This window comes from Streptomyces sp. NPDC042371 (assembly GCF_056437465.1).
Genome location: NZ_JBWKAP010000001.1, coordinates 114256 through 227986, shown reverse-complemented (window position 1 = coordinate 227986; position 113731 = coordinate 114256). Strand labels below are relative to the sequence as shown.

The 113731-nt window shown below is 71.0% G+C and carries 105 protein-coding genes, 1 pseudogene and 2 riboswitches (2 of these 108 running past the window's edge); of the genes and pseudogenes, 55 read left to right on the top strand and 51 right to left on the bottom strand.

The genetic code is table 11. The features are described 5' to 3' along the window. Positions 1-391: the 5' end (the start) of a hypothetical protein gene (locus AC068B_RS01035; protein WP_478668138.1), read on the bottom strand. It extends 878 nt beyond the left edge of the window; 391 of the gene's 1269 nt are visible here — the first part of the coding sequence; its start codon is at positions 389-391; its stop codon lies off the left edge, out of view. A 143-nt stretch (positions 392-534) separates the two neighbouring features. On the opposite strand from AC068B_RS01035, the gene AC068B_RS01030 reads away from it, so the two are divergent. The 5 genes and pseudogenes from AC068B_RS01030 (at position 535) to AC068B_RS01010 (ending at position 4950) form a co-directional block, all read left to right on the top strand. Further along, positions 535-1029, top strand: a complete 495-nt coding sequence (locus AC068B_RS01030) for a hypothetical protein (RefSeq protein ID WP_478668137.1) — start codon at positions 535-537, stop codon at positions 1027-1029. A gap of 286 nt (positions 1030-1315) precedes the next feature. After that, the gene (locus AC068B_RS01025; RefSeq protein ID WP_478668136.1) at positions 1316-1672 is read left to right on the top strand and encodes a hypothetical protein; all 357 of its coding nucleotides are present in this window, start codon (positions 1316-1318) and stop codon (positions 1670-1672) included. A gap of 79 nt (positions 1673-1751) precedes the next feature. Continuing rightward, a pseudogene (locus AC068B_RS01020) lies at positions 1752-2517 on the top strand (replication initiator); the annotation flags it as partial. A gap of 63 nt (positions 2518-2580) precedes the next feature. Beyond that, complete coding sequence (locus AC068B_RS01015; RefSeq protein ID WP_478669294.1) at positions 2581-2787, top strand: hypothetical protein; 207 nt, start codon at positions 2581-2583, stop codon at positions 2785-2787. An 81-nt stretch (positions 2788-2868) separates the two neighbouring features. Continuing rightward, positions 2869-4950 (top strand): recombinase family protein, encoded by a 2082-nt coding sequence (locus AC068B_RS01010; protein ID WP_478668134.1) that lies wholly within the window; start codon positions 2869-2871, stop codon positions 4948-4950. On the opposite strand, the gene AC068B_RS01005 is transcribed toward AC068B_RS01010, so the two are convergent. The 4 genes from AC068B_RS01005 to lipB form a co-directional block, all read right to left on the bottom strand. Next, complete coding sequence (locus AC068B_RS01005) at positions 4868-5578, bottom strand: DUF4191 domain-containing protein (RefSeq protein WP_478668133.1); 711 nt, start codon at positions 5576-5578, stop codon at positions 4868-4870. The two genes, AC068B_RS01010 and AC068B_RS01005, sit on opposite strands and share 83 nt — an antisense overlap. A 29-nt stretch (positions 5579-5607) precedes the next feature. Then, complete coding sequence (locus AC068B_RS01000) at positions 5608-5814, bottom strand: SCO2195 family GlnR-regulated protein (protein WP_055567209.1); 207 nt, start codon at positions 5812-5814, stop codon at positions 5608-5610. Between the two features lie 278 nt (positions 5815-6092). Further along, positions 6093-7058, bottom strand: coding sequence for a lipoyl synthase (locus tag AC068B_RS00995; protein WP_356266588.1), 966 nt, complete (start codon positions 7056-7058; stop codon positions 6093-6095). 128 nt (positions 7059-7186) lie between these two features. Further along, the gene (lipB, locus tag AC068B_RS00990; protein ID WP_478668131.1) at positions 7187-7993 is read right to left on the bottom strand and encodes a lipoyl(octanoyl) transferase LipB; all 807 of its coding nucleotides are present in this window, start codon (positions 7991-7993) and stop codon (positions 7187-7189) included. Between the two features lie 218 nt (positions 7994-8211). On the opposite strand from lipB, the gene AC068B_RS00985 reads away from it, so the two are divergent. Beyond that, the gene (locus tag AC068B_RS00985; protein ID WP_478668130.1) at positions 8212-9657 is read left to right on the top strand and encodes a regulator; all 1446 of its coding nucleotides are present in this window, start codon (positions 8212-8214) and stop codon (positions 9655-9657) included. 22 nt (positions 9658-9679) lie between these two features. Here the strand turns inward: AC068B_RS00985 and AC068B_RS00980 are convergent, their stop codons facing one another. The 3 genes from AC068B_RS00980 to AC068B_RS00970 form a co-directional block, all read right to left on the bottom strand. Then, a complete protein-coding gene (locus tag AC068B_RS00980) occupies positions 9680-11872 on the bottom strand; it encodes a family 20 glycosylhydrolase (RefSeq protein WP_478668128.1) in 2193 nt (730 codons plus the stop codon). A 230-nt stretch (positions 11873-12102) separates the two neighbouring features. Then, a complete protein-coding gene (locus tag AC068B_RS00975) occupies positions 12103-13467 on the bottom strand; it encodes an NAD(P)/FAD-dependent oxidoreductase (RefSeq protein ID WP_478668127.1) in 1365 nt (454 codons plus the stop codon). Positions 13468-13703: 236 nt separating this feature from the next. After that, on the bottom strand, positions 13704-14609 hold the full coding sequence (locus tag AC068B_RS00970; RefSeq protein ID WP_478668126.1) for a TIGR01777 family oxidoreductase: 906 nt from the start codon (positions 14607-14609) through the stop codon (positions 13704-13706). An 87-nt stretch (positions 14610-14696) separates the two neighbouring features. Here AC068B_RS00970 and AC068B_RS00965 point away from each other — a divergent pair, with 87 nt between their 5' ends. Further along, a complete protein-coding gene (locus tag AC068B_RS00965; protein WP_478668124.1) occupies positions 14697-15185 on the top strand; it encodes an N-acetyltransferase family protein in 489 nt (162 codons plus the stop codon). A gap of 92 nt (positions 15186-15277) precedes the next feature. Then, a complete protein-coding gene (locus AC068B_RS00960) occupies positions 15278-16453 on the top strand; it encodes a PP2C family protein-serine/threonine phosphatase (RefSeq protein ID WP_478668123.1) in 1176 nt (391 codons plus the stop codon). Positions 16454-16466: 13 nt separating this feature from the next. On the opposite strand, the gene AC068B_RS00955 is transcribed toward AC068B_RS00960, so the two are convergent. After that, on the bottom strand, positions 16467-17135 hold the full coding sequence (locus tag AC068B_RS00955) for a TetR/AcrR family transcriptional regulator (protein ID WP_478668121.1): 669 nt from the start codon (positions 17133-17135) through the stop codon (positions 16467-16469). Positions 17136-17267: 132 nt separating this feature from the next. On the opposite strand from AC068B_RS00955, the gene AC068B_RS00950 reads away from it, so the two are divergent. Next, on the top strand, positions 17268-18071 hold the full coding sequence (locus tag AC068B_RS00950) for an SDR family NAD(P)-dependent oxidoreductase (protein WP_468559984.1): 804 nt from the start codon (positions 17268-17270) through the stop codon (positions 18069-18071). A gap of 20 nt (positions 18072-18091) precedes the next feature. Here the strand turns inward: AC068B_RS00950 and AC068B_RS00945 are convergent, their stop codons facing one another. Continuing rightward, positions 18092-18613 carry a DUF4240 domain-containing protein gene (locus AC068B_RS00945; protein ID WP_478669194.1) on the bottom strand — a complete coding sequence of 174 codons (522 nt, stop codon included), beginning with the start codon at positions 18611-18613 and terminating at the stop codon, positions 18092-18094. A gap of 134 nt (positions 18614-18747) precedes the next feature. On the opposite strand from AC068B_RS00945, the gene AC068B_RS00940 reads away from it, so the two are divergent. Continuing rightward, a complete protein-coding gene (locus AC068B_RS00940) occupies positions 18748-19674 on the top strand; it encodes an SDR family oxidoreductase (RefSeq protein ID WP_478668120.1) in 927 nt (308 codons plus the stop codon). On the opposite strand, the gene AC068B_RS00935 is transcribed toward AC068B_RS00940, so the two are convergent. From AC068B_RS00935 to AC068B_RS00905, 7 genes are all read right to left on the bottom strand, one after another. After that, positions 19665-20636 (bottom strand): helix-turn-helix transcriptional regulator, encoded by a 972-nt coding sequence (locus AC068B_RS00935; protein ID WP_478668118.1) that lies wholly within the window; start codon positions 20634-20636, stop codon positions 19665-19667. The two genes, AC068B_RS00940 and AC068B_RS00935, sit on opposite strands and share 10 nt — an antisense overlap. A gap of 81 nt (positions 20637-20717) precedes the next feature. Next, positions 20718-23423, bottom strand: coding sequence for a pyruvate dehydrogenase (acetyl-transferring), homodimeric type (gene aceE / locus AC068B_RS00930; protein WP_478668117.1), 2706 nt, complete (start codon positions 23421-23423; stop codon positions 20718-20720). Positions 23424-23710: 287 nt separating this feature from the next. Further along, the gene (locus AC068B_RS00925; protein ID WP_356266612.1) at positions 23711-24334 is read right to left on the bottom strand and encodes a GntR family transcriptional regulator; all 624 of its coding nucleotides are present in this window, start codon (positions 24332-24334) and stop codon (positions 23711-23713) included. Positions 24335-24468: 134 nt separating this feature from the next. Then, positions 24469-26220, bottom strand: coding sequence for a 2-oxoglutarate dehydrogenase, E2 component, dihydrolipoamide succinyltransferase (gene sucB, locus AC068B_RS00920; RefSeq protein ID WP_478668115.1), 1752 nt, complete (start codon positions 26218-26220; stop codon positions 24469-24471). 66 nt (positions 26221-26286) lie between these two features. Then, on the bottom strand, positions 26287-27675 hold the full coding sequence (gene lpdA, locus AC068B_RS00915; protein WP_356267820.1) for a dihydrolipoyl dehydrogenase: 1389 nt from the start codon (positions 27673-27675) through the stop codon (positions 26287-26289). A gap of 303 nt (positions 27676-27978) precedes the next feature. After that, on the bottom strand, positions 27979-29526 hold the full coding sequence (locus AC068B_RS00910) for a leucyl aminopeptidase (protein ID WP_356267821.1): 1548 nt from the start codon (positions 29524-29526) through the stop codon (positions 27979-27981). Between the two features lie 113 nt (positions 29527-29639). Next, positions 29640-30422: an adenosylcobinamide-GDP ribazoletransferase gene (locus tag AC068B_RS00905; protein ID WP_478668113.1), complete on the bottom strand. Its 783-nt coding sequence runs from the start codon at positions 30420-30422 to the stop codon at positions 29640-29642. An 87-nt stretch (positions 30423-30509) separates the two neighbouring features. Between AC068B_RS00905 and AC068B_RS00900 the strand changes: the two genes are divergently transcribed. Continuing rightward, on the top strand, positions 30510-31331 hold the full coding sequence (locus AC068B_RS00900) for a hypothetical protein (RefSeq protein ID WP_478668112.1): 822 nt from the start codon (positions 30510-30512) through the stop codon (positions 31329-31331). On the opposite strand, the gene AC068B_RS00895 is transcribed toward AC068B_RS00900, so the two are convergent. The 3 genes from AC068B_RS00895 to cobT form a co-directional block, all read right to left on the bottom strand. Beyond that, positions 31214-31972 carry a hypothetical protein gene (locus AC068B_RS00895; RefSeq protein ID WP_478668111.1) on the bottom strand — a complete coding sequence of 253 codons (759 nt, stop codon included), beginning with the start codon at positions 31970-31972 and terminating at the stop codon, positions 31214-31216. The genes AC068B_RS00900 and AC068B_RS00895 overlap by 118 nt on opposite strands. Continuing rightward, positions 31969-33759: a phosphatidylglycerol lysyltransferase domain-containing protein gene (locus tag AC068B_RS00890; RefSeq protein WP_478668109.1), complete on the bottom strand. Its 1791-nt coding sequence runs from the start codon at positions 33757-33759 to the stop codon at positions 31969-31971. Before AC068B_RS00890 ends, AC068B_RS00895 begins: the two co-directional genes overlap by 4 nt. An 83-nt stretch (positions 33760-33842) precedes the next feature. Further along, entirely contained in the window at positions 33843-34919 is a 1077-nt protein-coding gene (cobT, locus tag AC068B_RS00885; protein WP_478668108.1) for a nicotinate-nucleotide--dimethylbenzimidazole phosphoribosyltransferase, read from the bottom strand. Positions 34920-35054: 135 nt separating this feature from the next. On the opposite strand from cobT, the gene AC068B_RS00880 reads away from it, so the two are divergent. Further along, entirely contained in the window at positions 35055-36113 is a 1059-nt protein-coding gene (locus AC068B_RS00880; protein ID WP_478668106.1) for a class I SAM-dependent methyltransferase, read from the top strand. A 42-nt stretch (positions 36114-36155) separates the two neighbouring features. Here the strand turns inward: AC068B_RS00880 and AC068B_RS00875 are convergent, their stop codons facing one another. Then, the gene (locus tag AC068B_RS00875; protein ID WP_478668105.1) at positions 36156-37382 is read right to left on the bottom strand and encodes a bifunctional adenosylcobinamide kinase/adenosylcobinamide-phosphate guanylyltransferase; all 1227 of its coding nucleotides are present in this window, start codon (positions 37380-37382) and stop codon (positions 36156-36158) included. Between the two features lie 101 nt (positions 37383-37483). Here AC068B_RS00875 and AC068B_RS00870 point away from each other — a divergent pair, with 101 nt between their 5' ends. Next, on the top strand, positions 37484-37720 hold the full coding sequence (locus AC068B_RS00870; RefSeq protein ID WP_468560012.1) for a hypothetical protein: 237 nt from the start codon (positions 37484-37486) through the stop codon (positions 37718-37720). Positions 37721-37842: 122 nt separating this feature from the next. Here the strand turns inward: AC068B_RS00870 and AC068B_RS00865 are convergent, their stop codons facing one another. The 3 genes from AC068B_RS00865 to AC068B_RS00855 all read right to left on the bottom strand — a co-directional run bounded on the left by AC068B_RS00865 (position 37843) and on the right by AC068B_RS00855 (position 40437). Continuing rightward, a complete protein-coding gene (locus AC068B_RS00865; RefSeq protein WP_478668103.1) occupies positions 37843-38907 on the bottom strand; it encodes a S1C family serine protease in 1065 nt (354 codons plus the stop codon). Between the two features lie 121 nt (positions 38908-39028). Further along, entirely contained in the window at positions 39029-39736 is a 708-nt protein-coding gene (locus AC068B_RS00860) for a class I SAM-dependent methyltransferase (RefSeq protein ID WP_478668102.1), read from the bottom strand. Positions 39737-39810: 74 nt separating this feature from the next. Then, positions 39811-40437: a DUF3043 domain-containing protein gene (locus AC068B_RS00855; RefSeq protein ID WP_478668100.1), complete on the bottom strand. Its 627-nt coding sequence runs from the start codon at positions 40435-40437 to the stop codon at positions 39811-39813. A 287-nt stretch (positions 40438-40724) separates the two neighbouring features. Here AC068B_RS00855 and AC068B_RS00850 point away from each other — a divergent pair, with 287 nt between their 5' ends. The 5 genes from AC068B_RS00850 (at position 40725) to AC068B_RS00830 (ending at position 47614) form a co-directional block, all read left to right on the top strand. Then, on the top strand, positions 40725-41549 hold the full coding sequence (locus AC068B_RS00850) for a PspA/IM30 family protein (protein ID WP_478668099.1): 825 nt from the start codon (positions 40725-40727) through the stop codon (positions 41547-41549). Positions 41550-41575: 26 nt separating this feature from the next. Next, the gene (gene pspAA, locus AC068B_RS00845; RefSeq protein WP_478668098.1) at positions 41576-41854 is read left to right on the top strand and encodes a PspA-associated protein PspAA; all 279 of its coding nucleotides are present in this window, start codon (positions 41576-41578) and stop codon (positions 41852-41854) included. 485 nt (positions 41855-42339) lie between these two features. Further along, complete coding sequence (locus AC068B_RS00840) at positions 42340-43572, top strand: sensor histidine kinase (RefSeq protein WP_478668096.1); 1233 nt, start codon at positions 42340-42342, stop codon at positions 43570-43572. Beyond that, positions 43569-44246, top strand: a complete 678-nt coding sequence (locus AC068B_RS00835; RefSeq protein ID WP_356267848.1) for a response regulator transcription factor — start codon at positions 43569-43571, stop codon at positions 44244-44246. Before AC068B_RS00840 ends, AC068B_RS00835 begins: the two co-directional genes overlap by 4 nt. Positions 44247-44467: 221 nt before the next feature. Then, positions 44468-47614 carry an efflux RND transporter permease subunit gene (locus AC068B_RS00830; RefSeq protein ID WP_478668095.1) on the top strand — a complete coding sequence of 1049 codons (3147 nt, stop codon included), beginning with the start codon at positions 44468-44470 and terminating at the stop codon, positions 47612-47614. Between the two features lie 87 nt (positions 47615-47701). Here the strand turns inward: AC068B_RS00830 and AC068B_RS00825 are convergent, their stop codons facing one another. Together AC068B_RS00825 and nadA are read right to left on the bottom strand one after the other, a co-directional pair. Then, positions 47702-48928, bottom strand: a complete 1227-nt coding sequence (locus AC068B_RS00825) for a multidrug effflux MFS transporter (protein ID WP_478668093.1) — start codon at positions 48926-48928, stop codon at positions 47702-47704. Positions 48929-49150: 222 nt separating this feature from the next. Then, positions 49151-50356, bottom strand: coding sequence for a quinolinate synthase NadA (gene nadA, locus AC068B_RS00820; protein ID WP_468560030.1), 1206 nt, complete (start codon positions 50354-50356; stop codon positions 49151-49153). Positions 50357-50602: 246 nt separating this feature from the next. Here nadA and AC068B_RS00815 point away from each other — a divergent pair, with 246 nt between their 5' ends. Continuing rightward, positions 50603-50959, top strand: coding sequence for a HesB/IscA family protein (locus AC068B_RS00815; protein WP_030786960.1), 357 nt, complete (start codon positions 50603-50605; stop codon positions 50957-50959). A gap of 82 nt (positions 50960-51041) precedes the next feature. On the opposite strand, the gene AC068B_RS00810 is transcribed toward AC068B_RS00815, so the two are convergent. Then, positions 51042-52577 (bottom strand): hypothetical protein, encoded by a 1536-nt coding sequence (locus tag AC068B_RS00810; RefSeq protein WP_478668092.1) that lies wholly within the window; start codon positions 52575-52577, stop codon positions 51042-51044. Positions 52578-52744: 167 nt separating this feature from the next. Then, positions 52745-52972: a hypothetical protein gene (locus AC068B_RS00805; RefSeq protein ID WP_478669292.1), complete on the bottom strand. Its 228-nt coding sequence runs from the start codon at positions 52970-52972 to the stop codon at positions 52745-52747. A 134-nt stretch (positions 52973-53106) separates the two neighbouring features. On the opposite strand from AC068B_RS00805, the gene AC068B_RS00800 reads away from it, so the two are divergent. Continuing rightward, complete coding sequence (locus AC068B_RS00800) at positions 53107-54081, top strand: carbohydrate kinase family protein (protein WP_478668090.1); 975 nt, start codon at positions 53107-53109, stop codon at positions 54079-54081. Positions 54082-54087: 6 nt separating this feature from the next. Here AC068B_RS00800 and AC068B_RS00795 read toward each other — a convergent pair whose 3' ends face one another. Beyond that, on the bottom strand, positions 54088-55464 hold the full coding sequence (locus AC068B_RS00795) for an aminotransferase class V-fold PLP-dependent enzyme (protein ID WP_478668089.1): 1377 nt from the start codon (positions 55462-55464) through the stop codon (positions 54088-54090). A gap of 359 nt (positions 55465-55823) precedes the next feature. Here AC068B_RS00795 and ctaC point away from each other — a divergent pair, with 359 nt between their 5' ends. From ctaC to AC068B_RS00775, 4 genes are all read left to right on the top strand, one after another. Beyond that, complete coding sequence (gene ctaC, locus AC068B_RS00790) at positions 55824-56786, top strand: aa3-type cytochrome oxidase subunit II (RefSeq protein WP_055566239.1); 963 nt, start codon at positions 55824-55826, stop codon at positions 56784-56786. Then, positions 56783-58522 (top strand): aa3-type cytochrome oxidase subunit I, encoded by a 1740-nt coding sequence (gene ctaD, locus AC068B_RS00785; RefSeq protein ID WP_478668087.1) that lies wholly within the window; start codon positions 56783-56785, stop codon positions 58520-58522. Before ctaC ends, ctaD begins: the two co-directional genes overlap by 4 nt. Then, entirely contained in the window at positions 58519-58917 is a 399-nt protein-coding gene (locus tag AC068B_RS00780; RefSeq protein ID WP_356267868.1) for a cytochrome c oxidase subunit 4, read from the top strand. Before ctaD ends, AC068B_RS00780 begins: the two co-directional genes overlap by 4 nt. Positions 58918-59052: 135 nt before the next feature. Continuing rightward, the gene (locus tag AC068B_RS00775; protein ID WP_478668086.1) at positions 59053-60300 is read left to right on the top strand and encodes a L,D-transpeptidase; all 1248 of its coding nucleotides are present in this window, start codon (positions 59053-59055) and stop codon (positions 60298-60300) included. Between the two features lie 118 nt (positions 60301-60418). Here the strand turns inward: AC068B_RS00775 and AC068B_RS00770 are convergent, their stop codons facing one another. Then, positions 60419-60817, bottom strand: coding sequence for a hypothetical protein (locus AC068B_RS00770; RefSeq protein ID WP_478668085.1), 399 nt, complete (start codon positions 60815-60817; stop codon positions 60419-60421). A gap of 198 nt (positions 60818-61015) precedes the next feature. Here AC068B_RS00770 and ctaE point away from each other — a divergent pair, with 198 nt between their 5' ends. From ctaE to AC068B_RS00740, 6 genes are all read left to right on the top strand, one after another. Further along, positions 61016-61636, top strand: a complete 621-nt coding sequence (ctaE, locus tag AC068B_RS00765) for an aa3-type cytochrome oxidase subunit III (RefSeq protein ID WP_055566234.1) — start codon at positions 61016-61018, stop codon at positions 61634-61636. A gap of 77 nt (positions 61637-61713) precedes the next feature. After that, entirely contained in the window at positions 61714-62523 is an 810-nt protein-coding gene (gene qcrC / locus AC068B_RS00760) for a cytochrome bc1 complex diheme cytochrome c subunit (protein ID WP_468560044.1), read from the top strand. Further along, positions 62520-63575 carry a cytochrome bc1 complex Rieske iron-sulfur subunit gene (gene qcrA / locus AC068B_RS00755; protein ID WP_478668083.1) on the top strand — a complete coding sequence of 352 codons (1056 nt, stop codon included), beginning with the start codon at positions 62520-62522 and terminating at the stop codon, positions 63573-63575. The genes qcrC and qcrA overlap by 4 nt, the downstream gene beginning before the upstream one ends. After that, positions 63572-65212: a cytochrome bc1 complex cytochrome b subunit gene (gene qcrB, locus AC068B_RS00750; protein WP_468560047.1), complete on the top strand. Its 1641-nt coding sequence runs from the start codon at positions 63572-63574 to the stop codon at positions 65210-65212. The genes qcrA and qcrB overlap by 4 nt, the downstream gene beginning before the upstream one ends. 197 nt (positions 65213-65409) lie before the next feature. Next, positions 65410-66474 (top strand): anthranilate phosphoribosyltransferase, encoded by a 1065-nt coding sequence (trpD, locus tag AC068B_RS00745; RefSeq protein WP_356267878.1) that lies wholly within the window; start codon positions 65410-65412, stop codon positions 66472-66474. A 96-nt stretch (positions 66475-66570) separates the two neighbouring features. Beyond that, a riboswitch (SAM riboswitch) is annotated at positions 66571-66688 on the top strand. 189 nt (positions 66689-66877) lie between these two features. Continuing rightward, the gene (locus AC068B_RS00740; RefSeq protein ID WP_478668081.1) at positions 66878-68254 is read left to right on the top strand and encodes an aminotransferase class V-fold PLP-dependent enzyme; all 1377 of its coding nucleotides are present in this window, start codon (positions 66878-66880) and stop codon (positions 68252-68254) included. Here the strand turns inward: AC068B_RS00740 and AC068B_RS00735 are convergent. From AC068B_RS00735 to AC068B_RS00705, 7 genes are all read right to left on the bottom strand, one after another. Beyond that, on the bottom strand, positions 68200-69402 hold the full coding sequence (locus AC068B_RS00735) for a glycerate kinase family protein (protein ID WP_478669192.1): 1203 nt from the start codon (positions 69400-69402) through the stop codon (positions 68200-68202). The genes AC068B_RS00740 and AC068B_RS00735 overlap by 55 nt on opposite strands. Before the next feature lie 27 nt (positions 69403-69429). Continuing rightward, positions 69430-70842: an SLC13 family permease gene (locus AC068B_RS00730; protein ID WP_478668080.1), complete on the bottom strand. Its 1413-nt coding sequence runs from the start codon at positions 70840-70842 to the stop codon at positions 69430-69432. Positions 70843-70899: 57 nt separating this feature from the next. Next, complete coding sequence (locus tag AC068B_RS00725; RefSeq protein WP_478668078.1) at positions 70900-71562, bottom strand: response regulator transcription factor; 663 nt, start codon at positions 71560-71562, stop codon at positions 70900-70902. After that, positions 71559-73055: a sensor histidine kinase gene (locus AC068B_RS00720; protein WP_478668077.1), complete on the bottom strand. Its 1497-nt coding sequence runs from the start codon at positions 73053-73055 to the stop codon at positions 71559-71561. Before AC068B_RS00720 ends, AC068B_RS00725 begins: the two co-directional genes overlap by 4 nt. After that, complete coding sequence (locus AC068B_RS00715; protein ID WP_478668075.1) at positions 73000-73296, bottom strand: small secreted hydrophilic protein; 297 nt, start codon at positions 73294-73296, stop codon at positions 73000-73002. The genes AC068B_RS00720 and AC068B_RS00715 overlap by 56 nt, the downstream gene beginning before the upstream one ends. An 89-nt stretch (positions 73297-73385) precedes the next feature. Next, positions 73386-73667, bottom strand: coding sequence for an Lrp/AsnC family transcriptional regulator (locus tag AC068B_RS00710; protein WP_055566223.1), 282 nt, complete (start codon positions 73665-73667; stop codon positions 73386-73388). After that, a complete protein-coding gene (locus AC068B_RS00705; RefSeq protein ID WP_468560059.1) occupies positions 73664-74401 on the bottom strand; it encodes a rhomboid family intramembrane serine protease in 738 nt (245 codons plus the stop codon). The genes AC068B_RS00710 and AC068B_RS00705 overlap by 4 nt, the downstream gene beginning before the upstream one ends. A gap of 181 nt (positions 74402-74582) precedes the next feature. On the opposite strand from AC068B_RS00705, the gene AC068B_RS00700 reads away from it, so the two are divergent. The 5 genes from AC068B_RS00700 (at position 74583) to AC068B_RS00680 (ending at position 80019) form a co-directional block, all read left to right on the top strand. Then, positions 74583-74822, top strand: coding sequence for a hypothetical protein (locus AC068B_RS00700; protein ID WP_055566221.1), 240 nt, complete (start codon positions 74583-74585; stop codon positions 74820-74822). Positions 74823-74856: 34 nt separating this feature from the next. Further along, positions 74857-76206, top strand: a complete 1350-nt coding sequence (locus tag AC068B_RS00695; RefSeq protein WP_478668073.1) for an NYN domain-containing protein — start codon at positions 74857-74859, stop codon at positions 76204-76206. A gap of 290 nt (positions 76207-76496) precedes the next feature. Continuing rightward, positions 76497-77528 carry a C40 family peptidase gene (locus tag AC068B_RS00690; protein ID WP_468560064.1) on the top strand — a complete coding sequence of 344 codons (1032 nt, stop codon included), beginning with the start codon at positions 76497-76499 and terminating at the stop codon, positions 77526-77528. Between the two features lie 218 nt (positions 77529-77746). Further along, on the top strand, positions 77747-78775 hold the full coding sequence (locus AC068B_RS00685) for a C40 family peptidase (protein ID WP_478668072.1): 1029 nt from the start codon (positions 77747-77749) through the stop codon (positions 78773-78775). A gap of 38 nt (positions 78776-78813) precedes the next feature. Further along, complete coding sequence (locus AC068B_RS00680; RefSeq protein WP_478668070.1) at positions 78814-80019, top strand: hypothetical protein; 1206 nt, start codon at positions 78814-78816, stop codon at positions 80017-80019. Here AC068B_RS00680 and AC068B_RS00675 read toward each other — a convergent pair. Then, complete coding sequence (locus AC068B_RS00675; RefSeq protein WP_478668069.1) at positions 79976-81235, bottom strand: glycosyltransferase 87 family protein; 1260 nt, start codon at positions 81233-81235, stop codon at positions 79976-79978. The two genes, AC068B_RS00680 and AC068B_RS00675, sit on opposite strands and share 44 nt — an antisense overlap. Positions 81236-81322: 87 nt before the next feature. On the opposite strand from AC068B_RS00675, the gene AC068B_RS00670 reads away from it, so the two are divergent. Further along, a complete protein-coding gene (locus AC068B_RS00670; protein ID WP_478668067.1) occupies positions 81323-82465 on the top strand; it encodes a glycosyltransferase family 4 protein in 1143 nt (380 codons plus the stop codon). A gap of 264 nt (positions 82466-82729) precedes the next feature. On the opposite strand, the gene AC068B_RS00665 is transcribed toward AC068B_RS00670, so the two are convergent. After that, positions 82730-84526, bottom strand: coding sequence for an AMP-dependent synthetase/ligase (locus AC068B_RS00665; protein WP_478668066.1), 1797 nt, complete (start codon positions 84524-84526; stop codon positions 82730-82732). A 298-nt stretch (positions 84527-84824) separates the two neighbouring features. Here AC068B_RS00665 and AC068B_RS00660 point away from each other — a divergent pair, with 298 nt between their 5' ends. The 6 genes from AC068B_RS00660 to AC068B_RS00635 all read left to right on the top strand — a co-directional run bounded on the left by AC068B_RS00660 (position 84825) and on the right by AC068B_RS00635 (position 89837). Further along, on the top strand, positions 84825-85601 hold the full coding sequence (locus tag AC068B_RS00660; protein WP_356267909.1) for a metallophosphoesterase family protein: 777 nt from the start codon (positions 84825-84827) through the stop codon (positions 85599-85601). 75 nt (positions 85602-85676) lie between these two features. Next, complete coding sequence (locus tag AC068B_RS00655) at positions 85677-86117, top strand: SRPBCC family protein (RefSeq protein WP_468560078.1); 441 nt, start codon at positions 85677-85679, stop codon at positions 86115-86117. A gap of 157 nt (positions 86118-86274) precedes the next feature. Further along, positions 86275-87435: an ArsA family ATPase gene (locus AC068B_RS00650; protein WP_478668064.1), complete on the top strand. Its 1161-nt coding sequence runs from the start codon at positions 86275-86277 to the stop codon at positions 87433-87435. Positions 87436-87469: 34 nt separating this feature from the next. Beyond that, positions 87470-87955: a DUF5304 domain-containing protein gene (locus AC068B_RS00645; RefSeq protein WP_478668062.1), complete on the top strand. Its 486-nt coding sequence runs from the start codon at positions 87470-87472 to the stop codon at positions 87953-87955. Between the two features lie 52 nt (positions 87956-88007). Next, complete coding sequence (locus AC068B_RS00640) at positions 88008-88961, top strand: ROK family glucokinase (RefSeq protein ID WP_468560081.1); 954 nt, start codon at positions 88008-88010, stop codon at positions 88959-88961. A 102-nt stretch (positions 88962-89063) separates the two neighbouring features. Continuing rightward, positions 89064-89837 (top strand): endonuclease/exonuclease/phosphatase family protein, encoded by a 774-nt coding sequence (locus AC068B_RS00635; protein WP_478668061.1) that lies wholly within the window; start codon positions 89064-89066, stop codon positions 89835-89837. On the opposite strand, the gene AC068B_RS00630 is transcribed toward AC068B_RS00635, so the two are convergent. From AC068B_RS00630 to AC068B_RS00615, 4 genes are all read right to left on the bottom strand, one after another. Then, positions 89821-90816, bottom strand: a complete 996-nt coding sequence (locus AC068B_RS00630) for a CU044_5270 family protein (protein WP_478668060.1) — start codon at positions 90814-90816, stop codon at positions 89821-89823. The genes AC068B_RS00635 and AC068B_RS00630 overlap by 17 nt on opposite strands. Further along, positions 90809-91435, bottom strand: a complete 627-nt coding sequence (locus AC068B_RS00625; RefSeq protein WP_478668058.1) for an RNA polymerase sigma factor — start codon at positions 91433-91435, stop codon at positions 90809-90811. The genes AC068B_RS00630 and AC068B_RS00625 overlap by 8 nt, the downstream gene beginning before the upstream one ends. 192 nt (positions 91436-91627) lie before the next feature. Then, positions 91628-92260 carry a hypothetical protein gene (locus AC068B_RS00620; RefSeq protein WP_478668057.1) on the bottom strand — a complete coding sequence of 211 codons (633 nt, stop codon included), beginning with the start codon at positions 92258-92260 and terminating at the stop codon, positions 91628-91630. After that, on the bottom strand, positions 92253-93032 hold the full coding sequence (locus AC068B_RS00615; protein WP_478668056.1) for an alpha/beta hydrolase: 780 nt from the start codon (positions 93030-93032) through the stop codon (positions 92253-92255). Before AC068B_RS00615 ends, AC068B_RS00620 begins: the two co-directional genes overlap by 8 nt. A 132-nt stretch (positions 93033-93164) precedes the next feature. Between AC068B_RS00615 and AC068B_RS00610 the strand changes: the two genes are divergently transcribed. From AC068B_RS00610 to AC068B_RS00590, 5 genes are all read left to right on the top strand, one after another. Beyond that, complete coding sequence (locus AC068B_RS00610) at positions 93165-93944, top strand: lysophospholipid acyltransferase family protein (RefSeq protein ID WP_478669191.1); 780 nt, start codon at positions 93165-93167, stop codon at positions 93942-93944. A 43-nt stretch (positions 93945-93987) separates the two neighbouring features. Continuing rightward, positions 93988-95229 carry a MacS family sensor histidine kinase gene (macS, locus tag AC068B_RS00605; protein ID WP_478668054.1) on the top strand — a complete coding sequence of 414 codons (1242 nt, stop codon included), beginning with the start codon at positions 93988-93990 and terminating at the stop codon, positions 95227-95229. Between the two features lie 116 nt (positions 95230-95345). Further along, positions 95346-95999, top strand: coding sequence for a response regulator (locus AC068B_RS00600; RefSeq protein WP_478669190.1), 654 nt, complete (start codon positions 95346-95348; stop codon positions 95997-95999). A gap of 134 nt (positions 96000-96133) precedes the next feature. Further along, on the top strand, positions 96134-97171 hold the full coding sequence (locus AC068B_RS00595; protein WP_356267929.1) for a 6-phosphofructokinase: 1038 nt from the start codon (positions 96134-96136) through the stop codon (positions 97169-97171). A gap of 113 nt (positions 97172-97284) precedes the next feature. Beyond that, a complete protein-coding gene (locus AC068B_RS00590; RefSeq protein ID WP_478668053.1) occupies positions 97285-98289 on the top strand; it encodes a 2-hydroxyacid dehydrogenase in 1005 nt (334 codons plus the stop codon). Here AC068B_RS00590 and AC068B_RS00585 read toward each other — a convergent pair. Beyond that, a complete protein-coding gene (locus AC068B_RS00585; protein WP_478668051.1) occupies positions 98235-100160 on the bottom strand; it encodes an anthranilate synthase family protein in 1926 nt (641 codons plus the stop codon). The genes AC068B_RS00590 and AC068B_RS00585 overlap by 55 nt on opposite strands. 267 nt (positions 100161-100427) lie before the next feature. On the opposite strand from AC068B_RS00585, the gene AC068B_RS00580 reads away from it, so the two are divergent. Together AC068B_RS00580 and AC068B_RS00575 are read left to right on the top strand one after the other, a co-directional pair. Next, positions 100428-101780 (top strand): class II 3-deoxy-7-phosphoheptulonate synthase, encoded by a 1353-nt coding sequence (locus tag AC068B_RS00580; protein ID WP_356267934.1) that lies wholly within the window; start codon positions 100428-100430, stop codon positions 101778-101780. 134 nt (positions 101781-101914) lie between these two features. After that, on the top strand, positions 101915-102190 hold the full coding sequence (locus AC068B_RS00575; RefSeq protein ID WP_478668050.1) for a (2Fe-2S)-binding protein: 276 nt from the start codon (positions 101915-101917) through the stop codon (positions 102188-102190). Here the strand turns inward: AC068B_RS00575 and bfr are convergent. Further along, the gene (gene bfr, locus AC068B_RS00570) at positions 102187-102666 is read right to left on the bottom strand and encodes a bacterioferritin (protein ID WP_055568502.1); all 480 of its coding nucleotides are present in this window, start codon (positions 102664-102666) and stop codon (positions 102187-102189) included. The two genes, AC068B_RS00575 and bfr, sit on opposite strands and share 4 nt — an antisense overlap. Positions 102667-102831: 165 nt before the next feature. Between bfr and AC068B_RS00565 the strand changes: the two genes are divergently transcribed. Continuing rightward, entirely contained in the window at positions 102832-103464 is a 633-nt protein-coding gene (locus AC068B_RS00565; RefSeq protein ID WP_356267936.1) for a sulfite oxidase-like oxidoreductase, read from the top strand. A gap of 33 nt (positions 103465-103497) precedes the next feature. Here the strand turns inward: AC068B_RS00565 and AC068B_RS00560 are convergent, their stop codons facing one another. The 6 genes from AC068B_RS00560 to thiO all read right to left on the bottom strand — a co-directional run bounded on the left by AC068B_RS00560 (position 103498) and on the right by thiO (position 109322). Continuing rightward, the gene (locus tag AC068B_RS00560; protein ID WP_478668048.1) at positions 103498-104004 is read right to left on the bottom strand and encodes a DUF4396 domain-containing protein; all 507 of its coding nucleotides are present in this window, start codon (positions 104002-104004) and stop codon (positions 103498-103500) included. A 90-nt stretch (positions 104005-104094) separates the two neighbouring features. Continuing rightward, entirely contained in the window at positions 104095-104979 is an 885-nt protein-coding gene (locus AC068B_RS00555; RefSeq protein ID WP_478668046.1) for a deoxyribonuclease IV, read from the bottom strand. A gap of 58 nt (positions 104980-105037) precedes the next feature. After that, positions 105038-106996 carry a Stk1 family PASTA domain-containing Ser/Thr kinase gene (gene pknB, locus AC068B_RS00550; protein ID WP_478668045.1) on the bottom strand — a complete coding sequence of 653 codons (1959 nt, stop codon included), beginning with the start codon at positions 106994-106996 and terminating at the stop codon, positions 105038-105040. Positions 106997-107097: 101 nt separating this feature from the next. Further along, positions 107098-107892: a thiazole synthase gene (locus AC068B_RS00545; protein ID WP_478668043.1), complete on the bottom strand. Its 795-nt coding sequence runs from the start codon at positions 107890-107892 to the stop codon at positions 107098-107100. A gap of 6 nt (positions 107893-107898) precedes the next feature. After that, a complete protein-coding gene (gene thiS / locus AC068B_RS00540; RefSeq protein WP_055570174.1) occupies positions 107899-108111 on the bottom strand; it encodes a sulfur carrier protein ThiS in 213 nt (70 codons plus the stop codon). Next, positions 108108-109322: a glycine oxidase ThiO gene (gene thiO / locus AC068B_RS00535; RefSeq protein WP_478668042.1), complete on the bottom strand. Its 1215-nt coding sequence runs from the start codon at positions 109320-109322 to the stop codon at positions 108108-108110. Before thiO ends, thiS begins: the two co-directional genes overlap by 4 nt. Further along, positions 109320-109433: riboswitch (TPP riboswitch) on the bottom strand. It overlaps the preceding gene by 3 nt. 217 nt (positions 109434-109650) lie before the next feature. Between thiO and AC068B_RS00530 the strand changes: the two genes are divergently transcribed. The 5 genes from AC068B_RS00530 to AC068B_RS00510 form a co-directional block, all read left to right on the top strand. Beyond that, positions 109651-110814, top strand: coding sequence for an NAD(P)/FAD-dependent oxidoreductase (locus tag AC068B_RS00530; protein ID WP_478669188.1), 1164 nt, complete (start codon positions 109651-109653; stop codon positions 110812-110814). A 50-nt stretch (positions 110815-110864) separates the two neighbouring features. Continuing rightward, complete coding sequence (locus tag AC068B_RS00525; protein ID WP_356267948.1) at positions 110865-111230, top strand: Rv2175c family DNA-binding protein; 366 nt, start codon at positions 110865-110867, stop codon at positions 111228-111230. A gap of 77 nt (positions 111231-111307) precedes the next feature. Next, entirely contained in the window at positions 111308-111964 is a 657-nt protein-coding gene (gene thiE, locus AC068B_RS00520) for a thiamine phosphate synthase (RefSeq protein WP_478668040.1), read from the top strand. Between the two features lie 103 nt (positions 111965-112067). Continuing rightward, positions 112068-112985 carry a methylenetetrahydrofolate reductase [NAD(P)H] gene (gene metF / locus AC068B_RS00515; RefSeq protein ID WP_356267952.1) on the top strand — a complete coding sequence of 306 codons (918 nt, stop codon included), beginning with the start codon at positions 112068-112070 and terminating at the stop codon, positions 112983-112985. A gap of 54 nt (positions 112986-113039) precedes the next feature. Then, on the top strand, positions 113040-113731 hold the 5' portion of the coding sequence (locus tag AC068B_RS00510) for a hypothetical protein (protein ID WP_478668039.1). Its footprint extends 190 nt past the window's final position; only the first 692 of its 882 coding nucleotides appear in the window; its start codon is at positions 113040-113042; its stop codon lies off the right edge, out of view.

Genomic DNA, 113731 nt, shown 5'->3' with positions numbered 1-113731 from the left:
CGTCGCTGGCTCCCAGTCGGCCCGCGGACGGGATCGTGTCGAGACCAAGGGCGGCGGCCAGACCGGCCGCGATGAATTCACGGCGTCGCACGGGAGGTTGCTCCTTCCCCGTAGTCGACCTGGGGGGATCCGGAATCCGGGAAGAGCTGCGCGGGACGAACCCCATGGCTTCCGGGCTGCGGCCGAAAACTTCCTGGAGGGGCAGAAGGTACCGGGACCAAGGCCACTGGACGTCACCGGCGATCCAGCGCCGTACGTGCCGGTCGGTGCACTGCGCGGTGCTGCCGTACACCGTCTCGGCGGTCCGGTTGACCTCGTCGGACAGCTGCTGGTGGGTGTAGCCGAACTCCGTCAACAGCGCTTCCAACTTGGTGTTTCGCTGTTTCGCCATGACCGTTCCCCACCCTGCGTCGACGTCCTTCGACGGTAGACCTACCAGGGGTCGGTAGGGGGAGAAACTGTCCTGTCGTCTGTCAGTAACTGCCCCAGATCTGTCCTGATGATCAAGAGGGCACTTACGCCAACCTCGATGACATGAGCAGCGGGAATGTAGGGCCCTCCACGAGGGGATACAACTCAGCTTTCGATTGGCTGGCGCGAGCTCAACAAGAGCCGAACCAGGCACATCGGGAATGGGCGGAAGGCGGTGTTGCTCTGCTGCCGCTCGGCAAACGCTTCAACTCCGTATGCCTGTCCACCCGAATCGTCTACGCGAGCGTTGGCACCGATGAGTTGGAGGTGGTAGCCGCGACGCTGGCCGAACTCCTGAACGGTCCGGTGATCCGCAACAGCCCTCAGTACACGTATCACGCCTTGGTCGAGACGTCGTCGACGCCGCGCTGGGAGTACGACGAGGCGCCGTTGTTGGGCTGTGGGAACTTCCTCAGCGTCCCAGCCGCTGGCCTTCGTGGCCCCTACGGCCTGCACTGGGCGGTAGAGCCGCGCATGGTCAGCGACCTGTGCCCCATGCCATCCGTTGCCGCTTTGGTGCGGTGTGCCCGTCGCGAGCGTCACGGGGGACGGCGATGAGCGCGGACGGAAAGCCCTCGGAGGAACAGCAACCGCAGTCGCAGTTCACGGTTGGTGAGCTGGTCAAAGACCGGGGGCGGAGGCGGGTTGTGAAGGTGGTCGCCGTTGACGAAGAGTCCGGCCTCCTCACGCTCGAACGGCCTTCGGGTCTCCGGTGGAAGGCAGCGACCACGGAGTGTCGCAAGGCGACGGAGGAGGAGCGGTCTGCCTACTCCTATGCCGCACGCACGCTGCGTGAGGCGACGGGATGGACCAGCGAGTCTGCGGGGGGTAAGGGGTGTTGCTAGTGGAGGTCTACGACGACAAGCGACTGATGGGGGACCGCTTCGACGCCTACCTGGAGACGTTCACCCACAATGCGCAGTCGGCTGGCGACTTCGCGACAGGTATGGACGTTTCCGACCTGATGCGAAGGATCGATCTGGTGTGGGGCGACCTGAGTCACCTTCTGCGAATGGAGGTAGGCCAACACCACAACGCCAAGGTCGCCGAAAAGGTCGCAGAGGCCAGGGCCTTGTTTGGGGCCCGTGACGAGATCGTGGTCTCGGCGTCCGACGTGGAGCCGGGACGGCAGTACCTGTTCAAGGTCGTCGAGTACTGCAATCTGCTCGTGCTCTTCGCTAGAACGCCGAGGCTGCGGTGAATAGTCGCTGGGTGCTCGTCCTGGGCGTTGCCGCGCTTCTCGCGTCGTTCGTCGGCTTCGTGACCGCTATCCGCACGGGGTGAGTACGCATCTCTCTCTCCCCCCCCGAAACGCCACCCCCGGCCGTACCCTGCCCGTGCTGCGGCTGGGGGTGGTCCGGTTCCCTTCTCCGGTCGTCGGCGATCGGAGAGGAACCGAAAGCCAGGCTTCCCCATCGCACGCCCCGTCACCTTGTGAGAGGCGGCGGGGCTTCGTGCTGTTGCGCTGTCGCAACCGACGCGCATCGCGCCGCCAACCCTGCGCACAGCTACATGCGGGCGACACCTTCCAACTGGTTCGCTCCGGCCTGCTCGGCGGCAAGGGCATGACCGACCAGGTGCAGCTGCATCCCCGCCGCTTCGTCACCACCCTGACCGCGCCATCCTTCGGCACCGTGCACCATGGCGGCACGGCAAGTACGCCCCCACTGCCGCCCTCGCCGCAGGGCCGGGGAGTGCGCGCACAGGCGGCCCCTGGGGTGCGGTCAACGGCACGCGGACGCCGATGCCGTCATCGGTCAGCCCCTGTACAGGGACTGCTACGACTACGTGGGCCATGTCCTCTGGCACGCCTCCGTCGGCACCCTGTGGAGCCGGTTTTGCCACATGCTCAGGCGGCATCTGGCCTCAGCGGCGGGCATTGTTCAAACGCGATTTCGCGAGTACGCGGCGCACTCCTTCGCCAAAGTCGCCGAGTACCAGAAGCGCGGTGCCATTCACTTCCATGCCGTCATCCGCCTGGACGGTCCCGACGGTCCGTCCTCGCCCCCGCCCTTGTGGGCCACGAGCGATGCTCTGGAGCCGTGCGTACGGTCCGCGGCGACCTCAGTCGAAGTCCGCACCCCGTACCCGGCGGCCACCGGGAGGGCCATGACTGCACTTTCTGATGGTGGCGAGGCTCCGCGGTGTCGCTGTTCAGGGAAACAGCGCATCAATTTCCTCAATCCCGAATCAAAATCGATCACTGATTCGCAAGAGGCGTCGAAGGCCATTTGGAAACCGACGGAAGGGTCAGGATCAGAGGCGGCGCATCTGCGCATGCTGGAAATCCTGTTTTCGCCTCGCCCCGATGAATAGACTTCTATAGTTAACCCATCGCATGGGTGACCCCGGCGGTGTGCGACCACCCCGGGGTCTGGCCAGTCTTGGAGGACTGACATGGGTAACTCTGTCATACATGCCATCGATACAGCAGCCAGGGCTGCCGACATCGCCACACCTGCCGTCCGGGCAGTGGACTACCTGCGGGTTTCCACTGATCAGCAGGTAGACGGGTACGGGATCGCATACACCGGCGACGAAACAGCCGCGTACATCGAGCGCAAGGGCTGGGTAAAAGTCGACACCTTCAAGGATGAAGGGGAGTCGGGAACGCTTCCGTGGGACAGGCGCAAGGGCGCCAGAGAGATCATGGAACTCGCGCAAAGTAAGCCTTGCCCCTTCAATATGGTGGTAGTGCACGAGACCCGGGCAGTCGGTCGGAACAACAGGGTCTTCTGGGAATGGGTGTGGAAACTGCAAGACCTCGGCGTGCATGTCGCCATCGTGGATGACGACATCGACAACACGACCGAGGAGGGCGAAGAGCGGATGCGTGAAAAGGCGAACGAAGCCTTTAAGGAACTTGTCCGTATCCGTAAAAGGACTCAAGGGGGGATTCAGAAAAAGGCCCGGATGGGGGGTTTCCCTGGAGGCCCTGCCCGCTATGGGTACCGTATCGAGAATAAGGGTGTCAAAGGGAAACAGCGTCTTGTGCATGACATCTGTGACGGGGGAGTGAGTTGCTCCGGATCAGAGGGCTGCACGACAGTGCACGAGGCAGTGGTGTTGCGTCGGGGGAGAACCCTCGTCGTCAAGTATCAGGGAGATTGGCGTAAGGCTGTCCAACGCCTCAATAATGAGGGGCTGGTGAGTAGGTCGGGCAAACCTTGGAGTGAGGCGAACTTCCGGGGTCGTCTGATGAGCGAGGACCTGTTAGAGGCTCGGTATGTGTTCCGCGGAAAGAGTGCGAAACTGCGCCCGGATGGTACGCCGATTTGGGGTGAGGTCAGAATCATCCCGCTTGATCCGATGTTCACGCCCGATGAGGTGGCGGAATTGCGGTCTGTCAAAAGCGAGCCGCGTCGTCGCCCTTCCCCTAAGGGGCGGGTCTACACGTTGTCCGGCAGGCTGCGCAGCCAGTGCGGTATGCGCTATGTCGGTGGAGGCCCGGCCAATGAGGCGCCCCACTACCTGTGCTCAGGAAAGAGGGAGGCTTACCCGGGAGCGCCTAAGTGCTCGTGCCCACAGCTTGACGCACGCGGTGTCGAGAAATGGGTATGGGGAAGCGTTTGCGACTTTCTGAGGGATGGAGAAATGCTGCAAGCCCTGTCTGATGAGTGGCTGGGTGCAGCAAGATTGCGGAAAGTGGATTTCGCTTCACGCTTGGCCGAGTTGGATCGGAAGATCGCTGAGCAGGACAGCACGATCAACATCACTATGGCTGTAGCTGCTCAACAGGCAGCCAAGCGGGGGCTACCGCAACGCGAAGCTGAGACGACCGTAAACCGGGCCATCAAGCCGCTGACCGAGAGGTTGGAGGAGCTGGAACAAGACCGGGCTGCGGTGGCCTCCTGGCAAGAGGCCGCTGCGCAAGAGGAGCGGCGGGAGCGGAGTCTTCAGGCGGTTGCACAGCTGGCCAACGACCGATTGGAAGAACTCTGCGCAGAGGATCAGCGGGAGTTCCTGGGGCTGGCGAATGTCAAGATCGTGATCACTGGACCTCCCCCTCCCATGCACCGCGGGCTTGCCTGCCCCGTGGGCGGCTGGTTCCGCTCTCACGGGCGAATGGTTCCGACGCTGTGTAACTGCGCGTGGGAGCGCGTGATGGAGGTGGAAAACTTCCCGGGCGGGGGTGTTGTGCCTCGACAGAAGGGAGGGCTTGCCCCGCGGACCGTTCTGGAGGCCTTTCTCAAGAAGGCCCGCACTGGGGTCGCCTGGCCGGAGCTGGATGCTGAGCTTGGCTCCACTGGCCTTATCGGGCACTGGAAGCGGTGGAGTTCGTCGGGGCGCTGGGAGCGCGTTATGGGGGTGCTGGAGGACGCCTGCGGAGGCGTCCCGGTATCGCGGCCTCACCCTCTCCCGCCCATGGAGATGACGGGAGAGGTGAGGCCTGGTGTCATCCTCGCGACGACTTGGGCGGGCGAACGCCCTTCATACCTTTCGGCATCGGACCCTTCGGGAGCGGCATATTGGACATAAGGTCCCCCATCGCGCGCAGCCGGTCGTTCGTCGCAGTGACCTGCGGGCCCGTGAGGACGCGGGGGAGCTTCAGGAGCGTCGTGCGGAGCTTCTTCAGCGAGACCGTGTCGTCCGTGGTGCCGACGATGACGTCGTGGACGGGGACGTCCGCCACGATGCGTGCCATCTTCTTCTTCTCGGCGGCCAGCAGGCCCTTCACGCGGTTCGGGTTGCCCTCGGCGACCAGGACGATGCCTGCCTTGCCGACGGTCCGGTGCACCACGTCCTGGCTGCGGTTCATCGCGACCGCGGGGGTCGTCGTCCAGCCGCGGCCGATCTTGTCGAGCACCGCGGCCGCCGCGCCGGGCTGGCCCTCCATCTGCCCGAAGGCGGCCCGCTCGGCCCTGCGTCCGAAGACGATCGCCATCGCGAGGAAGGCGAGCAGGAAGCCGAGAATGCCCAGGTAGACCGGGTGGCCGAGCCAGAAGCCGATCGCGAGGAAGACACCAAAGGTGACGATTCCCACAGCCGCGATGATGAGGCCGATTTTGGAGTCGGCCCGCCGGGTCATCTTGTAGGTCAGAGCGATCTGCTTGAGTCGCCCCGGTTCCGCGGCCGCATCCGCCGCGGTGGATTCCTTCCTCGCCATGCCGTGAGTCTACGTGGCTCCGGGGACGTCTACGACGTGCGGGTTGTCGTCACGGCCTCTTCGAGCACGCGCAGCGCCTCGACCCGGTCCTTGGCGCGGCGCCGGTCCTCCAGCACGGAGGTCCAGGCATTGCGCCGTGCGGTGCGCTGGCCGCCGCTCATCAGCAGCGACTCGACGGCGCGCAGGGCGTCGGCGACGGACGGGATGGCGGTGGCGCGAACGGGCGCGGCCTGCATGATGGGGCCCTCCTGGAGAGCGGCTCGGGTGGGGGGAGCGGCTATGGGTAAGGCTGTACGTGCGGTAGTACCAGGGTCACTGATTGGTGTTACCAGGGCGTGACCGAGTGGTCAAACGCCGATGAAACCTTGATGCGGGGGCCCAAAACACTGACGCGGCCCATACGGTCCCGTTCACCTGCGGGGATCGTACGGGCCGCGTCATTACGGCCACTACTGGTCGGTAGGAGCTTGTGCGCCGATTCACACAGTGTGTGGGCGCGCGGCATGTGCCTGCGTCACACCGCCTGCGACGCCACGTACGAACCGCGCTTCTCGATCGCCATCTGGTAGAGGCGTCCGGCGCGGTACGAGGAGCGGACCAGCGGGCCCGACATGACACCCGAGAAGCCGATCTGCTCGGCCTCCTCCTTCAGCTCCACGAACTCGGCGGGCTTCACCCAGCGCTCGACGGGGTGGTGCCGGGGGGTGGGGCGCAGGTACTGGGTGATCGTGACGAGCTCCGTGCCCGCCTCGTGCAGCTGCCGCAGCGCCTCGCTGACCTCTTCGCGGGTCTCGCCCATGCCCAGGATCAGGTTGGACTTGGTGACCAGACCGGCCTCGCGGGCCTTGGTGATGACCTCGAGGGAGCGCTCGTACCGGAAGCCGGGGCGGATCCGCTTGAAGATCCGCGGCACCGTCTCGACGTTGTGCCCGAGGACCTCGGGCTTGGACGAGAAGACCTCGGCCAGCTGGTCGGGGTCGGCGTTGAAGTCCGGGATGAGCAGCTCGACCTTGGTGTAGCCCTCGGCGCGCTCGGCCGTCATCGCGTGGATCTGGCGGACCGTCTCCGCGTACAGCCAGGCGCCGCCGTCCTCCAGGTCGTCGCGGGCGACGCCGGTGATCGTGGCGTAGTTCAGGTCCATCGTGACGACGGACTCGCCGACGCGGCGCGGCTCGTCGCGGTCGAGGGCCTGCGGCTTGCCGGTGTCGATCTGGCAGAAGTCGCAGCGCCGGGTGCACTGGTCGCCGCCGATGAGGAACGTGGCCTCGCGGTCTTCCCAGCACTCGTAGATGTTCGGACAGCCCGCTTCCTGGCAGACCGTGTGCAGGCCCTCGCTCTTCACGAGCTTCTGCAGGGCGTTGTACTCGGGGCCCATTTTCGCCCGGGTCTTGATCCACTCGGGCTTGCGCTCGATGGGGGTCTGGGCGTTCCGGACCTCCAGGCGCAGCATCTTGCGTCCGTCGGGTGCGACTGCGGACACATCGGCTCCCTATTAGCTGGCGTAACTTCGATTCTGCGGCGCACACCAGGGTACGCCCGTGATGTCGTTGGGCTTACTTGTGGCCAACCTCTGGCCAAGGGGGTGCATTCCCCGGAGCCCGGGTGGATCTACGCGGAGGCGGGCTCCACGTCGCGCGGCTTGAGCTCCGCGTTCTCCAGTACGTCCCGTAGGTGCCGCTCGGCGACGGGCAGCACATCGGCGATGGTGATCGCGCGGTCCAGCTCGTACGAGAGGGACGTCACGCCCGCGTCGCGGATGCCGCACGGGATGATCCGGTCGAACCAGGTGTTGTCCGGGTTCACGTTCAGGGCGAAGCCGTGCATCGTCACGCCCTTGGCGACGCGGATGCCGATCGCGGCGATCTTGCGGTCCTCGCGGCGCTGACCGGCGTTCGACGGCGCGTACTCCGGGCCGTTGAAGCGTGCGTCGAATTCGTCGTCCTGGAGCCGCGGGTCGAAGTCCAGGGACAGGCCGCCGAGCGCCGGAGGCTGCTCTGTTTCCTGTCGGGGGTCGCCGAGGACCCAGACACCGCTGCGCCCCTCGACGCGCGTCGTCTCCAGGCCGAACTCCGCACACGTGCGGATCAGCGCCTCCTCCAGGCGGCGCACGTGCGCCACGACGTCCACCGGGCGCGGCAGCTTCTGGATCGGATAGCCCACCAGCTGGCCCGGGCCGTGCCAGGTGATCTTGCCGCCGCGGTCGACGTCGACGACGGGGGTGCCGTCCAGCGGGCGCTCGCTGTCCTCGGTGCGGCGGCCCGCGGTGTAGACCGGCGGGTGCTCCAGGAGGAGACAGGTGTCCGGGACCTCGTCGGCGAAGCGGGCGGCGTGCACGCGGCGCTGCTCGTCCCACGCCTCTTGGTACTCCACGGAGTCCGGGCCGAAGCCCAGCCGGACGAACCGAAACTCACTCACGGCAGGTGCCTCCCTGAACGTTCACCGTGCACATATCGCGCCCCTGCCACTGTACGGGCCCCCTTCGGCGGCAACTTCGGCCCGGGTTACTCACACGATCGGATGAATGACCCGTGAAGGTGCGCTCACGGGCTGTTATCGCCGCTAAATTCACGCCGTTCACGAGGCCATAAGGGCTGCTCAAAGGCAGGCCCGAAAGGCAGGAGACCGCACAGCCGATGACGGAACGACCCCCGCAGCGCACCCCGAACCGCCAGCTAGCCGCGCTCATCTCGGAAGCCGGATTCTCCAATGCGGGCCTGGCCCGCCGCGTCGACCAGCTGGGCCTTGAACATGGCCTGGACCTGCGATACGACAAGACATCGGTGACCCGCTGGCTCCGCGGTCAGCAGCCCAGAGGCACCACACCCGCGCTGATCGCCGAGGTCTTCACGAGACGGCTCGGACGCCGCCTGTCCGCCCAGGACCTCGGGCTCGACGCGTGCGCCCCGGTTTACGCGGGGCTTGAGTTCGCCGCATCCCCCGAGGAGGCCGTCGACATCGTCGGCGGACTGTGGCGCAAGGACTCCGGCAGCCATGCGGAACTGCGGAAGATCGCCTTCACCCCGGCCGGGCTCGTGGTGCCCAGCCGGGACTGGCTGATCGGCCGCGCCGACGAACGCGTCGGCCGCGGGGACGTCGACCCGGCCCATGTGCGCGTACCCGTGCAGGGCCGCCCCGGCGTGCCCCGGCAGCGCCAGGGCCCCGAGCGCGGCCCCGGCCTGAAGGTCAGCAGCGGGGACATCGCGGCGCTGCGCTCCGTGGGCGAGCTGTTCCGCGCCCTCGATCACGCGTACGGCGGCGGGCACGCCCGCCAGGCCCTCGTCCGCTATCTGGAGCACGAGGCCGAGCCGATGCTCCGGGGGGTCTACGGCGAGCAGGCCGGGCGCAGGCTCTTCGCGGCCGCCGCCGACCTGACCCGCCTCGCCGGCTGGACCTCGTACGACATCGCGGCCCACGGCCTCGCCCAGCGGTACTACGTGCAGGCGCTGCGCCTCTCGCAGGCGGCGGGCGACCGGGCCTACGGCTCCTACGTGCTGGTCACGATGAGCCGCCAGGCCGTCTACCTCGGCCACGGACGCGAGGCCGTGCAGCTCGCGCGGGTGGCCCAGCAGGGCGTCGGCTCCTCGGCGCCGCACGTCGTGCAGTCGCTGCTGTACGCCGCGGAGGCGCGCGGCCACGGCGTGCTCGGCGAGGTGCGGGCCTGCACGGCCGCCCTGGTGCGGGCCGAGCGGTCGCTCGAGGCGGCGCGGCCGGGCGACGAAGTGCCGCACTGGGCGCGGTTCTTCGACGAGGCCCAGCTGGCGGACGAGTTCGGGCACAGCTACCGCGACCTGCAGCAGTACCGCGCCGCGGCCCAGCACGCCGAGCGCTCGCTGCAGCTGCGCGCCCCCGCCTTCGCGCGCAGCCGTCTCTTCTGCCGGGTGGTGCTCGCCACCGCGCGGCTCGGCCTCGGTGAGCTGGAGACGGCCTGCCAGCTGGGCTCCGAGGCCGCGCAGGCGGCAGGCGAGATGCGGTCCGTGCGGGCGCACGAGTACGTACGCGAATTCGAGCGTCGGCTTGAGCCCTACCGGGACGCGGCGCCCGTGCGCGGGTACCGCGACCGGGTCGCGGCGCTCGGGTGAGGGCGGGCCCCGCCCCGGTCGCTCACCTCTGGCGGGCGACCTCGGCGGGGCTCAACGCCTCGTCCCACGTCACCAGTTCGTCCAGGTCGCCCCGCAGGCTCGCCTGTTCGGTGCCGATGGAGCGCAGGGGGAGGGGGATCGAGGCGGCGACTGAGCCGATCCGCTCCCCGTCGGCGTACAGCGTCGTGCTGCCCGGCGTGGTCACCCACGTCAGCCGCGTCCAGCGGTCCAGCGGCAGGGTGAAGTCGAAGCTGTGGTCCGCCTCGCCGTACCGCGTGAAGCCGACCCGGCCCGTGCCGTGCTGCATCAGCTTCAGGGCGCCCGCTTTGGAGCTGAGCAGGACCTGGTCGGCGGTCCGTGAGGTGGCGCGGACCCGGACCGAGACGGTCCACGGCTCGTCGACGTCCAGGCCCCCGAAGCCCACGCCGTCCCGGTCGGAGTCGAAGCGCCAGGCCTGACCGCGCGGTCCTGGCACGGGCGTCGGGTTGTCGATGATGTACGAGGTGCCGGGCAGGTCACCGGCCCTGTCCTCGGCGAAGATCGTGTTGCCGGGACTGCCCGCGTACGTCCAGCCCTTCGGGTACGCCGCGTCGTCGAAGGTCCAGTGGTGGCTCGGCCTGCCCTCGACGCGGGGCGGCACGGGGGCGGGCGTGGTGCCAGTGGGGTCTCCCCTGCTTGAACGGAGTTGAGAGCTTGGGGGTGGGTCGCCGATGCGGGCGGCGCGGGCGCGGAAGTCGGCCGCCGTGTCCGGCGTCGCGGACCGGTTCCAGGTGCGGTCGGCGAGGATCGCCCGGGCGCCCGCCATGTGCTGCTCGAAGTAGCCGTCGTCGGCCCAGAAGTTGTAGTCGGCCCAGTTCGTGATGCCGGAGCCGAGCATGTCCGGGGCGCTGCTGGGGGCCCAGCTGTCGTACATCCAGGGCTCGTCCGGGTACTTGTGGTGGTAGTTGTTCGGGGTGTTGTAGAACGGCCCGATGGCGATCTCGTCGTGGCCGGGGACCTCCGGCTCGGCGCCCGTGCCCTCCCAGGTGAGGAAGACGACCGGGGCGTGCACCTGCTGCTGGGGCGCGGGCAGGTGCTCGGAGCCGTTGTAGACGGCGGTGCGCCTGCCGTGCGAAGTGACCACGTCGTCCAGGGCGTTGATGTAGCGGTTGAGCAGGTCGCCGAGGGTGGAGACGTCGGGCGATGACGCCAGGTGGTCCTTCACGCGCGGGCACTCGGCGAGCTGCCCAGGGACCTCCTCCGCGCCGATGGAGAACAGCGGCGCGTCGAACCACCCGGCGAACTCGTCGACGATCTCCTTCGACTTCGCGACCGCCTTGTCGCTGGTCATGTCGATGATCCAGTCGGGCGTGAGGTGGGAGTGCGTGTGCGCGCCCGTGCACGGGGAGGGGCCGGAGCCGAAGCCGATGCCGAAGGCCTGACTGATCACGGTGGCGTGGCCGGGGAGTTCGAGCCCCGGCATCAGCTGGACGTGGTGGCGGGCGGCGAAGGCCTTCAGGTGCTCGATGTCGGCGCGGCTGTAGCTGTGCTCCGGGTCGGCGAGGCCGGGGAACTTCGGGCTGTCGAGGCGGAAGCCCTCCGACTCGGAGAGGTGCAGCAGCAGCGTGTTGAGCTTCTGGTCGCCCATGCGGCGGATCAGGTTCTCCAGGTACGGGATCCGCCAGTACTTGCGGCCCGCGTCGAGGTGGACCATGCGGATCGCCTGCGCGGGACGGTCGGTGGCCGTGGCGCGGGGCATCTGGCGGTGGTCGTCGGCCGTGGCGCGCAGGAGCTGCAGGAGGGTGCGGGTGCCGTAGTAGAGGCCGTGGGTGGAGGCTGCCTCGATGCGGACGGGGCCCCTGCTGTCGAAGCGGTAGCCCTCCGCGCCCGGGGCTCCCTTCTCGGTGAGGGTCAGCACGATGTCGCCGGGCGCCGGACGGCCGGTACCGGTGATGCGCGGGGTGAAGCCGGTGACCTGCTCGATCTCCGTACGCAGCTGGGTGGCGAGGCGGCGCACGGACTGCCGTGCCGGGCCCGGGAGTTCGGCGCGTCCGGCGGGCAGCGCGGTGCTGGAGGCGGTGCGCGGGTCGATGTGGATGCGGGTGGCGCGGGTGAGGGAGGTGTGGCCGTCGAGCGCGGTCCAGTCGGTGGGTCTGGGGATGACGGAGGGCGGCGCGGCCGCACCCGCGGGCTCCTCGCGTGGAGCGTATGGAGCGTCTGCTTGGGCGGAGGGCAAGGCTATAGCTCCTATGAATAGGGCGAGGATGAGCGATACCACCGGCAAGGTGCGACGCACTTCGGTCCTCCCGCTGCTTGGCGACCCGGCTGGGACCGTAGCCGCGTACTACCGCAGTGGCAAGGGAAGTTGCAGGGGCGGACGGCAGGGCGGCAGAGTGGTGGACAGGAGGAAGCCCCCGCGTGGGGGCACGGGGGCTTCCGGGGGAGCGGGACAATAGATCGGATGAGTCAGGCCGCGGTGGGCAGCGTCTCCTGGATGTACGAGGGGGCGATGCCGAAGTCCGTGAGGACGGCGTGGGCCGCGCGCCGCCCCGAGTGCAGGGCGCCCTGGACCGTGCTGGTGTCCCGGTGGTCCCCGCAGACGTAGAGCCCGGAGAGCAGGCGCACGGGCCGTCGGATGTCGTGCGGGGGCGGCATCGCCGGGACGGCCTCACGGGTGTGGTGGACGGCCAGCTGCTCCCAGCGGTCGGTCGGCGTGCCGTACAGCGCGGCGAGGTGCGCGCGGACGGCGGACTCCTCCGGCGGCGGACCGAGGACGGTCGAGGAGACGAGCACCCGGCCCGCGGGTGCGCGCGACGGGTCCACCTGGCTGATGACCGCCGTGTGCGCGACCGGGCCCGCGCGGTCCGCGTCCAGGAGCAGCGCGGGTCCGTCGAGCGGCGGTTCGGGCGCGGCGTGGTGGACGACCGTCACCTCGTGGAACGGCGGTACGCGCAGGCCGGGAAGGAGCTCGGCGGCGGCACGCGCGTCGGTGGCCAGGAGGACGGCGCGGCACGGGAACTCGCCGTGCTCGGCGGTCCCGACGGAGCTCGTGGAGACCGAGGTGACGCGGACGCCGGTGCGGACCACGCCGGGCGGCAGGGTGGCCGCGAGGTGCTCAGGCAGGACTTCGGCGCCGCCCTCGGGCAGGCAGAGGCGGCCGCGCGCGAAGGCGTGCAGGGCGAGGTCCGCGCACCGGCTCGACGTGGTCAGGCCCGGGTCGCAGAGCAGCGCGGAGAGCAGCGGGCGCAGAAAGCCGTCGATGGTGCGGGAGGGCAGTCCGCGGGCGAAGAGTGCGTCCGCCGCGGGGAGTTCGGGCCGGGTGAGGAGGCGGTCGACGGGCGTCGCGGCGATGCGGGCCAGCGCGGTGCCGAGGCGGGCCTGGTCGAGCGGCGTGCCGAGCGGGGCGGGGCGAGGGGGTGTGCCGGAGGCGGCCCTCCCCGGCGCCCGTGAGGCCAGCGGACCGAGGGGGGCGCTTGCCAGGGCGCGTGCCGTAGTGAGTGCGCCCCTTGCGCTCCGTGCGGGCAGGCGCTCGGCCGCCCGGTGATGGCGTCCTTCGCTGTGCACCAGGAGGCCCGGCGCGAAGGGGCGCAGCACGAGGGAGTCGAGCCCCGGGGTCCGGCGCAGTTCCGGATACGAGGTGGTGAGGAGCTGACCGATTCTGTCCAGCCGGAACCCGTCGACCTTCTCGGTCGACATTCTGCCGCCGACGTAAGGGGCGGCTTCCAGGACGACGGTCGTTACACCGGCGCTGGTCAGCCGATGTGCTGCCGAGAGCCCCGCGGCCCCGGCTCCCACGATGACGACATCCGCATGGTGCGCATGCTCTGGCACGTGCCCCTCCCGAGGTCGCGCGGCTGGTGAGGTGCTGATGCCCCCAACAGGGCTCCGAATACCCGCGTTGGGCACGAGGGTAGGAGCGGTTCCGGTCAGGGGCAGTCGCGCACGAACCGGGCACGGTCGCACGTAGGTCGCACAGCGGTCATGCCGTGAAAGGAAATCGATCACTTTCTGTCAAGGGCGTACGCCGGAGACTGCGCCCCCTTCGGGACCCTCGTACCCTTCGGGCTTTACCGCAGCGCAGCCCTGATCGCCTCGTCGATGGCGGGGAACGCGAAGGCGAAGCCGGAGTCCAGGAGCCGCGTCGGCAGCACCCGCTGGCTGCCGAGGACGTCCCCCGCCATCTCCCCGAGCACCAGCCGCAGCGCGGGTGCGGGCGCGGGCAGGAGCGCGGGCCGGTGCAGCACCCGCCCCATCGCGGCCGTCACCTCACGGTTGGTGAGCGGCTCGGGCGCCGTGAGGTTGAAGGGCCCGGACAGCGTCTCCGTGTCGATCAGGTGCCGGAGCGCGGCCACCTCGTCGTGCAGGGAGATGTAGCTCCAGTACTGCCTGCCGTTGCCGAGACGGCCGCCGAGCCCCGCCTTGAAGAGCGGGAAGAGACGGCCCCAGGCCCCGCCCTCCCGGCCGATCACCAGGCCGTTGCGGGCCAGCACGGTCCGGATCCCGGCGTCCCGCGCGGCGGCGGCCGATTCCTCCCACTCCACGCACAGCGAGGGCAGGAAACCCTCCCCGGCCGGGGCGCTCTCGTCGACCGCGCGCTGGCCCGTGTCTCCGTAGTAGCCGATCGCGCTGGCGTTCACGAACACCCGCGGCGGCTCGTCCAGCGACGCCGCGGCGGTGGCGAGCGTCTCGGTGCCGAGCACCCTGCTGTCCCGCAGCTCCCGCTTGTAGGCGTCCGTCCAGCGGTGGTCGCCGATGCCCGCGCCGGCGAGATTGACCACCGCGGAGCAGCCCACGAGCCCGGCCGTGTCGACGTACCTCTCCTTGGGGTTCCAGCGCACCTCGTCCTTGGAGCGGGGCGCCCTGCGCACCAGGCGCACCACCTCGTGCCCGTCGGCGGCGAGGGAGCGCGTGAGCGCCGTACCGATGAGCCCGGAGGCGCCCGCCACGGCGACGCGCGACTGTGTGGTTTCCATGGCTCCCATCCTGCCCCGTGGAACCGGGAACGTGCCTGCCCCACAGACCCGGGGTGGCGCGCGCCCCCGCGGCCGTACAGTGGCGCCATGCCGGACTTGCACATACGCACCGCACTGCACGAGGACGACGACGCCCTCGCCCGTCTCGACCGCGCCACCTGGTCCACGCTCCACGCGGTCCAGCCCCGCCCCCAGCCGCCGTACGACCCCTTCTTCAACGACCGCTTCGGGCCCCACGACCACTTGGTCGCCGAGGTGGCAGGGCGGCTCGTCGGCTATGTGAAGCTCGGCTACCCCACCCCCCTGCTCGCCAACGCGCACGTGCGCCAGATCCAGGGCTTCGTCGTCGCCGAGGAGGTCCGCGGCCGCGGCATCGGCAGACGGCTGATCCGGGCGGCCATGGACGAGGCCCGCCGCCAGCGCGCGGTCCGGATCACCCTGCGCGTGCTCGGCCACAACACTCCGGCCCGCAAGCTCTACGAGGCGGAGGGCTTCGTCATCGAGGGCGTGCTGCCCGGCGAGTTCCTGCTGGAGGGCGCGTACGTCGACGACGTCCTCATGGGACGCCCCCTCTGACCCGCCCTTGACGAGCCCGGTCCGCCGGGCGTGCGGCACCCGACGGACCGGCCCGGCGTGCGGGGGCGCCGTGCCCGTAGGAGCGTGAAGAGATGATCAGGGCTGAGGCCAGACGGCGCGAGGCGGACCAGCGCGACTGGCTGCTGCGCGGCACGCCGCCTCCGCCCTGGGTGCGCTGGCCCCCGCCACTGCTCCTGCTCGCGATCACCCTCGTCCAGCTGCTCACCCCGAGAACGCTGGACCTCAGCTTCCTGATCGCGGCCGTCCCGCCGCTCGCCGCCCTGTCGTACGGGCCCGCCCTGACCGCCCTCGTCGGCGCCGTCGTGCTCACGCTCCTCTCCCTGCCGGTCTTCGACCTCGGCCACCCGGGCAACAGTGACGAGCTGACGATCAGCTTCATCGCGCTGCTCAGCGTGCTCTTCGCCTGGGTGCGCAGCCGCCGCGAGGCCCAGCTCGTCACGGTCCGCACGGTCGCCGAGGCGGCCCAGCTCGCCGTCCTGCCACCGCTGCAGGAGCAGGTCGGCAGGGTGCGGTGCGCGGGCCTCTACGAGGCGGCGCAGCACGAGACGCTGGTCGGCGGCGACTTCTTCGACGTACGCAGGGGGCCCTCCGGAGTACGCGCCCTGATCGGCGACGTGCAGGGCCACGGGCTCGCGGCCGTCGGCACGGTCGCCGCGCTGCTCGGGGCGTTCCGCGAGGCGGTCCTGGACCGGGCGGACCTGGAAGGGGTCGCCGCCCAGCTGGACCGCAGACTCGTCGTGGACTCGGCGGGGCTGGAGCACGCGGAGCTGTTCGCGACGGCGGTGCTCCTGGAGTTCCCCGATGACGCCTCCGTCGTCCGGATCGTCTCCTGCGGGCACCCGCAGCCCCTGCTCCTTCGCGGCTGCGAGGTCACCGAGCTGGACGTGCCGTCCGGGGCGCCGCTCGGCCTCGGCATCGCGGGGCTCGCCCCGCCCGAGGGCCTCACGGTGCCGCTGCGCGACGGTGACCTGCTGCTCGGCCTGACCGACGGGGTGGGCGAGGCACGGGACGCGTCCGGCGCGTTCTACCCGCTGACCGAGCGGCTCACCGCGATGCTCCGGGCGGACGCGGCGCTGGCGGAGGAGCCGGGCGGGCTCGCGGAGCGCGTGTGGGCGGACGTGCTCGACTACGCGGGGCGCGTACGGGACGACGTGACGCTGATGGTGTTCGCGCCGGGACCGGTCGCGGAGGCGGCCCCGCAGCCGGAGCCGCGGCCGGAACCGCGCCCGCAGCCGGACGCCGCATAGCTGCCCGCTCGTCTCAGCCCGGGTTCTCGGTCCGCGTCAGCGGCCCCGTCCCGCCCATGAGTTCCCGCAGGCATCGCGCCGCGAGGTCCGCGGGGGACCCCGGGCCCGTGACGTCCGCGTCCGTCTGCGCCCAGGTCTCCAGGGCGATCCGGATCGCGGCCGTCGCGGCGGCCGCGGCCACCCGGACCTCCAACTGCTGCGGGCCCGCGCCCGTTCCCGCGCCCGCGAGCTCCGCGACCACGGGACGCAGCTTCTCCTCGGACTCCTGGTTCACGCGGTACCAGACCGCCCGCAGCGCCGGGTCGTCGACCGCCGCGCGGAGCAGCCCGCGGGTCTGCCGCAGCCCGTCCGCCGCCGTGCCGTCCGGCACGGCGAGTGCTTCGGAGATCGCGCCGTGCAGGGCGTCGGGGAGGGCCGCGCCGGGCTCGGCCGCGGCGAGCAGCGCCCGCCAGCGGTCCCCGCCGACGGCGAGCAGCGGGCCCACCGCGTCCTGCTTGGTGCGGAAGTACCGGTAGAAGGTGCGCAGCGCGACCCCGGACCGGCCCGCGATGGCCTCGGCCGTGGTGCCGTCGGTCCCGTGCGCGGTGAAGAGCTCGGCCGCGGCGCGTGCGATCTCCAGCTGGGTCGCCAGCTTGCGGCGCTCCGTGAGGGAGAGGGGCGGGGTGGACGACTGGGTGCTCACCCGGGGAAGCCTACGTCGAGTACGACAAGAAGGCACGTCTGGACGTAGTGGCACAACATGCCATGTGGGCGTATCGTGTAGGACGCAAGTACTGGACGCAATCGCTGCACGTGAGAAAACCGGGAGACCGCCATGAGCGCCACGCAGAACCTGAACCGCTACGAAGGCCGTCGCGCCCTGGTCACCGGCGGTGGCTCCGGCATCGGCCAGGCGACCGTGCTGCGCATGCTGGCCGAGGGTGGCAGGGTCGTCGCCGCCGACGTCAGCGAGGACGGCCTGAAGGACACCGCGGCCAAGGCGGGCACCGACGCGGAGCGCCTCACCACCGTCGTCGTGAACATCGCGGACGAGGCCTCGGTCCGCGCGGGCGTCGCCGCGGCCACCGACGCGCTCGGCGGCCTGGACGTCCTCGTGAACGCCGCGGGCATCCTGCGCTCCTCGCACACCCACGAGACCACCCTCGACGCCTTCAACCAGGTCATAGGCGTCAACCTCACCGGCACCTTCCTGATGATCCGCGAGGCGATCCCGGCACTGCTGCGGGGCAACGGCTCCGCCGTCGTCAACTTCAGCTCCACGTCCGCGATGTTCGCCCACCCGTACATGGCGGCGTACGCGGCGAGCAAGGGCGGCATCCAGTCGATGACGCACGCCCTCGCCGCGGAGTACGGCAAGCAAGGCGTCCGTTTCACCGCCGTGCAGCCCGGCTCCATCTCCTCCGGGATGACCGACGGCTCCGGCGCCAGCAGGCAGAGCGTCGGCCCCGGCCTGCCCGAGGACGCCGACATGAGCCTGTTCGTGAAGCTCGCGCCCGCCCTCGGCCAGGGCTTCGCGGGCCCCGAGACCGTCGCCTCCGTCGTCGCGATGCTCGCCTCGGACGACGGCCGCTTCATCACCGGCACCGAGGTCCGCATCGACGGCGGCACGCACTTCTGACCCAGGTCTTCTGGGAGGGGTCAGTCCTCCATGAAGCGGTCCCAGAGCTTCGGGTAGCGCTGCGCCATCACCGACTCGTTCTCGAAGTCGATCGACGTGCCCTCCGGCTCGGCCGGGGCGGGCGCGACGCCGAGGTCCGGGGCGACGACGCCGGTGAGCTGCTCGTACGCCTCGTCCGCGGCGTAACCGAGCTCCTCGCCGTCGCCGTCGAGCTCCTCGTCGAAGTCGTCGAGGAGCTCGGCGAGCGAGTCCGGGTCGTGCACCGCTCCCTCGAAGACCTCCCGCCCCTGGCCGATCAGCCAGCACCGGAAGTAGTCGAAGGCGTCGTCGCTCGCACCGCCGAGGAGCACCCAGGCCGCGCCCCACAGATCCCAGCGGTAGGCGCGGTTGTAGCGGGCCTCGAAATGGCGGGCGAAGTCGAGGACGGAGTCCGGGTCGGACTGCAGCAGTCTCTCGACGAGCAGCTCGGCGTGGTCCTCGGGGTCGCCACCGGCGGCCTCGCGGGTACGGTCCACGATCTCCCAGAACTCCGTCTCGTCCATCACGGGTCCAGCATCGGTCCTGCGGGGTGGGGGCGCACGCGGAGTGCGCCGGAATGCGGCTGTCTCGTTATGCGTGCACATGCCCGTGGAAAGACCGACAGAGGTTGTCGGCTTTTGGTGGAAGCCTCACAGACATGGAGACCACCCAGAACCTGACCGGAAAGATCGCCCTCGTCGCGGGCGCCACCCGCGGCGCGGGCCGCGCCATGGCGGTGGAGCTCGGCCGCGCCGGAGCCACCGTGTACGTGACGGGCCGCACCACCCGCACCCACACCAGCGAGACCGGCCGCACCACCGAGACCATCGAGGAGACCGCCGAACTCGTCGACGCGGCGGGTGGCCGCGGCATCGCCGTGCCCACCGACCACCTGGAGCCGGAGCAGGTGGCGGCCCTCGTTGAGCGGATCGACCGGGAGCAGGGCCGTCTGGACATCCTCGTCAACGACATCTGGGGCGGCGACGTCCACGTCGAGTGGGACAAGAAGATGTGGGAGCACGACCTCGACAAGGGGCTGCGCATCCTGCGCCTGGGCATGGAGACCCACATCGTCACCAGCAGGTACGCGCTGCCGCTCCTGATCAGGAACCCCGGCGGCCTGGTCGTCGAGGTCACCGACGGCACCGAGGAGTACAACCGCGCCAACTACCGCAAGCCCTTCTACTACGACCTCGCCAAGGCGGCCCCGCCGCGGATGGCGCACGACCTCGCCAAGGAGGTCGAGGAGTACGGCTGCACGGCGCTCTGTCTGACGCCGGGCTGGCTGCGCTCGGAGTTCATGCTCGACACCGCCTTCAAGGTGACCGAGGAGAACTGGCAGGACGGCTGCGAGCAGAACCCGCACTTCGCGATCTCCGAGACGCCGACGTTCGTGGGCCGCGCCCTGGTCGCACTCGCCGCCGACCCCGACGTCAAGCGCTGGAACGGCGCCTCGCTCTCCAGCGGCTCACTCGCCAAGGAGTACGGCTTCACGGACGTGGACGGCTCCGCGCCGGACGCCTGGCGCTACATCGCGGAGGTCGAACAGACGGGCAAGGAGGCGGACGTCACCGGCTACCGGTAGAGCTCGGCGGACCGTGCGGCGGCGTCTGCGAACCGCGCGCGCAGCTCCGCGGGCGCCACCACCTCCACCTCCGGGCCGAGCGACATGAGCTGGGTGTACGCCACGTCCTCGTTCTCGACAGGCAGCGTGATCGTCACCCGGCCCGCCGCGTCGGGCTCACCCGCCGTCTCCAGCGCCTCCCGCACGGAGACGGCGTCGGTGGCGTGCGGCAGCCTCCGCACGCCCGCCTCGGTCAGCCGCACCACCACCTCGGCCCGCAGGATCCCCCGCGCGAACTGCTCGGCCCGCTCCTCCCAGAAACCCGGCAGGTCGAACTCCTCGTCCCGCGCGAACCGCTCCTCGTCCGCCACGACCGAGGTGAACCGGTCGATGCGGTAGACGCGGTACGCCGCCGAGTCGGGCACCCGCGCGCACAGGTACCAGACACCCGCCTTCAGCACGAGCCCGTACGGCTCCAACTCCCGCTCCACCTCGGTGTCCTGGCGGCGGTAGCGGGCGCGCACCCGCCGGTCGTCCCACACCGCGTCCGCCACGGCGGGCAGCAGCTCGGGGGCGGGCGTGTCCTGGAACCAGCCGGGGGCGTCCAGGTGGAACCGCTGCGAGGCGCTCTGCGAGGCGTCCCGCAGCGAGGGCATGAGCGCCGCCGACACCTTGAGCCGGGCCGCCGACGCCGCGTCGGCGAGACCCATATCCCGCAGCGCGCCCGGCACCCCGGACAGGAACAGCGCCTCGGCCTCACTGCGGCCGAGCCCCGTGAGGCGGGTGCGGTAGCCGCCGATGAGCCGGTAGCCGCCGGTGCGGCCCCGGTCCGCGTAGACCGGCACGCCCGCCTCGGACAGCGCCTGCGCGTCGCGGGTGATCGTCCGCTCGGACACCTCCAGCTCGGTGGCCAGCTCGGCGGCGGTCATGGAGGGCCGAGCCTGCAGCAGCAGGACCATCTTGATGAGGCGGGCAGCGCGCATGGCCCCATGATGCCGGTGCGCACATACGGGTGCGGCCCCCGCCGTCAGGCAGGGGCCGCACCCGTATGTCGAGCCGGAGGGCTACAGGCCGTACTTGGCCCGCGCCTCCTTCACCGCGGAGGCGGGCACCTCGCCGCGGCGGGCGAGCTGCGCCAGCGTGGCGACGACGATCGACTCCGCGTCGATGCCGAAGTGACGGCGGGCGGCGTCACGCGTGTCGGAGAGACCGAAGCCGTCCGCACCGAGCGAGGAGTAGTCCTGCTCGACCCACTGCGCGATCTGGTCGGGGACCTGGCGCATGTAGTCGGAGACCGCGAGCACCGGACCCTGAGCACCCTCCAGCGCCGTACGGATGAACGGCGTCCGCTCCTCGCCGCGCAGGATGGCCTCGTCGGCCTCCAGCGCGTCGCGGCGCAGCTCCGTCCAGGACGTCGCGGACCACACGTCGGCGGCCACGCCCCACTCCTCGGCGAGCATCTTCTGCGCGGCGAGGGTCCAGTGGATGGCCGTGCCCGAGCCGATCAGCTGGATGCGCGCGGCGTTGGCCGCGGGCGAGAGACCGGCGGTCTCGGCGGTGTTGAAGCGGTACAGGCCCTTGATGATGCCCTCGTCGACACCCGCGGGCTTCGCGGGCTGCGGCATCGGCTCGTTGTAGACGGTGAGGTAGTAGAAGACGTTCTGGTCTTCGCCCTCGTGGGCCTCGCCGTACATGCGGCGCAGACCCTCCTTGACGATCGCGGCGATCTCGTACGCGAACGCCGGGTCGTACGACAGCGCGGCCGGGTTGGTCGCGGCGATCACCGGCGAGTGGCCGTCCGCGTGCTGCAGACCCTCACCCGTCAGCGTCGTGCGGCCCGCGGTGGCGCCGACGAGGAAGCCGCGGCCGAGCTGGTCGCCGAGCTGCCACATCTGGTCGGCCGTGCGCTGCCAGCCGAACATCGAGTAGAAGATGTAGAAGGGGATCATCGCTTCGCCGTGCGTGGCGTACGCGGTGGACGCGGCGATGAAGTCCGCCATCGAACCGGCCTCGGTGATCCCCTCGTTGAGGATCTGGCCGTCCTTGGCTTCCTTGTAGTACATCAGCTGGTCGCGGTCGACCGGCTCGTACGTCTGGCCCTTCGGCGAGTAGATGCCGAGCGACGGGAAGAGCGACTCCATGCCGAAGGTGCGCGCCTCGTCGGGGACGATCGGCACCCAGCGCTTGCCGGACTCCTTGTCGCGTACGAGGTCCTTGACCAGGCGTACGAACGCCATGGTCGTCGCCACCGACTGCGAGCCGGAGCCCTTGTCGAACGAGGCGAAGGCCTTGTCGGCGGGGGCGGGCAGCGGCGCGAGCGGCTGCGTGCGACGGGCCGGGGCCGGACCGCCGAGCGCGGCACGGCGCTCCTGGAGGTAGCGGACCTCGGGGGAGTCGGCGCCGGGGTGGCCGTAGGGCACCTGGCCGTCGACGAAGTCGCTGTCCGGGATCGGCAGCCCGAGGAGGTCGCGCATGTCCTTGAACTCGTCCACCGTCAGCTTCTTCATCTGGTGGTTGGCGTTCTTGGACTCGAAGCCCTTGCCGAGGGTGAAGCCCTTGACCGTCTGCGCGAGGATCACGGTCGGCGCGCCCTTGTGGGTGAGCGCCGCACGGTAGGCCGCGTAGACCTTGCGGGCCTCGTGGCCGCCGCGCGAGAGGTGGAAGCACTCGCTGATCTTGTCGTCGCTGAGCAGCTTGCCCAGCTCGACGAGGGCGGGCTCGGCACCGAAGAAGTGCTCGCGGATGTAGGCGGCGTCACGCGTCGCGTACGTCTGGAACTGCGCGTCCGGCACCTCGCGGAGGCGGCGGACCAGGGCGCCGGTGGTGTCGAGCTGGAAGAGCTCGTCCCAGGCGTTGCCCCACATGATCTTGATGACGTTCCAGCCGGCGCCGCGGAACTGGGCCTCCAGCTCCTGCACCACGCGGAAGTTGGCGCGGACCGGGCCGTCGAGACGCTGCAGGTTGCAGTTGATGACGTACGTGAGGTTGTCCAGACCCTCACGCGCGGCCAGTGCGAGGGCCGCCGTCGACTCGGGCTCGTCCATCTCGCCGTCACCGAGGAACGCCCACACGTGCGAGGCGGAGACGTCCTTGATGCCGCGGTTGGTGAGGTACCGGTTGAAGCGCGCCTGGTAGATGGCGGAGAGCGGGCCCAGACCCATGGAGACGGTCGGGAACTCCCACAGCCAGGGCAGGCGGCGCGGGTGCGGGTAGGAGGGCAGGCCGTTGCCGCCCGCCTCCTGCCGGAAGTTGTCGAGCTGCGCCTCGTTCAGACGGCCGTCGAGGAAGGCGCGGGCGTAGATGCCGGGGGAGGCGTGGCCCTGGATGTAGAGCTGGTCACCCGATCCGGGGGCTTCCTGGGATTCCTTGCCCTTGAAGAAGTGGTTGAAGCCGGTCTCGTACAGCCAGGCCGCGGACGCGAAGGTCGCGATGTGGCCGCCGACGCCGTGCTTGGAGCCGCGCGTGACCATGGCGGCCGCGTTCCAGCGGTTCCACGCCGTGATCTTCCGCTCCATCTCCTCGTCACCGTCGACGGACGGCTCGGCGGAGGTGGGGATGGTGTTGACGTAGTCCGTCTCCAGCAGCTTGGGCAGCGCCAGGCCCGCGCCCTCGGCGCGCTCCAGCGTGCGGCGCATCAAGTACGCGGCACGGTGCGGCCCGGCCGCCTTGGTGACGGCGTCCAGGGAGGCCTGCCATTCGGCGGTCTCCTCGGGGTCGCGGTCCGGGAGCTGGTCGAGCTCGCTCGGCTGGATTGCGGAGGGGTCGGTCATGTCGCCGCCTTCCTGAGTCGGAGGGGGTCCCCTGTTCGGTAAGGGGTGGGGGTGCCCGGTTCTTGGCAGGACAGGGCGTAAGGCTCGGGTGGGAGCCCGTCGGAGACTGTAACTCCGTGATCGATGATCGATCAAAGGGTTGAAGGGGAAAACTCCTTCATACCGAGAAAGTCGGCATCCGGTGCCAGCAATGCGGGCACGCGGTGCCTTTGATTTAAAGGGTTTACGCAGGTGAGAGCACGTATGGAGTCAAGGCGCCACGGATGAGCGCCCCGCGTCCGCCGTCCTCAGGCCCGCGGCGCGCACCCCAGGACATGGGACTTGACCAGGTCGGCGATCGCGGGATCCCGGCGCCGGAAGGCGGAGACCAGGGCCTCGTGCTCCTCCGCGTACGACTGCTGGACCGTGCCCAGCCAGCGGATCGACAGCGCGGTGAACACCTCGATGCCGAGGCCCTCCCAGGTGTGCAGGAGGACGGAGTTGCCCGCGGCCCGCACCAGCTCGCGGTGGAAGCCGACGGTGTGCCGCACCTGGGCCGTGCCGTCGGTGGCCCGGTCCGCCTCGTAGAGGGCCGCGACATGGGGCTCCAGGGCCGAGCAGTCCTCGGCGAGCCGCTCGGCCGCCAGCTCGGCGGCGATGGCCTCCAGGCCCGCCCGGACCGGGTAGCTCTCCTCCAGGTCGGCGGCCGTCAGATTGCGTACGCGTACACCCTTGTTGGGCGCCGACTCGATCAGCCGGAGCGTCTCCAGCTCGCGCAGCGCCTCACGGACGGGGGTCTGGGAGACCTCCAGCTCGACCGCGATCCGGCGCTCCACGATGCGCTCGCCCGGCTTCCAGCGCCCGCTGACGATCCCCTCCACGATGTGCTCGCGGATCTGTTCGCGCAGCGAGTGAACAACGGGCGCGGTCATGTGGGCTCCTCCGGCGGGGCAGCGCCCCAGGGCGTTGTGACCCCTAGACAATACGGCGACGCCCCCGCTCGGAAACCTCCGAACGGGGGCGTACGCGCTGATGAGACGAGTCTTACAGCCTCAGGGCCGCAGGACTACAGGCCGAGCTCGACCTCGAACTCGCCGGCCTCCAGGATCGCCTTGACCGCGGTCAGGTAGCGGGCGGCGTCCGCGCCGTCCACCAGACGGTGGTCGTAGGAGAGCGACAGGTACGTCATGTCACGGACGGCGATGGTCTCGCCGAGGTCCGGGTGGTTGATGACGACCGGGCGCTTGACCGTGGCACCGATGCCGAGGATCGCGGCCTGGTTCGGCGGCACGATGACCGTGTCGAACAGGGCGCCGCGCGAACCGGTGTTGGAGATCGTGAAGGTGGCGCCGGACATGTCGTCCGGGGTGAGGCCACCGCCACGGGCCTTGCCCGCGAGCTCCGCGGTCTTCTTCGAGATACCGGCGATGTTCAGGTCGCCCGCACCCTTGATGACCGGCGTCATCAGACCCTTCTCGGCGTCAACGGCGATGCCGATGTTCTCCGAGTCGAAGTACGTGATGGTGCCTTCGTCGTCGTTGATCCGGGCGTTGACGACCGGGTGGGCCTTCAGCGCCTGGGCGGCGGCCTTGACGAAGAACGGCATCGGGGAGAGCTTGACGCCCTCGCGAGCCGCGAACGAGTCCTTCGCCTTGGCGCGCAGCTTCATCAGCTTGGTGATGTCGACCTCGACGACCGAGGTCAGCTGGGCCTGCGAGTGCAGCGCCTTCATCATGTTGTCGCCGATGACCTTGCGCATGCGGGTCATCTTGACCGTCTGGCCGCGGAGGGGGGAGACCTCCAGGGCCGGGGCCTTCGAGGCGGCCGGGGCAGCGGCGGCGGCCGGAGCCGGAGCCGACTTCTTGGCCTCGGCGGCGGCGATGACGTCCTGCTTGCGGATGCGGCCGCCGACACCGGAACCGGTGACCTCGGAGAGGTTCACGCCGTTCTCGGAGGCGAGCTTGCGCACCAGCGGGGTGACGTAGGCACCGTCGTCGGCCGGGGTGGCCTGCGCCGGGGCGGCAGGCGCGGCCGGAGCCGGCTGGGCCGGGGCGGCAGGCTTGGCCGGAGCCGGGGCGGCAGCGGCGGGCGCGGCCGGAGCGGCAGCCGGGGCGGCGGGCTGCGCGGGGGCGGCCGGGGCCGGAGCCGGGGCCTCCTCCTTGGCCGGGGCGGCCGGGGCGGCCTGGGCCTGCGCCGGAGCGGCACCGGCCGCACCGATGACGGCGAGCTTGGCGCCGACCTCGGCGGTCTCGTCCTCACCGACGACGATCTCGAGCAGCACGCCCGCGACCGGCGAGGGGATCTCGGTGTCGACCTTGTCCGTCGAGACCTCGAGGAGGGGCTCGTCGGCCGCGACCTCCTCGCCGACCTCCTTCAGCCAGCGGGTGACGGTGCCCTCGGTGACGGACTCGCCGAGCGCGGGCAGGGTGACCTCGGTGCCCTCGGCGGAACCGCCGGACGGGGCGGGGGCGGCGGGCGCCTCGGCCTGGACCGGGGCCTCCTCCTGCTTCGGGGCCTCCTCCTGCGCGGGGGCGGCCGGGGCCTCCTGCGCCGGGGCGGCCGAGCCGCCCGCGTCGCCGGAGCCGTCGTCGATGACGGCCAGCTCGGCGCCGACCTCGACGGTCTCGTCCTCGGCGACCTTGATGGAGGCCAGGATGCCTGCGGCCGGGGAGGGGATCTCGGTGTCGACCTTGTCGGTCGACACCTCGAGCAGCGGCTCGTCGGCCTCGACGCGCTCGCCTTCGGCCTTCAGCCAACGGGTGACAGTGCCCTCGGTGACGCTCTCGCCGAGCGCCGGAAGGGATACGGAAACCGCCATGGTTTCAGTTGCTCCTTACAGAATTGCGGAAGTCTGGTCGTCTCGTCGCGCCCGAATGACTGAAGGTCAGTCGTGGGAGTGCAGCGGCTTGCCCGCCAGGGCGAGGTGCGCCTCGCCCAGCGCCTCGTTCTGCGTCGGGTGGGCGTGGATGAGCTGGGCCACCTCGGCCGGCAGCGCTTCCCAGTTGTAGATCAGCTGGGCTTCGCCGACCTGCTCGCCCATGCGGTCGCCGACCATGTGGACGCCGACGACGGCACCGTCCTTGACCTGGACGAGCTTGATCTCGCCCGCGGTCTTGAGGATCTTGCTCTTGCCGTTGCCCGCGAGGTTGTACTTGAGGGCGACGACCTTGTCCGCGCCGTAGATCTCCTTGGCCTTGGCCTCGGTGATGCCCACGGAGGCGACCTCGGGGTGGCAGTACGTCACCTTCGGCACGCCGTCGTAGTCGACCGGAACGGTCTTGAGACCGGCCAGGCGCTCCGCAACCAGCATGCCCTCGGCGAAGCCGACGTGCGCGAGCTGGAGGGTCGGCACCAGGTCGCCCACGGCCGAAACGGTCGGCACATTGGTCTGCATGTACTCGTCGACCAGGACGTAGCCGCGGTCCATGGCGACGCCCTGCTCCTCGTAGCCGAGGCCCTGCGAGACGGGGCCGCGGCCGATGGCGACCAGGAGGACCTCGGCCTCGAAGGTCTTGCCGTCGGCGAGGGTCACCCGCACGCCGTCCTGCGTGTACTCGGCCTTCTCGAAGAAGGTGCCGAGGTTGAACTTGATGCCGCGCTTGCGGAACGCGCGCTCAAGAAGCTTGGAGCTGTTCTCGTCCTCGACCGGCACGAGGTGCTTGAGGCCCTCGACGACCGTGACGTCGGCCCCGAAGGACTTCCACGCCGAGGCGAACTCGACGCCGATGACGCCGCCGCCCAGGATGATCGCGGACTTCGGCACGCGGTCCAGGGTCAGGCCGTGGTCCGAGGAGATGATGCGGTTGCCGTCGATCTCCAGACCCGGCAGCGACTTCGGCACGGAGCCGGTCGCGAGGAGGACGTGGCGGCCCTGGACACGCTGGCCGTTCACGTCCACGGAGGTCGGCGACGAGAGCTTGCCCTCGCCCTCGATGTACGTCACCTTGCGGGAGGCGACGAGACCCTGCAGACCCTTGTAGAGGCCCGAGATCACGTCGTCCTTGTACTTGTGGACGGCCGCCATGTCGATGCCCTCGAAGGTGGCCTTCACGCCGAACTGGTCGGCCTCGCGCGCCTGGTCGGCGATCTCGCCGGCGTGCAGCAGCGCCTTCGTGGGGATGCAGCCGTTGTGCAGGCAGGTGCCGCCGAGCTTGTTCTTCTCGATCAGTGCGACGTCCAGGCCCAGCTGCGCTCCGCGCAGGGCCGCGGCGTAACCGCCGCTACCGCCGCCGAGGATCACTAGGTCGAAAACGGTGCTGGCGTCGTTCGCCACGTCACGTCCTCCATGCATGTGCGCCGTACGCCGGACCCCTTTTCGCGGGGGACGACCGGTCGGTCGGCTGGTATTCGGCCGCTCTTGTTTCGGCCCTTTGGTGGGGGCCCTGTCCTGCCGAGAACCCATCTTCGCACTTGTCGGCGGGAGACGGGACGCCGGGCCAGGCTGTGAGACGTCGGATCGACCGTCTCCAGGGCTATCTCTTGCGTACGAACGTACGGATTTCGTCGAGGGCGAAATCCGGGAATCGCCGAGGGCCCCGGACACCAGAAGGGTCCGGGGCCCTCGGCACGTACGCGATCAGCCCAGATCGCCCGAGGCGGTGTGCTCGGCGAGCCGGACCAGGGTGCGGACCGCGGAGCCGGTGCCGCCCTTGGGGGTGTAGCCGTACGGGGCGCCCTCGTGGAAGGCCGGGCCCGCGATGTCGAGGTGGGCCCAGGTGATGCCCTCGCCGACGAACTCCTTCAGGAAGAGACCGGCCACCAGGCCGCCGCCCATGCGCTCGCCCATGTTGGCGATGTCGGCGGTGGGGGAGTCCATGCCCTTGCGCAGGTCGGTGGGGAGCGGCATCGGCCAGGAGGGCTCGCCGACCTCCTCGGCGATCTCGTGGATCGAGGCCCGGAAGGCGTCGTCGTTGGCCATGATGCCGAAGGTGCGGTTGCCGAGGGCCATCATCATGGCGCCGGTCAGCGTCGCCACGTCGACGATCGCGTCGGGCTGGTCCTCGGAGGCCTTGGCGATGGCGTCGGCCAGGACCAGGCGGCCCTCGGCGTCGGTGTTGAGGACCTCGACGGTCTTGCCGCTGTACATCCGCAGGACGTCGCCGGGGCGGGTCGCGGAGCCGGACGGCATGTTCTCGGCGAGCGCCAGCCAGCCGGTGACGTTGACCTCGAGGCCGAGGCGCGCGGCGGCGACGACGGCGGCGAAGACCGCGGCGGCACCGGCCATGTCGCACTTCATGGTCTCGTTGTGACCGGCGGGCTTCAGCGAGATGCCGCCCGAGTCGTACGTGATGCCCTTGCCGACGAAGGCGAGGTGCTTTTTGGCCTTGGAGCTCGTGTACGAGAGCTTCACCAGGCGCGGCGGGGCCTCGGAGCCGACGCCGACGCCGAGGATGCCGCCGAAGCCGCCCTTGGTGAGGGCCTTCTCGTCGAGCACCTGGACCTTGATCCCGTGCTCCTTGGCCGCGGCCTGGGCGACGGCGGCGAAGGCCTCGGGGTTGAGGTCGTTCGGCGGGGTGTTCACCAGGTCACGGGCGCGGTTGAGCTCCTCGGCGACGGCGACGGCACGGTCGACGGCCGCCTTGTACGCCTTGTCGCGGGGCTTGCCGCCGAGCAGGGCGACCTCGGCCAGCGGCGCCTTGGCACCCTTGCCGTTCTTCTTCGCGGACTTGGCGTCGGCCATGCCCTTGTACGCGTCGAACGAGTAGGCGCCGAGCAGGGCGCCCTCGGCCAGGGCACCGGCGTCCTCGGCGTCCTCGACGGGCAGCGCGAACGCGGCCTTCTTCGAGCCGGTCAGGGCGCGGGCGGCGGCACCGGCGGCGCGGCGCAGGGCATCCGTGCCGTACGTCTCGTCCTTCTCCGGGACCTCGCCGAGACCGACCGCGACGACGACGGGGGCCTTGAAACCGGACGGCGCCGGAAGCTTCGTCACCTCACCCTCGCCGCCCGAGGCCCCGAGGGTCTCCAGGACGGACGCGAGCTTGCCGTCGTACGCCTTGTCCACGGCCTCGGCGCCGGGAGCGACGACCAGGCCCCCCTTGGATCCAGCGCCCTTCGCGACACCGACGACGATCGCGTCGGCACGCAGGCCGGTCGCGGCGGCGGTGCTGAGAGTCAGAGCAGTCACGGTGGTGAGGTCCTCTTTCAGTGAGTTTCGTCGGGCTGTGGGGTGGTGAGCCCGTCGCGAGCCTACGCCCGTGAGCGCTGCGGTGCGCCTCACTGTGTGTGTTCGGCGCGGTGTCAGCCGAGGGCGAGCACCACCAGGGCGCAGGTCGCCGCGGTCTCGGCGAGCCCGCCGAAGACGTCCCCGGTGACCCCGCCGAACCGTCGGACGCAGTGCCGGAGCAGCAACTCGGCGGCGCCGAGCGCGAGGACGACGGCCGCCGCGCCCCGCACGACGCCGCCCACCCCGAACGGCAGGCCCGCGGCCGCGGCCGCGCACACGACGAGGACGGCGACCCCTGCCGCGCGGGTCCGCGGGACCACTCCGGCGACGGCGGCGCCGAGCCCCTCGGGGCGGGCCGGGGGCACGCCGTCGCGGGCGGCCAGGGTGAGGGCGAGACGCGCTGCGGTCGCCGAGACGACGGCGGCGAAGGCGCCGCGGGCCCACGAGGTCTCGTACAGCTGGAAGAGCACGGCCACCTGGGCGAGCAGCGCGAACAGCAGGGTGATGACGCCGAAGGGGCCGATGTCGGACTGCTTCATGATGCGCAGCGCGTCGTCGGCGGGCTTGGCGCTGCCGAGGCCGTCGGCGGTGTCGGCGAGGCCGTCGAGGTGCAGGCCGCGGGTGAGGGCGGCGGGGGTCGCCGCGGTCGCCGTGGCGGCGAGGAGGGGGCCCGCGCCGAGGGCCGTCAGCACACCGCCGACGCCCGCCGCGCAGAGGCCGACGACCAGACCGGCGAGCGGGGCGCACTGCATGCCGTCGCGCGCGGCCTCGCGGTCCCAGCGGGTGACCCTGACGGGGAGTGCGGTGAGGGTGCCGAAGGCGAAACGTATGCCGTCGGCGGGGGAGGTTCTGGACACCGCGGAAGGCTACCCCGCGGGAACGTTCCGGCCTGCGGATCACTCTTCCCGGACGGAGGATGGGCGCATGAACGACTGGTGGGCCGCATGAACGACTGGTGGTACCGGAACATCGTCGAGCCGGGGAAGCTGCCGCTGCTGCTCGCGCTGCTCTCCTTCGTGGGGTCGTTCCTGGTCACCCGGACCATCACGCGGCTGATCAGGGCGGGCAAGGGGCCGTTCCGGAACATCAGCACGGGGGACGTGCACATCCACCACGTCGTGCCGGGGATCTTCCTGATGCTGGTCGGCGGGTTCTGGGGGGTGGCCGCGGGGCGGCACGGCGGCGGGCCGCTGTACGCCGCCGTCATCTTCGGCGTCGGCGCAGGTCTCGTGCTCGACGAGTTCGCGCTGATCCTCCACCTCGACGACGTGTACTGGAGCGAGCAGGGCCGCAAGAGCGTGGAGGTCGTGATGCTCACGGCCGCCCTTGTGGTGCTCGTACTCACCGGCTTCACACCGTTCGGGGTGAACGACCTGACGCCGACGGAGCGGCACAACCGGGGGCTGTTCGCGCTGAACGTCGGCATCAACTGCGCCTTCGCCCTGATCGCGCTCCTCAAGGGCAAGCTGCGCACCGCCCTGATCGGCATGGTGGTCCCGTTCGTCGCGCTGGTCGGCGCGATCCGTCTGGCCAGGCCGGGATCGGCGTGGGCCCGGCGCTTCTACCGCAACCGGCACCGGGCACGCGCGCGTGCGGGGCTGCGGGCCTTCCGGCACGACCGCCGCTGGTCGGGGCCGCGCCGCAAGCTTCAGGACTGGATCGGCGGCTTCACGCCGGGACCCTCGTCCGTGTCTGCGGAGTCTGCGGAGTCTGCGGAGTCATCGGCGTCATCGGAGTCGGCGGACCGCGTGCCGCCGTCCCGGTGACGTGCCGCCGCCGAGAGCACGCACAGCACCAGCACGGCGGCGATCGCCGCGATGTGCTCCTTGCCCGCGAGGTTGTTCTTGACCAGCACCTCGACGACCATCAGGGCGCTCACCAGGGCCGCGGTGAAGTACGCGCGATAGCGCCAGCACACGTAGACGGCGAGGCCGACGACGGCGGCCGACGGTCCTGTGTCGACGACCTGGGCGTCGGACGCGGGCAGGCCGAGCGGGTTCTCGGGGCCCAGGGAGATGGCCACGCGCGCGTAGAGCGTGCCCGCGAGGGTGACCGCGTACCCGATGAGAAGCGTGCGCCACCAGCCCAGGCAGATCTCCGCGATCCCGAAGACGAGCAGGATCTGCACCAGCGCGCCCCACACCGGCAGGTCGAGGGCGGGCACGAAGAGCGAGAGCGGGGTGCGGAGCAGGGACAGCCAGAGCGGGTCCTCCGCCCGCACACAGCCGATGTTCTGGACGAACTGGTAGCCCCACGGCTGGTTCTGCACGTACTGGCAGAGCGCGGTGAGGCAGACCGCCGCCAGCGTCATGGGCACGGCCCGCCATCGTCGGGCGGCGAGCGCGCCGCGCACGGTGGAGAAGAGTGGCCCCCACTCGGCGCGGGCGTGGCGGGCCAGGGTGCTCATCGTCTCGACTCCAGATGTTTGCGGTGCAGCCACTTCGGCAGGCCCGGCGCTTCCAGGAAGCCCTCCGCGCGGCCGGAGGCGACACCGATGCGCAGCAGGTCGACGCTCTTCTCGAAGAGAAGGAAGCGGGGTTCCCAGATCGGCCGGTACTTGGCGTTGGCGCGGTAGAGGGACTCGATCTGCCACCACCGGGAGAAGAAGCTGAGCAGCGACCGCCACAGACGAAGGACCGGGCCCGCGCCGAGCCGCGAGCCACGTTCGAAGACCGACCTGAACATCGCGAAGTTGAGCGACACCTGAGTGATCTTGATCTCGGGGGCGTACTGCAGGAGTTCGATGACCATGAACTCCATCAGGCCGTTCTCGGAGTCGCGGTCACGCCGCATCAGATCGAGGGAGAGCCCGTGCGGGCCCCACGGGACGAAGGACAGCACGGCCCTCAACTCGCCGTTCTTGTCCGTGCATTCGAGCATCACGCACCGGCCGTCCGCCGGGTCGCCGAGCCGTCCGAGGGCCATGGAGAAGCCGCGTTCGGTGGCTCCGTCGCGCCAGTCGTCGGCGCGCTCCAGGAGGGTCGCCATCTCGTCGGCGGGGATGTCCTCGTGGCGGCGGATGCGGACCGTGTACCCGGCGCGCTTCACGCGGTTGTACGCCTGCCGGACGGTGCGCATGGCCCGCCCCTCCAGCGTGAAGTGTTCCTTGGAGGCCTCGCCCTTGGCGGCGATCTCCACGATGGCCTCGTCGCCCAGCTCCAGGGCGTCCAGGCCGTGCCGGGCGTAGATCGTGCCCGCCTCCTCGCTCGCGCCCATCACGGCGGGGATCCAGCCGTGCTCACGGGCCTCGGCCAGCCAGGGCTCGATCGCGCCTGGCCAGGCCTCCGGATCGCCGATGGGGTCGCCCGAGGCCAGCGAGACCCCGCCGACGACGCGGTACACGACGGCCGCCTTGCCGGTCGGGGACCACACGACGCTCTTCTCGCGGCGCAGCGAGAAGTAGCCGAGCGAGTCGCGGTCGCCGTGCCGGTCGAGCAGCGCGCGCAGCTTCTCCTCGTCGTCCTCGGTGAGCGGGTCGACGGCCCGGCGGGAGCGGAACGCGGCGTACAGCACGGCGCAGAGCAGCAGCGCGCTCAGGACGTTGATGGCGACGTTGACCCAGCCGGGCGTGGCGATGCCCTCGAAGCGCTTGTCGTCGGCGGCCAGCGAGACCAGGCGCATGACGCCGTAGCGCCAGCGGTCCAGGAAGGTCGAGCGGTAGTCGTCGTGGGCGCTGTTGGTGACGGTGACGAGCAGCGTGGCGATCAGCGAGGTCACCAGGAGCCCGCCGACCGCGACGACCGAGGCCAGCTTCGGGTTGGCGCGGTCGCCCTTCGCGTAGAACTCGCGGCGGCCCACGACGAGCGCCGCGACGAAGGCGGCGGTCAGGGCGAGGGAGATCCAGTTCTGCGCGTACGCACGGATCTCCGGGAAGATCATCGCGAAGGCGAAGAGCAACAGGAAGAGCCCGCTGAGCACGAGGTTGAGGATCCATGCGGCGCGTTTGCGGCGCCGCATGGTGATCGCCAGGAACAGCGTGAACGCCCCCGAGGCGAAGCCCGCGGTCAGCATGTACGGCGTGAAGTAGTTCGCCGTGTTGTGCTGCCGCAGGTCCTGCCCGAGGGAGACCCAGACCGCGCTCAGGAAGTTGATGAACGTAACGGCCCGGAGGTACCAGACGGCAAACCCCGCTGCGCGGCGCTGTATGACGGTGCGTGATTTCTGTCGCCCGGCGACGACCTGCTCATCTCCCATGAAAAGGGATCATATGGGCCGTGGCCCATTGCGGGTGATCTAGGGGTTCTGCCCGATTCGAATGCGGACCCGCCGGACGGGCCCTAGCTCTCGGCGGGTGCCTGCGCCGCCGCGGGCTCCCGCTCCGGCAGCTCCGCCGCCAGCGCGGCCGCGGCCTGCACCAGCGGCAGCGCAAGGAGTGCCCCCGCGCCCTCGCCGACCTGCACGCCGTGCGAGAGCAGCGGTTCGAGCGCCATCCGGTCGAGCGCCTTGGCCTGGGCGGGCTCCCCGCTGTCGTGCCCCGCGAGCCACCAGTCCGGCGCCCGGAAGGCGACCCGCTGGGCCACCAGCGCGGCCGCCGACGCGACGACGCCGTCGAGGATCACCGGGGTGCGCCGCACCGCGCACTGCAGCAGGAAGCCCGTCATCGCCGCCACATCGGCGCCGCCCACCGCGGCGAGCAGCTCCAGCTGGTCGCCGAGCACGGGCCTGGCCCGCCGCAGCGCGTCCCGCACCACCGCGCACTTGCGCATCCACGCCAGGTCGTCGATGGGCTCGCCGCCCCGCCCGGTCACCACCGAGGCGTCGGTCCCGCACAGCGCGGCCACCAGCGTCGCGGCGGGCGTCGTGCCGCCCACGCTGACATCGCCGAGCACGACCAGATCGGTGCCCGAGTCCGCCTCCTCGTCGGCGACGGCCATGCCCGCGCGCAGCGCCTGCTCCGCCTCCTCGACGGTCAGCGCGTCCTCGATGTCGATGCGGCCTGAGCCGCGCCGCACCCGGTGCCCCGCGACCTCGGCGGGCAGCTCCTCAGGGTCGCAGTCGAGCGCCATGTCGACGACGCGGACGGGCACTTCGAGGCGGCGCGCGAGAACGGCCGCGGGGGTCTCACCGGCCAGCACGGAACGTACGAGTTCGGCGGCGCTCCCCGCGGGCCGCACCGAGACACCGAGCTCGGAGACGCCGTGGTCGCCCGCGAACAGGACCACGCGCGGCCGCGCGACTGGCCGCACCGGCACCGAGGACTGGGCCGCGGCGAGCCACTCGCCGAGTTCGTCGAGACGGCCGAGCGAGCCGGGTGGCACGGTCTGCCGCGCCCTGCGGTCCTCGGCGTCGCGGCGCACCCCGCCGTCGGGCCGCTCGATCAGGTCGGTGAAGTCGTCGAGATTCAGCGAGCTCATTCGGCGAACAGTACCGGGAGCGGTGCCGGTGTCGCTCGAACGGCCCTGCGAGCCGCGCCATGCATGGTGTCACCGCATATGCGGGAATGATCCTTTACGTTCCTGTTTGTCTCGGCTTCTTCCAGGAGTGCGACCATGACCACGGATGCCGCCCAGCGCGTCGCCGACCGGCGTCCCGCCTACCTCGCCGAACTCGCCCAGGGCACCGAGCGGTTCCACGAGCCCCGCCGCACCGACTGCCCCTGGTGCGGCTCCACGCGCCTGCGGGCCAGGCTGCGCACCACCGACCTGGTCCAGCGCAAGCCGGGCAGCTTCACGCTCGACCGGTGCGGGGACTGCGGCCACTCCTTCCAGAACCCCCGACTCACCCCCGACGGACTGGCCTTCTACCGCAGGGACGCGCGCGAGGGCCCCGATGAGTGCCGCCTCTCCGCCGCCCGCACCCGCAGCCGTGCCCACGCCAGGGCCCGCGCACTGCGCGTCTTCGACGAGCCCGAGTGCTGGCTGGACGTCGGCACAGGCGACGCGCACTTCCCGGCGCTGGCCAGGCAGGTCCTGCCGTACACCGCCTTCGACGGCCTCGACGAGGGCGCCGGTGTCCTGGAGGGGCTGCGGTGCGGTCGCATCGAGGAGGGCCACCGCGGCTCCCTCACCGCGCTCGCGGACTCCCTCGCGGGCCGCTACGACGCACTGAGCATGTTCCACACCCTGCAGTGCGCCCCGGACCCCCGCGAGGAGCTCGGAGCGGCGAGAACCGTGCTGCGCCCCGGCGGGCACCTGATGATCGAGGCCCCCGACCCCGAGTGCCGCTACGCCGGGCTGCTCGGCAAGTGGTGGGCGTCGTACGGCCAGCCGCGCCACCTGCACCTCGTGCCGCTCGCCAACCTCCGTACGGAGCTGACGGAGCTCGGCTTCACGGTCGTCGCCGTCGAGCGCCGCGCCGCGCACGTCCCGCTCGACCTGGGCACGGCCGTCGAGCTCTTCCTCGACCGCCGCATCCCCGGGCCCGACGTCCCGTGGCGCGCCAAGCCCGCGCCCCCGCTCCAGCTGAGACTGCGCCGGGCCGCACAGGGGATGTCGGTGCCGCTGGTGGCGTCCGCCCGCGCCCTCGACACGCTCCTGCGGCCCCTGCTCACCCGCACCGGCTTCGCCAACACCTACCGCGTCATCGCCCGCAGGGGCGCGGACACCTGAGAGCCTGTGTCATCACCCCGGCCGGGGTGATGACACAGGCTCTCAGCCGCGCAGCGACAGGGCCTGCCCGGCCACCACGAGCAGCACGTGCTCGCACTCGGTGGCGAACACCGTGTTCAGGCGGCCCAGTTCGTCGCGGTAGCGGCGGCCCGACGCGGTCGCGGGGACGATCCCGGAGCCGACCTCGTTAGAGACGGCGACGACCGTGCGCCGGGTCGCCCGCACCGCGTCCGCGAGTTCGGTGACCCGCCGCCGCAGCTCCCGTTCCCCGCCGCCCGCCCACTCGTCGTCGTCCCACGCCTTCACCTCGTCCATGACGTGGGTCAGCCACAGCGACAGGCAGTCGATGAGCAGCGCGGGACCGTCCTGCGCGAGCAGCGGGACGAGGTCGCAGGTCTCCGTGGTGCGCCAGGAGCCGGGGCGCCGCTCGCGGTGCACGCTCACCCGCTGCGCCCACTCGGTGTCGCCGCCCCTGGTCCCGCCGGTCGCCACGTACAGCACCTCGGGGAAGGCCTCAAGGCGCCGCTCGGCCTCCACCGACTTGCCCGACCGCGCGCCGCCGAGGACCAGCGTCCGGCGCGGCACGTCCGGCACGTCCTCGTACGCGCCGATCACGAGCGTCGACCCGTCCGGCACGGCCCGCGCCCCCGCGGCGGCGAGACGGCGCGTCAGCTCCGCGCCGGGCGGCGCCTGGTGGCCGATGTGCACCGCGAGCACGTCGGTGGTGGGTCCGACGGCCCCGGCCGCCCGGAGCCGGGCGAGCCCGTCGGGGCGGCCGAGGACATCGGCGACGACCATCTCGTACGGGGCCCGCTCACCGCGCCCCTGCGCGCCGCCGTTCCCCTCGCTGAGCCCCGCGGGCGCCCCGCCCGGCGGCAGGTAGAGGAGCCGCTCCCCGTCCGGCCCGGTCACCTCGTACCCCGAACCCGGCGCGTCCAGCGCCACCGTGCGCACCCGGTGCCCGGTGAGCAGCGCGAGCTCCCGCCCGTCGGCCACCCGCCCCGGCTGCGGCAGCCCCGCGGGGACCTCGACGGCGGGCCCGTCGTGCGGGTGGGAGAGGAGGACCTGGCGCACTCCGCCGAGCGAGTGCCCGGCGCGGGCGGCCGCGAAGGCGGCGCCGGGGGTGAGGTCGAGCAGCAGGACGCCGTCCACGAGGAGCGCGGTGGGGGCGCGTGCCGCATCGCCGAGCGCGGTCGCGCAGACCGCGCAGGGGCAGTCGGGGAGGGGCAGTCCACCGGGGGCGCCGGTGCCGAGCAGAGTCAGTTCCACACGAAGATCCTCCCGCGTCGGGTCGAGCGCCGCTCGCCCGGCTAGGCTTCAAGCGGATTCAGGCGGTTCTCATACCGCTACGGGACCTTCGGGAGGCTGACATGGCGGCATGGACGTGGCGGTTCGAGAAGGCGGACGGGACAGAGGTCCAGCCCGCGGTCCAGCCCGAGGAGTTCACCACACAGGGCGACGCCGAGTCCTGGGTCGGTGAGTGCTGGAAGGCGCTCGCCGACGGCGGCGCCGACCAGGTGACCCTCTTCGAGGACGCGAACAAGATCTACGGCCCGATGAGCCTGCACATGGAGGGCGCGGAGGACTCCGAGGACGCCTCCGCCTGACCTGAGCGCGCACCACGGGAGGCGGCGGCCGGGCCACGGTCGCCGCCTCCCGCACGCAGCGGGGCGAGTCCCGCCGTCCGTGGTGGCTGCACCAGTGGCTGCATCAGCGGCTGCATCAGTGGCTACATCTCCCCGAGGGTGACGTCGGCGCTCTTCTCCGCACCGTCACGCACGTACGTGACCTTCGTCTTCTCGCCCGGCTCGGCCGAGGCGAGCGCCTCGGAGAGCGAGTTGATGGTGGTCACCTCGTCGTCGCCGAGCCCGGTGATGATGTCCCCTGCCGCCATCCCGGCCTTCGCCGCGGCGCCGCCCTCGCGCGCCTCGACGACGGCCACGCCCGCGGGCCGGTAGTCGTCGCCGAGAACGGTGCGGCCCGTGATGCCGAGCGCGGCCCGGCCCGAGTCGGTCACCTTGCCGCTCTTCACGATCTGGTCGGCGACGGTCTTCACCATCGAGGACGGGATCGCGAAGCCGATGCCGGGGGCGGCGCTGTCGCCCATCTGCGGATCGCTCGCGGCGAGCGTGGGGATGCCGATGACCTTCCCGTCGAGGTCGACGAGCGCGCCGCCGCTGTTGCCCGGGTTGATCGCCGCCGAGGTCTGCACCATGTTGGCGATGGTGGCCCCGGTCCCACCGCCCGAGCGGCCCTCGCTGACGGTCCGCCCGGTGGCCGACACGATGCCCTGGGTTACGCTGGACGACAGGCCGAGCGGCGAGCCCATGGCCAGCACGATCTGCCCGACCTCGGCCTTGGTGGAGTCGCCGAACTCCGCGGCCTTCAGACCGTCCGGCACGTCGCTCAGCTTGATGACGGCGAGGTCCTGCTCCGGGTAGGAGGCGACCAGATCGGCGGTCAGGGCCTGCTCGCCGGTCGCCGTCGTCACCTTGAAGCGCTTCTCCTTGCCCACGACGTGGGCGTTGGTGACGATGTGCCCCTTGTCGTCGTAGACGACCCCGGAGCCCAGGCTGTCGGCGGCGTCGATCTGGACGACGGACGGCAGGACGTCCTTGATCACCTTCTGGTAGTCGTCCTGCAGATCGTTCGCGGAGGCCGGGGCGGCCTGCGTGGTGGACCTGCCGGAGTCGCCGGAGTCCGAGGAGGAGCAGCCGCCGACGAGCGCGACGGCGGAGAGGGCGGCGGCCAGCGGAAGAGAGACGACACGGGCGCGGGTGCTTGAGGCAGTCATGCCCCGAGTGTCGGATTTGTCGGGCGGTGTAGCCCTGTCTTAGGGGGCCGAACAGGCGTCACCGGCACCAGGTGCGTAGGCCGCACGGCGGTGCCGGTGACGTGAAAACCCCCTGGCCCTCTTAGTCCCGCACTCCGCAGAGATGCAGAAGGGCGGCGACCCGCCGGTACGGATCGGTACGCCCCGCCCGCTCCTCGGCGGCGAGCAGCGCCTCGAACTCCCACTCGGGAGGCAGTACGGCACCGTCGGCCACGGTGTCGGTGAAGACCCGCACGCCGTACCAGGCCTGCAGCGGCGCCGCGATCCCCGCAAGCGCGGAGGTCAGCCGGTCGAGCCGGTCCGCGCGGGCGTCGATGCCGAGCCGGTTGCGGTACGTGACGGAGTCGAAGGAGGCGAGCGCCCCCGCCCAGTCCCCGGCCATACCGGGCCGCATGGCCAGCGCCTCCGCGTTGCGCACCAGCAGCGAGAGCAGCCCGCCGGGCGCCAGCATCCGGGCGAGACCGGCGAGGAGCGCCTCGGGCTCCTCCACGTACATGAGGACGCCGTGGCAGAGCACGACGTCGAAGCTGCCGGGCAGGAAGTGCACCCCGGTCTGGTGCCCGTCGCCCTCGACGATCCGCACCCGTCCCTGGATGCCCTCGGGCTCGGCGGCGAGCGAGGCGCGGGCCGCGGCGATCATGGCGGTGTCCTGCTCGACGCCCGTCACCTTGTGACCGGCGCGGGCGAGCCGCAGTGCCTGCGTGCCCTGGCCCATGCCGACGTCGAGCACCCGGAGCCGCTGTCCCACGGGGAAGCGTCCGGCTATCTGCTCGTCGAGCTGGCGCGCCACCAGCTCCTGGCGAACGGCGTTGCGCAGGCCGCCCAGCTTCTCCAGCCAGGCGCCGGCGCCGCCGGTGAATCCGCTCAGGGCCGCGCTCCGCGCTTGACCTGCGGCTTCGGCAGTCGCAGTCGGCGCATCTGGAGCGTGCGCATCAGGGCGTAGGCAACGGCGCCCTTCTTGCTCTCGTTCGGGAAGCGCTCGGCCAGGCGCTTCTTGAGGCGGAGCGCGGTGACGATCGAGTCGACGATGATCAGGACGATCACGAAGAGCCAGGCAAGCAGCGCGACGTTCTGCAGCTGGGGCACCTGGACGATGCTCAGCACGAGAATGATCACCGCGAGGGGCAGGAAGAACTCGGCGACGCAGAAGCGCGAGTCCACGAAATCGCGCGCGAACTTGCGCACAGGACCCTTGTCACGGGCGGGCAGGAACCGCTCGTCGCCGCTGGCCATCGCCTCGCGCTGCTTCGCCATCTGCGTGCGGCGCTCGTCGCGCTGCCGCTTGGCGGCCTCCTTGCGCGTCGTCGGCGTGTTGGTCACGCTGCGGCGCTGGGACTGGGCCATGGCGCGCTTGGGGGTGGGGCGGCCCTTGGGGGCCTGCGGGTCACGGGGCTGGGTGGAGTCGGTCACCGGCGCCTGAACAGCCGGGGCCTTCTCATCCTTGGATCGGCTACGGAACACAAAATCCAAGGGTACGGGGTGCGGGGACATGGACGTCCGCCCGGAGGGGAACGATCCGGCAACACCGTGCGTCTTGATTACGTGCCCAATGGGACGTAGCAGGCGTATGCGGCCGGTTCGGCGGTGCGGTCCCGCCCCTCGGGGTCGGCATACAGGGGTGCACCTACTCCTTACGCCGGAGCGGTGCGCGATGCAGTCGTCCTTGGGGATGAGCGCATCCGCCCGCGAACAGTGCGGTAATGGATGCAGGGCCCGTACTGTGGGTTCTGAGCAGTACCTGGAGCTGGAAGTCCGTCAGAAGGGGGCGCGCGAAGCCCATGAGCGGTGTCATGAAGCGTATGGGGATGATCTTCCGCGCGAAGGCGAACAAGGCCCTTGACCGGGCCGAGGACCCGCGCGAGACCCTCGATTACTCGTATCAGAAGCAGCTGGAGCTGCTGCAGAAGGTGCGCCGCGGCGTTGCTGACGTGGCGACGTCCCGCAAGCGCCTCGAGCTGCAGCTGACGCAGCTCCAGAAGCAGTCCTCGACCCTTGAGGACCAGGGCCGCAAGGCGCTGGCGCTCGGCCGCGAGGACCTGGCCCGCGAGGCCCTGTCCCGCCGCGCGGCGCTCCAGCAGCAGGTGACGGACCTGGAGACGCAGCACCAGACGCTCCAGGGCGAGGAGGAGAAGCTCACCCTCGCGGCCCAGCGCCTCCAGGCCAAGGTCGACGCCTTCCGCACCAAGAAGGAGACGATCAAGGCCACGTACACCGCGGCGCAGGCGCAGACCCGCATCGGCGAGGCCTTCTCCGGCATCTCCGAGGAGATGGGCGACGTCGGCATGGCGATCCAGCGCGCCGAGGACAAGACCGCGCAGCTCCAGGCGCGGGCCGGTGCGATCGACGAACTGCTCGCCTCCGGGGCCCTCGACGACTCCTCCGGACTCGCCAAGGACGACATCCAGTCCGAGCTGGACCGCCTCTCCGGTGGTACTGATGTAGAGCTGGAACTGCAGCGCATGAAGGCCGAGCTGGCTGGGGGTACCTCCCAGGCTATTGGCTCTGGGGGCGGATCCAGCAGCGGGCAGCAGGCGATCGAGGGCGGCAAGGGCCAGCCCCAGGCGCAGCAGCCCCAGGACACCCCGCGCCTCGACAAGCAGTAGCCCTACGCACGTCCGAGGAGGACGACATGATCGTACGGATCATGGGGGAGGGGCAGGTGGAGCTGGCGGACAGCCACTTCGCCGAACTGAACAAGCTGGACGACGACCTGCTGGAGGAGATGGAGAGCGGCGACGAGCCCGGCTTCCGCCGCACGCTCCACGCGCTCCTGGACAAGGTCCGGGAGCTCGGCACCCCTCTCCCGGACGACGCCCTGGAACCCTCGGAACTGATCCTCCCCGCCCCGGACGCCACCCTGGACGAGGTCCGAGACATGCTGAGCGACGACGGCCTAATCCCAGGCTGACCCACCCCAGCCCCACCCGCCCCCAGCCGAGGGCGCAGTCAGGGGCGCGGGGAACGGCGCGCTCAGCCCCATCGAACCGGCACCCGAGGGCGCAGCCAGGGGCGCGGGGAACGGCGCGCTCAGCCACAGCGGACCGGCAGCCGAGGGCGCAGTCAGGGGCGCGGGGAACGGCGCGCTCAGCCCCATCGAACCGGCACCCGAGGGCGCAGCCAGGGCCGCGGGGAACGGCGCGCTCAGCCCCATCGAACCGGCACCCGAGGACGCAGCCAGGGGCGCGGGGAACGGCGCGCCCAGCCACATCCGGCCCGCAGGCAAAGGCGCAGCCAGGGCCGCGGGGAACGGCGCGCCCAGCCCCATCGAACCGGAACCCGAGGACGCAGCCAGGGCCGCGGGGAACGGCGCGACCAGCCACATCCGGCCCGTCGGCCGACGACGATCCTCCATTCCGCTCAAGGCCCCCGGCCAGCCCCCGTAACGTTGAGCCAGTGACCACTCTCGTACGAGGCCGCGGCTGGGCCAGAACACACCCGCTGGCGGTGGACGCGCTGCTCGCCTTCGCCGTCCTCGTCTGCATGGTCGTCGGCTCCTTCGCGGAGCCGAACGGAGAGCACGGCCCCACCTGGGGCACCCGCACCCCCGACGTCCCGAGCCTGATCCTCATGACGCTCGGCGCGCTCGCCCTCGTCTTCCGCCGCCGCGCCCCCTGGTCCGTGCTGGCCGCGACCTGCGGCGCCTCCATCGTCGAGCTGCTCACCGGCGAGCCCCGCGCCCCCGTCGTGATGTGCGCGGTCATCGCACTGTTCACCGTCGCCGCCCGCACGGACCGCTCCACGACCTGGCGGATCGGCCTCGTCACGATGACGGGCCTCACCGGCGTCGCGATGCTCTCGGGCGGCCCCCTGCCCTGGTACGCGCAGGAGAACCTCGGCATCTTCGCCTGGACGGGCATGGCCGCCGCCGCGGGCGACGCGGTGCGCAGCCGTCGCGCCTTCGTCGACGCCATAAGGGAGCGCGCCGAGCGGGCGGAACGCACGAGGGAGGAAGAGGCGCGGCGCCGCGTCGCCGAGGAGCGGCTGCGGATCGCCCGCGACCTGCACGACGTGGTCGCCCACCACATCGCCCTGGTCAACGTGCAGGCCGGAGTCGCGGCGCACGTCATGGACAAGCGCCCCGACCAGGCCAAGGAAGCCCTCTCGCACGTCAGGGACGCCAGCCGCTCCGCCCTCAACGAACTCCGCGCCACCGTCGGCCTGTTGCGGCAGACCGGCGACCCGGAGGCGCCCACCGAACCGGCCCCAGGACTGCACCGGCTCGACGAGCTCGTCGAGACGTTCCGCAACGCGGGCCTGCCGGTGGAAGTGGCCCTCGGCCAGGTCGGCCTGGACCTGGCGGCCGCCGTCGACCTCGCCGCGTTCCGGATCATCCAGGAGGCGCTGACCAATGTGCAGAAGCACGCGGGGCCGGACGCCAAGGCCGAGGTGAGCGTCGTCCGCGTCGGCCCGAACGTGGAGGTCACCGTCATCGACGACGGCCCCGGCCCCGGCAAGGGCGCCGAGCGGGACCCCGAGCAGGACACCGGCGGCGGCCACGGCCTGATCGGCATGCGCGAACGCGTCTCCGCGCTCGGCGGCAGCTGCTCGGCGGGGCCCCGCTACGGAGGCGGCTTCCGCGTCCATGCGATCCTGCCCGTGACCACGGCAAAGGGAGGGACCGCGTGACGATCCGCGTACTGCTCGCCGACGACCAGGCGCTGCTGCGCAGCGCGTTCAAGGTGCTCGTCGACTCCGAATCCGACATGGAGGTGGTCGGTGAGGCGTCCGACGGGGCGGAGGCGGTCGCGCTCGCCAGGTCCGCACGGGCCGACGTGGTCCTGATGGACATCCGGATGCCCGGCACCGACGGCCTCGCCGCCACCCGCATGATCAGCGCGGACCCGTTGCTCGCGCATGTGCGCGTGGTGATGCTGACGACCTTCGAGGTCGACGAGTACGTGGTGCAGTCGCTGCGCGCGGGCGCCTCCGGGTTCCTCGGCAAGGGGGCGGAGCCCGACGAACTGCTCGGTGCCATCCGCATCGCGGCGGCCGGTGAGGCGCTGCTCTCCCCGGTGGCCACCAAGGGCCTGATCGCCAAGTTCCTTGCGCAGGGCGAGGGGATGGACGGCGACGGCCCGCGCGGTGAGCGGCTCGACGCGCTCACCGGACGCGAGCGCGAGGTCCTCGTCCAGGTCGCGGGCGGCCACTCGAACGACGAGATCGCCGACCGCCTCGAGGTCAGCCCGCTCACCGTGAAGACCCATGTGAACCGGGCGATGGCGAAGCTCGGCGCCCGCGACAGGGCCCAACTCGTGGTCATTGCGTACGAATCGGGCCTGGTGCGTCCAAGGGTGGAGTGACGCGAGAGGCGGCGTACTGCGACCGCAGTATGCGTGGCATACGAAATGGTCCTCTGAGCGGGACGTCGGCTACCGGCCATGGCTGAGAGTGTGAGGGGCGGCCGAAGCTTGCCGCAGGCACCCACTTTCCGGGCCCTGGCCGTGGCTGTCCCCACGGCCCTGCCCGGCAGCCTGTCCGGCCTCGTCCGCCCCTGCCGCGCACGCCACAGAGAGAGACCACCATGTCCTGGCTGTCCAGGTTCAGCCTTGCCCAACGGGCACTCATAGGGCTGATGTCGATCATCGCGATCGTCTTCGGCGCCATCGCGATACCGCAGCTCAAGCAGCAGCTGCTCCCCTCCATCGAACTGCCCATGGTGTCCGTGCTCGCGCCGTACCAGGGCGCGTCCCCCGACGTGGTCGAGAAGCAGGTCGTCGAGCCGCTCGAGAACACCATCGACGCGGTCGACGGCATCACCGGCGTCACCTCCACGGCGAGCGAGGGCAACGCCGTGATCATGGCCCAGTTCGACTACGGCAGCGGCTCCAAGCAGCTCGTCGCCGATGTCCAGCAGGCCGTGAACCGCGCCCGCGCCGAACTGCCCGACGACGTCGACCCGCAGGTCGTCGCGGGCTCCACCGACGACATCCCGACCGTCGTCCTCTCCGTCACCTCCGACAAGGACCAGCAGGCCCTCGCCGACCAGCTGGACCGCACCGTCGTGCCGTCCCTCAAGGACATCGACGGCGTCGGCCAGGTCACCGTCGACGGCGTGCGCGACCTCCAGGTCGACGTCACCCCCGACGACCGGAAGCTGGCGAAGGCCGGGCTGAACCCGGCCGCGCTCGGCAAGGCGCTCCAGGCGGGCGGCGCCACGCTGCCCGCGGGCTCCTTCGACGAGGGCGGCAAGAACCGCACCGTGCAGGTCGGCGGCGGCTACACCTCGCTGCGGCAGATCGAGAACCTGCGGGTCACGCCCGAGGCCACGCCCGGCGAGCAGCCCGGCAAGCCGGTGCGCCTCGGCGACGTGGCCAAGGTCGAGCAGAAGCCGTCCACCGCGACGTCCATCACGCGCACCGACGGCGAGCCGAGCCTCGCGGTCGCGGTCACGATGGACCACGACGGCAGCGCCGTCGCCATCTCCGACGCGGTGCACGACAAGCTCCCCGACCTGCGCAAGGACCTCGGCTCCGGCGCCACCCTGACGGTCGCGAGCGACCAGGGCCCGGCCGTCGCCAAGTCCATCAAGGGCCTCACCACCGAGGGCGCGCTCGGCCTGCTCTTCGCGGTCGTCATCATCCTGGTCTTCCTTGCGTCGATCCGCTCGACGCTGGTCACCGCGGTCTCCATCCCGCTCTCGGTCGTACTCGCCCTGATCGTCCTGTGGACGCGCGACCTCTCCCTGAACATGCTCACGCTCGGCGCGCTGACCATCGCCATCGGCCGCGTCGTCGACGACTCGATCGTGGTCCTGGAGAACATCAAGCGCCACCTCGGCTACGGCGAGGAGCGCGAGCAGGCGATCCTGAAGGCGGTCCGCGAGGTGGCGGGCGCCGTCACGTCCTCCACCCTCACCACGGTCGCGGTGTTCCTCCCCATCGGCCTGGTCGGCGGCATGGTGGGCGAGCTCTTCGGCTCGTTCTCGCTGACGGTCACGGCGGCGCTGCTCGCCTCCCTGCTCGTCTCGCTGACGGTCGTGCCGGTCCTCTCGTACTGGTTCCTGCGCGCCCCGAAGTCGATCCAGGGCGTGGACCCGGAGGAGGCCCGCCGCAAGGCCGAGGAGAAGGAGAGCCGCAGCAGGCTCCAGCGGATGTATGTCCCCGTCCTGCGCTTCGCGACGCGCCGCCGCCTCACCAGCCTCGGCATCGCGCTCGTGATCCTGGTCGGCACGTTCGGCATGGCGCCGCTCCTGAAGACGAACTTCTTCGACCAGGGCGAGCAGGAAGTCCTCTCCATCAAGCAGGAGTTGAAGCCCGGCACGAGCCTCTCGGCGTCCGACGCCGCGGCGAAGAAGGTCGAGAAGATGCTGTCGGGCATCGACGGGATCAAGGACTACCAGGTCACGGTCGGCTCCTCCGGCTTCATGGCCGCCTTCGGCGGCGGCACGGACACCAACCAGGCCTCGTACACCTTGACGCTCAAGGACAAGTCGTCGTACGACAAGACGCAGGACCTCGTCGAGAAGGAGCTCGGCAAGCTCTCCGGGATCGGCCGGACCACCGTCTCCGCGGGTGACGGCTTCGGCAGCCAGGACCTCAGCGTCGTGGTGAAGGCCGCCGACGGGAAGGTCCTGCGCGAGGCGTCCGACGACGTGCGGGACGAGGTCGCCAAGCTCGACGACGTCACCGACGTCCAGAGCGACCTGGCGCAGAGCGTCCCGCGCATCTCGGTCAAGGCCACCTCCAAGGCGGCCGCGGCAGGGTTCGACGACACCACCCTCGGCCAGGCCGTCGCCCAGTCGGTGCGCGGCACCACCAGCGGCAAGGCCATCCTCGACGACACCGAGCGCGACGTCGTGATCAAGTCGGCGAAGCCGGCGAAGACCCTCGACGAGCTGAAGAAGCTGGCGCTGCGCCCCGGGGTGAAGCTCGGCGACATCGCCGACGTCGAACTGGTCGACGGCCCGGTCTCGATGACCCGCATCGACGGCGCGCGGGCCGCGACGATCACCGCGAAGCCGACCGGTGACAACACCGGCGCGGTCAGCGCGGACCTGACCAAGAAGCTCGACGCGCTGAAGCTCCCCGACGGGGCCACGGCCTCGATCGGCGGCGTGTCCGAGGACCAGGACGAGGCGTTCGCCAAGCTGGGCCTCGCGATGCTGGCGGCCATCGCGATCGTCTTCATGCTCCTGGTCGCGACCTTCCGCTCGCTGGTCCAGCCGCTGATCCTGCTGGTCTCCATCCCGTTCGCGGCGACGGGCGCGATCGGCCTGCTGGTCCTCACGGACACCCCGATGGGCGTCCCCGCGATGATCGGCATGCTGATGCTCATCGGCATCGTGGTGACCAACGCGATCGTGCTGATCGACCTCATCAACCAGTACCGCAGGCAGGGTTACGGCACGGTCGACGCGGTCATCGAGGGCGGCCGCCACCGGCTGCGCCCGATCCTCATGACGGCCCTGGCGACGATCTTCGCCCTGCTCCCGATGGCCCTGGGGGTCACGGGCGAGGGCGGCTTCATCGCCCAGCCGCTCGCGGTCGTGGTGATCGGCGGCCTGATCACCTCGACGCTCCTCACCCTCCTCCTCGTGCCGACGCTGTACGCGATGGTGGAGCTCCGCAAGGAGCGCAGGCGCGCCAAGCGCGAGGCGAAGCGGGCGAAGAAGGACGGCGTCCCGGCCCAGGCCACGGACACCTCAACCCCGGAGCCCTCCAAGCCCTGACCCCAACCGGAAGGGGCGCCCCCGCGAAACACCGAGGGGGCGCCCCTTGGGCAGCCCTGTCGCGCCCGGCGACGCCAGGACCGGCCGTCATCGCCGGACACGCCAGTCCCACCCAGGGGCGCGGGGAACCGCGCGATCGGCCACGGCGCACCCGCAGCCGAACAGCGCCAGCACCGCGCAGCCCCCGCACAGCGCCATCCCGCAGAACAGCGGCACGGCCGTGTGCTCCCCGCCGAGTCCCACCAGCGGCGCCACCACCGCCCCCAGCGCGCTCTGCGCGGTGCCGAGGAGCGCCGACCCCATGCCGGAGGAACGGGGCGCCACCCGGTCCAGCGCCAGCGCCGCCGAGTTGGCCATCACGAGCCCGAACCCGCCGCACACCACGGCCAGCAACGGCAGACAGACGGCGACCGACAGCAGCCCGCCCACGGCGAGCACGAGCAGCACGCACGACCCCGCGAACATCGCCGAGAGCCCGCCCCGCAGCAGCGCCTCGGGAGCGACCCGCCCCACGAGGCGGGCCCCCGCCGCACCGGAGAGCGCCGCGACGACCGCGCCGCCCGAGAAGGCGACGGACGACGTGCCGACCGCCAGGCCCAGGACGTTCTGGAGCAGGAATGGCGACCCGGCGGCGTAGCAGAAGAGCACCCCGAACCCGAAGGTGAAGGCGAGCGAGTACCCGACGTACGCCCGGTCGCCCACGACCTCGCGGGCCGAGGCCGCCACCTGTCGCGGCCCGCCCCGGTGCCGCCGCTCCCGCGGCAGGCTCTCCGGTACGCCGACCACCACCGCCAGGGTCACCAGGAGCGAGACCCCGGCGAGCACCCAGAACACGCTCCGCCACCCCGAGGCCCCGATGACCGCGCCACCGGCCAGCGGGGCGATGACGGGGGCGATCCCGGCCAGCGTCATCAGCACCCCGAACAGCCGCGCGGCCGCGGCCCCTTGGAACCGGTCGGAGAGCACGGCCCGGCTGATCACGACCCCCGCGGCCCCGCTGAACCCGGTCACGAACCGCAGCGCGACCAGCCACCCCAGTGAGGGCGCCCCGGCACACAGCGCGGTCCCCACGGTGCACACGGCCGCCCCCGCGAGCAGCGGCCCCCGCCTGCCGTACCGGTCGGAGAGCGGCCCGAAGACGAGGTGCCCGAGCGTCATCCCGACGAGGAACGCGGTCAGCGTGAGCTGCACCCCCCAGGCGTCGGTGCCCAACTCGTCGGCCATGCGCGGAAAGGCGGGGAGATACATGTCGGTCGAGAGCGGACCGATGAACGAAAGCAGCGCGAGCGCCGCGGTGAGCAGGGGAATGCGCATGGCGCGGGAACCCTCCTGGGCAGGCGGATGAGCGGGCACAGGGGAGGGGGGAAGGTCCGGACGACGGCCGGGAGAAGCACATGAGGCGTACTAGAAGCGCTGCGGGGCGGAGCACGGCGCGGCTCTGTCGAAGAACACCCGGGAAGCAGTGTGGAGCCTAGAACGCCGTAAGGGGCACCCGCAATGGCGGGCGCCCCTTACGTGACGTGATTCGAGTGGCGACTACGGAAGCGCCAGCATCCGCTCCAGCGCCAACTTCGCGAACTGCTCGGTCTCCCGGTCCACCTCGATCTGGTTGACCAGCTTGCCCTCGGCGAGGGACTCCAGGGTCCAGACCAGGTGCGGCAGGTCGATCCGGTTCATAGTCGAGCAGAAGCAGACCGTCTTGTCGAGGAAGACGATCTCCTTGTCCTCGGCGGCGAAACGGTTCGCCAGTCGGCGCACGAGGTTCAGCTCGGTCCCGATGGCCCACTTGGACCCGGCGGGCGCCGCCTCCAGCATCTGGATGATGTGCTCGGTGGAACCCACGTGGTCGGCCGCGGCGACGACCTCGTGCTTGCACTCCGGGTGCACCAGGACGTTCACGCCCGGGATGCGCGCACGGACGTCCTCGACGCTCTCCAGCGAGAAGCGCCCGTGCACCGAGCAGTGCCCGCGCCACAGGATCATCTTCGCGTCGCGCAGCTGCTCGGCGGTCAGGCCGCCGTTCGGCTTGTGCGGGTTGTAGAGCACGCAGTCGTCGAGCGAGAGCCCCATGTCGCGCACGGCGGTGTTGCGGCCCAGGTGCTGGTCGGGCAGGAAGAGGATCTTCTCGCCCTGCTCGAAGGCCCACTCCAGGGCGCGCTTGGCGTTGGACGACGTACAGATGGTGCCGCCGTGCTTGCCCGTGAACGCCTTGATGTCGGCCGAGGAGTTCATGTACGAGACGGGCACGACCTGTTCGGCGATCCCGGCCTCGGTCAGCACGTCCCAGCACTCGGCGACCTGCTCGGCGGTGGCCATGTCGGCCATCGAGCAGCCCGCGGCCAGGTCGGGGAGCACGACCTTCTGGTCGTCCGTCGTCAGGATGTCCGCGGACTCGGCCATGAAGTGCACACCGCAGAAGACGATGTACTCCGCGTCCGGCCGCGCGGCCGCGTCACGCGCCAGCTTGAAGGAGTCGCCGGTGACGTCCGCGAACTGGATGACCTCGTCGCGCTGGTAGTGGTGGCCCAGCACGAAGACCTTGTCGCCGAGCTTCTCCTTGGCGGCACGGGCGCGCTCGACCAGGTCCGGGTCGGACGGGGACGGCAGATCGCCGGGGCACTCCACGCCGCGCTCGCTCCTGGGGTCGGCCTCGCGGCCGAGCAGCAGCAGGGCGAGGGGCGTGGGCTGAACATCGAGGTTCACGCTGTCCACGGGGGACTGGGCGGTGGTCACAACACGCACCCTTTCTAATCTGCAGACGATCCTTTTCGTCTAATTGACGTTATCTATCATAACTGCTTCGTGTCAGTTTGACGATGGCCATTGTGTCGATGTGACGCATTCCCCGTCCCGCGGCCCGCTGTTCCACCCGGCGCCATGTGCGAGCATGAAGGGGTAAGACGTAAGCGCTCGGCCCGGAATGAATCCGCGGCCCCGCCGGTTGCAACCGTCGGCAAGCAGTCTCCGTACAACCCGGGAGAGAAGCAGATGTCCGTATCGGACGAGACCACCACCGTGAGCGACGGCATCCTCCTGTCGGACGCCGCCGCGGCCAAGGTGAAGGGCCTGCTGGAGCAGGAGGGCCGGGACGACCTGGCGCTGCGCGTCGCCGTTCAGCCCGGCGGCTGCTCGGGCCTGCGCTACCAGCTGTTCTTCGACGAGCGCACGCTCGACGGCGACGTCGTGAAGGACTTCGACGGCGTGAAGGTCGTCACGGACCGGATGAGCGCTCCCTACCTGGGCGGCGCCTCCATCGACTTCGTGGACACCATCGAGAAGCAGGGCTTCACGATCGACAACCCGAACGCCACCGGCTCCTGCGCCTGCGGCGACTCCTTCAGCTAAGGCTGCGGGCACCCACGTACGAAGGCGGCGGCCCCCTGAGATTCCAGGGGGCCGCCGCCTTCGTACGTGCTGCTGCGTGCTGCTACTTCTGCCGGACCGTGTCGCCCGCGGAGTCCACGACCTTGCGGTCGCCCAGCGGCTTGTCCAGGGTGACCTTCTTCTTGAGGTCCTTGGCCATCATGATGCAGACGTCGCCCTTCTTGCCGGTCTGGTCGATCTCGACCGTCACGCGGTCGCCGTCCTCCCGCGCGGACGCGGAGTACTCGGCGCAGGCGCTGCCCCAGAAGTGCACGGTCAGCGACTTCCCGTCGGCGCTGTAGGACGTGAGGCGCGTCTTGTCCGCATCGCCCTTCCCGGTCCCTTCGCCCTTGTCGCCCGGCTTCTCGGTGGGCGTCGGCGTGCCCGGGGTGCTGGGCGACGTCAGGTACTCGGGCGCGACCGCCGGGTGCGTCACCGTGAAGGTGTCCTGTGCGCCCTTCGGCTTCACGTCGAACAGCCAGGACGGTACGAGGGTCTGCTTGCCGTCCACGAAGTGCGTCGCGAGGCCGAACGTGGCGCCGTTGACGGCGACCGGCTGCGGCTTGGGCGCGGACGACGGCTTGCAGGGGGCCTGCTTCGGGCCGCTGCCGCCCTCGTTCTTCGTCGCGTCGTCGGCGTGCGGCACCGGGGTCGCACAGCCGCCGATGCCGACGTGGCCGTCGCCGCCCGACTTGTTCAGCCGGTCCAGGGTCTCCTGGGCGCCGATCACCGGATACGTGGCGCCCTTCTCCGGCGCCTTCAACTGGCCGCTGCCGCCGACCACTTCGCCGCCCGCGCCGACCTGGATGCCGGTCGACCAGCCGTACGTCGGCAGGCCGCCCACCTTCGGGTCGGCGTTCACCACCCGTACGGCGCCCATCAGCTGGCTCGCGTCCAGCTTCGCGTCGTCCTGGCCGAGCGCCTTCAGGACGGGCGCGGCGGCGTCCTTGGCCGCCTGCTCGCTCACCGCGTCCTCCGTCTCGCCGTTCGGCGCGGTGGAGGTGCTGGAACAGGGCTTGAACCGGGGGCAGTTGTCGGTGCCGCCCGTGCCGTGCCCGGCGTAGGTCCAGGTGCCGGGCGCCTGCTTGTTCACCTGCAGCGAGGGCCCGGACCCGTCGTTGCCGGATCCCACCTTCCAGGCGCCGTCCTGCGACTTCGGTGTCCCGGTCACGCCCAGGGTCTTCGCCAGCTCGGTGACTTCGGACCGGGTGACCTCGCCGCGGGCGTGGTAGACCGCGGCGGACTCGGGGCCGTCGGGCAGCTGGGTGGTCGCCCGGTACCTCGCGCCGTTCGGGTCGGGCTCGCCGGGCGCGATGCCGTTGGAGTCGCCGGTGCCGCCGGTACCGCCGGTGCCGCTTCTGGCGTCGCCCGGCCCGTCGCCGGCCGGATAGCCGTCCAGGGCGAGGGGCGGCGGGTTGCCGCCGTCCCCCGCGGGTGCCCCGTCACTGCCGCCGTTGCCGCCACCGCCGGACGCGGACGCCGCGAAGTACGCCCCACCGCCGCCGACCAGCAGCACGGTGGCCGCGACCGAGGCGACGGCCAGGCGGGACCGCCGCCGTTGCGGCTCGGCCGCCTCATGATCGGATCGCTCGGTGCTCACCGCATCGCTCCTTCGACTGCACTGCTGTCCCGGAAATCCCACCGGTGATTGCCACCGGCAGGCTTCGTCGTATCTCAGTTCCCCTTTACGGGGGACGGCGATGGGACGCAGCGGGGGAGCGCACGGTTCCCTCGACGAGTGCGCCAGGGTCCCGGAACCAGTCTCCCTCAGTCTCCGTACTCGGACATTTCGCCGATCAGGCGTGCGGAGGAGGGCGGGACGGTGATGCCGTGGATCAGCGAGGGCGGTACGGGGGCGGTCGCGGCCGGGGCGGGCACCGCCCAGTGCGGCGCCATGCGGGCGCAGTCGCCGCGCAGCGACTCCATGCTCTCCGCGGCCTCCCTGACGGGTGCGGTGCGACGCTGCAGGACGACATCCTTCGGGATAACGGTCATAACGGCACCGTATGCATCCGGACGCTCATGAAAAAAGCCCTACTATCGGGTAGTTTTGGCACTTCAGGAGGGGTGCCTCGACCCGGTAGCGTGAACTGTCAATCCCCGCCTCTCCTCCACAGGAGCATCCAGCCGTGCGTATTGCAGTCACCGGCTCCATCGCCACCGACCACCTGATGACCTTCCCCGGCCGCTTCGCCGACCAGCTGGTCGCCGATCAGTTGCACACGGTCTCCCTCTCCTTCCTCGTCGACGCCCTCGATGTCCGCAGGGGCGGCGTCGCCGCCAACATCACCTTCGGCATGGGACAGCTCGGCACCAACCCGATCCTCGTCGGGTCCGCAGGGTCCGACTTCGGCGAGTACCGCGCCTGGCTCGACCGGCACGGCGTGGACACGGCCTCGGTGCGCATCTCCGAGACCCTGCACACCGCCCGCTTCGTCTGCACCACGGACGCCGACCACAACCAGATCGGCTCCTTCTACACGGGCGCGATGAGCGAGGCCCGCCTCATCGAGCTCAAGGCCGTCGCCGACCGCGTGGGCGGCCTCGACCTCGTCTCGATCGGCGCCGACGACCCCGAGGCGATGCTCCGGCACACCGAGGAGTGCCGCGCCCGCGAGATCCCCTTCGCCGCGGACTTCTCGCAGCAGATCGCGCGCATGGAGGGCGAGGAGATCCGCACGCTCCTCGACGGGGCGACGTACCTCTTCTCCAACGAGTACGAGAAGGGGCTCATCGAGTCCAAGACGGGCTGGACCGACGCCGAGATCCTCTCGCGGGTCGGCCACCGCGTGACGACCCTCGGCGCGAACGGCGTCCGCATCGAGTCCGTCGGCAAGGACCCGATCGAGGTCGGCGTCCCGGAGGAGGAGGCGAAGGTCGAGCCGACCGGCGTCGGCGACGCGTTCCGCGCGGGCTTCCTCTCCGGCCTCGCCTGGGGCGTCTCCCACGAGCGCGCGGCGCAGGTCGGCTGCATGCTCGCCACCCTGGTCATCGAGACCGTCGGCACGCAGGAGTACGAGCTGCGCCGCAGCAACTTCATCGACCGCTTCACCAAGGCGTACGGCCACGAGGCCACCGCCGAGGTCCAGCCGCACCTCGCCTAGGGCCCGTCACGAGCTCCGGCGGACCACGTACGCGACACCGTGGTCCGTCGGCCGCTCGCCCACGAACTCCTGCCCCTGCGTCCAGCACCAGGCGGGAATGTCCACGGCCGCGACCTCGTCGTCGGCGAGGATGGTGACGGTGCCGCCCACCCGCACCCGCCCGATCGCCTTGGCCAGCTCGATGACCGGCAGCGGGCAGGCCGTCCCGAGCGCATCGACCGTCACGGCCTCCGCCGCCCCGTCCCCGCCCGCGACCGGCGCCCCCAAGGTCTCCCGCACGCCGCGCACGACCCCGGGCAGCACGTCGAGGAACCGCTCGACGTCCGCCTCGTCGGCCCCGAACGGCAGCGACACCCGTACGTTCCCCTCGCTGACCACCCCCATGGCGCGCAGCACATGGCTCGGCGTCAGCGTCGAACTGGTGCACGAGGACCCGGACGACACGGAGAACCCGGCCCGGTCGAGCTCGTGCAGCACGGTCTCCCCGTCGACATAGAGACAGGAGAAGGTGACGAGGTGCGGCAGGCGCCGCACCGGATCGCCCACCACCTCCACATCCGGCACGAGCCCGGGCACCCGCGCCCGGATCCGCTCCGTCAGCTCCCGCAGCCGCGCACCCTCCGCGGCGGCCTCGGCCCGCACCGCCCGCAGCGAGGCGGCCGCCGCCACGACCGCCGGAATGTTCTCGAAACCGGCGGCCCGCCCGGACTCCCGCTCGTCGACGGGCCCTTGCGCGGCGAACCGCACCCCTTTGCGTACGACGAGAAGCCCGACCCCTGCCGGGCCGCCCCACTTATGGGCACTCCCGGTCAGCAGCGACCAGTCCCCGTCGACGCGCCCCCAGGCCAGCGACTGCGCGGCGTCCACCAGGACCGGCACCCCGGCGGCCCGGCACACCTCGGCGACCCGGGCGACCGGCTGCTCCGTGCCGACCTCGTGGTTGGCGGACTGCAGACAGGCGAGCGCGGTGTCCTCCCGCAGCGCGGCGGCGTACGCCGCCGGGTCCACCGCCCCGCCCCTGTCCACCGCCACCTCGGTCACCGCCCCGCCGTCGGCTTCGTGGGCCTCCGCCGAATGGAGCACCGACGAATGTTCGACGGCCGACACGATCAGGTGGCGTCCGACGCGCCGCCGCCCGGCGAGCGCTCCGGTGATTCCGGAGTGCACGGCACGGGTGCCGGACGAGGTGAAGACGAGCTCGTCGGGACGGCAGCCCACCGCGTCGGCGGCCGCCTCGCGCGCGGCGTCGAGGAGCAGCCTGGCCCGCCGCCCCTCGCGATAGAGCCGGGCGGGGTCGGCCCACCCCTCGTCGAGCGAGGCCTGGAGAGCCTGCCGTGCGACGGGATGCAGCGGGGCGGAGGAAGCAGCATCGAAGTAGGACACGCCCCCACGCTAAGACGTCACCGGAGCGCCCCGCCCCGGGGGAGCGCCCCGCAGGGGCTGCTCCCTCGGGGCGCGGGGAACCGCGCGCTCGGCCACCAGGCACCCGCACCCGCGGACCAGCGGATTCCGTCGAGCCGGTGGGCGTCCCGACCCTCCGTCAGAAAGCGGCCGAGGGAGCCTGGTCCCACCCTTCGGAGTGACCCGCGGCGCGTTAGGCACCCTCCCCGCGCGACCCCAAATAGCGTCCAGTAGGGTTTGGTCCGCATAAACATCCAAACCCCTGCCCGCCGCAGGGCGGCGACCGACCAGCGTGGAGGCCGCAGCCGACCGCGCGGGCGAGACTCTCGGGAAGGCGCTACGTGAGTCCCAACGGCTCCGACCGCTCGTCGCGGCGCCCGATGCGGCGGAAGCTGCCGCAGGTGCTGACTGCGGGCCTGATCCTGGCGACCGCCACCGGTTGCACATACAAGGATTTCCCCCGCCTTGGAATGCCCACCCCGGTAACGGAAGAGGCTCCGCGGATTCTCTCCCTCTGGCAGGGCTCGTGGGCGGCAGCGCTCGCCACGGGCGTGCTGGTCTGGGGTCTGATCCTGTGGAGCGTCATCTTCCACCGGCGCAGCCGCACCAAGGTGGAAGTACCGGCGCAGACGCGTTACAACATGCCCATCGAGGCCCTGTACACGGTGGTTCCGCTCATCATCGTGTCGGTGCTCTTCTACTTCACGGCACGTGACGAGTCGAAGCTCCTCAAGCTCGACGCGAAGCCGGCCCACACGGTCAACGTGGTCGGCTATCAGTGGAGCTGGGGCTTCAACTACATCGAGGACGTACCGGGTTCCGACAAGGGCGACGCCAAGACGTCCAAGGACCTGGACGCCATTCCGGACCGCTTCCGCAAGGACTTCCCGGCTAACGCCGGCGGCGTCTACGAGGTCGGCACGCCCGGCGAGCGGAACCCCCAGAACGGCAACCCCGGACCGACCCTCTGGCTCCCCAAGGGCGAGAAGGTCCGTTTCGTTCTGACTTCGCGTGACGTCATCCACTCCTTCTGGGTGGTGCCGTTCCTCATGAAGCAGGACGTCATCCCGGGCCACACCAACGCCTTCGAGGTGACTCCGAACAAGGAGGGCACCTTCATGGGCAAGTGCGCCGAGCTCTGCGGCGTCGACCACTCCCGGATGCTCTTCAACGTCAAGGTCGTCTCTCCCGAGCGCTACAAGCAGCACCTCGAGGACCTCGCGAAGAAGAACCAGACCGGTTACATCCCGGCCGGCATCGAGCAGACGGGCCATGAGAAGAACCGGGAGACGAACAACCTGTGAGCATCCTCAACGAACCCCAGGGTGCCGCGGCAGCAGACGACTCGTACGAGGACGAGCTGCCGGTCAGGCGCAAGCAGCCGGGAAACGTCGTGATCAAGTGGCTGACCACCACTGACCACAAGACGATCGGCACGCTCTATCTGGTCACGTCGTTCGCGTTCTTCTGCATCGGCGGCGTCATGGCGCTCTTCATGCGCGCCGAACTCGCCCGTCCCGGCACGCAGATCATGTCGAACGAGCAGTTCAACCAGGCGTTCACGATGCACGGCACGATCATGCTGCTGATGTTCGCGACGCCGCTGTTCGCCGGTTTCGCGAACTGGATCATGCCGCTGCAGATCGGTGCTCCCGATGTGGCGTTCCCGCGGCTGAACATGTTCGCCTACTGGCTGTACCTGTTCGGCTCGCTGATCGCGGTCGGCGGCTTCCTCACCCCGCAGGGTGCGGCCGACTTCGGCTGGTTCGCCTACAGCCCGCTGTCGGACGCGGTCCGCTCGCCGGGCATCGGCGCGGACATGTGGATCATGGGTCTGGCGTTCTCCGGCTTCGGTACGATCCTCGGCTCGGTCAACTTCATCACCACCATCATCTGCATGCGCGCTCCGGGCATGACGATGTTCCGCATGCCGATCTTCGTGTGGAACGTGCTGCTGACCGCGGTGCTCGTCCTGCTGGCCTTCCCGGTCCTGGCCGCCGCGCTGTTCGCCCTGGAGGCGGACCGAAAGTTCGGCGCCCATGTCTTCGACGCCTCAAACGGCGGCGCGTTGCTATGGCAACACCTCTTCTGGTTCTTCGGCCATCCAGAGGTGTACATCATCGCCCTACCATTCTTCGGAATCATTTCCGAAGTCATCCCGGTGTTCTCGCGCAAGCCGATGTTCGGCTACATGGGCCTCATCGGCGCGACGATCGCCATCGCCGGTCTGTCCGTGACGGTGTGGGCGCACCACATGTACGTCACTGGCGGCGTGCTCCTGCCGTTCTTCTCCTTCATGACGTTCCTCATCGCCGTCCCAACAGGCGTGAAGTTCTTCAACTGGATCGGCACGATGTGGAAGGGGTCACTGAGTTTCGAGACCCCGATGCTCTGGGCGGTCGGCTTCCTGATCACCTTCACCTTCGGTGGTCTGACGGGCGTCATCCTGGCCTCGCCGCCGATGGACTTCCACGTCTCGGACTCGTACTTCGTGGTGGCGCACTTCCACTACGTGGTGTTCGGCACCGTGGTGTTCGCGATGTTCTCCGGCTTCCACTTCTGGTGGCCGAAGTTCACCGGCAAGATGCTCGACGAGCGTCTGGGCAAGATCACCTTCTGGACGCTGTTCATCGGCTTCCACGGCACGTTCCTCGTCCAGCACTGGCTGGGTGCCGAGGGCATGCCGCGCCGGTACGCGGACTACCTGCACGCCGACGGCTTCACGGCCCTGAACACGATCTCGACGATCTGTTCGTTCCTGCTCGGCCTGTCGATCCTGCCGTTCTTCTACAACGTGTGGAAGACCGCCAAGTACGGCAAGAAGGTCGAGGTCGACGACCCGTGGGGTTACGGCCGCTCCCTGGAGTGGGCGACGTCCTGCCCGCCCCCGCGGCACAACTTCCTCACCCTGCCGCGCATCCGCTCGGAATCGCCGGCGTTCGACCTGCACCACCCTGAGATCGCGGCGCTCGGCCACATCGAGAACGACGGGCAGAAGGACACCGCGCTGCTCGGCGGCAACAAGGAGGCCGCGAAGTGAAGATCCAGGGCAAGATGTTCATCTGGCTGAGCGTCTTCGTCCTCGCCATGGCGATCGTCTATGGCGTGTGGTCGAAGGAGCCCGCCGGTACCACGGCGCTCTTCCTGGCCTTCGGCCTGTGCATCATGATCGGCTACTACCTGGCCTTCACGGCCCGGCGGGTCGACGCCTCCGCACAGGACAACAAGGAGGCCGACGTCGCGGACGAGGCCGGCGAGGTGGGCTTCTTCAGCCCGCACAGCTGGCAGCCGCTCTCCCTGGCCATCGGTGGCGCGCTCGCCTTCATGGGTGTCGTCTTCGGCTGGTGGCTGCTGTACTTCTCGGCCCCGATCCTCCTGATCGGCCTGTGGGGCTGGGTGTTCGAGTACTACCGCGGCGAGAACCAGACCCAGTGAGTCTGTAGTTCCCGACCCGCACGCGAAGGGCCCCGGCACTCCGAGAGGAGCGCCGGGGCCCTTCGGCGTAAGCGACACCCCCACGGACGGGTCACTCGCCGCGCCGGACCCGGTAGACCTTCATACCGTGTGTTTATGAGCCACTCACCGAGAATTCGCACGGTACTGAGCTGCACGATGCTGGTGGCCGCACTCGGTGCGGGGGTCACTGCCTGCGGCAGCTCCGACGGTCATCCGCTCTCGGCGAAGCCGTACGACGCGGCGGGCCAGATCGCCTTCAACGGCCCTGTGGGCAGCCAGAAGGCGGATCCGGACAAGCCGCTCGAAGTCACGGCCCAGGGCGACGACGGGCGCATCACCGACGTGCTGGCCACCGACGCGGTGGGGCGGTACGTGGCGGGTGAACTCTCGGCCGACGGCGCCCGGTGGCACAGCACCACGCCGCTGGCGGCAGGGGCCCACTACACCGTGCGGGTGAGCACGGAGGACGAGGAAGGGGCGCCGGGCCGCAAGGTCATGACCTTCGACACCGACATGCCCGCCAAGAAGAAGCAGCTGAAGGTCACCTTCGGCCCCGACGGGGGCAAGTACGGCGTCGGACAGCCCGTCACGGCCTCCCTCAGCGCCAAGGTGAAGGGCAAGGAGGCCAGATCGATCGTCGAGCGCGCCCTGAAGGTCCGCTCGGTGCCCGCCACCGAGGGAGCCTGGTACTGGGTGGACAGCAAGACGCTGCACTACCGCCCGAAGGAGTACTGGCCCGCGGGCGCCACCGTGAACGTCTCCAGCAACCTCGAAGGCCTCAAGGTCAAGAAGAAGCTGTGGGGCGGCGAGTCCAAGCCGCTGAAGCTGACCATCGGCGACCGCGTAGAGGCCGTCACGGACGCCGGGTCGCACTACATGACGGTCTACCGCAACGGCGAGGAGATCAACTCCATGCCGGTGACCACCGGCAAGCCCGGCTACTCGACGCGCAACGGCGTCAAGGTGGTGCTGGGCAAGGAGTACTCCGTACGCATGACCAGTGCCAGCATCGGCGCTTCGGACTTCTACGACAAGATGGTCTATTACGCGACGCGGGTGACCGACTCCGGCGAGTACGTGCACGCCGCGCCCTGGTCGGTGGGCTCGCAGGGCGCCGCGAACACCAGCCACGGCTGCACCGGCATGAGCACCGGGGACGCCGCCTGGTTCTACGAGACCGTCCGCCAGGGCGACCTGGTGACGGTCGTCAACAGCTACGGCGAGGACATGCCGACGTTCGGCAACGGGCTCGGCGACTGGAACATGAGCTGGAAGAAGTGGCGCAAGGGCAGCGCGCTGCTCTCCGGCACCAAGGAGGGCCCCGCGGCGGTCGACGCGGCCAGGCTGCGGCCGCAGGTCTGACGGCCCGGCAGAGAGGCCGTCAGAGGCGCACGAGAGGGGCCCACGCCACGGCGTGGGCCCCTCTCGTGGAAGACCGGCGTGCTACTCGTGTTCTGCTCGTGTGCGACTGGAGGGCCGCTCAGGCCTCGACGGCCGCCTTGCTGCGCAGCAGACCGGCCAGGGCGCTCGCGAACTCCACCGGCTCGACCGGCAGGGTCACCGCGGCCTCCGCCCGGCTCCAGGTGGCCAGCCAGGCGTCCTGCGGGCGCCCCATGAGCAGCAGCACGGGCGGCGACTGGAAGACCTCGTCCTTGATCTGCCGGCAGACGCCCATACCGCCGGGCGCCGACTCGCCGTCGAGGACGCAGACGTCGATGCCGCCCCGGTCCAGCTCCTTGATGACCGCGTGCGGTGTGGCGCACTCGATGAACTGGACCTGGGGAACGTCCGTGGCCGGCCTGCGGCCCGTGGCCAACCGGACTTGCTCGCGGGTGCTCGCGTTGTCGCTGTAGACCAGCACCGTGGCGGTCGGCTGCATTGTTCCTCCGATACGTCGAGCTGTTGCGTCGAGCTGTGCCGTCTTGGGATCGGGAACCGATGCGCGGATGCTACTCCTCCCGACACCCCGTCAACACCGGTTCGGACAGGCCTCCGATGGGCCATCCGGGCAGGACACACCCCGTAGACACTCCGAACGGCACCCCCCGGGGTGAGGGCGGGATAAGCGACCGACATAATGTCGGTCGTGGCGACAGCAACGACAGTAGATACCGGGCACGCGCACCCGCCGGTCAATCGACCGAACCTCACCAGCGTCGGAACCATCATCTGGTTGAGTTCCGAGCTGATGTTCTTCGCGGCCCTCTTCGCGATGTACTTCACCCTGCGATCGGTGACAGGTCCTGATCACTGGAAGGAAATGGCCTCGGCCCTTAACTTCCCGTTCTCAGCGACGAACACCACCATCCTGGTGCTCTCCTCACTCACGTGTCAGCTGGGCGTTTTCGCAGCTGAACGCGGTGATGTGAAGAAGCTCCGGATGTGGTTCATCGTCACCTTCATCATGGGTGCGATCTTCATCGGCGGTCAGGTGTACGAATACACCGAGCTGGTCAAGCACGAGGGCCTCTCGCTCTCGTCCGACCCGTACGGCTCGGTCTTCTACCTGACCACCGGCTTCCACGGACTGCATGTGACGGGCGGCCTGATCGCCTTCCTGCTGGTCCTTGGTCGTACCTATGCGGCCAGGAGGTTCACCCACGAACAGGCGACCGCAGCCATCGTCGTGTCCTACTACTGGCACTTCGTCGATGTGGTCTGGATCGGCCTCTTCGCCACGATCTACATGATCAAGTAAGCGGCAGGTCGCTCACGCGACACATCCGAAACATTCCAGAAGCATCGACGCAGAAGATCCTGACACCGGGGTAATCCGTGAAAAAGCTCTCCGCACGACGACGCCATCCGCTGGCGGCGGTCGTCGTCCTACTCCTCGCGCTGGCGGCCACCGGGGGGCTGTACGCCGCGTTCGCGCCGGCGGACAAGGCGCAGGCCGACGACACCGCCCAGTCCCTCGCCATCGACGAGGGCAAGAAGCTCTACGCCGTGGGCTGCTCCAGCTGCCACGGAACCGGCGGTCAGGGCTCCTCCGACGGTCCGAGCCTGGTGGGCGTGGGCGCCGCAGCTGTCGACTTCCAGGTCGGCACTGGCCGTATGCCGCTCCAGCAGCCGGGTGCCCAGGCGCCCAAGAAGAAGGTCATCTACAACCAGGCCCAGATCGACCAGCTCGCGGCGTACATCTCGTCGCTGGGTGCCGGTCCCTCGGTGCCGACCGAGAAGCAGTACAGCCCGGACGGAGCGGACATCGCCAAGGGTGGCGAGCTGTTCCGCACCAACTGTGCCCAGTGCCACAACTTCACCGGTGAAGGTGGCGCGTTGACGCACGGCAAGTTCGCGCCTTCGCTGGAGGGTGTCTCCCCGAAGCACATCTACGAGGCCATGCAGACCGGCCCGCAGAACATGCCGTCCTTCCCCGACACGACGATGCCGGAGAAGAACAAGAAGGACATCATCGCGTACCTCGACGCGGTCAACGGTGAGAAGACCGAGAGCCCTGGCGGTCTCAAGCTGGGTGGTCTGGGTCCGGTCAGTGAAGGCCTCTTCGGCTGGATCTTCGGTCTCGGCTCGCTGATCGGTGTCGCCGTGTGGGTCGCCGCTCGGACCGCAAAGGCCAAGAAGTCATGAGTAGCCAAGAGATTCCAGAAGAGAACCTGCCCAGCAAGCAGGAGACCGAGCACGGCTCGGTGGCGGTGACGGAAGAGAACCCGTTCGCCGACCCGGGGCTGCCGCCCCACGAGCACCGCGTCCAGGACATCGACGAGCGGGCCGCCAGGCGGTCCGAGCGTGCCGTGGCCTTCATGTTCACGCTGTCGATGATCGCGACGGTCGGCTTCATCGCCTCGTACGTGGCGATCCCGGCCGACAAGAGCATCTACGTCTTCCCGATCGGGCACATCAGCGGCCTCAACTTCGCCCTGGGCACCACCCTCGGCGTGGCGCTGTTCTGCATCGGCGCGGGCGCGGTCCACTGGGCCCGCACCCTGATGTCCGACGTGGAGATGACCGACGAGCGGCACGAGATCGCGGCTGAGCCCGAGGTCCGCGCCAAGGTCATGGCGGACTTCAAGCAGGGTGCCGAGGAGTCGGGCTTCGGTCGGCGCAAGCTGATCCGGAACACGATGTTCGGCGCGCTGGCCCTGGTCCCGCTCTCCGGTGTCGTCCTGCTGCGTGACCTCGGGCCGCTGCCCGAGGACAAGCTCCGGCACACCAAGTGGGCCAAGGGCAAGATGCTCGTGAACATGAACACCCACGAGCCGCTGCGTCCCGCGGACGTGCAGGTCGGTTCGCTGACCTTCGCGATGCCCGAGGGCATGTCGGAGCACGACCACGACTTCCAGACGCAGATCGCCAAGGCCGCCCTGATGATCGTCCGCATCCAGCCGGAGAACATCAAGGACAAGCGCGAGCTCGAGTGGTCGCACGAGGGCATCGTGGCGTACTCCAAGATCTGCACCCACGTGGGTTGCCCGATCTCCCTGTACGAGCAGCAGACGCACCACGTCCTCTGCCCGTGCCACCAGTCCACCTTCGATCTCTCCGACGGTGCCCGCGTGATCTTCGGCCCGGCCGGCCATGCCCTGCCGCAGCTGCGGATCGGCGTGAACGAAAAGGGCTACCTCGAGGCGCACGGCGACTTCGAAGAGCCCGTCGGTCCTGCTTTCTGGGAGCGTGGATGAGCACCACCACCACTACTTCGAACGACAAGCGCAAGCAGGCACCCGCCGGTGAGCGGGTCGCGGACTGGGCCGACGGTCGACTGGGGATCTACTCCCTGGCCAAGGCCAACATGCGCAAGATCTTCCCGGACCACTGGTCCTTCATGCTCGGCGAGATCTGCCTGTACAGCTTCATCATCATCATCCTCACGGGTGTGTACCTGACGCTGTTCTTCCACCCCTCGATGAACGAGGTGGAGTACAGCGGCAGCTACATCCCGATGCAGGGTCAGTTGATGTCGGAGGCGTTCAACTCGACCATGCACATCTCCTTCGATGTGCGCGGTGGTCTGCTGATCCGGCAGATCCACCACTGGGCGGCGCTGATCTTCCTCGCCGGCATGTTCGTGCACATGATGCGCGTGTTCTTCACGGGTGCGTTCCGCAAGCCCCGTGAGGTCAACTGGCTCTTCGGCTTCCTGCTGTTCGTCCTCGGCATGTTCACCGGCTTCACCGGTTACTCGCTCCCGGACGACCTGCTCTCAGGCACCGGTGTCCGCTTCATGCAGGGCGCCATCCTGTCGATGCCGATCGTCGGCACCTACCTGTCGATGTTCCTGTTCGGCGGGGAGTTCCCCGGCGGCGACTTCGTGGCCCGGTTCTACTCGGTCCACATCCTGCTGTTGCCCGGCATCATGCTCGGCCTCGTGGTGGCGCACCTGATCCTGGTCTTCTACCACAAGCACACGCAGTTCGCCGGCGCCGGCAAGAGCAACAAGAACGTCGTCGGCATGCCGCTTCTGCCGGTCTACATGGCCAAGGCCGGAGGCTTCTTCTTCCTGGTCTTCGGTGTCATCGCGGTCATCGCGGCGATCGCCTCGATCAACCCGATCTGGGCCATCGGCCCCTACCGGCCGGACCAGGTGTCCACGGGGGCCCAGCCCGACTGGTACATGGGCTTCGCCGAGGGTCTGATCCGTGTGATGCCGGGCTGGGAGATCAACCTCTGGGGCCACACGCTCGCCCTGGGCGTGTTCATCCCGCTGGTCGTGGTCTTCCCGCTGGTCCTCGTGGCCATCGCGGTCTACCCGTTCATCGAGTCCTGGGTCACCGGCGACAAGCGCGAGCACCACATCCTGGACCGCCCGCGCAACGCCCCGACCCGTACGGGCTTCGGTGTCGCGTGGCTGACGGCGTACATGATCATGCTGGTCGGTGGTGGCAACGACCTGTGGGCCACCCACTTCCACCTGTCGCTGAACGCGATCACCTGGTTCGTCCGGATCGGCTTCTTCGTCGGACCGGTCATCGCCTTCATCGTCACCAAGCGGATCTGCCTGGGCCTGCAGCGGCGCGACAAGGACAAGGTGCTGCACGGCCGCGAGTCGGGTCTCATCAAGCGGCTGCCGCACGGTGAGTTCATCGAGGTCCACGAGCCGCTCAGCAAGGAGCAGCTGCACACGCTCACCGCGCACGAGCAGTACAAGCCGCTCGAGCTCGGTCCTTCGGTCGACGAGAACGGTGTCGAGCGCAAGCTGTCCGGTTCGCAGAAGCTCCGGGCGAAGCTCTCCAAGGGCTACTTCGGGGAAGAAGGACAGATCCCCAAGCCCACGGCTGACGAGTACAAGGAGATCTCCAGCGGCCACGGCCACCACTGATCACCTGAAGCTGTGAAGCTCTGACCTCCCCCACTCTCGGCTTCGCTCGAGCGGGGGGACCCCATGGTCGCCACGGCAAGAGCCCCGTCCATTGCATGGACGGGGCTCTTTGCCGTCCCGGAGGCTGGATAGGGTGGTCCCACCCCGACGTGTCGGGGTGTTTCCTACTTACGCAGACGAAAAAACCAGGAGCGGCCATGAACGCTGTGATCCCCGCAGGAGGCGACACCGCGGCGGCCCGTTCCTGGCCCGACGTACTGAACGGCCTGCTCGACGGGCGCGACCAGAGCGCCGACGACACGGCCTGGGCCATGGACCGCATCATGCGCGGCGAGGCCACCGACGCCCAGATCGCGGCCTTCGTGGTCGCCCTGCGGGCCAAGGGCGAGACGGTCGAGGAGATCTCCGGCCTGGTGCGCGCCATGTACGCGCACGCCAACGTCATCGACGTGCCGGGCCCGAGCGTCGACATCGTGGGCACGGGCGGCGACGGCGCCAAGACCGTCAACATCTCGACGATGTCCGCGATCGTCGTCGCCGGAGCGGGCGCGAAGGTCGTCAAGCACGGTAACCGCGCCGCCTCCAGCGCGTCCGGCGCCTCCGACGTCCTGGAGAAGCTCGGCGTCAACCTGGACCTCACCCCGCAGCGGGTGGTCGAGGTGGCGGAGGAGGCGGGCATCACCTTCTGCTTCGCCGTGAAGTTCCACCCCGCGCTGCGCCACGCGGGCGCGGCCCGCAGCCAGCTGGGCATCCGGACCGTCTTCAACCTCCTCGGCCCGCTCACCAACCCGGCCAAGGTGCGCGCCCAGGCGGTCGGGGTCGCCGACCCGCGGATGGCGCCGATCGTGGCCGGAGTCTTCGCCGAGCGGGGCCACTCGTCCCTGGTCTTCCGCGGGGACGACGGGCTGGACGAGCTGACGACGACGTCCACCTCGCGGATCTGGGCGGTGCGGGACGGCGCCGTGCGCGAGGAGGCCTTCGACCCGCGGGACGTCGGTATCGACCTGGTGCCCGTCGAGGCGCTGCGGGGCGCCGACGCCTCGTACAACGCGGAGGTGGCGCTGCGGCTGCTGGACGGGGAGACCGGTCCGGTGCGGGACGCGGTGGTGCTGAACTCGGCGGCGGCGCTCGCCGCCCTCGCGCCCACCGACGAGCCGCTCGTGGACCAGATCGCCGCCGGTATGGCGAAGGCGGCGCAGGCGATCGACTCGGGGGCCGCGAAGCGGGCCCTGGAGCGCTGGGTGTCGGCAAGCAACCGCTGAGAGGGCACTCTCCGGCGCGGCGATGTGACGCACGGCGCAGTCCGGATTCTGGACTGCGCCTTGCGCGCCGAAGATCGTGTGGCAGGATGCTGCACAGGTCATGAGTGACAGCGACTACGGCCCCGGCCCGCTGTCCGGCAACCCTCCGTCCGTGGCGGGGTGCCCCGGGTGAAGACCAGGCCGTACGCAGCGAGGCGTATGGCAAGCGCGGACCCCTGGACATCGGTGAATGTCACAGCCCTGGGGTCCTGGTCCTCAAGGGAGCAGTCTCGTGAGCAAGCGAATGTGCTAGGGCCTTCGGCCCCTTTCCGCGCACCTTTTTTCTCTTCATCACTGCACCGCCGCATGCCCTGAGCGCGGCCGTCGTCGCAGTGAACTCACTTGCCTCTTACGGGAGTTCGCCATGTCCGTTTCCGCTGTTGCCGCCGACTCGTCCGTCTGTGCCCCGCTCGCCGTCCTCGGCAGGGACGTCACCGTCCCGCTCGTCACCGGCGGCGAGGTGACCTACGCGGCGCTCGACTACGCGGCGAGCGCCCCGGCCCTGCAGCGGGTGTGGGACGACGTGGCCGCGTACGCCCCGTACTACGGCAGCGTGCACCGCGGCGCCGGGTACCTGTCGCAGCTGTCGACCGACCTCTTCGAGAACTCCCGCGAGACCGTCGCCGAGTTCCTCGGCTGCCGCGAGGGCGACCAGGTCGTCTTCACCCGGTCCACCACCGACTCGCTGAACCTGCTCGCCGCCGCGCTGCCCGCCGACTGCCAGGTCTTCGTCTTCGAGACCGAGCACCACGCCTCGCTGCTGCCCTGGCGGGACGCCCGCGTCACCTACCTCAACGCGCCGCGCACCCCCGAAGAGGCGGTGCAGACGCTGGAGCGCGCCCTCGCCGACCGCGACCCCTACGGCCCCGCCCTCGTCTGCGTGACCGGCGCCTCCAACGTCACGGGTGAGCTGTGGCCGGTGCGCGAGCTGGCCGCGGCCGCGCACGCGCACGGCGCCCGGATCGTCCTGGACGCCGCGCAGCTCGCGCCCCACCACCCCGTCTGCATCGACGAGTTGGACGTCGACTGGGTCGCGTTCTCCGGGCACAAGCTGTACGCGCCCTTCGGCTCCGGTGTCCTCGCGGGCCGCTCCGACTGGCTGCGCGCCGCCGAGCCCTACCTCGCCGGTGGCGGCGCGTCGCGGAAGGTGGCGCGACGCGCCGACGGCGGCGTGGACGTGGAGTGGCACGACACCGCCGCGCGGCACGAGGCCGGTTCCCCCAACGTCATCGGTGTCTACTCCATCGCCTCCGCCTGCAAGGCGCTCACCGAGGCGGGCTTCGATGAGCTCGTCGCCCGCGAGCAGCAGCTGATCGGGACGGTCCGTGCGGGCCTCGCCGAGGTGCCGCAGGTGCGGATCCTCTCGCTCTTCGGCGACGACGCGCCGCGCGTGGGCGTCATCTCCTTCGTCGTGGACGGCTGGAACAGCTCGCACTTCGCCGCCGCGCTCTCCGCCGAGTACGGCATCGGCGTACGCGACGGCCTGTTCTGCGCCCACCCGCTGGTGCGCACCCTGCTCGGCAGCGAGCCCGACGAGCCCGGCGAGTGCGGCGCCCCCGAGGCCGCGCCCGGCGAGAAGTCGCTGAACGCGATCCGCGTGAGCTTCGGCGCGGGCACCCCCGACGAGCACGTCGAGCGCTTCGTGCGTGCCGTCAAGGAACTGGTGGCGGACGGTGCGCGCTGGAGCTACCGCACCGAGGACGGGCGTTGCGTGCCGGACACCGACACCGCCGCCGTCTGAGCGGGCAGCCGTGAGCCGAGCTGGATCATCCGCAGGGCCCGCTCCGTCGCGTCGGTGAGGAACTCGCCGCCCCTGCCGAGCGCCTCGGTCATCGAGACCGGGGCGGGCAGGATCGAGCTGTAGGCGTCGACCCCGACGGAGCGGACGGCGTGCGCGCCGTCCCCGATCGTGCCCGCGAGCACCAGGACGGGGCGGCCGGAGAGCTTGGCGCGGCGGGCCACCTCGGCGGGGACCTTGCCGCGCGGCGTCTGGTGGTCAAGGGCGCCCTCCGCGGTGATGACGAGATCGGCGCGGGCGAGTCGGTGGTCGAGGTCGAGCCGTTCGAGCAGGACGTCGAAGCGGGGGAGCAGGGCGGCGCCGAGGGCGGCGAGCCCGGCGCCGAGGCCGCCCGACGCGCCCGTGCCGGGGCCCTCGAAGAGGTCGGCGCGCACCCGGAGGTCCCGGGTGAGGAGGTGCGCCCAGTGCTCCAGGGCGGCGGCGAGCTGCTCGACCTGGGTGGGTGTCGCGCCCTTCTGGGGGCCGAAGACGCGGGCGACGCCGCGCTCGCCGCACAGGACGTTGAAGGGGTTGCAGGCGACGCGGATCTCGGTGTCCGCGAGGCGCGGGTCGATGCCGCTCGGGTCGATGCGGCTCAGGCGCGTCAACTCCTGTCCGCCGGGCGGCAGTTCCCAGCCGTCCAGGTCCAGGAGTCGGGCCCCGAGGGCCTGCAGGGCGCCCGCGCCGCCGTCCGAGGTGCCCGAGTCGCCGCAGCCGACCAGGATCCGGCGGGCGCCCGTGTCCAGCGCCGCGCGGATCAGCTCCCCGACGCCGTACGTGGTGGTGGCGCCCGGGTCGCGCAGATCACGGGGGACCAGCGAGAGACCGGCCACGGCGGCCATCTCGACGACCGCGGTGCCGTCGGGCAGCAGGGCGAAGTGGGTGCCGATCGGCTGGCCGACGGGACCGGTCGCGGGCAGCGCGACGAGGCGGCCGCCGCCCGCCGCGGCCAGCGCGCGCGCCGTGCCCTCGCCGCCGTCCACCAGCGGGATCAGATCGGTTTCGGCGCGCGGGACGACACGGCGTACCCCCGCGGCGATGGCCTCGGCCGCGGAGCTCGCGGACAGCGACTCCTTGAAGCCGCTGGGGGCGATGGCGAAACGGGTCAGCACGGTGGTCTCCAGGGTGCGCAAGGGGGTTCAGCGGACGGGGACGCCGAGCAGCGGCCAGAGCGTGACGGCGAAGAGCAGGACGAGCGCGGCGGTCAGCGGCGCCAGGACCGCGGAGAGCCGCAGCAGGTCCCGCGGGGTGTAGGTGGGCGTGTCCGGGATGTCGGCGAAGAGGGTGACGGGCTTCGCGGAGGCGGGCAGGGTGTGGCAGAACCCGGCCGCGGCCGTGGAGGCGAGCGCCGCGGCGACCGGGTTGACGCCCGAGCCGACGGCGGCCGCCACGACCAGCGGGACGAGGACCGAGGAGCGGGCCGAGCGGGACTGCAGGACCAGGTGTGCGGCCGTGCTGACCGCGACGACCACCGCGAGGAACAGCCACGGGGGCAGGTCCAGGGGCAGCCCGGACACCAGCCACTTCGCCGCCCCCGAGTCGGCGAGCGCGACGCCCATCGCCATCGTCGCCGCCATGAAGAGGAGCAGCGCCCAGGGGACCGTCCTGAGGGCGTCCTTGAGGCCGACGGTGCCGAGGGCGGGGGAGGCGGCCACCACTGCTCCGATCAGCGCGACGACGGCGGGCGGCACCTGGTGGAGCGGTTCGCTGCACCACAGGGCGACGACGGTGGCGAGCAGCAGCGCGCAGCGCGTCTCGGCCGGTTCCCAGGGGCCGGTGACGGGCTGTTCGCTGTGCTCCTGGAGCTGGGCGAGGGTGATGCGGACCGGGCCCTCGCGGTCCGCGCGCCGCGTGGTCGTCAACAGGACGGCCTCCGCCGCCAGATGGGAGGAGGTCAGGGCGAGCGGCAGGCCGAGCAGCAGCCACTGGGTGAAGCCGATCCGCTCACCGGTCGCCTCCCACAGGACCGACACCGTGATCAGATGCGCTCCCGCACCGATCAGGGTCGCGACCGCGGACAGAAGGATCACGGTCGGAAAGAGCAGTGCGAGCATCACGACCAGTCGCTTCCGGTCGGCGAGGACCTTGGCGAGCGCGAGGAAGACGGGCAGCGCGAGCGCGGCGCGCCCCGAGGTCGCGGGGACCGCGAAGGCGGTCACCACCAGCGCCGCGGTCGTCAGATGCGTCAGCTGCCGTACGGTGCCCGCCCCGCTGACCAGGAACGCCGCCGCCCGCCCCGAGAGCCCGCTGCGCGCCACGGCGGCCGCCAGCACGAAGGCGCAGATCAGCAGCCACACCGTCTCGTCGCCGAGGGTGCCGAACAGGGTGTCGCTGCTGATCACACCGGTCGCGGTGAGGGCGAGGCCCGCGCCGAGCGCGATGTACGTGTCGTCGACCGGTGTGCCGATCCAGGCGCAGGTCGCCAGGGCGAAGACGGCGAGGGTCAGCCGGGCGTCGCCGCTCAGGCCGGGGAAGTTCCCCGGGACCGCGAGCAGGGCGCAGATGCTGAGCGCCGCGCAGAGGGTCGCGGCTTGCCGCAGGTTCAGGGTCACGCGGTTCAGCGTGCCGCCGGGCCGTGAGCCCTCAATGAGGCGCAGATGAAGGAAAGTTCACTCCGGCAGCCGGTAGCCCATCCCGCGCACCGTCTCGACCTGCTCCGAACCCAGCTTCTTGCGCAGCGCGCGGACGTAGACGTCCACGATGTTCGACCCGGGGTCGAAGTCGTACCCCCAGACGTGCGAGAGGATCTGCTCCCGCGAGAGCACCTGCCCGGGATGGCGCATGAACAGCTCGAGGAGTACGAACTCACGCGCCGTCAGGTCCACCGTGCGCCCGCCCGAACGCGCCCTGCGGGTCCGCAGGTCCAGCGTGACCTCGCCGCTGCGCAACACCGTCACCTCGGGCGCCCTGGCCGCCGTGCGCAGCCGCAGCCGCACCCGGGCCAGCAGCTCCTCGAAGCGGAACGGCTTGGTCATCCAGTCGTCGGCGCCGCCCTCCAGGCCCGCCACCGTGTCCCGCACCGAGTCCCGTGCGGTCAGCACGATGACGGGCGTGCTCACGCGGGCCTCGCGCAGCTGGCGCAGGACCGTGAAGCCGTCCTTGCCCGGCAGCCCGATGTCCAGGACGATCAGGTCGAAGTTGCCGGTCAGGGCGTACGCGTGGGCGCTCTCGCCGTCGGCGACCACGGTGGTGGTGAAGCCGTTGGCGCGCAGGCCCTTCTCGACGAAGGACGCGATGCGCTCCTCGTCCTCGACGATCAGTATCCGGTTCACTGCTGCGCCGTCCCTTCCGGCTGTCCCGGTGGCAGTACGAGTACGAAGGTCGCGCCGCCGCCGTCCGTGGGGCGCAGCTCGACGCCGCCCCCGTGGCTCTCGGCGATGGCCTTGACGATGGCGAGGCCGAGGCCCGCCCCGGTGGCGCGGGAGCCGCGCCGCGCGGTGCCGCGGCGGAACCGCTCGAAGATGACGTCGGCGTCCTGCGGCTGCACGCCGGGCCCGCTGTCGGCGACGTACAGCTCGATGCGCCCCGCGCACAGCCGGGAGCCGATGCCGACCCGCTGCCCAGGGGCGGTGTGCTGGACGGCGTTCTGGGCTAGCTGCACCATCGCCTGGGTGATGCGCTGGGGGTCGAGCGCGGCCTCGGCGTCGGCGACCTCGGCGAGCCGCCAGTCGCGCCCGCCGAGCGCCCGTGCCTTGACGAAGACGTCCGCGGTCAGCTCGGCGAGCTGAACGGGCTCCGGGGTGACGAAGTCGGGGCGCTCGGCCTTGGCGAGCAGCAGCAGGTCCTCGACGATGCGGCTCATCCGGTCCAGCTCCTCCGTCACGATGCGGACGGTCTCCTCGCGCTCCCCGGGACCGTCGCCCATCAGCTCCAGATGGCCGCGGACGATGGTGATGGGGGTGCGCAGCTCGTGGCCCGCGTCGTCGACGAACTCCCGCTGCGCGGCGAAGGCCCGCTCCAGGCGGTCGAGCATGCCGTTGAACGTCTCGGCGAGGGCCGCGACGTCGTCCCTGCCCTGGACCGGGATGCGCCGGGTCAGGTCCTGCTCGGTCAGCTGCGCGGCGGTCGTGCGCACCAGCCGCACCGGTCTGAGGATCCGGCCTGCGACCGCCCAGCCGATGCCCGTCGTCATCAGGAGCGCGACGCCGGAGATGGCGAGCAGCATGGTGAACACGTCGGCGGCCCTGGCCTGTTCGCCCGCTGGGTGGAAGGCCACGACGAACGCCGCGGCCGGATGCCCGCCGCCCGCCTTCACCTCCACCTTCGCCCAGCGGATCTCGCCCCGGTCGCGGTGCAGCGTGCCGGTCGCCTCGGGCGACTCGAAGACGGCCCGCAGCGCGGCGGGGTCCTCGGCCAGCGGATGGTCGATCCGGGCCTCCCGGGACTGCTCCTTCTTGGCGGGCACCTCGCCGGAGCGCCCGAGCAGGCCGAGGAGCTCTTCATCGGGATCGGCGTACTGCCGGGAGAGGAAGAGCCGCAGGAGCGCGTCGGGTTCGGTGAACTTCTCGCCCGTGTGCGGGTCGACGCCCTTGCGGGCGAGGGTGGCGAACTCCGCGGTCTCCTGGGCGAGGAGCCGGTCGATGCGGTGGTCGACGTCGCGGAGCAGGACCGAGCGGGTGGTGGCCGCGACCGCGGTGAGCGCGGCGGTCATCACGACGAGCAGCCAGAGCAGGATGCGGACACGGGCCGATATCCACCGACGCCGGGGTTCAGCCGTCGTCGCCGGGGCCGTCATCGTCGCTGTTGGCGGCGTCGTCGGCGTCATCGTTGTTTCCGCTGTCATCGTTCGAGGGATTCTCGCTCACCGGCGGCGGTGACACTCTCTCGTCGCTCGGGGCGGGCCGGGGAGAGGCGGGCTCCGCGGACGGCGAGCCGCTCTCCAGCTCCACCTTGGGCGGCGCCTTGGGCTGCTCGGGGTTGTCCGTCAGGACGTAGCTCGTCGCGGCGATGCCGAGCGGGATCGCGACGACGGCGGCCAGGACGGCCATGCGGTGGGAGAAGACCATGACTGCGAGGGTGCGCGACGCACCGCACCGTCAGGATGAGGCGAGGATGAAGAAACCCTCATGCGCGGGGCCCCGGGGCCAGGAGAGCCCTAGGAGTCGAGGCCGATCGCGAAGGCGGCTTCGAGGTCGTGCTGCGAGTACGTGCGGAACGCGACGTGCGTGTCGGTCCCCTCGACACCGGGGATCTTGCTGATTCGGCCGGGGATGACGTCCGCCAGGTCGTCGTGGCGCGGCACGCGCACCATCGCGATCAGGTCGTACGTACCCGTCACGGAGAAGACCTCGCTGACCGAGTCGAGCGCGGCGATCGACTCGGCGATCTCCGGAATCCGGTCCACGCTGGTCTTGATGAGCACGATCGCGGTGATCACGGCTGGCTGTCTCCCTCGGTGGCCGGTGCGCTGCCTTTCACATGCACTCTAGTCCTCCGCACCCGCCACCCCCACGCGAAGAGGAACCCGAGCGAGAAGCCCACGAGGTGCGCCAGATAGGCCACTCCCGTGCCCTTGCCGCCCTGCCCCGCCGCCAGCCACTGCAACGCCACCCAGAACGGCAGCACCACCCAGGCCGGAAAGCGCAGCGGCAGGAAGAAGAGGAAGGGGAAGAGGCTGGTGACGCGCGCCCCAGGGAAGAGATAGAGGAAAGCACCGAGGACGGCGGAGATCGCTCCGGACGCCCCCACGAGCGTCTGGTCGGAGCCCGCGTGCGCGGCCGCGTAGGCGAGCAGGGCGAAGTATCCGCAGCAGATGTAGAAGAGCGCGTACAGGAGGTGCCCCATGCGTTCCTCGACCATGGCCCCGAACACGTACAAAAACAGCATGTTCCCGAGCAGATGAAGCCAGCTTCCGTGCACGAACAGAGCGGTGAACGGTCCGAGAGCGGCACGCGGGACGCCCTTGAAGAGCTCGACGGGGACGACGCCCCACCGCTCGAAGTAGGCCTGCTGCGCGGCGAGCAGTTCATGGCCCTTGCCGTAGGCGGGATTGAACCCGGACACCGGAGAGATCACGAAAATCACGCAACAGACGGCGATCAGTCCGTACGTCACCGGGGCGGACTGTCCCCTGAGCAGTCGGCCCGCCTTCGTACCCCATGTGGCGATCATGAACAGAGCATGACGTAACGGGTGCTACCCGCACAGACCGCCATGCCGCTCCGGAGGCCGCCGCATGGCGCCCCTTACAGGCCTTAGGGTTACGGGCAATACGCACCACGGAAACCCGCGTAGGCATCCCGGTCGCCGAAGACGTCGCCGACAAGTCACCGAAGAAAGCGATACAGCCACGATGACGGTTCCCCTGCCGACGGCCACCACCCGGTGGCGCTGCACGCTGTGCGGCAATCTCACGCGATTCGACGTGACCCGCAGCTCGAAGGTGGTCGAGTATGTCCATCTCGACCTGGCCGGAGAGTCGAACGTCGAGGAACGCGAGGTGGTCAGTGAGACCATCGAGTCGGTGCGCTGCCGGTGGTGCAACGCCGTGGATCAGGTGGAACTCGTGGACAGGCCGGGCGCCGACTCCTGAGGGAGCGGGGCCCGCACAGCTAGTGGGGTGACGGATGGTGGAGAGCTCAGGCGGGGAGCCGGACGACGGCGCCGCTGAGGTGCTCGACCGTCCGCTGCCCGACCGGGTGCGGCGGCGGGTCGTCCAGCTCGTCTCGGACGGTTTCGGCGGCCTCACCCTGGCCGAATTGCCCGCCCAGCTGCGGCAGTACGCACGGTTCACGCCGACCAGGCGCGCCAAGTTCGCGGCCAACGCCATGGCGGCCGCGGTGGAGAGCGACACCCTCTTCCGCCAGCGCATCGGCGAACGCCTCAGAGAGGTCCAGCCCGAGCTCGCGGGCGCCCTGGACGCGGGCGCGCCGCCCCCCGCGGCCGACCCCCTGGACGTGGCGGCCGCCGCCTATGTGCTGCGGCCCACCGGATGGGTGAAGCTGGTCACCGCGGCGGGCGAGGAGGCGCAGCGCGCCGACGCCGAGCGCGTCGACGACGAGACCAGGGCGGAGCTGGACCGGCTGCGCGAGGAGCTCGTCGCGGCCCGCGGCCAGACCAAGGCGGAGACCGAGCGGCTGCGCACCGAGCTCGAAGCGGCGCGCAGGGAAGCCGAATCGATGCACCGCAAACTGCGCGGCGCGCTCAGTGACGTCAAGCGCGGCGAGGCCGCGCTGCGCAAGGCCGCCGCCGAGATCGAGGCCGTGCGCGCCGAAGGGCAGGCGCAGGTGTCCGCCGCCGAGAGCGAGACGCGGCGCGTCAAGGCGCGGCTCGGCGAGACCGAGGCCGCCCTGGAGGCCAGCCGCAGGGCCGCGCGCGAGGGACGCAGCGTCGAGGACATGCGGGTGCGCCTGCTGCTCGACACGGTCCTGGACGCGGCGCAGGGGCTGCGGCGCGAGCTGGCCCTGCCGCCGGTCTCCGTGCGGCCCGCGGAGACCGTGGACGCCGTCGAGCCGGGGCGGATGTCGCCCAAGGACATCGCCGCCCGCGCGCTCTCCGAGAACGACCCGGCGATCCTGGACCAGCTCCTCGCGCTGCCCCAGGCACACCTGGTGGTGGACGGCTACAACGTCACCAAGACCGGCTATCCGACCATGCCGCTGGAGAAGCAGCGGCTGCGGCTGCTCGGTTCGCTCTCGCAGCTCGCCCTGCAGTCGGGCGCCGAGGTCACCTGCGTCTTCGACGGCGCGGAGCTGGCGGCGCCGGTGCTGCTCGCGCCGCCGCGAGGGGTGCGGGTGCTGTTCTCCAAGCCCGGCGTCACCGCCGACGAGTTGATCCGTCAGCTGGTGCGCGCGGAGCCGCCGGGGCGGCCCGTGGTGGTCGTCTCGACCGACCGCGAGGTGGCCGACGGGATCGCGAAGGCGGGGGCGCGGCCAGTGGCTTCGGCGGTGCTCCTGAAGCGGCTTTCGCGCGGCTGAGGAAGCGGCTTTCGCTCGGCTGAGGGGTACTCGTAACTCCTGCGCGCTATGCCCGAATTGAGGCCTCCCTCACGCGACGTAGTGTCAAAAGATCATTACTGACTGTGCGTTATCGGTAAAGAATGCCCTCCGCGGGCGATTTTTTGCCGGTGTGATTTGAACTGATCACAAGAAGGTCACTAAGGTCTCGCCTCGAACCTCCGCACGGTTGATCACCCATCCGGGGTGACGGCGGCGGTACCCGCCCACCGGGTCTCGGTAGGCGGCTGGAGGAAGAAGGAGCCGCCTTCGTGGCGTCCCACCGTCGACCCAAGCAGCCGAGCCGCACCCGCGTGACCGTGCTCACCGCGACCGCCGCCGCTGCCGTGGCCCTCACCTCGCAGGGCGCCGCCCAGGCCGCTCCGAAGCCGAGCAAGGACGAGGTCAAGTCCAAGGTCGACAAGCTCTACGAAGACGCGGAGCGGGCCACCGACAAGTACAACGGGGCCAAGGAGAAGCAGGAGAAGCTCGAGAAGCAGATCGGCGATCTCCAGGACAAGGTCGCCCGCGGCCAGGAGGAGCTCAACGACCTGCGCGACGGCCTCGGTTCGATGGCCAGCGCCCAGTACCGCTCCGGCGGCATCGACCCCTCCCTGCAGCTCTTCCTCTCCTCCGACCCGGACAACTACCTCGACAAGGCGTCCACCCTGGACCAGCTGAGCAGTCAGCAGGTCGACGGGCTCAAGAAGGTCCAGAAGAAGCAGCGGGACCTCGCGCAGCAGCGCAAGGAGGCCGCGGGCAAGCTGGACGACCTCGCCGACACGCGCACGGAGCTCGGCAAGAAGAAGAAGGAAGTCCAGGCCAAGCTCGGCGAGGCGCAGCGGCTGCTCAACACGCTGACCGCCAAGGAGAAGGCGGCGCTGGACGCCAAGGAGCAGAAGCGCGCAAGCCGCGCCGCCGACGAGCGCGTGGACCTCGGCGACGAGGCCCCCGCCTCCGGCCGCGGTGCCGCCGCCATGGCTGCCGCCGCCACCCAGATAGGCAAGCCGTACGTCTCCGGCGGCACCGGCCCCAACTCCTACGACTGCTCGGGCCTCACCCAGTGGGGATTCGCGCAGGCCGGTGTCCACATCTCCCGGACCACGTACACCCAGCAGAACGACGGCACGAGGATCGGCCGCGGCGACCTCAAGCCCGGTGACCTGGTGTTCTTCAACAACCTCGCGCACGTCGGCTTCTACGCGGGCAACGGCCAGGTGCTGCACGCCCCGCACCCCGGCGCCTCGGTGCGCTACGAGTCGATCTCGTACCTCGGCACCTTCCAGTTCGGCGTCCGCGTCTGACGTCAACGCATTGCCGGGACCGCCCAAACGGGCGAATTCCGGCAACTCCCGCTGACCCCGCGCCCCGTTGATGACCTGCGTCAGAAGCGGGGCGTCGGGCTGTCCGCGCCCTTTCGCACCCGGACGGGTCTTTGGCCGTCGGTTGCCGCACGGCTACTGTCGGCGCGCATTCCCCCGGACAGCCGGGGGTTCGTCAGCGGAAGGGAGAGCGGCTTCCCGTGGGGTTCCATCGCCGTCCCGCACAGTCCGGCCTCGACCGGAGCACGCGCGTGACCGTCCTTTCAGCGGCAGCGGCTACCGCGGCGGCGGCCCTGGCTGCCGCGCCCGCAGGTGCCGCGCCGCAGGACAAGCCGTCCGACACGCGCGCCAAGGTGGACCGGCTCTACGAGCAGGCCGAGCAGGCGACCGAGTCGTACAACAAGGCCGACGAGCGCGCGGACAAGCTGCGCGCGCAGGTCGGCCGTGCCAAGGACAGCGTCGCGCGCGGCCAGGAGCGCATCAACCGGATGCGCGGCGCCCTCGGCGCGCTCGCCGGGGCGCAGTACCGCTCCGGCGGCATCGACCCCTCGCTGGCCCTGATGCTCTCCAGCGACCCGGACGGCTATCTGGAGCGGGCCTCGGTCCTGGACCGCGTCAGCGCCCGCCAGGCGGGCGAACTGGCCGATCTGCAGCAGGCGCAGCGCGGCCTCGCGCAACAGCGCACCGAGGCGGGCCGCAAACTCGCCGAGCTGGAGAAGAGCCGCACCGCCGTCGCCCGCCACAAGCGCACCGTCGCGCACAAGCTCGCCAAGGCGAGGCAGCTGCTCAACTCGCTGCCCAGCGAGGAGCGCAAGGCGTACGACAGGTCCTCGCGGTCCGACGGGCGCGCCGATCTGCCGGAGCTCGGGGGCGCCCCGGCCTCCTCGCGGGCCGCCGCCGCGATCGCCGCCGCCAGGTCCGCGGTCGGCAAGCCCTATGTGTGGGGCGCCAACGGACCCTCCGGATTCGACTGTTCCGGGCTCATGCAGTGGTCGTACGCCCAGGCCGGTGTCAGCCTGCCGCGCACCTCGCAGGCCCAGCGGTACGCGGGGCGCCAGGTCTCCCTGTCCGAGGCGCAGCCCGGTGATCTGGTCGCCTATCGCGACGACGCCAGCCACATCGGGATGTACATGGGCAACGGCCAGGTGGTGCACGCCCCCTACCCCGGTGCGCCGGTCCGCTACGACCCCGTCGGCATGATGCCGGTGTCGTCCGTGACGCGGATCTGACCGGCCGTCCGCCGGTCGCGCCCCGTACGATCGGGAAGGTGGCAGGTCACAGACGTGGGTCGTGGGTGGTGGCGCTGTGCTGCGCGCTCTGTCTCGCCGTGCTGGCCGGATGCGGCGCCCGTGGCCCCGTCCCGGACGCGGCCGCGGGCGAGGTGCGCGGCCTCCTGGAGAGGCGGGCGCAGGCCGTCCTCGACGGGAACGGGAAGGCGTTCGACAGGACCGAGCGGCCCGCGCGGGGCGCCGACGACCTCTTGGGCCGTCTCCGCGCCGTCCCGCTGGACTCCTGGGACTACCGGCTGACCGGCCTGGACCGCGAGGGCGCGCGGGCCACGGCACGCGCCGAACTCCACTACCGCATCAAGGGCTACGACCGCGCGCCGATCACCGCCGAGCGCACGCTCTCGCTGCGGCGCGACGACGGGAAGTGGTACGTCACCGCCGAGCGCCCCGCGAAGAAGTCCGGCGAACAGCTCTGGGACCAGGGGCGCGTGACGGCCGAGCGCGGCGAGCGCAGCCTCGTCCTCGGCGTCGGGCAGAGCGCCGACGAGCTGCGCGCCCACCGCGAGCTCGCCGACCGGGCGGTGCCCGCGGTGCGGGACGCCTGGCCGGGGAAGTGGCCCGGGCGGATCGTCGTCCTCGTACCCCGGTCCCTGGACGGCATGGCGGGGCTCCTCGGGGCGCCCGCCTCCGGCTACCGGGGGATCGCCGCGGTCACCACCGGCGAGACGGGCGGTTCGGGGCGGGCCCCGGCCGACCGGATCATCCTCAACCCCGAGGCTTACGGCGTCCTCGGCGACTTCGGCAAGCGGGTCGTCCTGACCCACGAGGCGACCCACGTCGCGACCCGCGAGGAGACCTCCGCGGCCACCCCGCTGTGGCTCTCCGAGGGCTTCGCCGACTGGGTGGGCTACCGCGGCACGGGCCGCACCGCGGCGCAGGCCGCACCCGAGCTGAGGCGCGCGGTGCAGCGCTCGCAGCTGCCCGCCGCGCTCCCCGAGGACGAGGACTTCGGCTTCGGCGGGGACGCCAAGAAGCTCGCGGGGGCGTACGAAGGCGCCTGGCTCGCCTGCCGGATGATCGCCGAGCAGTGGGGCGAGCGGAAGCTCACGGACTTCTACGCGGCGGTGGGCGCCCACAAGGGGCGGGCGGGCGCGGTCGAGGGCGCGCTGCGGGACGTCCTGGACACGACGCTCGAGGACTTCACGGCGCGCTGGCGTACGTATCTGCGTGCGGAGCTTGGCTGAGCTGCTCCGGCACCGGCCGCGGCGCGGTCCCGCGCGGCACGGACACCGTCCCGCGCCACAGGTTCCGGCAGGCCAGCACGGTCGCCGCGACCAGCAGGCCGTTCCGTACGAGCAGCAGGGCGAGGCCCAGCGGGTCGCCGGTCACCACGTGCGAGAACCACACGGGGAACTCCAGGAACGTCACCAGCGTGGCCGCCAGGACCAGCCGTGCGGGCACCACCATGGGGCTCGCACGGAACGCCAGACACACGGCGGCGGTCCCGACCAGCCACAGCATGTACTGCGGGCTGATCACCCGGCTCGTGGTGGTGAAGAGCAGCACGGCCACGAAGGCCGCGTCCGCGGGAGTGCTCGCCGCGCGGGTCCCGGCGCGCAGCCGCCACACCAGGAGCCAGCAAAAGGCGGCCACCGACAGGGCCTGGGCGACCGCGCTCACCAGCGGGACGTACGGACCGAGGAATTCCACCGAGCCGTAGTTGAGCCGCACTTCGCCCTGCCAGCCGAAGTGCCGCGCGATGTGGAAGGTGAGGGCGCCGAGCGACTCCACCTCGGTGCCGCGGTCGCGCTGGAAGGTGAGGAAGGCCAAGGCGCCCGGCATCGTCACCAGGAACGCCAGCGCGAGGGCCAGGGCCGTACCGGCGGCTGCGGCCCACGACCGGCGCGTCGCCCGCCCGCGCGGGGTGCCGACAAGCAGCAGCACCGGCCACACCTTCAGCAGCGCCCCGAACCCCGCGAGCACCCCCATGGTGCGCGGGTGCCGCGCCCCGGCGAGCAGCGCGGCGACCGCGAAGGCGGCCACCATCACGTCGTACCGCGCATACGCCGTGGGGCCGAGCAGGGCCACGCCCGCCACCCACATCCAGGCGCCCCGCAGCGACTTCCCCGGGCGCCGTCCCGCGTACAGGAGCAGCCCCCACACCGCCGCGTCGCACAGCAGGCACAGGACGAAGAAGGCCGTCGCATAGCCGAGGAAGGGCAGCAGGGCGGGGGAGAGGACCGCGAGGGCGGCGGCGGGCGGGTACTGCCACGTGACGTCGTCGAGCGGGAAGGTGCCGGTGCGCAGGACCTCGTACCAGCCCTGGTAGATGACGGAGACGTCGCTGGTCACGTCGGGCCCCGGAGCCGTGATCACGCCGAGGACGCAGAGCAGCAGGAGGGCCCTGGTCAGACCCCAGACGGTCAGGATGCGCACCATGAGCGCCTCGCCCCATTTCATGCGTTTCATTGTGATTCGAGGAGTCATGATGCCGGGCGGGCCCCGGCGAGGGCGAAGAGGCTGGGCCGTTCGGTACTGTCGTGCGCGATGCACAAGACCCTGATCGTCACGAACGACTTCCCGCCCAGGCCCGGTGGCATCCAGGCGTTCCTGCACAACATGGCGCTGCGCCTGGACCCCGAGCGCCTGGTCGTCTACGCGTCCACCTGGAAGCGCGGCCGCGAGGGCGCGGAGGCCACCGCGGCCTTCGACGCCGAGCAGCCCTTCCAAGTCGTACGCGACTCCACCACGATGCTCCTGCCGACCCCGCGCGTCACCCGCCGCGCGGCCTCGCTCCTGCGTGAACACGGCTGTACGTCGGTGTGGTTCGGGGCGGCGGCGCCGCTCGGGCTCATGGCGCCCGCGCTGCGCAGGGCCGGGGCGACACGGCTCGTCGCCACGACCCACGGACACGAGGCGGGCTGGGCCCAGCTGCCCGCCTCGCGGCAACTCCTGCGGCGGATCGGCGAGTCGACGGACACGATCACCTATCTCGGCGAGTACACGCGCTCACGCATCGCCGCGGCGCTGACCCCCGCCGCGGCCGCCCGGATGGTCCAACTCCCGCCCGGCGTCGACGAGAAGACCTTCCACCCGGACTCCGGCGGCGACGCGGTACGGGCCAGGCTCGGCCTGACCGACCGCCCCGTCGTCGTCTGCGTCTCACGCCTCGTGCCGCGCAAGGGCCAGGACACGCTGATCCTCGCCATGCCGAGGATTCTCTCCGCGGAGCCGGACGCGGTGCTCCTGGTCGTCGGGGGCGGCCCGTACGAGAAGGACCTCCGCAGGCTCGCGGCGGAGACGGGTGTCGCGGACTCCGTGCGGTTCACCGGGGCGGTGCCGTGGGCGGAGCTGTCCGCGCACTACGGCGCGGGCGACGTCTTCGCCATGCCCTGCCGGACCCGGCGCGGGGGCCTGGACGTCGAGGGCCTCGGCATCGTCTACCTGGAGGCGTCGGCGACGGGCCTGCCGGTCGTCGCGGGCGACTCCGGCGGGGCGCCGGACGCGGTGCTCGACGGCGAGACGGGCTGGGTCGTCCGCGGAGGCGCCCCCCACGAGGCGGCCGACCGCATCGTCACCCTGCTCGGTGACGGGGAGCTGCGGGCGCGGATGGGGGAGCGGGGCCGTGAGTGGGTGGAGGAGAAGTGGCGCTGGGACCTCTTGGCGGAGAGCCTGAAGGAACTCCTGTAGTGCCTACGGGGCTGCCACGGGGGCTAGTTGCGCGGCTGACCGCCGGTGGGACTTGCTCGCGCAGTTCCCCGCGCCCCTGAACGGCGGCTGCGCCGCCGCCAGGGGCGGAGCAGGGGGGAAGAGGGCGAAGGGGGGCGCGGGGGAGCGGGCGCGCGGGGCGCAGCCCCCGCTCCAGGGGCGCGGGGAACTGCGCGAGCAACCACGAACACACCGAGAGCCGCGAACAAAGCGCACCCCCACGGCGAGTGGGCGCCCCCGCCAACGCTACCCGCGGTAAATCGCCTCGATTTCGTCCGCGTAATCCTTGGCCACCACATTCCGCTTCAGCTTCAGCGAAGGCGTCAGATGCCCCGACTCCTCCGTGAACTGGGAGCCGAGGACCCGGAACTTGCGTACGGACTCCGCCTTGGAGACCGCCGCGTTGCCGTCGTCCACCGCGCTCTGGATCGCCGCCAGCAGATCCGCGTCGTCACGGAGTGAGGCCGCCGTGGAGTCGGCGGGCTTGCCGTGCTCGGTGGCCCAGCGGCCGAGGAACTCGTCGTCGACCGTGACGAGCGCGCCCACGAACGGGCGGCCGTCGCCGACGACCATGCACTCGGCGACCAGGGCGTGCGCGCGGATGCGGTCCTCGATCACGGCGGGAGCGACGTTCTTGCCGCCGGCCGTCACGATGATCTCCTTCTTGCGGCCGGTGATGCGCAGATAGCCGTCCTCGTCGAGGGTGCCGATGTCGCCGGAGTGGAACCAGCCGTCGGCGAGCGCCTCTTCGGTCGCGCCCTCGTTGTTCCAGTAGTGCGAGAACAGGTGCTCGCCGTGGAGCAGGACCTCGCCGTCGTCGGCGATCCGCACCACGGAGCCCGGCAGCGGCTGGCCGACCGTGCCGATCTTCTGGCGGTCCCACGGGTTGAAGGCGGTGGCCGCACAGGACTCGGTCAGGCCGTAGCCCTCCAGGACGGTGAAGCCGATGCCGCGGAAGAAGTGGCCGAGGCGCTCGCCGAGCGGGGCGCCGCCGGAGATCGCGTACTCGCCGCGGCCGCCGAGGACCGCGCGCAGCTTGCTGAAGACCAGCTGGTCGAAGACCTTGTACTTGATCTTCAGGCCGAGGGAGGGACCCGACGGGGTGTCGAGCGCGCGGCTGTACGCGATGGCCGTGTCCGCGGCCTTGTCGAAGATCTTGCCCTTGCCGTCGGCCTGCGCCTTCGCGCGCGCCGAGTTGTAGACCTTCTCGAAGACGCGCGGCACGCCCAGGATCATGGTCGGCCGGAAGGAGGCGAGCTCGTCCGTGAGGTTCTTGACGTCGGGCGCGTGGCCCAGCTTGATCGGCGCCATCAGCGCGGCGACCTCGACGAGCCGCCCGAAGACGTGCGCGACGGGCAGGAAGAGCAGGACCGAGCACTCGCCCGTACGGAAGAGGGGCTTCAGGCGCTCCACCACGTTGCCGCACTCCGCGAAGAAGCTGCGGTGGGTGAGGACGCAGCCCTTGGGGCGGCCCGTGGTGCCCGAGGTGTAGACGATGGTGGCCGGGTCGTCGGCCCCGGCGACCGCGCTGCGCTCGTCCACGGTCGTGTCCGGGACGTCGGCGCCGGTGCGGTGCAGCTCGTCGACGCCGCCCTTGTCGATCTGCCAGATGTGGTCGAGAGCGGGCAGCCGGTCGCGCACCGAGTCGACGGCGGCGGCATGGGCGTCCAGCTCGACGATGCAGGCCACGGCGCCGGAGTCGCCGAGGATCCACTGGATCTGCTCGGCCGAGCTCGTCTCGTACACGGGGACGGTGACCGCGCCCGCGCTCCAGATGGCGAAGTCGAGGAGCGTCCACTCGTACCGGGTGCGGGACATCAGGCCGACGCGGTCGCCCGGACTCACTCCGGCGGCGATCAGACCCTTGGCGGTGGCGCGCACGTCGGCGAGGAAGGCCTTGGCTGTGACGTCCTGCCAGCGGCCGTCGACCTTGCGGCCGATGACGGCGACGTCCGGGTGCTGCGCGGCATTTCTACGGACGATGTCGGTCAGATTGCCGTCCGCAGGGACCTCGTACAGGGCCGGAAGGCTGAACTCGCGCAAGACTGCTGCTCCTACATAGGGCGCCGGCGCCACGACGTTGTGTGCTGCGACGGTGCGGTCCAAGATCGGGCAGGTGCTCAGTCGAGTGGGGGGCTGAGCACTACTGGACTGCCCGGACGTTACCCATCGGTATGGCTGGTTCGGTAGGGGGGCAGGCCCAGATGTTCGGTGCGTCACACGTCGTCGTGGTCTGAATCGCACAGTACGCCACCGTCTTCCCGACTCGGAAGTAACCGCAGGTCCGGCCGCTGTAATGGGCCTCTACCGTCTGCGGGGCGGCCGTCCTAGGGTGATCGGCATGCCAGCTTTCCGGGTCAATGTGGTCAGTGACGTGCACGGCAACACCGAAGCCCTCGCGCGGGCGGGGGACGGCGCGGACGCGCTGGTCTGCCTGGGTGACCTCGTCCTCTTCCTCGACTACGCCGACCACTCGCGCGGCATCTTCCCCGACCTCTTCGGCGCGGAGAACGCGTCCAGGCTGGTGGAACTGCGCACGGCACGCCGTTTCGACGAGGCCAGGGAGTTCGGCCGGAAACTGTGGGGGGCCATCGACAGCGAGCGGGGCGCGGCGATCGAGAGCGCCGTCCGCAAGCAGTACGCCGAAATGTTCGCGGCCTTCCCCACTCCGACCTACGCCACCTACGGCAACGTCGACATCCCCTCCCTGTGGCCCGAGTACGCCGGGGACGGCATCACCGTCCTCGACGGCGAGCGCGTCGAGATCGGCGGCCGTGTCTTCGGGTTCGTCGGCGGCGGGCTGCGCACCCCGATGCGTACGCCCTACGAGATCAGCGACGAGGAGTACGCGGCCAAGATCGAAGCCGTCGGCGAGGTCGACGTCCTGTGCACGCACATCCCGCCGGACGTACCCGAGCTCCTCTACGACACCGTGGCGCGCCGCTTCGAGCGGGGCAGCCGGGCGCTGCTCGAAGCGATCCGCAGGACCCGCCCCAAGTACGCCCTCTTCGGCCACGTCCACCAGCCGCTGGTCCGGCGCATGCGCATCGGGGCGACGGAGTGCGTGAACGTCGGGCACTTCGCGGGGACGTCCAGGCCGTGGGCCCTGGAGTGGTGACCACCCGGCGCGCGGTAGCCTTCACGCGTTGCACAACCCCCCTCATCCCGGACCGCACCTGGAGGAGCCACAGCGATGGCGGAACACACCAGCTCGAGCATCACGATCGAGGCGGCACCGGCCGAGGTCATGGGAGTGATCGCCGACTTCGCTCGCTACCCGGACTGGACCGGAGAGGTGAAGGAGGCCCAGGTGCTCGCCACCGATGAGCGGGGCCGCGCCGAACAGGTCCGTCTCGTCATGGACGCGGGCGCGATCAAGGACGACCAGACGCTCGGCTACACCTGGACCGGCGACGACGAGGTCAGCTGGACCCTCGTGAAGTCCCAGATGCTGCGCTCGCTCGACGGCTCCTACCTGCTGCGGCCCGCGGGCTCCGGCACCGAGGTCACCTACCGCCTCACCGTCGACGTCAAGATCCCGATGCTCGGCATGATCAAGCGCAAGGCGGAGAAGGTCATCATCGACCGGGCGCTCGCGGGCCTCAAGAAGCGAGTCGAGTCCAAGGAAGCCTGAGGGCACTGAGGGGGAAGCCGGGCGCAGCCCGGGCTTCAGGGGCGCGGGGAACTGCGCGAGCAACCACGAACCCACCGAGAGCCGCAAGCGAAGCAGCCCCCCACGGCGAGTGGGCGCCCCCGCACCCGCCCCGCCGCCTGACGTACCGTTCACCACCATGCGCACCCTTCTCGTCACCGGCCCCGGCGGCTCCGGACGTACCACCGTCGCCGCCGCCACCGCGCTCGCCGCGGCGCGAGCGGGCCACCGGACCCTGGTGATCTCCGCCGACCGCGCCGACACCCTCGGCGCGGCGCTCGGCGCCCCGGACGCGCATCCGGGGCCCACCGCCCTGCGCCTGGCCCCCGACGACCGCTTCCGCGACGACCTGCTCGCCCTGCAGGAACGTGCCGCCTCCGCCCTCGACCTGCTCGGCGCCGAGCGGCTCGACGGCGAGGAGCTGACACCGCTGCCCGGCGCCGAGGAGCTGGCCCTGCTGCGCGCCCTGCGCGACGCCGCCCGCGACGACGCGTACGACACCGTGGTCGTCGACCTCCCGGCCACCCCCAGGGCCCTCGCGACCCTCGCCCTGCCCGAGCAGCTCCGCCGCTATCTGCGCAGGCTGCTCCCGCCCGAGCGGCAGGCGGCCCGCGCCCTGCGCCCCATGCTCGGCCGCCTCGCCGGTGTCCCGATGCCCGCCGCCTGGCTGTACGAGACCGCCGCCCGCAGGGAGGACGAACTCGCCGCCGTCCAGCGCGTGATCGAGGCCCCCGCCACCACCGTCCGCCTGGTCGCCGAGCCGGGCCCCGCGGGCGCCGACGCCGTCCGCACCGCCGCCACCGGCCTGGCCCTGCAGGGCCTGCGCACCGACCTCGTCGTCGCCAACCGGATCCTGCCGGACGCGAGCTCCGACACCTGGCTCGCCGGACTCTCCGCCCAGCAGCACAAGACGCTGGACGAGTGGGAGTCGACGTACGACCACGTCCACCGGGTCCCGCACCTCGGCCACGACCCCCGCGGCGCCGACGACCTCGCGGCCCTCGGCCTGACGGCGCCCGCCGCGGCCCCCGCCCCCGCCGCCTGGCCCGTCACCGAGGCCCCCGCCGACGACGGCGGCCACACCTACGTCTGGCACGTCCCGCTCCCCGGCGTCACCCGCGAGGAGCTCGGCCTGATCCGGCGCGGCGACGAACTCGTCGTCACCGCGGGCCCCTACCGCCGCATCGTCACCCTGCCGTCCGCGCTGCGCCGCTGCACCGTCGCGGGGGCCGGGCTGCGCGAGGGCGAGCTGCGGGTGCGGTTCACGCCCGACCCGGATCTGTGGCCGCGCGAGCGGTGAACGCCGTACCTCCATTCGGGTAACGTCGAGTGGCATGAGCGATGGCACCGAGCGCGAAGCCCAGGAACCCCAGGAAAGTCACGCCGACGCCTGGGAGCAGGCGTGCGCCGAGGATCTCGCGGCGGAGAAGGCCCGCCGCCGCGCGCAGTACGGGCCCCCGCCCGGCTCCGCGGCCGAGGAGCTGCGCAAGCTCGTCGACGCCGTGTCGGAGAAGCTCTCAGGGCTGCAGGCGCCGCTGCTCGGCGCGGTCGCGCAGGGCGCCGTCGAGCAGACCATCAAGCAGGTCGCCAGAGAGGCGAAGGCCGTCGTCGAGCCGGTCATCGAGCGCAACCCCGACGTCTTCGACCACCTCGCGGCGGCCGGTTCCGAGCTGCTCGCCGCCTACCGCTCGGCGGTCGAGGGCCAGGAGAACAGGTGGACCCGCGGCGGTCGTACGGGCGACGCCGCGGAGGACGGCGCACCGGACCGGGATCCTCGCGACGGCGGCTCCTCGGCGGGCGAACACATCGATCTGGACTGACCCCCCTCGGGTACGGTGGGCCGTAGCGGGGCTCGATCGAACTGAGGGATTCATGGGACTCACCATCGGCGTCGACATCGGCGGCACCAAGATCGCGGCCGGAGTGGTCGACGAGGACGGCAACATCCTCTCGACCTTCAAGGTGCCGACCCCTGGTACTTCCGAGGCCATCGTCGACGCGATCGCCTCCGCCGTGGCGGGCGCACGGGCCGGGCACGACATCGTCGGCGTCGGCATCGGCGCCGCCGGGTACGTCAACCGGCAGCGCTCCACGGTGTACTTCGCGCCGAACATCGACTGGCGCCAGGAGCCGCTCAAGGAAGAGGTCGAGAAGCGCGTCGGGCTGCCCGTGGTCGTGGAGAACGACGCGAACGCGGCCGCGTGGGGCGAGTACCGCTTCGGCGGCGGCAAGGGCCACCGCAACGTCATCTGCATCACGCTCGGCACCGGCCTCGGCGGCGGCATCATCATCGGCAACAAGCTGCGCCGCGGCCACTTCGGCGTGGCCGCCGAGTTCGGCCACATCCGGATGGTCCCTGACGGCCTGCTCTGCGGCTGCGGCAGCCAGGGCTGCTGGGAGCAGTACGCGTCGGGCCGCGCCCTCGTGAGGTACGCGAAGCAGCGCGCCAACGCCACCCCCGAGAACGCGGAGTACCTGCTCTCGCTGGGCGACGGCACCCCCGAGGGCGTCGAGGGCAAGCACATCTCGATGGCGGCCCGGCAGGGCGACGCCGTCGCGATCGACTCCTACCGCGAGCTGGCCCGCTGGGCGGGCGCGGGCCTCGCCGACCTGGCGTCGCTCTTCGACCCGTCCGCGTTCATCGTCGGCGGCGGCCTCTCGGACGAGGGCGAGCTGGTCCTCGACCCGATCCGCAAGTCCTTCAAGCGCTGGCTCGTCGGCGCCGCCTGGCGCCCCGAGGCCGAGGTCATCGCCGCCCAGCTGGGCAACAAGGCGGGCATGGTCGGCGCGGCGGACCTGGCGCGGGAGCCGGATCCCGTCATGTGACCCCGTGACGGGCGCGCCGCCGATACCGCCGCGCACTCGTCCTCAAACGCCGGACAGGCTGGATACCCTCCGCCTGTCCGGCGTTCGCGTATCTTGATCGCCATGCCGACGAGCCCGACCCCTGCGCTCCCCAACTCGTGCACCGAACCCGACGGTTCGGCCGTCATCCGGGTGCTCAGCTACAACATCCGCTCGATGCGCGACGACACCGCCGCGCTCGCCCGGGTCATCGCCGCCTGCGCCCCCGACCTCGTCCTGGTCCAGGAGGCCCCGCGCTTCTTCCGCTGGCGCAAGAAGCTGGCCCGCCTGGCGCGCGCGGCCGACCTGGTGATCCTCTCCGGCGGCGGCTCCGCGGCCGGGCCCGCGCTGCTCTGCTCGCTGCGCGCCACGGTCGAGCGCACCGAGGACGTCCTGCTCCCGCTCACCCCCGGGCTGCACCGGCGCGGCTTCGCGACCGCCGTCGTCCGCTTCGGCGGCGCCAGGATCGGCGTCCTGAGCTGCCACTTGAGCCTGCAGAGCGACGAGCGGTACGCGCAGGGCGGGATGCTGCTCGACCGGCTCGCCGGGATGGGCGTGGCGCACGCGGTCGCGGGCGGCGACCTCAACGAGCGGCCGGGCGGCCGGACGTTCCGCAGGCTCGCCGCCGGACTCCAGGACTGCTGGACGGCCAGGCCCTGGGGCAGCGAGAACACCTCGACGCCGGACGACCCGCACCAGCGCATCGACGCCATCTTCGCGACCTCCGGCATCGAAGTCCTGGCCTGCGGCGTGCCGTTGGACCTGCCCGGAGTGAGCGCGGCAGACCTGAGGGCGGCCACGGACCACCTCCCGGTCCTGGCCGCCCTCAGGGTCCCGGCCGCTACGGCCGCTGCTTGACCTTGTCGGTGATCGCCCAGCTGTCGAGGTACGAGAGCTGGGTGTACGTCTTCATGTTCTTGCCGTCACCCGAGGTGCGGGTGTCACGGAAGCCCAGGAACGCGTACGTCTCCGGGTCGAAGATGAAGTAGCCGCCGAACGAGGAGCCCTGCCGCGCCGGGTCGTCGTAGGTGATCGCCACCCCCGTACGGCCCTTGGCGTCCTGCTGGCCGGGGACCGCCTTCACCCCGGGGACCATGCCGAGTGCCTCGTACGCGGCAGGGCGCAGCCCCTTCGGCATCACCGGGACCAGCTTCAGCAGACCGGCGAGGCTGAAGTGGATGGTCGACCACTCCTGGTCGGTGATCTCGTCCAGGGAGTCGTTCTTGTCGTTCGGGCCGCTCTTGTGGAGCAGCGAGAGGATCAGCTTCTCCGGGTCGGTCGAGAGCTTCTTCAGGGTGCCCCAGTCCTGCGGGGGCCACATCCCCTCGTTCGCCTTGAGCGGCTCCGACCACCAGCCCTTGCCGATCTCCATGACCCAGGAGCGCTTCGAGCCGTCCACGGAACGCCAGTTCTCGTCGACGTGCCGCTTCACCTCGCCCGTGTCCTTCTCGGTCTCCTTGATGATCTCCTTCGTGTAGATGTACTGGTCGTCGCGCGGGGCCACGGTCTTCTCGTGCTTCCGTTCGTAGGCGGCCGCGCCGTTGAGCACGGCCCTGGCGCTGACGTTGCGCATCGACGGGGCGCTGTTCCCGGGCGGCTTGGCGCGGGCCTCCTCGTCGTCGCCGCTGTTCACCGAGACCAGCACGGTGCCCGCCACGGCGGCCGCGACGGTCCCCGCGACGGCGATGCGCAGCACGGGGCGGCGCCAGACGGGACGTACCGGGGCGGCCGGTTCGTTCATCGCGGCGAACAGGCGCACCCGCGCGCGGTGGCGGGTGTCGTCGTCCAGCGGGGGAGCGCCCGCGTCCCAGTCGCGCAGTTCATCGAGCTCATTCATGGGCGTGTGCCTCCTGGAAAGCTGTCGGATCGGATCCGCCCAGTGCTTCGCGCAATGTGCTGCGAGCCCGGTGCAGCCTCGATCTGACGGTGCCGACGGGCACCCCCAACGCCTGCGCCGCCTCTTCGTAGTTGAGGTCGGCCCAGGCCACCAGCAGGACCACGTCGCGGTGCCGGGCGGAGAGCCCGGCCAGGGCCGCGGCCAGGTCGCCGCGGAGCCCCTCGGCGCCCGCGCGGGCGACCGCGAGGTCGGCGACCGGCTCGTCGTGCGGCACCGGGGCGGGCACCTTGGCCAGCGCCTTGAAACGGCGGGCCTCGGCCCTGCGGTGCCGGCCGATGAGGTTGGTCGCGATGCCGAACAGCCAGGGGCGGGCGTCGGCCCGCGCCAGGTCGTAGCGGTGTCGTTGCTGGAAGGCGGTGGTGAAGGTGTCGGCCATCAGGTCTTCCGCCGCCTCGGGACCGAGCCTGCGGGCCGCGTACCGGTACACGGCGTCGGCATGCCGGTCGTAGAGGGCGGCGAACCGCTCGGGCTCATCCCGGGACCGCTCGATGGACCAGGCGTCGCTCTTGTCACAAGTGCGCTGCCCCGTTCGAAGGGGGACGCCGGGGTCGACGGTCATCGGGGCTCCTTTCGTTCGTCTGAACGCCTCGAAGGCTTGGGCTCGTTCGGTGGTTCACCCCTTCTTCGCCGCTCGGCCCGATCGGGTTCCATCGGGGTGCGCGACATGCGTGGGGCCCGTCCGGAGAGGTTCCGGACGGGCCCCAGAGGCGGTGGGTGGCGGGGGGGTGCGAGGGTGACGTGCGGGCGGGTCTCAGACGACCGCGCCGCGTCCCGGGTCCTCGTCCTCCTCGTCGTCCCCGCTGTTCATCCGCATCACGAGCGTGGCGAAACCGCCCAGGAAGCCGCCGATGCCGAGCGTCGTCAGCCACCACGTCATCTGCCAGCCGAAGAGCACGGCCAGCAGGATGAGCAGCGGGCCGCCGAGCACGCCGAGCCAGGCGAACTTGGCCGTCACGTCGGCGTCGGGCAGCGGCGGCGGCTCGGGCGGCACGAAGTGCCCCTCGTCGTCCGCGTCGAAGTCCTTCTCGGAGGGCTCCGGCGCGGTGTAGTCGCGCGGGCCGCCGATGCCGGGCGCGAAGGAGACGGAGCTGCCGAGCGGTTTGTCACCGCCGGGCTTGTTGTCCGCGACGGGCTCGCCGGAGCCGCTCGCCGGGCCGTTCGTCTCCGTCTCCAGGAGCGCCAGGTCCTCGATGGACTTGAAGGGCTTGGCGCCCGGCGGGTCCGCGGGCTCCTCGCCGTACCCCGCGACGATCGCCCGCCAGGCGGCGTCCTCGTCCAGGGGCACCCCGTCCGCGGGAGCGCCCTCTCCGGGCACCCCGTCCTGGGGCACCTTGCTCTTCTCGGGCTCGCGGCTGTCCTCGCGGTCCGCCTCGTGCTCAGCCACCGGTGGCCGTCCCTTCCTTACCGACGCTGGGGGCGAGCCGGCCGATGAACGCGTAACTCTCCTCGAAGATCCGGTCCGCGTCGTGGTCCAACGTCGCGACGTGGTAGCTCTGTTCCAGCAAGATCTCCTCGACGTCCGTGGAGGAGACGCGGCTGAGGATCCGGGCCGAGTCGGCGGGCGGCACGACGTGGTCGCGCGGGCTGTGCAGCACCACCAGCGGCTGGGTCACCTGCGGCAGCTCGGCGTCGACCACCTGGAAGAAGCGGCGCAGGGAGTGCGCGGCGTGCAGCGGCACCCGGCCGTACCCGATCTCTTCGGAGCCGGGCTTGGCGATGTCGCTCGCGATGCCCTTCGTGCTCGGCACGAGGTGGCGCACGACGGGCAGCGCGTGCGCCGCGAGGCCGTGCACCTTGTTCCCGGGGTTGACCAGGACGAGGCCGCTGATCGCGTCCCCGTGCTTCGCCGCGAGGCGCAGCGCGAGCGCCCCGCCCATGGAGAGCCCGAAGACGAAGACCCGCGCGCACCGGTCGAGCAGCGACCGCAGCTCGCGCTCCACCTCGGCATACCAGTCCTGCCAGCCGGTGACCTGCATGTCCTCCCAGCGTGTGCCGTGTCCGGGCAGCAGCGGCAGCGAGACGGTGAGGCCGCGCTCCGCCAGGTACTCGGCCCAGGGGCGCAGCGACTGCGGGGATCCGGTGAAGCCGTGGCAGAGGAGGACGCCGACCTCGCCGCCTTCGTGGCGGTACGGCTCGGCTCCGGGGAGGACCGGCACTTCGGTCTCCTTCGTGAGAGGTGGGAGTACTTCACCGTACGCGACCGGACTGACACCGACCAGGGTCGTCGGGCCCATTGGCCGTACCCCGGGTTAAGGTCTGATCCACAGAAACAGGAGGCACTCGGTTTGATCTACGGCGCAATGAAGGTTGCCATCGGAGGGCCGCTGAAGCTCGGCTTCAGGCCCTGGGTGGAGGGCCTTGAGAACGTCCCCGCCGAGGGTCCCGCCATTCTGGCGAGCAACCACCTCTCCTTCTCGGACTCCTTCTTCCTTCCCGCGGTCCTCGATCGCAAGGTCACCTTCATCGCCAAGGCGGAGTACTTCACCTCGCCCGGTGTGAAGGGCAGGCTCACCGCGGCCTTCTTCAAGGGCGTGGGCCAGCTCCCCGTGGACCGCTCCGGCGGGCGAGGCGCGGGCGAGGCGGCCATCAAGAGCGGCATCGAGGTCCTGGAGCGCGGCGAGCTCTTCGGCATCTACCCCGAGGGCACGCGGTCGCCCGACGGGCGTCTGTACCGCGGCAAGCCGGGTGGCCTCGCCCGCGTGGCGCTCGCCACCGGCGCGCCCGTGCTCCCCGTCGCGATGATCGACACCGAGAAGATCCAGCCGCCCGGCAAGGTGATGCCCAAGTTGATGCGCCCCGGCATCCGCATCGGCAAGCCGCTCGACTTCACGCGCTACCAGGGCATGGAGCAGGACCGCTTCGTGCTGCGCGCGCTGACGGACGAGGTCATGTACGAGATCATGAAGCTCTCCGGCCAGGAGTACGTCGACATGTACGCGACGGCCGCGAAGCGTCAGATCACCGATGCGGCGAAGGCGGCCAAGGCGGCGGAGAAGGCCGAGGCGGCGGAGAAGGCCGAGGCGGCGGAGAAGGCCGATGACGGGCAGAAGGAACGGACCGGCTCCTAGCCGCGTCCGTTCAGGGGTGGGCACACGGTCGGCGGTGGGGGACATGGCCAAGCGCGAAAAAGTCATGAGGATGTCGGTCGAGCAGCCGCTGTGGCGTGCGCTCACCGCCTACCGCGTCCTGACGATGCTGTACGCGATCGGGCTCTTCGTGGCGGCACACGACAAGCTGGACCGCCCCTGGCTGGCCGTCGCCTACTACGCGGTGCTCGCCCCCTGGACCCTGGCCACCCTGCCCCGCGTCGCGAACGCGGCGAGCTGCACCCGGCGGTTCCTCGTCGCGGACCTGACGGTCGCCCTCGTGGGCATCCTGCTGACGCCGCTCGCCGACTCGCAGCAGCGCATCATGGACGGCGTCCCGACCCTGCCCTCCATATGGACCGCGGGCTCCGTGCTCGCGTTCGCCATCAAGGGCGGCTGGCGCTGGGCGGCCTCGGCGTCCCTGCTGGTGGGCGTCGCCAACGTGGTGCAGCGCGGCGCGTTCAGCCGCGACACCCTGCACAACGTGCTGCTGGTCTGCATCGCCTCCATCGCCATCGGCTACGTGGTGGAGCTGGCCCGCGCCTCCGAGCGCACCCTGGCCCGCGCCCTGGAGATCGAGGCAGCGACCCGCGAGCGTGAGCGGCTCGCCCGCGATATCCACGACAGCGTCCTCCAGGTCCTGGCCATGGTGCAGCGGCGCGGCACCGCCATCGGCGGCGAGGCCGCGGAGCTCGGACGGCTCGCGGGCGAGCAGGAGGTCGCGCTGCGCACCCTGGTCGCCGGGGGCATGGTGCCCGCCTCGCACGCGTCGGAGGACATCTCGCAGGGCGCCGTCGTCCGCGCCGTGGAGGTGCCCGACGACGAGCCGGACGGCGCGGCGCCCTGCGATCTGCGCTCGCTCCTGGTCCCGCACGCGGGGGCGCTGGTCACCCTCTCCGAGCCCGGGGCGCCGGTGCTCCTGGCGCCGGGGGCCGCGAAGGAGCTGGCGGCCGCCGTCGGCGCCGCCCTGGACAACGTCCGCAGGCACGCGGGCGCCGACGCCCGCGCATGGATCCTGGTCGAGGACGAGCCCGACGAGGTGATCGTGACGGTCAGGGACGACGGCCCCGGCATCCCGGAGGGGCGGCTCGCGGAGGCCGAGGGGGAGGGCCGCCTTGGCGTGGCCCTGTCGATCAGGGGGCGGCTGCGGGACATCGGGGGCACGGCAGAGCTGATCTCGGTGCCGGGCCAGGGGACGGAAGTGGAACTGAAAGTGCCGCGCGCAGAGGCGCGGGACGCACGGGGGAAGGCAGGAAAGGCGAGATGAACGAGCAGCAGCAGCGGCAGGAACCGGCCAATGGGGCCACCGGGGCCACGGGTCCCACGGAGAACACGGCGACCGGCCCCGCGACGGACGGGCGGACGGCCGCTCCGATCAAGGTCATGGTCGTCGACGACCACCCCATGTGGCGCGACGCCGTGGCCCGTGACCTCGCCGAGGCGGGGCTCCACGTGGTCGCCACCGCGGGCGACGGCGAGCAGGCGGTCCGCCGCGCGCAGGCCGCCGCCCCCGACGTGCTGGTCCTCGACCTGAACCTGCCGCTGAAGCCGGGCGTGCAGGTCTGCAAGGAGCTCGTCGGCGCCAACCCCGCGCTGCGCGTCCTGGTCCTCTCGGCGAGCGGTGAGCACGCCGATGTCCTGGAGGCGGTCAAGTCCGGCGCCACCGGCTATCTGCTGAAGTCGGCGTCCACCGAGGAGCTGATCGACGCGGTGCGCCGCACGGCCGTCGGCGACGCGGTCTTCACCCCGGGCCTCGCGGGCCTGGTCCTCGGCGAGTACCGCCGCCTGGCCACCGAGCCCGCGACCGGCACCCCCGACGACCCGAAGGCCCCGCAGCTCACCGACCGCGAGACGGAGGTCCTGCGCCTGGTCGCCAAGGGCCTCAGCTACAAGCAGATCGCCGAGCGCCTGGTCATCTCCCACCGCACCGTGCAGAACCACGTCCAGAACACCCTGGGCAAGCTCCAGCTGCACAACAGGGTGGAGCTCGTGCGGTACGCGATCGAGCGCGGCATCGACAAGCCCGACGACGCCTGACCCCTCGTACGAGTGAACGTGCATGATCAACTCCCCAGCGTGGCAAGGGAATTGACTGTTCGTACCGTCCCTGAGTGACCTGGATCACCATTAGCGTGATGCGCATCAGGTCACTGAGGCGAAGGGACTTTTCCATGGGGTCCAAGAAAATCGGCGTACTGACCGGAGGCGGCGACTGCCCCGGGCTCAATGCCGTCATCCGGGGCGTCGTCCGCAAGGGTGTGCAGGAGTACGACTACGACTTCGTCGGCTTCCGGGACGGCTGGCGCGGTCCGCTGGAGGGCGACACCGTCCCGCTCGACATCCCCGCGGTCCGCGGCATCCTGCCGCGCGGCGGCACCATCCTCGGCTCCTCGCGCACCAATCCGCTCAAGGTGGAGAACGGGGTGCGCCGCATCAAGGAGAACCTCGCCAAGTACGAGGTGGACGCCCTCATCGCGATCGGCGGCGAGGACACGCTCGGCGTCGCCGCGCGGCTCACCGACGAGTACGGCGTGCCGGTCGTCGGCGTCCCGAAGACCATCGACAACGACCTCTCCGCCACCGACTACACCTTCGGCTTCGACACCGCGGTCGGCATCGCGACCGAGGCGATCGACCGGCTGCACACCACCGCCGAGTCGCACATGCGCGTCCTCGTCGTCGAGGTCATGGGCCGCCACGCGGGCTGGATCGCCCTGCACTCCGGCCTCGCGGGCGGCGCGAACGTCATCCTCATCCCGGAGCAGCGCTTCGACGTCGACCAGGTCTGCGCCTGGGTGACCTCGCGCTTCAAGGCGTCGTACGCCCCCATCGTCGTCGTCGCGGAAGGCGCGATGCCCAAGGACGGCGAGATGGTCCTCAAGGACGGCACGCAGGACTCCTTCGGGCACGTCAGGCTCTCCGGGGTCGGCGAGTGGCTGGCCAAGGAGATCGAGGGGCGCACCGGCAAGGAGGCGCGCACCACGGTCCTCGGGCACGTCCAGCGCGGTGGCACCCCGAGCGCCTTCGACCGCTGGCTCGCCACACGCTTCGGGCTGCACGCGATCGAGGCCGTGCGGGACGGCGACTTCGGGAAGATGGTGGCCCTCCAGGGCACGGACATCGTCCGCGTCCCGATCGCGCAGGCCACGGCGAAGCTGAAGACGGTGGACCCGGCGCTGTACCAGGAGGTCGGCGTCTTCTTCGGCTGATCGACTTCTGATCGGCTTCTTCGGCTGACCGGCCCCGCAGCCGCAGCACGACGGGACGGCCCCGGCCCCGGCTCCGGGTGCCGTCCCCGGAAGCGGTACATAGACTCACGCCCATGGAGATCCTCGCGTTCGGTGTGCAGTCGGACGAGAAGCCGCTGATCGAGAAGGCCTTCCACGGGCACCACGACGTCCGCTGCCTGGACGTGTTCCTCAACGAGGACACCGCCCCCATCGCCGCCGGGTACGAGATCGTCTCCTCCAGCGTCAACGCCACGCTGAACAACCGCGTCCTGCAGACCCTCGCGGCGGGCGGGACGCAGATGATCGCCCAGCGGTCCACCGGGTTCAACAACATCGACCTGGAGGTCGCCGAGCGCCTCGGCCTGACCGTCGCCCGCGTCTCGTACTACTCGCCCTACTCCGTGGCCGAGTTCGCCTGGACCCTAGCGATGGCCGTCAACCGCCGCATCGTCCGCGCGAGCAACCGCACCCGCGACTTCGACTTCCGCCTCGACGGCCTGATGGGCCGCGACCTGCGGGGCCGCACGGCCGGGGTGCTCGGCACCGGCAAGATCGGCGAGGCGTTCACCCGTATCGCGCACGGCTTCGGCATGCGCCTGCTCGGCTGGGACGTCACCGAGAACCCCGCCTGCACCGAGCTCGGCATGAAGTACGTGGACAAGGCCGAACTCCTCGCTGAGGCCGACCTCATCAGCCTGCACGTGCCGCTGCTCCCGTCCACCCAGCACCTCATCGGCGCCGATGCGCTGCGCACCATGAAGGACGACGCGATCCTGGTGAACTCCAGCCGCGGCGGCCTCATCGACACCGAGGCCCTGGTCGGAGAGTTGCGCGCGGGGCGCTTCACCGGGGTGGGCCTGGACGTGTACGAGGCGGAGGCGGGTCTCTTCTTCCTCGACAAGTCCCTTGAGGTCGTCGAGGACGACACGCTGGCCCGCCTCGTCACCTTCCCGAACGTCGTGGTCACCTCCCACCAGGCGTACTACACCGTGGACGCGGTCGGCCAGATCATCGACACCACGGTGCGCAACGTCCTGGACTATCAGGCGGGCCGCCGCTCCGAGAACGTCCTCGTCCCGGCCCCGGCCAGGAGCTGACCGAGCAGTTCCCGCACGATCCCGGCCCCGCGCAGCGTCAGCACCGACTCCGGGTGGAACTGCACGCCCGCGAAGGAACTCCCGCGCACCGCGTGCACCTCGCCGCTCGCCGCGTCCCTGCTGACCTCGACGTCGTGCGCGGCCAGCTCCACCGCCGCCTCGTCGTCGCAGCGCGCCACGAAGCTGTTGTAGAACCCGACGGTCTCGGCCCGCCCGAACAGGTCGATGCCCGTCTGCGCGCCCTGGTACGGCACCTCCTTGCGCACGATCTCCAGGCCGAGCTCCGCCGCGATCAGCTCGTGCCCGAGGCAGACGCCGAGCACGCCGTGCTGATGGCTGCCGATCACCTCCGCCGCCAGGGCGCGCAGGAACCGCATCTTCGGGTCGGCGAGGTCGGACGGGTCGCCGGGGCCGGGGCCGAGCACCACGGGCCCCTCGTGCGCGAGCACGGCCTCCCGCAGCCCCTCCTCGTCGTACCGCCGCACCGACACCTGAAGGCCGCAGGAGCGCAGGACGTGCGCGAGCATCGCCGTGAACGTGTCCTCGCCGTCCACGACGAGCGCGTGTCCGGTCAGCTCGCCCGTGCGCTCCTGCATCCGCAGCCAGAACGGCGCGAGGGCCGCGCGCCGCCCGTCCAGCGCCGCCCGCACCCGGGGATCGTCGGCGAGGGCGGGCCGCGCCTCCTCGTTGCGGGGGCGCCCGGGGCGCACGCCGAGGGCGGCCAGCACGCCCGCCGCCTTCGCATGCGTCTCGGCGACCTCGCTCATCGGGTCGGAGCCGCGCACCAGGGTGGCGCCCACCGGCACCCGCAGCCGCCCGGCCGCGGAGATGTCGGCGGTACGGATGAGGATGGGGGAGTCCAGTGTCTGCGCGCCGCCCGCGTCCCTGCCGATGAGCGCGAGGGCGCCCGCGTAGTAGCCCCGGCCCACACCGTCCCGCCCGAGGGGCTCGTAGCGCTCGATGACGCGGCAGGCGTTCTGCACGGGCGACCCGGTGACGGTCGCCGCGAACATCGTCTCCTTCAGGACGTCCCGCACGTCCAGCGACGACTTGCCCCGCAACTCGTACTCGGTGTGCGCGAGATGGGCCATCTCCTTCAGCCGCGGCCCGATCACCACACCGCCCATGTCGCCGACCGTGCACATCATCTTGAGCTCCTCGTCGACGACCATCGACAGCTCCTCGATCTCCTTGCCGTCGGCGAGGAAGGCGAGCAGGTCGTCGGGGGTGGGCCCGTCGGCCGGGTAGCGGTAGGTTCCGCTGATCGGGTTCATGACGACGGTCCCGCCGGACATCCGCACATGCACCTCGGGGCTGGCCCCGACGAGCGTCCGGTCCCCGGTGTGCACGACGTACGTCCAGTACGCGCCCCGCTCGCCCACGAGCAGCCGCCGGAAGAGCGCGAGGGCGTCGGCCCTGGTGAACCCCGGGATCTCACCCTCGTACGTACGACGGATGACGAAGTTGGCGCCCTCGCCCCGGCCGATCTCCTCGCGCAGGACCCGCCCCACGATGTCCGCGTACGCCGCGTCGTCCACGTCGAAGGCCCCGCCCTCGACCCGCACGTCGTGCGCGGGCAGCGCCGCAAGGGCATCGGCGAGCGGCAGTTCGTACCGCTCCTCGGGGGTCAGCACGGTCAGCGGTGTGCCGTCGTCGCGGACGTCGAAGCCGCGCTCCCTGATCTGCCGGAAGGGCACCAGGGCCAGACCTTCGGGGATGTCCGCGAGCCGCTCGTACGTTCCGGTGGGGCCGGTCAGGACCTCGACCGTGTCGTGGTCGTGGCCCGGCGTGCGGCGGCGCAGCAGGGCGAAGGGGCGATCGTCGGACAGGAGGTCTGTCAGCTGCTGTGTCGGCTGCTGTGTTGGCTGCATGGGCTGTTCCTTCTCACTCGGAGAGGAACGGCCCGCTCCCGGCGAAGTCCGGAAAACACTGAAGGCCGCCCCTCGGGCGGCCTTCGCGAGTCTGTGTGCGCGCAGAGTCAGTGGGCCGCCGGATGAGCGGGCCACCACCAGTTCTGAATCGTCGTCTGCGTACGCATGTCCGGCACCCTAGCGCATCGGTCACTCCGTGGTGTCTCCTCCGTCTCACTTGGTGAGCGGGTGGATGGACGGGGCGCATCACCCCGTAGTGTTGACGAGGTGACCGTGAACGCTAAGACCACCGCTTCCAGTGGCAACACCTGGCGAAACCTGCCCGCGGCGCAGCAGCCCGAGTACCCCGATGCCGAGGCTCTGCGCGATGTGATCGCGGACCTCGAGTCGTATCCGCCGCTCGTCTTCGCGGGCGAGTGCGACCAGCTGCGCGCCCGACTGGCCTCTGTCGCCAAGGGAGAGGCGTTCCTCCTCCAGGGCGGCGACTGTGCCGAGGCCTTCGACGCCGTGTCCGCCGATCACATCCGGAACAAGCTGAAGACGCTGCTCCAGATGGGCGCCGTCCTCACGTACGCGGCCTCTGTGCCCGTCGTGAAGGTGGGCCGCATCGCGGGGCAGTACTCGAAGCCGCGTTCCAAGGGCACCGAGACCCGCGACGGCGTGACGCTCCCGACCTACCGGGGCGACTCCGTCAACGGCTTCGACTTCAACGAGAAGGCCCGGATCCCGGACCCCGAGCGCCTGAAGCGGATGTACAACGCGTCCGCCTCCACGCTCAACCTGGTGCGCGCCTTCACCACCGGTGGGTACGCCGACCTGCGCCAGGTGCACGCCTGGAACCAGGACTTCGTGAAGTCGTCCCCCTCCGGCCAGCGGTACGAGCAGCTGGCCCGCGAGATCGACAACGCGCTGAACTTCATGCGGGCCTGCGGCACCGACCCGGAGGAGTTCAAGACCGTCGAGTTCTACGCCTCGCACGAGGCGCTGCTCCTCGACTACGAATCGGCGCTGACCCGCACCGACTCCCGCACCGGCCGTCTGTACGACACCTCGGGCCACATGGTCTGGATCGGTGAGCGCACCCGTCAACTGGACCACGCGCACATCGAGTTCGCGGCCCAGGTGCGCAACCCCATCGGCGTCAAGCTCGGCCCGACCACGACGGCCGAGGAGGCGCTGCAGTACATCGAGCGCCTCGACCCCGACCGCGAGCCCGGCAGGCTGACCTTCATCGTCCGCATGGGCGCCGACAAGGTCCGCGACAAGCTGCCCGAGCTCGTCGAGAAGGTCACCGCATCCGGCGCGACCGTCGCCTGGATCACCGACCCGATGCACGGCAACACCTACGAGGCGGCATCGGGCCACAAGACCCGCCGCTTCGACGACGTGCTCGACGAGGTCAAGGGCTTCTTCGAGGTCCACAAGGCCCTCGGCACCCACCCGGGCGGCATCCACGTCGAGCTCACCGGTGACGACGTCACCGAGTGCGTGGGCGGCGGCGACGAGATCTTCGTCGACGACCTGCACCAGCGCTACGAGACGGCCTGCGACCCGCGGCTCAACCGCAGCCAGTCGCTGGACCTGGCGTTCCTGGTGGCGGAGATGTACCGCGACCAGTAGTTCTCTTCCGTACGTACGCGTGGGGCGCGGATCCGTGTGATCCGCGCCCCACCGGCGTATCCGGGGCTTTTGCGTGCAGGAAGTCGCGGGTAAGGTTAGGTTAGCCTCACCGATCAATCGGGGCGGCGCTACCGATGAGTCCTGCCCGGGAGGTGAACCGCGTGTACGTCTGCAACTGCTTCGGGGTCACCGAGGCGCAGGTGAAGAAGCACGCGGCGGACGGTGCCTGCACCCCCCGCCAGATAGCGTCGGCCTGCAAGGCGGGCACGGACTGCGGTTCGTGCGTGCGCCGCATCCAGGCGCTGCTCGGCCGGGGCGCATGCCCCCGCCGCGACCTCGTGGACCAGGGAGAACCGGCGCTCACCGGCTTGGACACCAGCCTGAACCCCGCCCTGGACGAGGCCGCTTAGCCCTCCGGCTGCTCGATGAGCTGCGCGATGTAGAGCGCCTCACCCAGCTTCTCGACGAGCTCGAGCTGAGTGTCGAGATAGTCGATGTGGTGCTCCTCGTCCTCGAGGATCGACTCGAAGATATTCGCGGATGTGATGTCGCCCTTGGCGCGCATCACCTCGATCCCGCGCCGCAGGCGGTCGATCGCCTCCACCTCGACCTGACGGTCGGCCTGGAACATCTCCGTGACCGTCTGGCCCACGCGCACATGGAAGAGCCGCTGATAATTGGGCAGGCCGTCGAGGAACAGGATCCGGTCGGTCAGCACCTCCGCGTGCTTCATCTCGTCGAACGACTCGGACCGGGTGTACTTCGCGAGCTTCGTCCAGCCGAAGTTTTCCTGCATCTTGGCGTGGAGAAAGTACTGGTTGATCGCCGTGAGTTCGGCGGTCAGCTGCTCGTTGAGAAATTCAATGACCTCGGGGTCGCCCTGCATCGCAGAGGCTCCTTCCACGGGGGTGACTGGGCAGGTAGCGCGCATCCTTGCACCGGTGTTCGGAGGGCGTCCAGTAAGTGCACGCTTAGTAGGAGTTGCCCCGATCGGTGCCGCCCGCGCTCCGGCTGGTCACGTCCACCGCCCCGGGTCTGTCAGGATGGAGCCATGGGTCAGCCGGCGGAACGCGCATCTCGACAGGCAGCGGAGCCGGAGCTTCCGCCGGGTCAGCGGCTGCAGCGCGGCTGGCCGGTCACGCACTACGGCCCGGTGCCGAAGTTCCGGCCCGAGCGCTGGGAGTTCAGGGTTTTCGGGGCCACGGCGGACGGCGAGAAGCACTGCTGGTCGCACGACGAGTTCTCCGCCCTGCCGTACGACTCCGTGGTCGCCGATCTGCACTGCGTGACGAAGTTCAGCATGCTGGGCGCCGAGTGGGGCGGGCTCCCGGCCCGGACGCTCCTGGAGATCGTGCCGCCCGCGGCCAATGCCACGCATGTGATGGTCTGGGCTGAGTACGGCTTCAGCTCGAACATGCGGATGGCGGACTTCGCCTCTGACCGCTCGATTCTCGCCACGCACAAGGGCGGCGAACTGCTCACAGCGGAGCACGGTTTCCCGCTGCGGCTCGTGGTCCCGCATCTGTACGCGTGGAAGGGCCCCAAGTGGGTCCGCGGCGTCGAGTACATGACCGCCGACCGCCGCGGCTTCTGGGAGGAGCGCGGCTACCACAACCTCGGCGACCCCTGGCGCGAGCAGCGCTACTCGTACCAGGAAGAGCCCGGGGACGGCCCCGAGCTCTAGGGCTCTGGTCCTGCATGACGCCGTCCCGGCCCGTCAGTGGTGGTACTGGTGCACCACGGCGTGGCCCTTGCCGCGGCCGATCATCCACTTGTTCACCGGTGTGGTGATCACGAACGCGGCGGCCAGGGCGATGGCCAGGACCCACCAGAACATCGCGTCCGCCAGGTGCGCGTCCATGGCGCCGGGCCAGAGCGCGATCACGCCGTTGTCGATCAGCTCCATGACGGCGATGGACAGGGTGTCCGCGGCGAGCGCGACCCGGAACGCCGTCTTGAAATCGACCCCGGCCTTCAGGATGCCGCGCAGCGTCAGGGCGTAGCCGAAGGCGAAGGCAAGCACGATCGCGAGCACCATCGTCGGCATGTTCCCCCAGCCGAGCGCGGTGCCGATGATCATGCCGAGCACCTCGCCGATGGCGCAGCCGGTGAGGCAGTGGAGGGTGGCCTGCGCCGCCATGCGCCAGCTGACCCTGCCGTCGCCGCCGTGGCTGTGGCCGTGGTGCTGGTGGTGCGTGTGCCCGGCGTGCGCGTCGTGCTGCATGAGGTGCCCCCAACGTCGGATAGCGGTTCCTGCCGTCTGGCGAGAACCGTATACCCCCCAGGGGTATTCCTCAAGGAACTTCGAGGGCGGCTAGACGCTCCTCAGCTCCTTCAGGCGTGCCACGTCCGCCGCATGTCCTTCCTTGCCGCCGGGCGTCTCGATGATCAGCGGCACACCCTCCGTGGCGGGGTGGAGCATCAGCTCGCGGAAGGGCTCCTCGCCGATGTGGCCGGTGCCGATGTTCTCGTGGCGGTCCTTGTGGGCGCCGACGACGTCCTTGGAGTCATTGGCGTGCACGAGCTTCAGACGGCCCTCGCCGACCGTGTCCACGAGGAGGTCCAGGGTCTGCTTCATGCCGCTCGGGCCCGTCAGGTCGTGGCCCGCCGCGAAGATGTGGCAGGTGTCCAGGCAGATCCCGAGCTTGGGGTGGGAGTCCAGCGCCTCGAAGTACGGGCCGAAGTCCCAGGTGCGGGAGCAGAGCGAGGAGCCCTGGCCCGCCGTCGACTCCAGGAGCAGGAACGGGTCGTCGTCGTGCGTCAGCTCGTCGAGGAGCGGCAGCATGCGGTCGCGCACCTGGTCCAGGGCGACGGCGCGCTCCCGGCCGCCGGTCGCGGAGCCGGTGTGCACGACGACGCCGAGGGCGCCGATCTCGCGCGCCCGGCGCAGCGAGTGGCGCAGGGAGTCCACGGACTTGTCGACGGTCGCCTCGGTGTGCGAGCCGAAGTTGATGAGGTACGGCGCGTGGACGTACGCGGGGATCCGCTCGGCGGCGCAGGCCGCGCGGAACTCCTCGTCCTGCTTCGGGTTGCCGGGCGGGGTCGCCCAGCCGCGCGGGTTGGCGACGAAGACCTGGACGGTCTCCGCGCCGAGCTCACGGGCGTACGAGAGGCCGACGGAGGCGAGTCCGCCGGCCACCGGGACATGGCCGCCGACGGGGTTGCGGGACGTTGCGCTGGGGGACTTGTTGCTGCTCACGCCGTCAAGGGTGGCACGCGCCCGGGGAGGCCCCCGCAGGGGTCCCCGGGCGAGGGGCTCAGCGGATCGTGATGGTGATCGACGAGTTCTTGGGCGCCTTGTCGCCGCCGTCCACCGACTGCTTCTTCACGGTGTCCCCGAAGATGCCCAGCAGGCCGCGGTCCTCGTCGACCTCGAAGCCCGCTCCCTCCAGCTTGTCCCTGGCATCGTCGACGCTCATGCCGGTGACGTCGGGGACCTCGATCATCGGCGGGCCCTTGGAGATCGTCAGCTCGACCGTGTCACCCTCGGCGATCGTCTTGTCCGCGACGGGCGACTGCGCGGCGACATCGCCCTTGTCCTCGTCGGAGTTGACCCGCGACGGCGCGATCTCGACCTCCAGACCTGCGTCCTCGAGGTCGGCGGTGGCGTCCTCCTCGGACTCACCCGTCACGTCGGGGACCTCGACCGGGCGGCCCTTGCTGACGACCAGGGCGACGGCCGAGCCCGCCTTGCGGGTGAAGCCGGTCCGCGGGTCCGTGCTGATCACGGAGCCCTTGTCGATGTCCTCGTTGAAGCTCTTGGTGACCATGCCCGGTTCGAGTCCGGAGTTCTGGAGCTCCTTCTTCGCCTTGGCCAGCGGGATGTTCTTGAGGTCCGGGACCTTCACGGTCTCCGGGCCCAGCGAGACGGTCAGCGTCACCCCGTCGTTCTGCCGGATGCGGGCGCCCGGCGCGGGGTCGGTGTTCATCACCGTGCCGCGCTTGTCCGTGTCGCTGTAGGTGCGCTTGATGCCCTTCACGTCGAGCCCGGCGTCGTCCAGCCGCTGCTTCGCCTGCGCCTCGGTCTTCGCAAGGAGCGGCGGGACCTTCGTGAACTGGCCCGAGTTGATGTACCAGACGCCGGTGCCGATGCCGAGGGCGAGCAGGACGCCGGCTATGACCACGAGGGTGCGGCGGCGCGGGTCGAACCGCCTGCGGGAGGCGCGGGCGGGGGCGGGCGGAGCGGGCGGGCCGGGCGGCGGGGTCGCCAGGATGCTGGTGCGGTTCAGCGCGTCCTGGCCGCCCTGCTCGCCGTCGGTGGGCAGCGGGAGCTGGACGGGGCGCGCCGCGCGCGGGATCACGCTCGTGCGGTCCTCGGAGCCGTCCTGCGCCGCCGGGTGCGCCTGCGGCGGCACCGCGTCGAGCTGCGCCTCGGTCAGGGTGGCCCGCGCCTCCCTGAGCTGGGCGAGGAGCGCCACCGCGTCGTACGGACGGATGTCGGGGACGCGCGCCGTGGCGGAGGCGACCAGCTCGTCGAGGGCGAAGGCGAGCCCGGGGACGGCCGCCGACGGGGGCGGCACGTCCTCGTTCAGGTGCTGGTAGAGGACCTGGGCGGGGGAGTCCCCGGAGTGCGGCTTGGCGCCGGTCAGCATTTCGTAGAGCACGACCCCGCAGGCGTACACGTCCACGCGGGTGTCCGCCGTGCCGTGCTCGATCTGCTCGGGGGCGAGGTAGGAGACGGTGCCGAGGACGGTGCCCGTCGTGTTCGTGACGGTGTCCACCGCGCGGACGAGCCCGAAGTCGGCGACCTTCACCCGGCCGTCGTCCCCTATGAGGACGTTCTCCGGCTTCATGTCGCGGTGCACGAACCCGGCGCGGTGCGCGGCGCCGAGCGCGGCGAGGACCGGCTCCAGGATGTCGAGCGCGGCGCGCGGCTGAAGGGCCCCGCGATCGCGCAGGACGTCGCGCAGGGTGCAGCCCGCGATGTACTCCATCGCGAGGTAGACGTACGACCCGTCCGTGCCCTGGTCGAAGACGCCGACCACGTTCGGATGGGAGAGGCGGGCCACCGACTTGGCCTCGCGGATGAACCGGTCGACGAAGGAGGCGTCGGCCGCCAGCGTCGGGTGCATCACCTTGAGCGCGAGCACGCGGTCGAGGCGGGTGTCCACGGCCCGGTAGACCGTGGCCATCCCGCCGACCGCGATGCGCCCGTCGATGCGGTAACGGCTGTCGAGCAGCTGCCCGACGAGCGGGTCCTGAAGGGTCGTGTCCACGCAGGGGAGTCTACGAGCCGCCACCGACACCTCGTCCCGGGCGGGCGCCCCCACGGCCGGACTGCAGCCGAGCTGTAACAGGCGGAGCCCCCCGGGGGTACTCAGAACGCGGGGCGCTCCGGGTCGAGGCGCGGCATGCCCTCGGCGGGCGACGACGCCTCGGCGAAGTGCCGTCGTGGAATCCGCCCCGCCCGGTGCGCCAGGCGTCCGGCCTCGACCCCGTGCCGCATGGCCTCGGCCATCAGGACCGGCTCCTGCGCCCGCGTCACCGCGGAGGCGAGCATCACGCCCGCGCACCCCAGCTCCATCGCGATCGCCGCGTCGGAGGCCGTGCCCGCGCCCGCGTCGAGGATCACCGGCACGCGCGCGTGCTCCACGATCAGCTGGAAGTTGTGCGGATTGCGGATGCCGAGCCCGGAGCCGATGGGCGAGCCGAGCGGCATGATCGCCGCGCAGCCCACGTCCTCCAGCTTCCGCGCGAGCACCGGGTCGTCGTTCGTGTACGGCAGGACCGTGAAGCCGTCGTCCACCAGGGTCTCGGCGGCGTCCAGGAGCTCGACCGGATCGGGCAGCAGGGTGCGCTCGTCGGCGATCACCTCCAGCTTCACCAGGTCCGTGCCGAGCGCCTCACGCGCGAGCCGGGCGGTGAGGACCGCCTCGCCCGCCGTGAAGCAGCCCGCGGTGTTGGGCAGCACGCGGATGCCGAGCCGGTCGAGCACGGAGAGCACCGAGCCCTGGACGCCCGGGTCGAGCCTGCGCATCGCGACGGTGGTCAGCTCCGTGCCGGACGCGACGAGGGACCGCTCCAGGACGTCGAGGCTCGGCGCCCCGCCCGTGCCCATGATCAGGCGCGAGGAGAGGGTGAGCCCGCCGATGACGAAGGGGTCGTCTGCCATGGTCGTTCAGCCTCCCTGGACGGCGGTGAGTACTTCGACGCGGTCGCCCGCGGAGAGCGCCGTGGTGGGCCACTGCGCGCGCGGGACGACGGTTTCGTTGAGGGCGGCGGCGACACCGGAGTGCGCCGAGGAGAGGGTGGCCACGAGGGCGTCGAGCGTGGTGCCCGAGGCCACATCGCGTTCTTCCCCATTGACGGAAACGGCGAAAGGCGTGCTCATGCGGGCTGCTCCGTGACGTGCTGGGTGCGGGGCGGGGCGAGGGTTTCGGGGGCGGCGCCGTCGAAGCGGCGCGGGGTGAACGGGAGCGCCTCTTCGGGGAGTTCACCCGTGGTCAGGGCGTGCGCCATGACGTCACCCGTGACCGGCGTCAGCAGGACGCCGTTGCGGTGGTGCCCGGTGGCCAGGTGGAGTCCGGCGAGCCGCGTCGGGCCGAGCATCGGCGCGTTGTCGGGAGAGCCGGGGCGCAGACCCGCGCAGGTCTCGGTCAGCGGCAGCTCGGTGATGCCGGGCACGAGTTCGTGCGCGTCCCGCAGGAGTTCGTACACACCGCCCGCGGTGACCGTGGTGTCCCAGCCGAGCTCCTCGCTGGTCGCGCCCACGACGAGCTCGCCGTTCTCGCGCGGCACGAGGTAGACGTGGCTGCCGCGCACCACGGCCCGCACGGTGCGGCTCAGGAACGGCGCGTACGCCTTCGGCACGGTCAGCCGCAGCACCTGGCCCTTCACGGGCCGCACGGGCGGCAGGACGTCGTCGGGGACGCCCGCGAGGCGCCCGCTGAGGCTGCCCGCCGCCAGCACGGTCAGCTCCGCGCCCAGCTCGGTGCCGTCCGCGAGGACGACGCCGCGCGCCCGGTCTTGTACGACCGAGAGGCGCTCGGCCATGGCGCGGTGGAAGACCACACCGGCCCGCTCGCAGGCCACCACGAGGGCCCCGGCGAGCCGCCGCGGGTCGATCTGGTGGTCGCCGTCGACCCGCAGCCCGCCGCGCACGCCCGGCGCGAGCATCGGCTCCAGACGGCGGCACTCGCGGCCGGTCAGCCACTCGGACGCGAGGCCGGACCGGCGCTGCAGGTCGTGCAGTTCGCGCAGGTGGGCGCGGTCGTCGGAGTCCAGCGCGACGGCGAGCGTGCCGCACGCGCGGTAGCCGAGGTCGTGCCCGGTCGCCTCGGCCAGTTCGGCGGCGAAGGCGGGGTAGCGGCGGGCGGATTCGACGTTGAGGCCGAGCAGGGTCTGCTCGCCGTAGTGCAGTTCGGTGACGGCGGCCAGCATGCCCGCCGCGACCTGGGCGGCGCCGCCGCCGGGTGCGGGGTCCACGACCGCCACGGAGAGTCCGCGCCCGGCGGCCCGCCAGGCCGTGACCAGGCCGATGATGCCGCCTCCGACGACCAGGACGTCAGAGGTGGCGGATGGTGGTGTCGTACGTGAATGCATGGGCGTCCAGCCCCTCCCTTCGCCGGCATGACCCGGATCAGGTTCGTACGGTCGGAGGCCGTCCCAGCCTCCCTCTCAGCCCGGTGCGTCCGGGCTCCCGCGAGTGCTCTGCACGGGCCACCCTAGCCCGTCGCTTCGTGCGGCAGTAGGGGAGCTGTCCGGGTATGGGCGGTGACGTTGTGTCAGAGATCTCCCCGACCACATCTGAGGGCGCCCTCGACAACCGCCCTAGAGTGATCGGGTGAGCGAGCAGCAGAGGCAGAGCGAGCAGCAGCAGCGCGGGAAGCCGCGACAGGCGGAGCGGCACGTCGTCATCGTCGGCGCGGGGATGGCCGGGGTGCAGACCGCGGTGGCCCTGCGCGAACAGGGTTTCGCGGGCTCGGTCACCCTCGTCGGGGCCGAGCCGCACCAGCCCTACGACAGGCCGCCGCTGTCCAAGGCGGTGCTGCTCGGCAAGGCGGAGGGCTCGGCCTTCGACATCGACTTCGAGGCGCTCGGCATCGAGCTGAGCCTGGGCCGCGACGTCACCGGGGTGCGCCCCGACGCCCATGAGCTGGACACCGCCGAGGGCCCGCTCCGGTACGACGTCCTGGTCCTGGCGACCGGCGCCGAACCGATTCGGCTGCCCGGCACCGAAGGCGTCCCCGGGGTCCACCTCCTGCGCACCCTGGACGACGCCGAGCGGCTGCGCCCGGTGCTCGCGGGGCAGCACGAGGTGGTTGTCGTCGGGGCGGGCTGGATCGGCGCGGAGTTCGCGACGGCCGCGCGCGAGGCGGGCTGTTCCGTCACCGTCGTCGAGGCCGCGGGACGGCCGCTCGCGGGGGCGCTGCCGGAGGAGGTCGCGGCCCCCATGGCGGGCTGGTACGCGGACTCCGGAGCGGTGCTGCGCACCCACGCGCGCGTGGCGAGCGTCGAACCCGGCGTCGTCGTCCTGTCCGACGGGACCAGGCTGCCCGCGGGCGCCGTCGTCGTCGGCATCGGGGCGCGGCCCGCGACGGGCTGGCTCGCGGGCTCCGGCATCGAGCTGGGCAGCCACCGCGAGGTCGTGGCCGACGAGGGCCTGCGCACCTCGGCGCCCGATGTGTACGCGGTCGGCGACTGCTCCTCCTTCCCCTCGGGCCGGTACGGCGAGCGGCTGCTCGTGCACCACTGGGACAACGCCCTCCAGGGGCCGCGCACGGTGGCGGCGAACATCATCGGCGAGACGCCCGCCGCGTACGACCCCGTGCCGTACTTCTGGTCGGAGCAGTTCGGCCGCTTCGTGCAGTACGCGGGTCACCATGCAGGGGCGGACGAGCTGGTGTGGCGCGGCGACCCCGGCGGCATGGCCTGGTCGGTGTGCTGGCTGCGGGACGGCGCCCTGGTCGCGGTCCTCGCCGTGGGCCGCCCCAGGGACCTGGCCCAGGGCCGCAAGCTGATCGAGTCGGCCGCACGGCTGGATCCCACGCTGACGGCGGATCCGTCGGTGCCGCTCAAGAAGGCGGTTCTGTAGCGGGGTGACGCCATCCGGTGCGGTTCCCCGGCCAGAGATACGCTGGACCCGTGACCGAGATTGACGCAAAGACTGATGCTCTCGTCCCCGACTGGCTGCACCTCCCCGACATCGCGGAGATGCTGGAGATCGAGGTGACCCGCGTGCGCCAGCTGGTCAAGGAGGGCCAGCTGATCGCTGTGCGCCGCGGTGAGAACCGTGCGCTCCAGGTGCCGGCCGCCTTCATCGACGGCGACAAGGTCGTCAAGGGCCTCGCAGGCACCCTGACGCTCCTGAGGGACGACGGCTTCTCCGACGAAGAGATGCTCGAGTGGCTCTTCACTCCCGACCCGACCCTGCCCGGCACCCCCGCGCAGGCGCTGAGCGAGAATCGCGGCACGGAGGTGAAGCGCCGCGCCCAGGCGCTCGCCGTCTGACCTGAACACATCGTCCGGTGTGCGGGCCGCGTGACATCACGCGGCCCGCACACCACCGACAACGGGGGGACTTCTCCATGGCCGCCGACCACCGCGACCGGCTCGCCGACGCCCGGCTCTACCTGTGCACGGACGCCCGCAGGAGCCAGGGGGACCTCCCCGAGTTCCTCGACGCCGTCCTCGCGGGCGGCGTCGACATCGTGCAGCTGCGCGACAAGGGCATGGAGGCCGGTGAGGAGCTGGAACACCTCCAGGTCTTCGCGGACGCCGCCCGGCGGCACGGCAAGCTCCTCGCGGTGAACGACCGCGCGGACGTCGCCCACGCCATCGGCGCCGACGTGCTGCACCTCGGCCAGGGCGACCTGCCGGTGCCCGCGGCCCGCGCCATCCTCGGCGGCAGCGACGACGTGCTGATCGGCCGCTCCACGCACGCCGAGTCGGAGGCCGCCGCGGCCGCCGTCCAGGAGGGCGTGGACTACTTCTGCACGGGCCCGTGCTGGCCCACGCCGACCAAGCCGGGCCGCCACGCCCCGGGCCTCGACCTGGTCCGTTACACGGCCTCGCTGGGCACGGACCGCCCCTGGTTCGCCATCGGCGGCATCGACGCGGACAACCTCGACGAGGTGCTCGAGGCGGGTGCGCGGCGCGTCGTCGTCGTGCGGGCGATCACCGAGGCGGACGACCCGGGCGCGGCCGCGGCCGAGTTCGCGAAGCGGCTTCGTACGTCTGTGTGAGCAACAGCCCGGGAGTGTCCGATCCGTGGACAAGAAACCGGCAAACCGGCCAAAACTCCTGGGTCCGGTTGGGTGACCGCCAAGGCCTGGCTAACCTGCCCATATGGCCCTAGGCACAGCTTCGACCAGGACTGACCGCGCACGCACCGTGCGCGACATGCTCGCGACCGGTAAGACGACGTTCTCGTTCGAGTTCTCCGCGCCGAAAACCCCGAAGGGGGAGCGGAACCTCTGGAACGCGCTGCGCAGGGTCGAGGCGGCCGCCCCGGACTTCGTCTCTGTGACCTACGGAGCGGGTGGTTCCACGCGCACCGGCACGGTCAAGGAGACCCAGCAGATCGTCGCCGACACGACGCTGACGCCCGTCGCGCACCTGACCGCGGTCGACCACTCCGTGGCCGAGCTGCGCAACATCATCGGGCAGTACGCGGACGCGGGCATCAGGAACATGCTCGCGGTCCGCGGCGACCCGCCCGGCGACCCGCTCGGCGACTGGATCGCGCACCCCGAGGGCCTCACCTACGCCGCCGAGCTGGTCGAACTCATCAAGGAGTCCGGCGACTTCTGCGTGGGCGTCGCCGCCTTCCCCGCGATGCACCCGCGCTCGCCCGACTGGGAGTCCGACACCCGGCACTTCATCGACAAGTGCCGGGCCGGCGCGGACTACGCGATCACGCAGATGTTCTTTGACCCCGAGGAGTACCTGCGGCTGCGCGACCGCGTCGAGGCGGCGGGCTGCGAGACGCCGATCATCCCCGAGATGATGCCGGTCACCAACGTCCGCCAGCTCGACCGGTTGCCCCAGCTCAGCAACGCCGTGTTCCCGCCCGAGCTGAAAGAGCGGATCCTCGCGGTCAAAGACGATCCAGCCGCTGTACGCTCCATTGGCATCGAGTTCGCGACGGAGTTCTGCGCGCGGTTGCTGGCCGAAGGTGTGCCGGGACTGCACTTCATCACGCTCAACAACTCCACGGCGACGCTGGAAATCTACGAGAATCTGGGCCTGCACCACCAGGCCTGAATCGGCCGTACCCGTACCCGTACCAGCGGGCGGCCGCAGGGGAGAGGGGCGTACATGGGCTGGACGGTCCTCTACATCGCGTTCGGATTCGTCGCGCTGTGGCTGCTCGGCGAGGTGCTGCTGCAGTACAAGGCCAGGCTGCGCTGGCGCCTGCTGGCCTTCGGCGGCTTCCTCGGTGTCGTCGTCGGCGTGCTGATCCCGTCGGTGTGGATCATCGGGCTCGGCGCCATCGCCTTCGCCACGGGCCAGACGTACGTGACGCTGTCGTTCCGCAAGGGCTTCTCCACCGGCTGGGCGCTCGGCGGGCAGCCGGGCCTGAGCAAGCGCCGCAGGGCGCCGCGGCGGGGCGCCGCGAAGGAGCCGACGCTGCAGGTCTCCGACCTGGAGTACGAAGAGGTCCCGCCGCCGCCCGCGCACGGCCCCGACGTCCCCGCACACGACCCGGACCTCTCCGCGGGCGGGGTGTACGCGCCCGAACCCATGCCCGACGACACCGGCCAGTACGGCGTCTACAGCGACGCGCCCTACGCCCCGCCCGCCGCGGGCGACGCCCACCAGAGCGAGGGCTACGGCTACGACGCGGCGGCCTACGCGGGCTACGACCAGCAGAACTACGGATACGACGAGACCGGCCAGCAGCAGTACGCCGCGTACTCCGACCCGTACATCGGCACGCAGACCTACGGCGCCCGGCAGAGCTACGACACCTACGGCGACCAGCAGCAGTACGCCCCCTACGGAGGCGA

Excerpts from the sequence above, each read along its gene's own strand:
- AC068B_RS01030 (WP_478668137.1), top strand. The coding sequence starts at position 535 with ATGAGCAGCGGGAATGTAGGGCCCTCCACGAGGGGATACAACTCAGCT.
- AC068B_RS01015 (WP_478669294.1), top strand. The coding sequence starts at position 2,581 with ATGACTGCACTTTCTGATGGTGGCGAGGCTCCGCGGTGTCGCTGTTCA.
- AC068B_RS01010 (WP_478668134.1), top strand. The coding sequence starts at position 2,869 with ATGGGTAACTCTGTCATACATGCCATCGATACAGCAGCCAGGGCTGCC.
- AC068B_RS01005 (WP_478668133.1), bottom strand. The coding sequence starts at position 5,578 with ATGGCGAGGAAGGAATCCACCGCGGCGGATGCGGCCGCGGAACCGGGG.
- AC068B_RS01000 (WP_055567209.1), bottom strand. The coding sequence starts at position 5,814 with ATGCAGGCCGCGCCCGTTCGCGCCACCGCCATCCCGTCCGTCGCCGAC.
- AC068B_RS00985 (WP_478668130.1), top strand. The coding sequence starts at position 8,212 with ATGACGGAACGACCCCCGCAGCGCACCCCGAACCGCCAGCTAGCCGCG.
- AC068B_RS00970 (WP_478668126.1), bottom strand. The coding sequence starts at position 14,609 with ATGGAAACCACACAGTCGCGCGTCGCCGTGGCGGGCGCCTCCGGGCTC.
- AC068B_RS00965 (WP_478668124.1), top strand. The coding sequence starts at position 14,697 with ATGCCGGACTTGCACATACGCACCGCACTGCACGAGGACGACGACGCC.
- AC068B_RS00960 (WP_478668123.1), top strand. The coding sequence starts at position 15,278 with ATGATCAGGGCTGAGGCCAGACGGCGCGAGGCGGACCAGCGCGACTGG.
- AC068B_RS00950 (WP_468559984.1), top strand. The coding sequence starts at position 17,268 with ATGAGCGCCACGCAGAACCTGAACCGCTACGAAGGCCGTCGCGCCCTG.
- AC068B_RS00945 (WP_478669194.1), bottom strand. The coding sequence starts at position 18,613 with ATGGACGAGACGGAGTTCTGGGAGATCGTGGACCGTACCCGCGAGGCC.
- AC068B_RS00940 (WP_478668120.1), top strand. The coding sequence starts at position 18,748 with ATGGAGACCACCCAGAACCTGACCGGAAAGATCGCCCTCGTCGCGGGC.
- AC068B_RS00935 (WP_478668118.1), bottom strand. The coding sequence starts at position 20,636 with ATGCGCGCTGCCCGCCTCATCAAGATGGTCCTGCTGCTGCAGGCTCGG.
- aceE (WP_478668117.1), bottom strand. The coding sequence starts at position 23,423 with ATGACCGACCCCTCCGCAATCCAGCCGAGCGAGCTCGACCAGCTCCCG.
- AC068B_RS00925 (WP_356266612.1), bottom strand. The coding sequence starts at position 24,334 with ATGACCGCGCCCGTTGTTCACTCGCTGCGCGAACAGATCCGCGAGCAC.
- sucB (WP_478668115.1), bottom strand. The coding sequence starts at position 26,220 with ATGGCGGTTTCCGTATCCCTTCCGGCGCTCGGCGAGAGCGTCACCGAG.
- AC068B_RS00900 (WP_478668112.1), top strand. The coding sequence starts at position 30,510 with ATGAACGACTGGTGGTACCGGAACATCGTCGAGCCGGGGAAGCTGCCG.
- AC068B_RS00895 (WP_478668111.1), bottom strand. The coding sequence starts at position 31,972 with ATGAGCACCCTGGCCCGCCACGCCCGCGCCGAGTGGGGGCCACTCTTC.
- AC068B_RS00890 (WP_478668109.1), bottom strand. The coding sequence starts at position 33,759 with ATGGGAGATGAGCAGGTCGTCGCCGGGCGACAGAAATCACGCACCGTC.
- cobT (WP_478668108.1), bottom strand. The coding sequence starts at position 34,919 with ATGAGCTCGCTGAATCTCGACGACTTCACCGACCTGATCGAGCGGCCC.
- AC068B_RS00880 (WP_478668106.1), top strand. The coding sequence starts at position 35,055 with ATGACCACGGATGCCGCCCAGCGCGTCGCCGACCGGCGTCCCGCCTAC.
- AC068B_RS00870 (WP_468560012.1), top strand. The coding sequence starts at position 37,484 with ATGGCGGCATGGACGTGGCGGTTCGAGAAGGCGGACGGGACAGAGGTC.
- AC068B_RS00865 (WP_478668103.1), bottom strand. The coding sequence starts at position 38,907 with ATGACTGCCTCAAGCACCCGCGCCCGTGTCGTCTCTCTTCCGCTGGCC.
- AC068B_RS00855 (WP_478668100.1), bottom strand. The coding sequence starts at position 40,437 with ATGTCCCCGCACCCCGTACCCTTGGATTTTGTGTTCCGTAGCCGATCC.
- AC068B_RS00850 (WP_478668099.1), top strand. The coding sequence starts at position 40,725 with ATGAGCGGTGTCATGAAGCGTATGGGGATGATCTTCCGCGCGAAGGCG.
- pspAA (WP_478668098.1), top strand. The coding sequence starts at position 41,576 with ATGATCGTACGGATCATGGGGGAGGGGCAGGTGGAGCTGGCGGACAGC.
- AC068B_RS00830 (WP_478668095.1), top strand. The coding sequence starts at position 44,468 with ATGTCCTGGCTGTCCAGGTTCAGCCTTGCCCAACGGGCACTCATAGGG.
- AC068B_RS00825 (WP_478668093.1), bottom strand. The coding sequence starts at position 48,928 with ATGCGCATTCCCCTGCTCACCGCGGCGCTCGCGCTGCTTTCGTTCATC.
- AC068B_RS00815 (WP_030786960.1), top strand. The coding sequence starts at position 50,603 with ATGTCCGTATCGGACGAGACCACCACCGTGAGCGACGGCATCCTCCTG.
- AC068B_RS00805 (WP_478669292.1), bottom strand. The coding sequence starts at position 52,972 with ATGACCGTTATCCCGAAGGATGTCGTCCTGCAGCGTCGCACCGCACCC.
- AC068B_RS00775 (WP_478668086.1), top strand. The coding sequence starts at position 59,053 with ATGAGCCACTCACCGAGAATTCGCACGGTACTGAGCTGCACGATGCTG.
- AC068B_RS00770 (WP_478668085.1), bottom strand. The coding sequence starts at position 60,817 with ATGCAGCCGACCGCCACGGTGCTGGTCTACAGCGACAACGCGAGCACC.
- ctaE (WP_055566234.1), top strand. The coding sequence starts at position 61,016 with ATGTCGGTCGTGGCGACAGCAACGACAGTAGATACCGGGCACGCGCAC.
- qcrA (WP_478668083.1), top strand. The coding sequence starts at position 62,520 with ATGAGTAGCCAAGAGATTCCAGAAGAGAACCTGCCCAGCAAGCAGGAG.
- qcrB (WP_468560047.1), top strand. The coding sequence starts at position 63,572 with ATGAGCACCACCACCACTACTTCGAACGACAAGCGCAAGCAGGCACCC.
- trpD (WP_356267878.1), top strand. The coding sequence starts at position 65,410 with ATGAACGCTGTGATCCCCGCAGGAGGCGACACCGCGGCGGCCCGTTCC.
- AC068B_RS00740 (WP_478668081.1), top strand. The coding sequence starts at position 66,878 with ATGTCCGTTTCCGCTGTTGCCGCCGACTCGTCCGTCTGTGCCCCGCTC.
- AC068B_RS00720 (WP_478668077.1), bottom strand. The coding sequence starts at position 73,055 with ATGACGCCGACGACGCCGCCAACAGCGACGATGACGGCCCCGGCGACG.
- AC068B_RS00715 (WP_478668075.1), bottom strand. The coding sequence starts at position 73,296 with ATGGTCTTCTCCCACCGCATGGCCGTCCTGGCCGCCGTCGTCGCGATC.
- AC068B_RS00705 (WP_468560059.1), bottom strand. The coding sequence starts at position 74,401 with ATGATCGCCACATGGGGTACGAAGGCGGGCCGACTGCTCAGGGGACAG.
- AC068B_RS00700 (WP_055566221.1), top strand. The coding sequence starts at position 74,583 with ATGACGGTTCCCCTGCCGACGGCCACCACCCGGTGGCGCTGCACGCTG.
- AC068B_RS00695 (WP_478668073.1), top strand. The coding sequence starts at position 74,857 with ATGGTGGAGAGCTCAGGCGGGGAGCCGGACGACGGCGCCGCTGAGGTG.
- AC068B_RS00675 (WP_478668069.1), bottom strand. The coding sequence starts at position 81,235 with ATGAAATGGGGCGAGGCGCTCATGGTGCGCATCCTGACCGTCTGGGGT.
- AC068B_RS00670 (WP_478668067.1), top strand. The coding sequence starts at position 81,323 with ATGCACAAGACCCTGATCGTCACGAACGACTTCCCGCCCAGGCCCGGT.
- AC068B_RS00660 (WP_356267909.1), top strand. The coding sequence starts at position 84,825 with ATGCCAGCTTTCCGGGTCAATGTGGTCAGTGACGTGCACGGCAACACC.
- AC068B_RS00655 (WP_468560078.1), top strand. The coding sequence starts at position 85,677 with ATGGCGGAACACACCAGCTCGAGCATCACGATCGAGGCGGCACCGGCC.
- AC068B_RS00650 (WP_478668064.1), top strand. The coding sequence starts at position 86,275 with ATGCGCACCCTTCTCGTCACCGGCCCCGGCGGCTCCGGACGTACCACC.
- AC068B_RS00645 (WP_478668062.1), top strand. The coding sequence starts at position 87,470 with ATGAGCGATGGCACCGAGCGCGAAGCCCAGGAACCCCAGGAAAGTCAC.
- AC068B_RS00640 (WP_468560081.1), top strand. The coding sequence starts at position 88,008 with ATGGGACTCACCATCGGCGTCGACATCGGCGGCACCAAGATCGCGGCC.
- AC068B_RS00635 (WP_478668061.1), top strand. The coding sequence starts at position 89,064 with ATGCCGACGAGCCCGACCCCTGCGCTCCCCAACTCGTGCACCGAACCC.
- AC068B_RS00630 (WP_478668060.1), bottom strand. The coding sequence starts at position 90,816 with ATGAATGAGCTCGATGAACTGCGCGACTGGGACGCGGGCGCTCCCCCG.
- AC068B_RS00625 (WP_478668058.1), bottom strand. The coding sequence starts at position 91,435 with ATGACCGTCGACCCCGGCGTCCCCCTTCGAACGGGGCAGCGCACTTGT.
- macS (WP_478668054.1), top strand. The coding sequence starts at position 93,988 with ATGGCCAAGCGCGAAAAAGTCATGAGGATGTCGGTCGAGCAGCCGCTG.
- AC068B_RS00600 (WP_478669190.1), top strand. The coding sequence starts at position 95,346 with ATGGTCGTCGACGACCACCCCATGTGGCGCGACGCCGTGGCCCGTGAC.
- AC068B_RS00595 (WP_356267929.1), top strand. The coding sequence starts at position 96,134 with ATGGGGTCCAAGAAAATCGGCGTACTGACCGGAGGCGGCGACTGCCCC.
- AC068B_RS00590 (WP_478668053.1), top strand. The coding sequence starts at position 97,285 with ATGGAGATCCTCGCGTTCGGTGTGCAGTCGGACGAGAAGCCGCTGATC.
- AC068B_RS00585 (WP_478668051.1), bottom strand. The coding sequence starts at position 100,160 with ATGCAGCCAACACAGCAGCCGACACAGCAGCTGACAGACCTCCTGTCC.
- AC068B_RS00575 (WP_478668050.1), top strand. The coding sequence starts at position 101,915 with ATGAGTCCTGCCCGGGAGGTGAACCGCGTGTACGTCTGCAACTGCTTC.
- bfr (WP_055568502.1), bottom strand. The coding sequence starts at position 102,666 with ATGCAGGGCGACCCCGAGGTCATTGAATTTCTCAACGAGCAGCTGACC.
- AC068B_RS00565 (WP_356267936.1), top strand. The coding sequence starts at position 102,832 with ATGGGTCAGCCGGCGGAACGCGCATCTCGACAGGCAGCGGAGCCGGAG.
- AC068B_RS00560 (WP_478668048.1), bottom strand. The coding sequence starts at position 104,004 with ATGCAGCACGACGCGCACGCCGGGCACACGCACCACCAGCACCACGGC.
- AC068B_RS00545 (WP_478668043.1), bottom strand. The coding sequence starts at position 107,892 with ATGGCAGACGACCCCTTCGTCATCGGCGGGCTCACCCTCTCCTCGCGC.
- thiS (WP_055570174.1), bottom strand. The coding sequence starts at position 108,111 with ATGAGCACGCCTTTCGCCGTTTCCGTCAATGGGGAAGAACGCGATGTG.
- thiO (WP_478668042.1), bottom strand. The coding sequence starts at position 109,322 with ATGCATTCACGTACGACACCACCATCCGCCACCTCTGACGTCCTGGTC.
- AC068B_RS00530 (WP_478669188.1), top strand. The coding sequence starts at position 109,651 with ATGGCCGGGGTGCAGACCGCGGTGGCCCTGCGCGAACAGGGTTTCGCG.
- thiE (WP_478668040.1), top strand. The coding sequence starts at position 111,308 with ATGGCCGCCGACCACCGCGACCGGCTCGCCGACGCCCGGCTCTACCTG.
- metF (WP_356267952.1), top strand. The coding sequence starts at position 112,068 with ATGGCCCTAGGCACAGCTTCGACCAGGACTGACCGCGCACGCACCGTG.